128 protein-coding genes, 2 tRNA genes, 2 pseudogenes and 1 riboswitch (1 of these 133 running past the window's edge) are annotated in these 115,343 nt (G+C 34.1%); of the genes and pseudogenes, 45 read left to right on the plus strand and 87 right to left on the minus strand.

Annotated elements, in window-relative coordinates; all coding sequences use genetic code 11:
* Positions 1 to 17: 17 nt before the first annotated feature.
* From pyrF to ASJ80_RS13090, 3 genes are all read right to left on the minus strand, one after another.
* Positions 18 to 668, minus strand: coding sequence for an orotidine-5'-phosphate decarboxylase (pyrF, locus tag ASJ80_RS13080; protein ID WP_069583247.1), 651 nt, complete (start codon positions 666 to 668; stop codon positions 18 to 20).
* Between the two features lie 417 nt (positions 669 to 1,085).
* Positions 1,086 to 2,309 carry a preprotein translocase subunit SecD gene (locus tag ASJ80_RS13085; protein ID WP_069583248.1) on the minus strand — a complete coding sequence of 408 codons (1,224 nt, stop codon included), beginning with the start codon at positions 2,307 to 2,309 and terminating at the stop codon, positions 1,086 to 1,088.
* The gene (locus ASJ80_RS13090; protein ID WP_069583249.1) at positions 2,309 to 3,148 is read right to left on the minus strand and encodes a protein translocase subunit SecF; all 840 of its coding nucleotides are present in this window, start codon (positions 3,146 to 3,148) and stop codon (positions 2,309 to 2,311) included. Before ASJ80_RS13090 ends, ASJ80_RS13085 begins: the two co-directional genes overlap by 1 nt.
* A gap of 511 nt (positions 3,149 to 3,659) precedes the next feature.
* On the opposite strand from ASJ80_RS13090, the gene ASJ80_RS13095 reads away from it, so the two are divergent.
* Positions 3,660 to 4,115 carry a hypothetical protein gene (locus ASJ80_RS13095; protein ID WP_069583250.1) on the plus strand — a complete coding sequence of 152 codons (456 nt, stop codon included), beginning with the start codon at positions 3,660 to 3,662 and terminating at the stop codon, positions 4,113 to 4,115.
* 91 nt (positions 4,116 to 4,206) lie between these two features.
* On the opposite strand, the gene ASJ80_RS13100 is transcribed toward ASJ80_RS13095, so the two are convergent.
* Positions 4,207 to 4,860 carry a stage II sporulation protein M gene (locus tag ASJ80_RS13100; protein ID WP_069583251.1) on the minus strand — a complete coding sequence of 218 codons (654 nt, stop codon included), beginning with the start codon at positions 4,858 to 4,860 and terminating at the stop codon, positions 4,207 to 4,209.
* A gap of 259 nt (positions 4,861 to 5,119) precedes the next feature.
* Positions 5,120 to 5,326 carry a histone family protein gene (locus tag ASJ80_RS13105; protein WP_069583252.1) on the minus strand — a complete coding sequence of 69 codons (207 nt, stop codon included), beginning with the start codon at positions 5,324 to 5,326 and terminating at the stop codon, positions 5,120 to 5,122.
* 720 nt (positions 5,327 to 6,046) lie between these two features.
* Here ASJ80_RS13105 and ASJ80_RS13110 point away from each other — a divergent pair.
* The 5 genes and pseudogenes from ASJ80_RS13110 to ASJ80_RS13130 all read left to right on the plus strand — a co-directional run.
* A pseudogene (locus ASJ80_RS13110) lies at positions 6,047 to 6,372 on the plus strand (energy-coupling factor ABC transporter permease); the annotation flags it as partial.
* An 8-nt stretch (positions 6,373 to 6,380) separates the two neighbouring features.
* Entirely contained in the window at positions 6,381 to 6,587 is a 207-nt protein-coding gene (locus ASJ80_RS13115; protein WP_069583253.1) for a CbiQ family ECF transporter T component, read from the plus strand.
* A gap of 51 nt (positions 6,588 to 6,638) precedes the next feature.
* Positions 6,639 to 7,478: an ATP-binding cassette domain-containing protein gene (locus tag ASJ80_RS13120; protein WP_069583254.1), complete on the plus strand. Its 840-nt coding sequence runs from the start codon at positions 6,639 to 6,641 to the stop codon at positions 7,476 to 7,478.
* A gap of 16 nt (positions 7,479 to 7,494) precedes the next feature.
* Positions 7,495 to 7,953 carry a riboflavin synthase gene (ribC, locus tag ASJ80_RS13125; protein WP_069583255.1) on the plus strand — a complete coding sequence of 153 codons (459 nt, stop codon included), beginning with the start codon at positions 7,495 to 7,497 and terminating at the stop codon, positions 7,951 to 7,953.
* A 414-nt stretch (positions 7,954 to 8,367) separates the two neighbouring features.
* Complete coding sequence (locus ASJ80_RS13130; protein WP_069583256.1) at positions 8,368 to 12,039, plus strand: PAS domain S-box protein; 3,672 nt, start codon at positions 8,368 to 8,370, stop codon at positions 12,037 to 12,039.
* A gap of 300 nt (positions 12,040 to 12,339) precedes the next feature.
* Here the strand turns inward: ASJ80_RS13130 and ASJ80_RS13135 are convergent, their stop codons facing one another.
* A complete protein-coding gene (locus ASJ80_RS13135; protein ID WP_069583257.1) occupies positions 12,340 to 12,525 on the minus strand; it encodes a hypothetical protein in 186 nt (61 codons plus the stop codon).
* 463 nt (positions 12,526 to 12,988) lie between these two features.
* On the opposite strand from ASJ80_RS13135, the gene ASJ80_RS13140 reads away from it, so the two are divergent.
* From ASJ80_RS13140 to ASJ80_RS13245, 22 genes are all read left to right on the plus strand, one after another.
* Positions 12,989 to 13,336, plus strand: coding sequence for a carboxymuconolactone decarboxylase family protein (locus tag ASJ80_RS13140; protein WP_069583258.1), 348 nt, complete (start codon positions 12,989 to 12,991; stop codon positions 13,334 to 13,336).
* A gap of 141 nt (positions 13,337 to 13,477) precedes the next feature.
* On the plus strand, positions 13,478 to 15,097 hold the full coding sequence (locus ASJ80_RS13145; RefSeq protein ID WP_245837592.1) for a sensor histidine kinase: 1,620 nt from the start codon (positions 13,478 to 13,480) through the stop codon (positions 15,095 to 15,097).
* 363 nt (positions 15,098 to 15,460) lie between these two features.
* Entirely contained in the window at positions 15,461 to 15,673 is a 213-nt protein-coding gene (locus ASJ80_RS13150) for a hypothetical protein (RefSeq protein WP_069583260.1), read from the plus strand.
* A gap of 460 nt (positions 15,674 to 16,133) precedes the next feature.
* Positions 16,134 to 16,367 (plus strand): hypothetical protein, encoded by a 234-nt coding sequence (locus ASJ80_RS13155; RefSeq protein WP_069583261.1) that lies wholly within the window; start codon positions 16,134 to 16,136, stop codon positions 16,365 to 16,367.
* Between the two features lie 358 nt (positions 16,368 to 16,725).
* A complete protein-coding gene (locus tag ASJ80_RS13160) occupies positions 16,726 to 17,271 on the plus strand; it encodes a 50S ribosomal protein L15e (protein ID WP_069583262.1) in 546 nt (181 codons plus the stop codon).
* Between the two features lie 42 nt (positions 17,272 to 17,313).
* Complete coding sequence (locus tag ASJ80_RS13165; RefSeq protein ID WP_069583263.1) at positions 17,314 to 17,736, plus strand: RNA-binding protein; 423 nt, start codon at positions 17,314 to 17,316, stop codon at positions 17,734 to 17,736.
* Between the two features lie 2 nt (positions 17,737 to 17,738).
* Entirely contained in the window at positions 17,739 to 18,428 is a 690-nt protein-coding gene (rnp3, locus tag ASJ80_RS13170) for a ribonuclease P protein component 3 (RefSeq protein ID WP_069583264.1), read from the plus strand.
* Positions 18,418 to 18,789 (plus strand): Rpp14/Pop5 family protein, encoded by a 372-nt coding sequence (locus ASJ80_RS13175; protein WP_069583265.1) that lies wholly within the window; start codon positions 18,418 to 18,420, stop codon positions 18,787 to 18,789. The genes rnp3 and ASJ80_RS13175 overlap by 11 nt, the downstream gene beginning before the upstream one ends.
* Positions 18,790 to 18,997: 208 nt before the next feature.
* Positions 18,998 to 19,768, plus strand: a complete 771-nt coding sequence (psmA, locus tag ASJ80_RS13180) for an archaeal proteasome endopeptidase complex subunit alpha (protein ID WP_069583266.1) — start codon at positions 18,998 to 19,000, stop codon at positions 19,766 to 19,768.
* Positions 19,769 to 19,770: 2 nt separating this feature from the next.
* Entirely contained in the window at positions 19,771 to 20,466 is a 696-nt protein-coding gene (locus ASJ80_RS13185) for a ribosome assembly factor SBDS (protein ID WP_069583267.1), read from the plus strand.
* Positions 20,467 to 20,615: 149 nt separating this feature from the next.
* The gene (gene rrp4, locus ASJ80_RS13190) at positions 20,616 to 21,332 is read left to right on the plus strand and encodes an exosome complex RNA-binding protein Rrp4 (RefSeq protein WP_069583268.1); all 717 of its coding nucleotides are present in this window, start codon (positions 20,616 to 20,618) and stop codon (positions 21,330 to 21,332) included.
* 6 nt (positions 21,333 to 21,338) lie between these two features.
* Entirely contained in the window at positions 21,339 to 22,058 is a 720-nt protein-coding gene (rrp41, locus tag ASJ80_RS13195; protein ID WP_069583269.1) for an exosome complex exonuclease Rrp41, read from the plus strand.
* Complete coding sequence (gene rrp42 / locus ASJ80_RS13200; protein ID WP_069583270.1) at positions 22,051 to 22,842, plus strand: exosome complex protein Rrp42; 792 nt, start codon at positions 22,051 to 22,053, stop codon at positions 22,840 to 22,842. The genes rrp41 and rrp42 overlap by 8 nt, the downstream gene beginning before the upstream one ends.
* Before the next feature lie 28 nt (positions 22,843 to 22,870).
* A complete protein-coding gene (gene rpl37A, locus ASJ80_RS13205) occupies positions 22,871 to 23,143 on the plus strand; it encodes a 50S ribosomal protein L37Ae (RefSeq protein ID WP_069583271.1) in 273 nt (90 codons plus the stop codon).
* A gap of 151 nt (positions 23,144 to 23,294) precedes the next feature.
* Positions 23,295 to 23,426: a DNA-directed RNA polymerase subunit P gene (locus ASJ80_RS13210; RefSeq protein WP_048079940.1), complete on the plus strand. Its 132-nt coding sequence runs from the start codon at positions 23,295 to 23,297 to the stop codon at positions 23,424 to 23,426.
* A gap of 17 nt (positions 23,427 to 23,443) precedes the next feature.
* On the plus strand, positions 23,444 to 23,923 hold the full coding sequence (locus ASJ80_RS13215; protein ID WP_069583272.1) for a Brix domain-containing protein: 480 nt from the start codon (positions 23,444 to 23,446) through the stop codon (positions 23,921 to 23,923).
* Positions 23,920 to 24,171: a KEOPS complex subunit Pcc1 gene (locus tag ASJ80_RS13220; protein WP_069583273.1), complete on the plus strand. Its 252-nt coding sequence runs from the start codon at positions 23,920 to 23,922 to the stop codon at positions 24,169 to 24,171. Before ASJ80_RS13215 ends, ASJ80_RS13220 begins: the two co-directional genes overlap by 4 nt.
* Before the next feature lie 43 nt (positions 24,172 to 24,214).
* Positions 24,215 to 24,565, plus strand: coding sequence for a prefoldin subunit beta (locus ASJ80_RS13225; RefSeq protein WP_069583274.1), 351 nt, complete (start codon positions 24,215 to 24,217; stop codon positions 24,563 to 24,565).
* A 308-nt stretch (positions 24,566 to 24,873) separates the two neighbouring features.
* Positions 24,874 to 26,919, plus strand: coding sequence for an Ig-like domain-containing protein (locus tag ASJ80_RS13230; RefSeq protein ID WP_069583275.1), 2,046 nt, complete (start codon positions 24,874 to 24,876; stop codon positions 26,917 to 26,919).
* A gap of 285 nt (positions 26,920 to 27,204) precedes the next feature.
* Positions 27,205 to 27,477 (plus strand): DUF3194 domain-containing protein, encoded by a 273-nt coding sequence (locus tag ASJ80_RS13235; RefSeq protein ID WP_245837587.1) that lies wholly within the window; start codon positions 27,205 to 27,207, stop codon positions 27,475 to 27,477.
* 783 nt (positions 27,478 to 28,260) lie between these two features.
* Entirely contained in the window at positions 28,261 to 28,938 is a 678-nt protein-coding gene (locus ASJ80_RS13240) for a HisA/HisF family protein (RefSeq protein WP_069583276.1), read from the plus strand.
* A 19-nt stretch (positions 28,939 to 28,957) separates the two neighbouring features.
* Complete coding sequence (locus tag ASJ80_RS13245) at positions 28,958 to 29,863, plus strand: PfkB family carbohydrate kinase (protein WP_069583277.1); 906 nt, start codon at positions 28,958 to 28,960, stop codon at positions 29,861 to 29,863.
* 53 nt (positions 29,864 to 29,916) lie between these two features.
* Here the strand turns inward: ASJ80_RS13245 and ASJ80_RS13250 are convergent, their stop codons facing one another.
* Positions 29,917 to 30,111 (minus strand): hypothetical protein, encoded by a 195-nt coding sequence (locus ASJ80_RS13250; RefSeq protein WP_069583278.1) that lies wholly within the window; start codon positions 30,109 to 30,111, stop codon positions 29,917 to 29,919.
* Between the two features lie 170 nt (positions 30,112 to 30,281).
* Entirely contained in the window at positions 30,282 to 31,250 is a 969-nt protein-coding gene (locus tag ASJ80_RS13255; protein ID WP_069585255.1) for a sortase domain-containing protein, read from the minus strand.
* Positions 31,251 to 31,546: 296 nt separating this feature from the next.
* Between ASJ80_RS13255 and ASJ80_RS13260 the strand changes: the two genes are divergently transcribed.
* The 3 genes from ASJ80_RS13260 (at position 31,547) to ASJ80_RS13270 (ending at position 35,243) form a co-directional block, all read left to right on the plus strand.
* Positions 31,547 to 32,320: an exodeoxyribonuclease III gene (locus ASJ80_RS13260; protein WP_069585254.1), complete on the plus strand. Its 774-nt coding sequence runs from the start codon at positions 31,547 to 31,549 to the stop codon at positions 32,318 to 32,320.
* Positions 32,321 to 32,604: 284 nt separating this feature from the next.
* The gene (locus tag ASJ80_RS13265; RefSeq protein ID WP_069585253.1) at positions 32,605 to 34,881 is read left to right on the plus strand and encodes a DEAD/DEAH box helicase; all 2,277 of its coding nucleotides are present in this window, start codon (positions 32,605 to 32,607) and stop codon (positions 34,879 to 34,881) included.
* A 104-nt stretch (positions 34,882 to 34,985) separates the two neighbouring features.
* Complete coding sequence (locus tag ASJ80_RS13270) at positions 34,986 to 35,243, plus strand: SWIM zinc finger family protein (protein WP_069585252.1); 258 nt, start codon at positions 34,986 to 34,988, stop codon at positions 35,241 to 35,243.
* Here ASJ80_RS13270 and ASJ80_RS13275 read toward each other — a convergent pair.
* The 4 genes from ASJ80_RS13275 to kaiC are packed head-to-tail and all read right to left on the minus strand — an operon-like array spanning position 35,240 to position 38,864.
* Positions 35,240 to 36,466, minus strand: coding sequence for a PAS domain-containing sensor histidine kinase (locus ASJ80_RS13275; RefSeq protein WP_069585251.1), 1,227 nt, complete (start codon positions 36,464 to 36,466; stop codon positions 35,240 to 35,242). The genes ASJ80_RS13270 and ASJ80_RS13275 overlap by 4 nt on opposite strands.
* A gap of 18 nt (positions 36,467 to 36,484) precedes the next feature.
* A complete protein-coding gene (locus ASJ80_RS13280) occupies positions 36,485 to 36,832 on the minus strand; it encodes a circadian clock KaiB family protein (protein ID WP_095652101.1) in 348 nt (115 codons plus the stop codon).
* A 15-nt stretch (positions 36,833 to 36,847) separates the two neighbouring features.
* Positions 36,848 to 37,156: a circadian clock KaiB family protein gene (locus tag ASJ80_RS13285; RefSeq protein WP_069585250.1), complete on the minus strand. Its 309-nt coding sequence runs from the start codon at positions 37,154 to 37,156 to the stop codon at positions 36,848 to 36,850.
* A 1-nt stretch (position 37,157) separates the two neighbouring features.
* Positions 37,158 to 38,864, minus strand: coding sequence for a circadian clock protein KaiC (kaiC, locus tag ASJ80_RS13290; RefSeq protein ID WP_069585249.1), 1,707 nt, complete (start codon positions 38,862 to 38,864; stop codon positions 37,158 to 37,160).
* Between the two features lie 900 nt (positions 38,865 to 39,764).
* Here kaiC and ASJ80_RS13295 point away from each other — a divergent pair.
* From ASJ80_RS13295 to ASJ80_RS13310, 4 genes are all read left to right on the plus strand, one after another.
* Entirely contained in the window at positions 39,765 to 40,316 is a 552-nt protein-coding gene (locus ASJ80_RS13295) for a hypothetical protein (RefSeq protein WP_069585248.1), read from the plus strand.
* A gap of 253 nt (positions 40,317 to 40,569) precedes the next feature.
* Entirely contained in the window at positions 40,570 to 40,917 is a 348-nt protein-coding gene (locus tag ASJ80_RS13300; RefSeq protein ID WP_069585247.1) for an ArsR/SmtB family transcription factor, read from the plus strand.
* Positions 40,918 to 41,045: 128 nt separating this feature from the next.
* Complete coding sequence (gene lon / locus ASJ80_RS13305) at positions 41,046 to 43,424, plus strand: endopeptidase La (RefSeq protein WP_069585246.1); 2,379 nt, start codon at positions 41,046 to 41,048, stop codon at positions 43,422 to 43,424.
* A 719-nt stretch (positions 43,425 to 44,143) separates the two neighbouring features.
* Positions 44,144 to 44,323: a hypothetical protein gene (locus ASJ80_RS13310; protein WP_069585245.1), complete on the plus strand. Its 180-nt coding sequence runs from the start codon at positions 44,144 to 44,146 to the stop codon at positions 44,321 to 44,323.
* A 248-nt stretch (positions 44,324 to 44,571) separates the two neighbouring features.
* On the opposite strand, the gene ASJ80_RS13315 is transcribed toward ASJ80_RS13310, so the two are convergent.
* Entirely contained in the window at positions 44,572 to 45,402 is an 831-nt protein-coding gene (locus tag ASJ80_RS13315; RefSeq protein WP_069585244.1) for a methanogenesis marker 8 protein, read from the minus strand.
* Positions 45,403 to 45,695: 293 nt separating this feature from the next.
* On the opposite strand from ASJ80_RS13315, the gene ASJ80_RS13320 reads away from it, so the two are divergent.
* The gene (locus tag ASJ80_RS13320) at positions 45,696 to 46,091 is read left to right on the plus strand and encodes a hypothetical protein (protein ID WP_069585243.1); all 396 of its coding nucleotides are present in this window, start codon (positions 45,696 to 45,698) and stop codon (positions 46,089 to 46,091) included.
* A 504-nt stretch (positions 46,092 to 46,595) separates the two neighbouring features.
* Here the strand turns inward: ASJ80_RS13320 and ASJ80_RS17705 are convergent.
* Positions 46,596 to 46,727 (minus strand): hypothetical protein, encoded by a 132-nt coding sequence (locus ASJ80_RS17705; RefSeq protein ID WP_255360715.1) that lies wholly within the window; start codon positions 46,725 to 46,727, stop codon positions 46,596 to 46,598.
* Positions 46,728 to 47,329: 602 nt separating this feature from the next.
* Positions 47,330 to 48,352: an adenylosuccinate synthetase gene (locus ASJ80_RS13325; RefSeq protein WP_048079962.1), complete on the minus strand. Its 1,023-nt coding sequence runs from the start codon at positions 48,350 to 48,352 to the stop codon at positions 47,330 to 47,332.
* A gap of 1,110 nt (positions 48,353 to 49,462) precedes the next feature.
* On the opposite strand from ASJ80_RS13325, the gene ASJ80_RS13330 reads away from it, so the two are divergent.
* Positions 49,463 to 49,786, plus strand: coding sequence for a hypothetical protein (locus ASJ80_RS13330; protein WP_095652102.1), 324 nt, complete (start codon positions 49,463 to 49,465; stop codon positions 49,784 to 49,786).
* A gap of 30 nt (positions 49,787 to 49,816) precedes the next feature.
* On the opposite strand, the gene ASJ80_RS13335 is transcribed toward ASJ80_RS13330, so the two are convergent.
* The 57 genes and pseudogenes from ASJ80_RS13335 to ASJ80_RS13610 form a co-directional block, all read right to left on the minus strand.
* Positions 49,817 to 51,208 carry a M20/M25/M40 family metallo-hydrolase gene (locus tag ASJ80_RS13335; RefSeq protein WP_069582856.1) on the minus strand — a complete coding sequence of 464 codons (1,392 nt, stop codon included), beginning with the start codon at positions 51,206 to 51,208 and terminating at the stop codon, positions 49,817 to 49,819.
* A gap of 366 nt (positions 51,209 to 51,574) precedes the next feature.
* A complete protein-coding gene (locus ASJ80_RS13340) occupies positions 51,575 to 52,810 on the minus strand; it encodes an LL-diaminopimelate aminotransferase (RefSeq protein ID WP_069582857.1) in 1,236 nt (411 codons plus the stop codon).
* Positions 52,811 to 53,227: 417 nt separating this feature from the next.
* Positions 53,228 to 55,042 (minus strand): glutamate--tRNA ligase, encoded by a 1,815-nt coding sequence (locus tag ASJ80_RS13345; protein ID WP_069582858.1) that lies wholly within the window; start codon positions 55,040 to 55,042, stop codon positions 53,228 to 53,230.
* A 54-nt stretch (positions 55,043 to 55,096) separates the two neighbouring features.
* Entirely contained in the window at positions 55,097 to 56,083 is a 987-nt protein-coding gene (idsA, locus tag ASJ80_RS13350) for a short chain isoprenyl diphosphate synthase IdsA (RefSeq protein WP_069582859.1), read from the minus strand.
* Positions 56,083 to 57,432, minus strand: a complete 1,350-nt coding sequence (locus tag ASJ80_RS13355) for an RNase J family beta-CASP ribonuclease (protein ID WP_069582860.1) — start codon at positions 57,430 to 57,432, stop codon at positions 56,083 to 56,085. Before ASJ80_RS13355 ends, idsA begins: the two co-directional genes overlap by 1 nt.
* Positions 57,433 to 57,623: 191 nt before the next feature.
* Positions 57,624 to 58,676 carry a type 2 isopentenyl-diphosphate Delta-isomerase gene (fni, locus tag ASJ80_RS13360; RefSeq protein WP_069582861.1) on the minus strand — a complete coding sequence of 351 codons (1,053 nt, stop codon included), beginning with the start codon at positions 58,674 to 58,676 and terminating at the stop codon, positions 57,624 to 57,626.
* A gap of 153 nt (positions 58,677 to 58,829) precedes the next feature.
* Positions 58,830 to 59,624, minus strand: coding sequence for an isopentenyl phosphate kinase (locus ASJ80_RS13365; protein ID WP_069582862.1), 795 nt, complete (start codon positions 59,622 to 59,624; stop codon positions 58,830 to 58,832).
* Between the two features lie 19 nt (positions 59,625 to 59,643).
* Positions 59,644 to 60,609 (minus strand): mevalonate kinase, encoded by a 966-nt coding sequence (gene mvk, locus ASJ80_RS13370; protein ID WP_069582863.1) that lies wholly within the window; start codon positions 60,607 to 60,609, stop codon positions 59,644 to 59,646.
* Positions 60,610 to 60,714: 105 nt separating this feature from the next.
* On the minus strand, positions 60,715 to 61,554 hold the full coding sequence (gene amrB / locus ASJ80_RS13375; protein WP_069583002.1) for an AmmeMemoRadiSam system protein B: 840 nt from the start codon (positions 61,552 to 61,554) through the stop codon (positions 60,715 to 60,717).
* Positions 61,555 to 61,827: 273 nt separating this feature from the next.
* Complete coding sequence (gene rpsB, locus ASJ80_RS13380) at positions 61,828 to 62,424, minus strand: 30S ribosomal protein S2 (protein WP_069582864.1); 597 nt, start codon at positions 62,422 to 62,424, stop codon at positions 61,828 to 61,830.
* 102 nt (positions 62,425 to 62,526) lie between these two features.
* Positions 62,527 to 62,721, minus strand: coding sequence for a 4Fe-4S dicluster domain-containing protein (locus ASJ80_RS13385; RefSeq protein WP_048079975.1), 195 nt, complete (start codon positions 62,719 to 62,721; stop codon positions 62,527 to 62,529).
* A gap of 16 nt (positions 62,722 to 62,737) precedes the next feature.
* Positions 62,738 to 63,976 (minus strand): phosphopyruvate hydratase, encoded by a 1,239-nt coding sequence (eno, locus tag ASJ80_RS13390; protein ID WP_069582865.1) that lies wholly within the window; start codon positions 63,974 to 63,976, stop codon positions 62,738 to 62,740.
* A gap of 333 nt (positions 63,977 to 64,309) precedes the next feature.
* On the minus strand, positions 64,310 to 64,483 hold the full coding sequence (locus ASJ80_RS13395; RefSeq protein ID WP_095652103.1) for a DNA-directed RNA polymerase subunit K: 174 nt from the start codon (positions 64,481 to 64,483) through the stop codon (positions 64,310 to 64,312).
* Between the two features lie 178 nt (positions 64,484 to 64,661).
* A tRNA-Pro gene (locus tag ASJ80_RS13400) sits at positions 64,662 to 64,801 on the minus strand.
* Positions 64,802 to 64,969 carry a DNA-directed RNA polymerase subunit N gene (locus ASJ80_RS13405; RefSeq protein WP_048079978.1) on the minus strand — a complete coding sequence of 56 codons (168 nt, stop codon included), beginning with the start codon at positions 64,967 to 64,969 and terminating at the stop codon, positions 64,802 to 64,804.
* 444 nt (positions 64,970 to 65,413) lie between these two features.
* Positions 65,414 to 65,815, minus strand: a complete 402-nt coding sequence (locus tag ASJ80_RS13410) for a 30S ribosomal protein S9 (RefSeq protein ID WP_069582867.1) — start codon at positions 65,813 to 65,815, stop codon at positions 65,414 to 65,416.
* 8 nt (positions 65,816 to 65,823) lie between these two features.
* Positions 65,824 to 66,252, minus strand: a complete 429-nt coding sequence (locus ASJ80_RS13415; protein ID WP_069582868.1) for a 50S ribosomal protein L13 — start codon at positions 66,250 to 66,252, stop codon at positions 65,824 to 65,826.
* A gap of 15 nt (positions 66,253 to 66,267) precedes the next feature.
* On the minus strand, positions 66,268 to 66,627 hold the full coding sequence (locus tag ASJ80_RS13420; protein ID WP_069582869.1) for a 50S ribosomal protein L18e: 360 nt from the start codon (positions 66,625 to 66,627) through the stop codon (positions 66,268 to 66,270).
* Positions 66,628 to 67,422, minus strand: coding sequence for a DNA-directed RNA polymerase subunit D (locus ASJ80_RS13425; RefSeq protein ID WP_069582870.1), 795 nt, complete (start codon positions 67,420 to 67,422; stop codon positions 66,628 to 66,630).
* A 1-nt stretch (position 67,423) separates the two neighbouring features.
* Entirely contained in the window at positions 67,424 to 67,816 is a 393-nt protein-coding gene (locus ASJ80_RS13430) for a 30S ribosomal protein S11 (RefSeq protein WP_069582871.1), read from the minus strand.
* Between the two features lie 17 nt (positions 67,817 to 67,833).
* The gene (locus ASJ80_RS13435) at positions 67,834 to 68,364 is read right to left on the minus strand and encodes a 30S ribosomal protein S4 (protein WP_069582872.1); all 531 of its coding nucleotides are present in this window, start codon (positions 68,362 to 68,364) and stop codon (positions 67,834 to 67,836) included.
* Positions 68,365 to 68,388: 24 nt separating this feature from the next.
* Entirely contained in the window at positions 68,389 to 68,844 is a 456-nt protein-coding gene (locus ASJ80_RS13440; RefSeq protein ID WP_069582873.1) for a 30S ribosomal protein S13, read from the minus strand.
* A 355-nt stretch (positions 68,845 to 69,199) separates the two neighbouring features.
* Positions 69,200 to 69,284, minus strand: a tRNA-Ser gene (locus tag ASJ80_RS13445).
* 63 nt (positions 69,285 to 69,347) lie between these two features.
* Complete coding sequence (locus ASJ80_RS17710; RefSeq protein ID WP_255360672.1) at positions 69,348 to 69,473, minus strand: hypothetical protein; 126 nt, start codon at positions 69,471 to 69,473, stop codon at positions 69,348 to 69,350.
* Positions 69,464 to 70,426 carry an RNA-guided pseudouridylation complex pseudouridine synthase subunit Cbf5 gene (locus ASJ80_RS13450; protein WP_069582874.1) on the minus strand — a complete coding sequence of 321 codons (963 nt, stop codon included), beginning with the start codon at positions 70,424 to 70,426 and terminating at the stop codon, positions 69,464 to 69,466. The genes ASJ80_RS17710 and ASJ80_RS13450 overlap by 10 nt, the downstream gene beginning before the upstream one ends.
* Positions 70,427 to 70,459: 33 nt before the next feature.
* Positions 70,460 to 70,687, minus strand: a complete 228-nt coding sequence (locus tag ASJ80_RS13455) for a 50S ribosomal protein L14e (protein ID WP_048079987.1) — start codon at positions 70,685 to 70,687, stop codon at positions 70,460 to 70,462.
* On the minus strand, positions 70,675 to 71,205 hold the full coding sequence (cmk, locus tag ASJ80_RS13460) for a (d)CMP kinase (protein ID WP_069582875.1): 531 nt from the start codon (positions 71,203 to 71,205) through the stop codon (positions 70,675 to 70,677). The genes ASJ80_RS13455 and cmk overlap by 13 nt, the downstream gene beginning before the upstream one ends.
* On the minus strand, positions 71,202 to 71,471 hold the full coding sequence (locus ASJ80_RS13465; RefSeq protein ID WP_048079989.1) for a 50S ribosomal protein L34e: 270 nt from the start codon (positions 71,469 to 71,471) through the stop codon (positions 71,202 to 71,204). The genes cmk and ASJ80_RS13465 overlap by 4 nt, the downstream gene beginning before the upstream one ends.
* An 80-nt stretch (positions 71,472 to 71,551) precedes the next feature.
* Entirely contained in the window at positions 71,552 to 72,115 is a 564-nt protein-coding gene (locus ASJ80_RS13470) for an EMC3/TMCO1 family protein (protein ID WP_069582876.1), read from the minus strand.
* Between the two features lie 30 nt (positions 72,116 to 72,145).
* Positions 72,146 to 72,703, minus strand: coding sequence for an adenylate kinase (locus ASJ80_RS13475; protein ID WP_069583003.1), 558 nt, complete (start codon positions 72,701 to 72,703; stop codon positions 72,146 to 72,148).
* Between the two features lie 12 nt (positions 72,704 to 72,715).
* On the minus strand, positions 72,716 to 74,059 hold the full coding sequence (secY, locus tag ASJ80_RS13480; RefSeq protein WP_069582877.1) for a preprotein translocase subunit SecY: 1,344 nt from the start codon (positions 74,057 to 74,059) through the stop codon (positions 72,716 to 72,718).
* Positions 74,060 to 74,087: 28 nt separating this feature from the next.
* A complete protein-coding gene (locus tag ASJ80_RS13485) occupies positions 74,088 to 74,525 on the minus strand; it encodes an uL15m family ribosomal protein (RefSeq protein WP_069582878.1) in 438 nt (145 codons plus the stop codon).
* Between the two features lie 21 nt (positions 74,526 to 74,546).
* On the minus strand, positions 74,547 to 75,005 hold the full coding sequence (rpmD, locus tag ASJ80_RS13490) for a 50S ribosomal protein L30 (protein ID WP_069582879.1): 459 nt from the start codon (positions 75,003 to 75,005) through the stop codon (positions 74,547 to 74,549).
* 11 nt (positions 75,006 to 75,016) lie between these two features.
* A complete protein-coding gene (gene rpsE / locus ASJ80_RS13495) occupies positions 75,017 to 75,658 on the minus strand; it encodes a 30S ribosomal protein S5 (protein WP_069582880.1) in 642 nt (213 codons plus the stop codon).
* Positions 75,655 to 76,239 (minus strand): 50S ribosomal protein L18, encoded by a 585-nt coding sequence (locus ASJ80_RS13500; protein WP_069582881.1) that lies wholly within the window; start codon positions 76,237 to 76,239, stop codon positions 75,655 to 75,657. The genes rpsE and ASJ80_RS13500 overlap by 4 nt, the downstream gene beginning before the upstream one ends.
* 16 nt (positions 76,240 to 76,255) lie before the next feature.
* Positions 76,256 to 76,702, minus strand: a complete 447-nt coding sequence (locus ASJ80_RS13505) for a 50S ribosomal protein L19e (protein ID WP_069582882.1) — start codon at positions 76,700 to 76,702, stop codon at positions 76,256 to 76,258.
* Between the two features lie 162 nt (positions 76,703 to 76,864).
* A complete protein-coding gene (locus tag ASJ80_RS13510; protein WP_069582883.1) occupies positions 76,865 to 77,200 on the minus strand; it encodes a 50S ribosomal protein L32e in 336 nt (111 codons plus the stop codon).
* A 12-nt stretch (positions 77,201 to 77,212) separates the two neighbouring features.
* Positions 77,213 to 77,746 carry a 50S ribosomal protein L6 gene (locus tag ASJ80_RS13515; protein ID WP_069582884.1) on the minus strand — a complete coding sequence of 178 codons (534 nt, stop codon included), beginning with the start codon at positions 77,744 to 77,746 and terminating at the stop codon, positions 77,213 to 77,215.
* A 14-nt stretch (positions 77,747 to 77,760) separates the two neighbouring features.
* The gene (locus ASJ80_RS13520) at positions 77,761 to 78,153 is read right to left on the minus strand and encodes a 30S ribosomal protein S8 (RefSeq protein ID WP_083240879.1); all 393 of its coding nucleotides are present in this window, start codon (positions 78,151 to 78,153) and stop codon (positions 77,761 to 77,763) included.
* Between the two features lie 9 nt (positions 78,154 to 78,162).
* Positions 78,163 to 78,315, minus strand: a complete 153-nt coding sequence (locus ASJ80_RS13525; protein ID WP_176720184.1) for a 30S ribosomal protein S14 — start codon at positions 78,313 to 78,315, stop codon at positions 78,163 to 78,165.
* Positions 78,308 to 78,826 carry a 50S ribosomal protein L5 gene (locus ASJ80_RS13530; RefSeq protein WP_069582886.1) on the minus strand — a complete coding sequence of 173 codons (519 nt, stop codon included), beginning with the start codon at positions 78,824 to 78,826 and terminating at the stop codon, positions 78,308 to 78,310. Before ASJ80_RS13530 ends, ASJ80_RS13525 begins: the two co-directional genes overlap by 8 nt.
* Positions 78,827 to 79,555, minus strand: a complete 729-nt coding sequence (locus tag ASJ80_RS13535) for a 30S ribosomal protein S4e (RefSeq protein ID WP_069582887.1) — start codon at positions 79,553 to 79,555, stop codon at positions 78,827 to 78,829.
* 1 nt (position 79,556) lies between these two features.
* On the minus strand, positions 79,557 to 79,910 hold the full coding sequence (gene rplX, locus ASJ80_RS13540) for a 50S ribosomal protein L24 (RefSeq protein ID WP_069582888.1): 354 nt from the start codon (positions 79,908 to 79,910) through the stop codon (positions 79,557 to 79,559).
* Positions 79,911 to 79,928: 18 nt separating this feature from the next.
* Positions 79,929 to 80,327, minus strand: a complete 399-nt coding sequence (locus ASJ80_RS13545; protein WP_069582889.1) for a 50S ribosomal protein L14 — start codon at positions 80,325 to 80,327, stop codon at positions 79,929 to 79,931.
* 1 nt (position 80,328) lies between these two features.
* Positions 80,329 to 80,649 (minus strand): 30S ribosomal protein S17, encoded by a 321-nt coding sequence (locus ASJ80_RS13550; protein WP_069582890.1) that lies wholly within the window; start codon positions 80,647 to 80,649, stop codon positions 80,329 to 80,331.
* A 4-nt stretch (positions 80,650 to 80,653) separates the two neighbouring features.
* On the minus strand, positions 80,654 to 80,935 hold the full coding sequence (gene rnp1 / locus ASJ80_RS13555) for a ribonuclease P protein component 1 (RefSeq protein ID WP_069582891.1): 282 nt from the start codon (positions 80,933 to 80,935) through the stop codon (positions 80,654 to 80,656).
* 239 nt (positions 80,936 to 81,174) lie between these two features.
* Positions 81,175 to 81,480, minus strand: coding sequence for a stress response translation initiation inhibitor YciH (yciH, locus tag ASJ80_RS13560; protein ID WP_048080005.1), 306 nt, complete (start codon positions 81,478 to 81,480; stop codon positions 81,175 to 81,177).
* 5 nt (positions 81,481 to 81,485) lie between these two features.
* Positions 81,486 to 81,692 carry a 50S ribosomal protein L29 gene (gene rpmC / locus ASJ80_RS13565; protein WP_069582892.1) on the minus strand — a complete coding sequence of 69 codons (207 nt, stop codon included), beginning with the start codon at positions 81,690 to 81,692 and terminating at the stop codon, positions 81,486 to 81,488.
* 125 nt (positions 81,693 to 81,817) lie between these two features.
* Positions 81,818 to 82,591 (minus strand): annotated as a pseudogene (locus ASJ80_RS13570) (30S ribosomal protein S3); the annotation flags it as partial.
* A gap of 5 nt (positions 82,592 to 82,596) precedes the next feature.
* Positions 82,597 to 83,058, minus strand: coding sequence for a 50S ribosomal protein L22 (gene rplV / locus ASJ80_RS13575; RefSeq protein ID WP_069582894.1), 462 nt, complete (start codon positions 83,056 to 83,058; stop codon positions 82,597 to 82,599).
* Positions 83,059 to 83,070: 12 nt separating this feature from the next.
* Entirely contained in the window at positions 83,071 to 83,481 is a 411-nt protein-coding gene (gene rpsS, locus ASJ80_RS13580; RefSeq protein ID WP_048080009.1) for a 30S ribosomal protein S19, read from the minus strand.
* A 154-nt stretch (positions 83,482 to 83,635) separates the two neighbouring features.
* Positions 83,636 to 84,361, minus strand: coding sequence for a 50S ribosomal protein L2 (locus tag ASJ80_RS13585; RefSeq protein ID WP_069582895.1), 726 nt, complete (start codon positions 84,359 to 84,361; stop codon positions 83,636 to 83,638).
* 63 nt (positions 84,362 to 84,424) lie between these two features.
* Positions 84,425 to 84,685, minus strand: a complete 261-nt coding sequence (locus ASJ80_RS13590; RefSeq protein ID WP_069582896.1) for a 50S ribosomal protein L23 — start codon at positions 84,683 to 84,685, stop codon at positions 84,425 to 84,427.
* Between the two features lie 18 nt (positions 84,686 to 84,703).
* Entirely contained in the window at positions 84,704 to 85,486 is a 783-nt protein-coding gene (rpl4p, locus tag ASJ80_RS13595; RefSeq protein WP_069582897.1) for a 50S ribosomal protein L4, read from the minus strand.
* A gap of 42 nt (positions 85,487 to 85,528) precedes the next feature.
* Entirely contained in the window at positions 85,529 to 86,539 is a 1,011-nt protein-coding gene (gene rpl3p / locus ASJ80_RS13600) for a 50S ribosomal protein L3 (RefSeq protein WP_069582898.1), read from the minus strand.
* 30 nt (positions 86,540 to 86,569) lie between these two features.
* Positions 86,570 to 87,397, minus strand: a complete 828-nt coding sequence (locus ASJ80_RS13605) for a putative RNA uridine N3 methyltransferase (RefSeq protein ID WP_069582899.1) — start codon at positions 87,395 to 87,397, stop codon at positions 86,570 to 86,572.
* 224 nt (positions 87,398 to 87,621) lie between these two features.
* Positions 87,622 to 88,260 carry an METTL5 family protein gene (locus ASJ80_RS13610; protein WP_069583005.1) on the minus strand — a complete coding sequence of 213 codons (639 nt, stop codon included), beginning with the start codon at positions 88,258 to 88,260 and terminating at the stop codon, positions 87,622 to 87,624.
* Positions 88,261 to 88,490: 230 nt separating this feature from the next.
* On the opposite strand from ASJ80_RS13610, the gene ASJ80_RS13615 reads away from it, so the two are divergent.
* Positions 88,491 to 89,981, plus strand: a complete 1,491-nt coding sequence (locus tag ASJ80_RS13615; protein WP_069582900.1) for an acetyl-CoA carboxylase biotin carboxylase subunit — start codon at positions 88,491 to 88,493, stop codon at positions 89,979 to 89,981.
* A gap of 46 nt (positions 89,982 to 90,027) precedes the next feature.
* Complete coding sequence (locus ASJ80_RS13620) at positions 90,028 to 90,993, plus strand: biotin--[acetyl-CoA-carboxylase] ligase (RefSeq protein WP_069582901.1); 966 nt, start codon at positions 90,028 to 90,030, stop codon at positions 90,991 to 90,993.
* 89 nt (positions 90,994 to 91,082) lie between these two features.
* Here ASJ80_RS13620 and ASJ80_RS13625 read toward each other — a convergent pair whose 3' ends face one another.
* The 5 genes from ASJ80_RS13625 to ASJ80_RS13645 all read right to left on the minus strand — a co-directional run bounded on the left by ASJ80_RS13625 (position 91,083) and on the right by ASJ80_RS13645 (position 98,550).
* Positions 91,083 to 94,283, minus strand: a complete 3,201-nt coding sequence (locus ASJ80_RS13625) for a PAS domain-containing sensor histidine kinase (RefSeq protein ID WP_338036877.1) — start codon at positions 94,281 to 94,283, stop codon at positions 91,083 to 91,085.
* Between the two features lie 242 nt (positions 94,284 to 94,525).
* On the minus strand, positions 94,526 to 95,542 hold the full coding sequence (rtcA, locus tag ASJ80_RS13630) for an RNA 3'-terminal phosphate cyclase (protein WP_069582903.1): 1,017 nt from the start codon (positions 95,540 to 95,542) through the stop codon (positions 94,526 to 94,528).
* A gap of 159 nt (positions 95,543 to 95,701) precedes the next feature.
* Positions 95,702 to 96,871 carry a TIGR03576 family pyridoxal phosphate-dependent enzyme gene (locus tag ASJ80_RS13635; protein WP_069582904.1) on the minus strand — a complete coding sequence of 390 codons (1,170 nt, stop codon included), beginning with the start codon at positions 96,869 to 96,871 and terminating at the stop codon, positions 95,702 to 95,704.
* A complete protein-coding gene (locus ASJ80_RS13640; RefSeq protein ID WP_069582905.1) occupies positions 96,861 to 97,385 on the minus strand; it encodes a TIGR00288 family NYN domain-containing protein in 525 nt (174 codons plus the stop codon). The genes ASJ80_RS13635 and ASJ80_RS13640 overlap by 11 nt, the downstream gene beginning before the upstream one ends.
* A 652-nt stretch (positions 97,386 to 98,037) precedes the next feature.
* Positions 98,038 to 98,550: a DUF421 domain-containing protein gene (locus tag ASJ80_RS13645; protein WP_176720185.1), complete on the minus strand. Its 513-nt coding sequence runs from the start codon at positions 98,548 to 98,550 to the stop codon at positions 98,038 to 98,040.
* A 345-nt stretch (positions 98,551 to 98,895) separates the two neighbouring features.
* Here ASJ80_RS13645 and ASJ80_RS13650 point away from each other — a divergent pair, with 345 nt between their 5' ends.
* Positions 98,896 to 99,048 carry a DUF2795 domain-containing protein gene (locus ASJ80_RS13650; RefSeq protein WP_083240869.1) on the plus strand — a complete coding sequence of 51 codons (153 nt, stop codon included), beginning with the start codon at positions 98,896 to 98,898 and terminating at the stop codon, positions 99,046 to 99,048.
* A gap of 648 nt (positions 99,049 to 99,696) precedes the next feature.
* On the opposite strand, the gene ASJ80_RS13660 is transcribed toward ASJ80_RS13650, so the two are convergent.
* Positions 99,697 to 99,987 carry a hypothetical protein gene (locus tag ASJ80_RS13660; protein ID WP_069582907.1) on the minus strand — a complete coding sequence of 97 codons (291 nt, stop codon included), beginning with the start codon at positions 99,985 to 99,987 and terminating at the stop codon, positions 99,697 to 99,699.
* 509 nt (positions 99,988 to 100,496) lie between these two features.
* Between ASJ80_RS13660 and ASJ80_RS13665 the strand changes: the two genes are divergently transcribed.
* Positions 100,497 to 101,297 (plus strand): sulfite exporter TauE/SafE family protein, encoded by an 801-nt coding sequence (locus ASJ80_RS13665; RefSeq protein ID WP_176720186.1) that lies wholly within the window; start codon positions 100,497 to 100,499, stop codon positions 101,295 to 101,297.
* 231 nt (positions 101,298 to 101,528) lie between these two features.
* Positions 101,529 to 101,592: riboswitch (Fluoride riboswitch) on the minus strand.
* Between the two features lie 421 nt (positions 101,593 to 102,013).
* Here ASJ80_RS13665 and ASJ80_RS13670 read toward each other — a convergent pair.
* From ASJ80_RS13670 to pgsA, 5 genes are all read right to left on the minus strand, one after another.
* Positions 102,014 to 102,358 carry a hypothetical protein gene (locus ASJ80_RS13670; protein ID WP_069582909.1) on the minus strand — a complete coding sequence of 115 codons (345 nt, stop codon included), beginning with the start codon at positions 102,356 to 102,358 and terminating at the stop codon, positions 102,014 to 102,016.
* A 142-nt stretch (positions 102,359 to 102,500) separates the two neighbouring features.
* Complete coding sequence (locus tag ASJ80_RS13675) at positions 102,501 to 103,184, minus strand: DUF434 domain-containing protein (RefSeq protein WP_069582910.1); 684 nt, start codon at positions 103,182 to 103,184, stop codon at positions 102,501 to 102,503.
* Between the two features lie 37 nt (positions 103,185 to 103,221).
* Positions 103,222 to 103,878, minus strand: a complete 657-nt coding sequence (locus ASJ80_RS13680; RefSeq protein ID WP_069582911.1) for a TIGR00153 family protein — start codon at positions 103,876 to 103,878, stop codon at positions 103,222 to 103,224.
* A 44-nt stretch (positions 103,879 to 103,922) separates the two neighbouring features.
* A complete protein-coding gene (locus tag ASJ80_RS13685) occupies positions 103,923 to 104,168 on the minus strand; it encodes a DUF357 domain-containing protein (protein WP_069582912.1) in 246 nt (81 codons plus the stop codon).
* A 20-nt stretch (positions 104,169 to 104,188) separates the two neighbouring features.
* Positions 104,189 to 104,767: an archaetidylinositol phosphate synthase gene (gene pgsA / locus ASJ80_RS13690; RefSeq protein WP_069582913.1), complete on the minus strand. Its 579-nt coding sequence runs from the start codon at positions 104,765 to 104,767 to the stop codon at positions 104,189 to 104,191.
* 246 nt (positions 104,768 to 105,013) lie between these two features.
* Between pgsA and ASJ80_RS13695 the strand changes: the two genes are divergently transcribed.
* Positions 105,014 to 105,619, plus strand: coding sequence for an L-threonylcarbamoyladenylate synthase (locus ASJ80_RS13695; protein WP_069582914.1), 606 nt, complete (start codon positions 105,014 to 105,016; stop codon positions 105,617 to 105,619).
* Positions 105,620 to 105,834: 215 nt separating this feature from the next.
* Here the strand turns inward: ASJ80_RS13695 and ASJ80_RS13700 are convergent, their stop codons facing one another.
* Positions 105,835 to 107,271 (minus strand): B12-binding domain-containing radical SAM protein, encoded by a 1,437-nt coding sequence (locus ASJ80_RS13700; RefSeq protein ID WP_083240870.1) that lies wholly within the window; start codon positions 107,269 to 107,271, stop codon positions 105,835 to 105,837.
* A complete protein-coding gene (locus ASJ80_RS13705) occupies positions 107,264 to 108,754 on the minus strand; it encodes a radical SAM/SPASM domain-containing protein (RefSeq protein WP_083240871.1) in 1,491 nt (496 codons plus the stop codon). Before ASJ80_RS13705 ends, ASJ80_RS13700 begins: the two co-directional genes overlap by 8 nt.
* A 436-nt stretch (positions 108,755 to 109,190) precedes the next feature.
* Here ASJ80_RS13705 and radB point away from each other — a divergent pair, with 436 nt between their 5' ends.
* Positions 109,191 to 109,886, plus strand: coding sequence for a DNA repair and recombination protein RadB (radB, locus tag ASJ80_RS13710; protein WP_069582916.1), 696 nt, complete (start codon positions 109,191 to 109,193; stop codon positions 109,884 to 109,886).
* Positions 109,887 to 110,677: 791 nt separating this feature from the next.
* Complete coding sequence (locus ASJ80_RS13715) at positions 110,678 to 111,835, plus strand: pyridoxal phosphate-dependent aminotransferase (RefSeq protein ID WP_069582917.1); 1,158 nt, start codon at positions 110,678 to 110,680, stop codon at positions 111,833 to 111,835.
* 86 nt (positions 111,836 to 111,921) lie between these two features.
* Here the strand turns inward: ASJ80_RS13715 and ASJ80_RS13720 are convergent, their stop codons facing one another.
* On the minus strand, positions 111,922 to 113,127 hold the full coding sequence (locus ASJ80_RS13720; protein WP_069582918.1) for an alpha/beta hydrolase family protein: 1,206 nt from the start codon (positions 113,125 to 113,127) through the stop codon (positions 111,922 to 111,924).
* Between the two features lie 248 nt (positions 113,128 to 113,375).
* Between ASJ80_RS13720 and ASJ80_RS13725 the strand changes: the two genes are divergently transcribed.
* Complete coding sequence (locus ASJ80_RS13725; RefSeq protein ID WP_069582919.1) at positions 113,376 to 114,077, plus strand: Nmad3 family putative nucleotide modification protein; 702 nt, start codon at positions 113,376 to 113,378, stop codon at positions 114,075 to 114,077.
* A 58-nt stretch (positions 114,078 to 114,135) separates the two neighbouring features.
* On the opposite strand, the gene ASJ80_RS13730 is transcribed toward ASJ80_RS13725, so the two are convergent.
* Positions 114,136 to 115,343, minus strand: the 3' portion of a protein-coding gene (locus tag ASJ80_RS13730; RefSeq protein WP_069582920.1) for a ribosome biogenesis/translation initiation ATPase RLI. It continues 568 nt past the right edge of the window; 1,208 of the gene's 1,776 nt are visible here — the last part of the coding sequence; its start codon lies beyond the right edge, outside the window; the stop codon is at positions 114,136 to 114,138.

Genomic DNA, 115,343 nt, shown 5'->3' on the forward strand with positions numbered 1-115,343 from the left:
AAAAAAAAGATAGACAATTAAGATTTAATGCTACCAATTATATCCTCCACAGCTTTTTTAGGATCTTCTGATAGGTAGATAGATCTTCCAACAATGAGGGCATCTGCAAATTTTAATGTATCTTTAGGGTCTCCTCCCTGAGTTCCAACTCCAGGAGATATTAAAAATGAATCTTTTCCTATAACAGACCTGATCTTTTCAAGGCGGTCCAGTTTAGTAGAAGGCCCTACAAAGTTAGTGATTCCCAGATCAACTCCCATCTTTGCGATGTCTTCTGCATGCTGCTGCAGGAACATGGAAGCGCCGGGATGGGACATTTCAGTTAAAAGAAACACATCTTTACCATACTTTTCTGCAGAGTTCATGCATGCAAGTGCGCTGTCATCACCAACAAATCCCTGGACAATTATCGCATCTGTTCCCGCCTCAAATGTAACATCTGCTATTTTTCGATTGGTTGCAGGTATATCTGCAACTTTAAAATCTGCAATTATGCTGCAGTTAAATTCTTCTTTAATGGCCGTTATAGACTGAAGCCCCTCACTTAAAACCAGAGGATAACCTATTTTAATTGTATTTAAATAGTCTGAAACACTTTCAACAATCCTAAGTGCTTCTGTCCTATTTAAAACATCAAGAGCTAGAATTATATCATTTTCAACTTCCATAATTTTAGTATATTAGACTAGTTTAAATGATTTTCCAATTGGCCAAATACATTTAAATTAGTTTCTCATCTGCATTTACATCCAACACTGCATAAGTTAATCACTTATTAAGTGAATAACTTGTTAATCCTTAATTCAAAATTTAAAAATTAACACAATGATAGTTTAAAATTTTAATAAAAAAGTTCCTTTAAACAGGTAATATATCCCGGACACTGAAAGGAGACATCAGTGTCCAGGAAAGTTCAGTGGTCCAATTAATAATAAGTTTGTACTTATTAATAAATTTTACCTTTTAATACATGGCATGTTAAATAGCATTTCCTTTTATCAATTTTTCCAGCTGCCTTAGAATGCAAAATCAACTAATAGAAGATAACCCAAAACAGATGCATTCAAGAAGAGATTCCTGACTGTTTACTGGATAAATCTCTCTATGAATTTTGCATATACAGGCCTTGTGATAAAAATTCCTATAAGTACCCCTATAATGGTAGTGAATGCAAAACCTGCCAGGATTCCGATTCCAGCATAGCCTCTGCTGAATCCTATATATGCCAGTGGAAGCATAGCAGCGATGAGGGTTGCAGCAGATGTAAAGACTATGAAAAATGCCCCTTTAATCCTCATTCTCATAGTGGCACTTCTTCTTTTGGATTCTTTGCTTTCTTTTGATCCTTTTTTCTTTAAAACTTCATCAGTGATGATTAACTGGTCATCTACCCCCGTACCTATAGCTGCAATAATACCTGCAATAGCCGGTAAATCTATATTCCACCTTATTACAGATGCTACTCCAAGAATTAAAAGTAATTCCACAAGACTTGTGAGTATTATTGGGATTACAAGCAAAGGAATTCTGTAACGTAAAAAGATGATAATAGACACCACTATAACTGCAAGTAAACCTGCAACCAACGCCCCTGTTCTAAACTGGTCTCCCAGTTCAGCTGAAACACTGTTAACTCCAGCAACACTAACCTTTACTGGTAAAGCCCCAGATTGCAGCACTGCTTGTATGTTCCTGGCTTCATTTTCAGCAGCTTCCCTGGTTTCTGCCGTTCCTGAGACTTCAACCTCTGTTGTAGGCGTCCCTGTTGCAAGGCCTTCGCTTAAAACAGGGGATGAAACCAATTGATTATCAAGATACATTTCAACCGGCTGCCCAGCCTTACCCTGTGCAACCTGTGCAAAACGATTAGCACCTGTAGTCGATACAGTAAATGGTACACTCCACTGAGTTCCAGTAACCTGGTATGGACGGACATTTGTTATATCGGTCCCTGTAAGTGCAGTCTGGTTATCTATTCTGGCCTCAAATACACCAGGAGTTCCCACGATATTTGTAACTTCTTCCGGCCTTACCCCCGCTATTTCCACAATTACATCCTGATTTCCACTGGCCCTCACATTAATGTCCCTCACGCCAAATATGTTAAGCCGCCTGTCAAGGACTGTTACGACAGTATTCATTGTATCCTGATCAACAGGATGTTCTAAATGAATTTGTATGACTGATCCACCTTCTAAATCCAGGCCCTGCTGTATACCCAATACTGAAATTGAAATAATACTGCCAATAGCCAGTACAATGAGTAATATAACCCTATAATCTTTTAAAAAGTCTGCAATTTCGCTCATTAACGTCCACGCTCCAGGTACCATCTCAGTATTCCGAGGTTCATTAACCAGGTTACAAGCACATCTGCAGCCAGACCTATCATAAGAACTGCTGCAATATCTGCCAGTACCTCTGCAGATGGAATTAATAAAACAACAACAATATAAAGAGTTGCCATTGCACTAATGGAAGTAACTGCCATTGTTAAACCTGTTTTCATAGCATCAACCGCTCTTTCTGTAACAGTTCCTTCCCTACGCCTCAATACACGCGTGGTAAGCAAAATATCCGTATCCACACTGTATCCAATAAGTAAAAGTAAAGCACCTACTGATGCCAGGGAAAGCGGTATTCCAAACAGAGACATTCCACCAGCCGCTATAATAATATCAGACAATGCAGCTAGAATAACTGCTATAGAAGGTACGAAGTTTCTAAATACTACAAATACAGTCACTGCCATGAATATAAATGCAAAAAGTATTGCCCAGAAAATTTGATTCAACGCTTCAGCGCTTAAAACTGGCCCAACAGATCTAAAACCCAGTATGGATGCTGTTCCATTTAATGTATTCCTTAAATCACCAGGATCTACCTCCCCGCCAATTTCAACTGTAGACTGATTAGAACCAACTAACTGAACACTCACATCATTTGTTCCCAATCCATTACTTATTATATTCTCCAGCTGAGCTTGACTTACTGGTTCTTGAAGCTGAAGATCAGCTATTGTACCTCCACTTAGTTCCACCCCATAATTTAAACCATTCACTGCCAAAATTACCACTGCTATTAAGGTAATAATTACAGGAATCGCTATTAATGGTTTGTAAGATTCCATAAGTTTTTCAATTTTCATTAAAACACCATAAATAAGTTTTACAATATTTAAACAACAGACTTAACTATATTTTACAGATGTTAAATCCCCAAAATTATTACTTATTTTAATTTTTATATTAATTATTTTATATATGTTGCATCGAAAAAGTTCATGCATAAAATTGATTTCTCTAATACTAACCATCATAAGTTTACATAAAAAAGTAAAATACAACCTATTTTTTATACTCAAAAACAATTAAGTCCAACACAATAAAAGTAAAATTAACACCAGATAATGTATCCCGCAAACAGCAGCAAATAATGTGTAAATTAAGGAGTGAATTTAAAAATTAGCTTTTAAAATATGATTTTTAAATTATCAACCTGAAATATTAACAGATTATCTAATACATTAAAATTTGCTAAAAACTTATCAAAACGTTTTAAATATGATTTTATGCACATGAACGATATGTAAAATTATATAAATCATAATTAACAGTTATTAACATAATTTAATACAAAAAATTGATAAATGATATAAAATGAGAAAAAATATTTTGCTGATAACCGCAATACTTTCAATGTTTGTTTTTGGGCTTCAACTGGCAGAACCAGCTTCTGCAGTCAGCTTAAAACAGGTAGATCATGGTTCTTATAAAATTAATGAGCCAAATAATAATTATTTTATCTATTCATGGAAAACATACCAGTACAAAACAAGTTATGTAAAAATAAATTTTTATGTAAAGTTCAAAGGGCAGAAAACACAGACTATGACCACTACCCTTAGAAAGGAAAGTAAATACATATTACAAGTTCGCGAGTTTTACAACAAAAAATGGGCAATTACCTATTATATTCCTGAAAAAAGAACTGCTGCACAATATTACTGGAGAGTGGTCAGGCCATCAATGGGACAAGACCTAATAATTGGCGGCAGCGGATCAGGTTCTGGAAGTAGCAGTGGAACTGTAACTTCTAATGCAATAAAACATTAAGTTAACTGATTTATTGCTTTTTAGATAGTTAGCACTAAAAAATCTTTTTAACATATCTTATAGACATGCATCAATTAAATAAAAAAAGTGTTTAATGGAAATTTAATCCTGTGATGTAATTTCCTATTGTTCCCGTAAAGTTAGCTTCAATAACTGCTGCAACTGCAAATAAAGTTACTGCAATTAAGAGTAAAGCTATGGAGTCCTTGAATTTCATATAATCGTTGTTTACATAGGGTTTTCCCCTCAAACTGTTTATTAAATCAGCGATTATAGTTGTGAGCCTGAACCCTGCAGCACTAGCTATAATAAGTGCCGGAATTTCAAATATGCCGTGAGGTACTATATAGCTCACAAAAACTAGAGGGCTAACACTGTTATGGTTAATAGCACCACCACCCATAAAATATCCTAAAAAAGCCCCTAAAATGAACCCGTTAAGAGACAACAATCCTGCAGTAACTATTCCAATAATTCCACCAGCATAAATCATAAAGGCAGTTCTAACATTGTGCATGAAAATGGAAGCAGTGGATATATCAACTGCACTGCTAATTGTATTAGAAAGTACTGTCAGGAAATACCCAACACCATCAGGTAAAAAGTAGCCTGCAAGCACACCAATAAAAAAAGATGCAGCGAATATAATAACTGAAACAGTTAAAATCTTCTTATTTCGCTTAAAAACACCCCTAAAAATGTTATATTTACTTAAAGACTTATTATTAGAAATTGATATGGACATTTAATGTTTCTCCTTCTTTATTTACATCATAAATTATGAATATTATTTCATAAAAATTACATACCATCACTTATGTAGATAAACACATACTTATAAATTTTACTAAATGTAGAGGAAAAGTGAGTTATTTTTTGGCAAATATGTGGTAAAAATATGTAAAATTAAAAAAGAGCAAAAAACTTAGACTAAAAAAATATAAAAAAGCCTTTAACACGTTTTATGTTAGAGGCAAAAAAGATTCTCTTAAGCTAATAAAAAGTTATAAACTTTTAATAGCTAATTCAATATCTGATGCTTTAACTGTTTTTCTTCCAGCGTGTTTTGCAAGTTTAACAGCTGCTAAAGCTATTTCTTCGCCTTTTTCTTCTAACACTTTTGTTAAAGATTCTGTTGCATCTTCACTTACTCTCTGTGCGCCAGCATTTTTTATTATTCTACTTACTGGAGCAAATGGTAATTCTGTCATAAATGACCGCCTCCGTTATTTTACCAATATACTGTGTATAAATAACCTTATATAAATTTATGGTTTTATTATCTAATAATTTTAAAAATTATGTGCTTTTTACTCACTTAAAATAAAATAATTCAATTTTTTGGCATCAATTAATAAAGTATTAATTATTAACACAACTTGAAAAATTTAGGACATGAATACAATTAATTTTACTTAGACAAATTCAGATTCTTCAAAATACTTTCTAACTCAACCTAAATCATATTTTGGAGCCTTGTTTAAACATACACCGTCTTCCAGTTTTACATATTTAACCTTGTTTAAGCAATAACAATTCATATAACTGATAGAAAATCCTGTTTCTTGGCTCATTTCTGCAAACAACATTTAATTTTTTTTTTATTGCTGATACAAACCTATTCATGATATCTGTAACTCTATCTAAAAATACACCAAATTGATTGCATGGTATTAAATTTAACTTTTGTCTCATTCGTCTCATTATACTGGTTTTTGTCTCATTTCTGCAATGATCATTTCAAACAGGTGCCCCTCGTTTTTTAAATTAAATATTTCATACCATTTTTTTAAAATCAAATAGTTATTCATTTTTTAAATAGTAGTGAGTTTATCTGCATGTTTTACCTGCAAAATGGTCAAAAACAGGAAAATTTATATAATCTCTCAAGTATACTTTAGAAAAAGAAAAGGGGACTTTAACCGGTACAAATGGAAGGATTTTTACCGTGGCAGTGGTGCCTGTTCTGGTACATCATAGTATTACCCGCGGTTGCTTACTGCATAATCCAAATCAAAAAGGTTAAAGAGGAACACCCTGAGTCAAAGCCTTTGCTTGCAATTACATGAGCATTTATATTTATATTATAATCTTTAAAGCTGCCTTCAGTCACTGGAAGTACTTCCCACTCTACAAGTAAAAGGTTAAGTGCTGTGCTTTTCGGGCCGGCTGCAGTAAGCGTTCTATTGTAATTATACTCATATTTCAGACATTACTCCATGCACACGGCGGAATAACTACTCTACGAGCTAATATCGTTTTTATATGATGCTTGCAATCAATCTCTTTATAAGGACATGGTTGCGCGGTGAACAAATTTATATAACAATGGAGTCAAGATGTTATGGAGGATCTATTAAAACCTTCAAAAGCCGGGAAGATATAGGAGCTAAAAATATTCTTTTACTATTATCCTTTGAATCCTTCCTTTTGCTTGGAACTTATTTAACATGGGGTTTAAAAATTATATAAACCTGACAGCTTTTATTAATTAAATACAGAATTTCCATTTTAGGTGAAATGATGAATATAATTGAAACAAAAGATATCGCATACAGCTATCCAGATGGCACAAAGGCCCTTGAAAAAGTCAATTTTAAAGCGGAAGAGGGTAAAATCATTGCACTACTTGGACCAAATGGTGCAGGGAAATCAACATTATTTTTACATTTTAACGGGATTTTAAGACCTACCTCCGGAAAGGTACTCTTAAATGGTGATGAGATAAAATATGATAAAAAAGCACTGATGCATGTAAGACAAAACGTGGGGATAGTATTTCAAAATCCTGATGATCAGCTGTTTGCCCCAACGGTAGTGGAAGATGTAGCTTTCGGACCTATGAATCTTGGTTTATCCAAGGAAGAAGTGGAAAAACGGGTTGATGAATCCCTAAAACGTGTGGGAATGGAAGAATTTAAAAAGAAAGCACCCCATCACTTGAGCGGAGGCCAGAAAAAGAGGGTTGCAATTGCAGGGATACTTGCCATGAATCCCCGAATAATGGTGCTTGACGAGCCAACATCCGGCCTTGATCCCAAGGGGGCCTCCCAAATACTTAAAATATTATACGAATTAAACAAAGAGGGAATGACAATAATTATATCAACTCATGATGTGGATTTAGTACCCCTCTATGCATACAGCGTATATATAATAAGTAAAGGAAAAATTATAAAAGAAGGAAATCCCCAAGAAGTATTTGGAGATGTTAAAACCATAAGGGAGGCTAATTTAAGACTTCCGAGAATTGCACATCTTATGGAAATACTGGAAAAGGAAGATAAATTACCCTTTGATAAACCATATCCCCTTACCATAGGCGAAGCAAGAAAAAAATTAAAGGATCATTTTGAGGATTAAGTAATGTGGTGATAAAATGAAAGTAGGAATTTGCGATACCACTTTTGCACGGGTTGATATGGGTGCTCATGCAATAGACGAAATTAAACAACATGTTGGGAATATAACATTCATAAGACGTACAGTACCCGGAATTAAAGATTTACCAGTTGCATCAAAAAAATTAATAGAAGAAGAAGGCTGTGAAATTGTGATGGCCCTCGGAATGCCAGGTCCTGAAGAAAAAGATAAAGTTTGTGCTCATGAAGCATCGACCGGCCTTATACAAGCCCAGCTCATGACAAATACACATATACTTGAAGTTTTTGTTCATGAAGACGAGGGTGAAAATCCGAAGGACTTGAAGCAGCTCGCTGAAAACAGGGCCCGTGAACACGCGCAGAACCTGATTAAAATGATGTTTAAACCAGATGCAATGCGTAAAGAAGCAGGAATGGGTATGAGAGAAGGCCGCCCCGACGTTGGGCCTGTTTAAATTTGTTTTTGATCAACTTTTAAAATTAAAGATTTTTACTCATTCGAAATTTATAATTTCGATGTTTGAAAATTGAAAATTTTCAACCGGAAAAATTCGTAGAATTTTTCCATGCCCCGAAAACCTATGGTTTTCGACGACCACAAAGCCTCAATTTTATAAGCACGTCAGAAAATCAGGAATTTTTCGGGCCACGAATCTGCGATTCGTCGGGTTGGCGGGAGATATTGAGCCTGTTTAAACTCCGAATTACCATTAAAATTTTAAATTATTACTGTTTATTTTACTAATTTCTTTAATCAAAGAGTTCAGTCAATTTAAAGTATTGATAATTCGTTTTATAAAAATAGTAATAACTTCTTATGATAATAACATAACTAAGTTTTTATATGTTAAAATCTAAAAGCTGACTAAATGAAAAACGCTAAAATTCTCGTCATTGGAGATGAAAATAGCGCAAAGATAAGTATAAAGTCTAAGCTTGAAGATTTAGGCTATACAGTTCTTGCTATTGAATCAAATGGTATAAAAGCTGTGAAAAATTCCGGAGAATTAAAACCGGATTTAATTTTAATGGATATTAATCAAAGTGGAAATTACATAGAGACCTCCAAAATAAGGAAGTACTTTAATAATCCCATCATATATTTAGCAGATTATTCTGACAGCCAGTTACTCGAGAAAACAGAATTAAATCCGCCTGTTTATATTATAAGGAAACAATTTAGTGACATTGAACTTAAAATCACCATAGAAACTGCTCTTTACAACGATTTAAAATTAAAAGAGGGTACCAAAAATTTAAATGCTTTTTTAAATGCTGTCAATGAGCCAGCATTTCTAATAGATTTGAAAGGGAATATACTTTTTACAAATGAATACACTGAAAAAACTTTAGGTAAAGTTGTTGACTCCAATATTTACGAACTTTTACCGCACCCTACAGCTGCATACAGAAAAAAGTACGTTGAAAATGCCATTAAGGCTAAAAAAGTTACTTATTTTGAAGATGAAAACTACGGTAAAAATTATGAATACCGAATTTATCCAATTTTAGATGAAAAAGATGAAGTATCCAAGTTATCAGTTATAGTACTGGATGTTACTGAGCGTAAACTAGTTGAAAATACCTTAAAAGAAAGTGAAGAAAAGTATCGTTCAATTTTTGAAAATAGTACAGATGCCATATTCCTTACACGTCCGGATGGCACTATCTTAGATGTTAATCCTGCTGCAGAAGAAATGTATGGATACACCAAGGATGAACTGCGCAAATTAGGCAGATCAAGTATTGTTGATAAAGATGATCCCCGGTTACATACAGCCATAAATGAAAGGAGCATTACTGGTAAATTTAAAAGTGAATTTAACTCCATAAAAAAGGATGGAACAAAATTTCTCACAGATGTTACTGGCAAATTATTTACAGATAGTAACGGAAATGACAAAGGAATTATCATAGCAAGGGATATTACTGAACGTAAAAAGATAGAGAATGAATTAAAAGAGAATCAACGTACTTTTGAAACTTTAGTAAGTAATTTACCTGGAGTTGTCTACAGGTGCATGAATGATCCTAACTGGACAATGGAATTTGTAAGTGATGGTTGTTTAGAATTAACAGGATATCAACCAGAAGACATCATTATGAATAAAAACATTTCTTATGAAGATTTAATACATATCGATGAAAGGCAACTTGTCTGGAGTACAATTCAAAAAGCTTTAAAAGAAAACAAACCATTTAAACTTATTTACAGGATAATCACTGCAGATCTAAAGGAAAAATACGTCTGGGAACAGGGTAGAGGTATCTATTCTGGTGAAGGAGAATTAATTGCTTTAGAAGGATTTATAACAGATATTACTAAACGCAAGAAAGCAGAAAAAGAACTCCAGAAGTCAGAATTATATTACAGAACTATTTTTGAAAATACTGGGACTGCAACATTAATAGCTGGAGAAGACACTGTTATTTCCCTTGCAAATACTGAATGTGAAAAACTTTCAGGATACTCAAAAGAAGAAATAGAAGGTAAAAAAAGCTGGATAGATTTTGTTGTAGAAGAAGATATGCAACAGCTATTAAACTACCACAATATAAGGGAAAATGACCCTATCCTGGCTCCAAAAAACTATGAACTTAAGTTACAAAATAAGCAGGGTGCCATCAGGGATGTTTATGTAACTATTGAATTAATCCCATATACAAGAAATCGAGTAATTTCTCTTTTAGATATTACAGATAAGAAAAGATCAAGAAAAGCACTTAAAGAAAATGAGAAGAAATACCGTCAGTTAGTGGAAAATGCCCATGAAGGTATCTGGTCAGTTGATTGTGAGGGCAATACTCTCTTTGTAAATCCAAGAATGGCAGATATGCTGGGCTATACTGTAGATGAGATGATAAATATACATTTATTATCTTTCATGGATGAAAAAAATGCAAAAATTGTTAAATCACGTGTGAAAAACTACAGGGATATTGCTGAAGGACTATATGAATTTAAATTTACTAAAAAAGACGGGAAAAATATCCATGTAAATATAGATATCACGCAGATCTATGACGACCACGGCAATTATATAGAATCATTAGCCTTAATATCTGATATCACTGAACGCAGGAAAGCTGAAGAAAAACTTAGATTAGCAAGTACATATAACCGTAGCCTAATTGAAGCAAGTTTAGACCCTCTTGTGACTATTGGTTCTGATGGAAAAATAACTGATGTAAATAACTCTACAGAACTTATAACAGGTTACGCTCGAGAACAGCTTATAGGGACTGATTTTTCAGACTACTTTACCGAACCTGAAAAAGCCAGAAAAGGATATCAACAAGTTTTTCAGGAAGGATTAGTGCGTGATTACCCATTAAAAATTAAAAATAAGGAAGGTTTTACAACACCTGTTTTATATAATGCTTCCGTTTATAAAGACAAATTGGGGAACGTTATAGGTGTATTTGCCGCTGCACGTGATATTACCCAGCTTAAAAAAGCCGAAGAAAATATAAAAGCATCACTTGAAGAAAAAGAGATACTGCTTAGAGAAATTCACCACAGGGTTAAAAATAACCTGCAGATAATAAGCTCCCTTTTAAGTCTTCAAACAGGTTACACTAAAGACGATGAAACACGGAATGTCCTTGAAGAGAGTCAAAATCGTGTTAAATCAATGGCAATAGTCCATGAAAAACTTTACAATTCAGAAAGCCTTGTAAAAATAGATTTCAAAGATTATATTAAAGATCTAACAGACAGCCTGTTTTTAACCTATAAGATCAGCCCATATATGATAAAATTAAACAAAAATATTGATAATATCTTTTTAAATGTAAATACTGCAATTCCATGCGGCCTTATAATAAATGAACTGGTAACAAACAGCCTAAAACATGCATTTCCAAAGGCATCCTGCCGTGGCCCTGAAAATGGAAAATTTGCAGATCCGGCGACTACAAGTCGGGGGTTTGAAAATGAAAACCTGGAAAAATGTAGTTTTTTCGGCCTGCAAAATTCTAAATTTTGCGGTTCAAGAAATGAAGCAATCGAAAACTCCGTTTTCGATGCGTCGAAATTGAAAATTTCAACAGTTTCTTTCAACCCCAAAATCGAAGCTGGCAAAACTGAAAGTTTGCAGATCAAAGATTTGCAGCATGGAAAAATTGAAAATTTTTCCGGTTACGAAGCTTTACTTCGTAAACATCAAAAATCTACGATTTCCGAAAGTTTTGCGCATCCAAAATCTTCGATTTTGAAAGATTTTGAGGAATTTTCAATTCCGGTGGCCTCTGGCCACGGACCCGCAAATCATAGATTTGCCAGTCCCCAGACTGCAGGTCCTAATTCTAATGAAATACAGATTGAACTTCACCAATTAAAAAATAATTTAGTATTAGTAGTCTCAGATAACGGTGTAGGCTTACCTGAAAATATAGATTTCACAAATACAGAATCATTAGGGCTACGTTTAGTAAATAACCTGGTTAAACAGGTCGATGGTACTATTGAACTGGACAAAACAGAAGGTACTAAATTTAAAATTACTTTTAAAGAATTGAAATATAAAAAAAGAATTTAAATCATTTTTTTAGTGGAAAGAAATATTACATGTTTAATTTCTAAAAAAATGGAAATTAAAACAATAACTATACAAAAAAGAGAAAATGACCACTAGTTTTTAGAGTATGTGCCCGGACAATAAATGAAGGCATCATAGTATCACTGCACTCAATAAACCAAAATATAAATTAAAAGAAGATAGATCAATATCCAATAATATTGACCTAAATTAATAACATATAATTTTACATATAAATTTTACAGTTTAGAATATCAATACTGATTTATATACAATTTTGAAAATTATAATATTTTTATATTAAAAAATAAGCCTAATTTTATTATTTTTTACAATTTCATTATTTTTAAAATATTTAATTATACAAATTAATATGCTCAGTTCTGCTACACTTTGGACATATCCATATTTTCCAATCAGAGCGTAACTTTTTATATAATTTCCCCCTGCCAGATTTGCCACAATAACTACATTTTCTAGTTTCATACTTCAAGATTTCACCCACAAAATGTTATTAAATATACATAGTTTTTTATGATTTTAATATATATTACCTAATTTATATTAATTATTATTTAGAAATAGATCAATAATTACAAAAATATAAGGCATGAAACTAATGAATGCTGTTTTTTTCTATCTTTTTTGAGAAATTAATGAGTTAAATAATTTCATTTAGATGAGTAGATACTTAATTTAACTTATTTTATTTTCAATAATTTCAGGTAATAAAAACAGTATGTTGATATATGAGAAAAAACAAAAAAAAGAGTAGAATCTCAATAAATCAAATAATACTTTGATTGGGATTCATATATCGAAAACAGGTTAAAATTTTCTGCTTCAACGCGAAAATTAAGGCCATATTAACATATATCACTTTAAGTGAGTTAAAATGCAATTGTATCTAAAAAATAAAGGATTAAACTAAATTATGGAGATGAAAAAAATGAAAGAAGAAGTATTTTTCAGCAAAGGAATGCCTCATATTAAAAAAGATTATCCCGACCTTTATGAAGCAATTGTACATTTAAATAATGCTGCATATACAGGTAAAACCATAGATTATAAAACTCAAAAGTTAATAGCCATAGCAGTAAATGCAGCAGCTTCTGATGACAGGGCAATAAGAAAACAAATGGTAAGCGGAATGAAAGAACTCGGAATTACAAAAGATGAGATAATGGACGCTTTAAGGGTTGTTCTTTTAACTGCGGGAAAACCAGCATTTACCAAATCTGTTGCAATACTTTATAAATTACTTGAAGACCCTGAAATGGTAAAATGTATTAAATAACTTTTTTTAATTAATTTACTTTTAATAATCCCCTATTTATTTTTAATAAAATCTCAGTGCCGATTAAAACAAATAACTTATTTTAGAAAGTACTAAAGAAAAATCATGAACTTTCAGTATTCCCCCTATGGCATCATACTAATGGCAAGCGCATTCATAATTTTATCTTTAGGTATTTACAGCTATAAAAAACGTTCATCTACATTACATACTTACTTCATTTTTTTCATGATATCCATATTTTTATGGTGCCTGGGGGCAGGAATGGAATTTTTCAGCATTGCAATATGGGCAAAAGTATTCTGGATTAAAGTTACTTACTTTGGAGTAGCTACAGTTGCCCCTCTCTGGTTTATATTCGTATTAAACTACGCTAATTATGAGAAATATTTAAAGCCTACCTACATCAGGCTTCTTTTCTTAATACCAGTTATTGTTATAATTATGGCATTTACAAATGAATGGCATGGATTGCTGTGGCCAAATATAATTCCAATATCTAATCAACCAGGAGCTATTTTAATTTACGAGCACGGCCCTGTTTTCTTCATTAACATGATCTACAGCTTCTCCCTGGCTGTAATTGGGCTAATTATTTTAACTAAAAGACTAATAACTTCCTCAAGAAAGTATCGTCAGCAGATTTCTATTTTAATACTGGTTGGCTTAATACCTTTAATTTTCAGCAGCCTTTATGCATTCCACGTTCTCCCTATTGTAGGGCTGGACTTTTCTCCATTTGCACTGGTTATAGCTGGAATGCTGCTTGCTTTAAGTATTTTCAGGTTCCATTTCCTGGATATTCTTCCAGTAGCCCATAAAATACTATTTAAAAATATGGTCAACGGTGTTCTGGTTTTTGATGATAATGAAAAGTTAATGGAAGTAAATTCTGCTGCCAGTCTAATAGGCATAAGCCCTGAAGATATTAACAGAAATGCAGATGAAGTTTTCGGCAAATTTGAAGAACTTAAATCAGTTTACATGGCACGTAAGTCCGAATCAGAGGTATTTTTAGGAGAACCGTTAAATCAATGGATTCAAGCTCAGATTACCCCCATCTATGATGATGAAGATATATTTCAGGGACATTTGCTAATAATTCAGGACATAAATAAACGCAAAAAACTTGAAGATGAATTAAAAAAATCACTGGAAGAAAAAGATCTGATGATGAAGGAAATTCATCACAGAGTCAAGAACAACTTTATGATTATACAGAGCCTCCTTCAATTACAATCACGGCATATAGACAATGAAGATGTTTTAGAGATTTTTAAAGAGAGCCAAAATCGGATTAAATCAATGGCATTTGTCCATCAGCGTTTGTACCAGCAGAACCTTAAAAAGATTAATTTTGGAGATTATCCTGAAACTTTAGCTTCGGATATTTTCAAAAGTTATGTAAGCAATCCAGATCAAATAACATTAGATATAGATACGGAAGATGTCACATTAGACATAGATACAGCCATTCCCCTTGGACTAATTCTAAATGAGCTGATTTCTAACAGCTTAAAATATGCATTCCCTAAAGGTAGAAATGGCATATTAACAGTTAAATCTTATTTAAAAGGCAGTAAATACAGTTTAATAGTAAGTGATAATGGAATAGGGCTTCCAGAAGATTTAGACTACGAAAATTCAGATTCTTTAGGTTTAAAATTAATATACAGTTTATCTGATCAAATAGGAGCAGATGTTAAACTAAATACAACAAATGGAACTAAATTTGAAATTACATTTGATTTAGAAAATTAAGTTTATTCCTACTTTTTAAAGTAGACCCTAATTACCTCTTAAAATTGATATTTTCACTTTTAAAATGAATATTTTTGATCAATTATATTATTAAAGCTAAAAGCATGTTATTACAGGTTAAAAATTAGAAAATTAATTAATAAAGTCTAAATGAGATAAGTAATCAGCTTTAATAAACTATTAATCTTAAAAATAAATTTAAAAGAAAATAGCTTTGATCGTAGACTAACTAATATGCTTAATTATTAATTAATAATTATAATGACTTTTTATACCAAAATAGTGGTTAATTCAACAAATTTTTAGAAAATTTTAAATATAAATTAGTTATAGTATTAACAACAACAAAAGGAGGTAAAAAAAATGGTAAATGCAATACTTGCTGCCATACTGTCTTTAATAATCCCCGGATTAGGTCAGATTGCAGCTGGCGAAGTTAAAAAAGGAATAATATTCTTTGTAATTGCAGTTATACTTGGTTTATTATTCAGCATGATAAGCTCATTTATTGGTATTATATCTTTCTTATTTGCAATATACGCAGCTTACGATGCATACCAGATTGCAAAAGCTTAAACATTAATTATATTTTAAGCAACGATATTTTTAATAATACAATATATTTATTTTATTTTTTTTAACGATTTCTATATCTTCATATATTAAATAGGGGATCTTAACATATTAAAAATTAATTCCATTATTTAGATGTTGTTTTAAACTAATTGAATATAAAATCAGTTAAATACTGCAAAATTACTATTAAAGCAAATTTTGGAAAAAAATTATAGAATTATTGTTCTTCCCATAGCTAGTAAATGCAATATTATAAACTAAATTTATTCAAATTACTAAAAAGTGCACAATAACTATGATAAACCTTTATTTAGTTATTTATAGATTAATATGTAATATTACCCGTTAATATAGCATTTGCTTGATATTATATATTAAAATAAGCCTAATTTTAGTAATTTTTAGAAAATTTTAAATAATACATTATACAAAATAAATAATATAGTAGGGAGGTAATCAAATGGTAAATGCAATAATTGCTGCATTAATGTCTTTAATAATCCCCGGAACAGGCCAGATAGTATCTGGCGAAGTTAAAAAAGGAATAATATTTTTAGCCATAGAAATTATATTATACGTACTATTTCTCACAGTAAGCCCATCCATAGTTATCATATCATTCCTGTTTGCCATATATGCTGCTTATGACGCATATAAGGGCGCCAGATCAGATACACATGCATCTGCAGTATAGCAAATAATTCCTTTTTCATTTTATTTCTAAAAAAGAACTCACCAATTACAAAATTAAATAAATAGACAGTATAATCATTTTGAATCTAATTTATCAAGCACAATCTTTTTATACAACATAATGATCATCATTAATTTGAAATAACAACTTAATAGTTAATTTTTCTACTTTTTTAACAATAAATTTATATCCTGAAAATAAATAAAATCAGCTATATGATCACTTTTAATTTTCATTTAAAGCACAACCTTTTTATACTAACTTATTCTAATAATTGATCATCACCAATGGTGAAAACAACTTTTTTTGGGAAATAATCCCATGGATGTGGCGCAAGCTGAACAAAAGAGGTGTTTTAATGTATAAATATATAAGAGACGCATGGAAAAATCCAAGCGATTCCTTCGTCAAGGAGCTTATGCAACAGAGAGCTCCACAGTGGAGAAGGGAAAGCGTAATTCAAAGAATAGACAGACCTACAAGGCTCGACAGAGCAAGGTCTTTAGGATATAAAGCTAAAAAAGGATATGTTGTTGTAAGGACCCGAGTTAGGAGAGGTGGGAGCAGAAAAACAAGATTCACCGCCGGTAGAAAACCTAAAAGACAAGGTGTCAACAAAATAACCCCTGCAAAATCCATTAAAAGAATAGCAGAAGAAAGAGTAGCCAAAAAATACCCTAACTTAGAAGTTTTAAACTCATACTGGGTATGGGAAGACGGGAAATTCAAATTTTTTGAAGTAATACTAGTTGATCCAAACAGCCCATCAATTAAAGCGGATAAAAACATAAACTGGATCTGTGAAAACCCGCACACAAGCCGTGTGCTTCGTGGACTCACAAGTGAAGGTAAAAAAAACCGTGGACTTCGAGGAAAAGGTAAAGGCGCTGAAAAGGCAAGATAAGCCTTAAATTATTTTTTTTAGCAAAATAAAGGAAAAATATCCATGATCCATAACATTTCATATCGTGTATTTGTTTATGGAACAGAAAATGAGGAAAAGGTGAAAGAAGCAGTTCAAACTCTCTTTCCCAATTCTCATCCTCAAACTGATACTATAGAAGGCTATTTTAAGAATCCTGTTTTAATATTACATGATAAAATCTCCAAAAACCGTGAAATTAAAAATTTTATCCATATATTAGAAGAAATTGACGAATCCAGTAAAAAACAACTTCGCAGTGAACTGGAAAATAAAATGGATGAGCGAGGAAATTTGTTCTTAAGATTTGATAAACAGAGAGCATATCTGGGAGATTTAAAGATAATAAAACATGGAGATGCAATACACGTTAAAATAAATATAGCTGCCTATCCTGCAAAAAAAGAAAAAGCAATGGAAGTTGCAAGGGATATTTTTGGTGTATAATTATGTTTTTTGATTTTCATGTTCACAATACCCATTTAGCTCGCGAAGCCAAACGGCTGGGATACAGCGGAATTGCACTTGTACAATCTTCCAAAAATTATAATAAAACCGCCAATATCAACCCGCAAGATGATTTTAACGTCTTCAGTGGTGTTGAAGTATATGCAAAAAATCCAGAAGATTTAAGAAAGAAAGTTCAAAAATTTAGAGAACACAACGAAGTTTTAATAGTAAACGGCGGAGATATAAAGATAAATAGGGCTGCATGTGAAGATCCACGGGTCGATATACTGGCACATCCCTACAAAAATAGGAGAGACAGTGGAATAAACCACGTACTTGCAAAGAAAGCCTCAGAAAACAATGTTGCAATTGAACTCAACATTAATCAGGTGATTAAAACACGCTTATCACTACGAGCAAAAATTCTAAGTCAATTCAGGCAAATTTTAAAGCTCCAGCGAAAATTTAAATTTCCACTAATAATTACAAGTAATGCTTATTCCATATATGATCTTAGGACTCCTGAAGATATAACTGCCTTTGCAGGCTGCCTGGAAATGACCCATGACGAAATTATAAGTTCATTATCTAAAAATCCTGCAGATATAATAGAACGAAGCAGGATAAGGAAAAATGTTATAGTACAAGGGGCTAGAACTATAGAACAGGATGATTTAGATGAAGCTTAAAATACTGCCCCCTACACTCAGGAATGATAAAAGATACATCTCATTTGAAGCTGTATCAGAAGTACCTTTGGATAAAGAAGATGTTATCTCACTGGTATGGGAATCTTCATTGAATTTCCACGGCGAATGTAAGACAAGTAAATTTGATCTGTGGGTTATGAGGATCTGGCCCCTCAAATCATCTGATGATAAAAATATAATTAAGGGGATCCTCCAGTGTAATAGAGAAGAAGTAAGTTCAGTAAGAGCAGCGATCTTGCTTGTAAATAAATTTAAAGGCAAACGAGTGGTCTTTCATACCATCGGTATTTCCGGAACAATCAAAGCCGGAATAAAAAAGTTTATTAAACTAGAAAAATAACATAAATAAATAGTTTTTAATTTAAATCTGAATTCGTTTAAATTCGCTATTATTGCCCTTTTGAGTTATATCTAAAACTGAGTTTAAATGAGTAGTTTTAATTAATTTAATAAATAAATACATATACGTAAAGTATTAAATCTAATATAAATTATATTTAGAAATTAAATTCATTTAGTAGATCGAAAAATAATAGAGAGGTATATATATGCAACCGATGCCAGGAGCAGGATATGATAGGGCTATAACCGTATTTAGCCCAGATGGAAGACTTTTTCAGGTTGAATATGCAAGAGAAGCTGTTAAAAGAGGTACAACTTCATTAGGTGTTAAATCAGGTGAAGGTATCGTACTGGTTGTTGATAAAAGACCTACCAGCAAACTCGTTGAACCAAAATCAATTGAAAAGATATTCCAGATTGATGAACATATTGGTGCAGCGACCTCCGGACTTGTAGCTGATGCAAGGGCCTTAATTGAGAGAGCAAGAATAGAATCTCAGGTTAACAAAATAACCTATAATGAACCAATTAGAGTAGATAGTTTAGCTAAAAAAATATGCGATATGAAACAGATGTATACCCAGCACGGGGGAGTAAGGCCTTTTGGTTCAGCTTTGATAATTGGAGGAGTAACCGAAACTGAATGCAGATTATTCGAAACTGACCCTAGTGGTGCACTAATTGAATACAAAGCAACTGCAATAGGTGCTGGAAGACAAATAGCAATGGATGAATTCGAGAAGAAATACAAAGAAGGCATGAAATTAAATGAAGCTATTGATCTAGCATTAGATGCTGTTTATGAAGCCACTGAAGGTAAAACAAGCGCTGAAAGTGTAGAAATTGCAGTTATAGATTTCGAAACTAAACGGTTCAGAAAATTATCAGAAGAAGAAATAGAAGAATATGTTGAAGAACTTCTCTTAAGAAAGCCTAAGGAGGAAGAGGAAGAAGGAGAAGAAGAAGAAGAGGAGTAAAAATGGTCACTCTTGAAGATTCAGTTATAGCCCGTCTGGAATACTACGGAGAACGTTTTGAAATCTTAGTAGATCCAGATCTTGCTTCCGAGTTTAAAAGAGGCAAAGACATACCACTAGAGGAAATACTCGCTGTTGAAGAAATATTTAAAGATGTTAAGAAGGGAGATAAAGCATCTGAAGAAGCTATGAATAAAGCTTTTAATAGTACAGATCCTCTAGAAGCTGCAGCCTTAATACTTAAAAAAGGCCAGGTACAGTTAACTGCCCAGCAGCGAAAAGAAATGTTAGAAGAGAAAAGAAAGAAAATTATTGCAAAAATAACAAGAGAAGCCATAAATCCACAGACAAAACTTCCTCATCCTGCAAGAAGAATTGAAAAAGCCATGGAAGAGGCTAAAGTTCACATTGATCCATTTAAAAGTGTTGATGAACAGGTGAATATTGTTCTTAAAGCCATTCGTGTTAAAATACCAATAAGATTTGAACATGTAAATGTAGCAATTAGAATTCCTGGAGATTACGCAGGAAAAGTATATTCCATAATTTCAGATTTTGGAAAAACAAAAAAAGAGGAATGGCAAAAAGACGGATCATGGATCGCTGTGGTTGAAGTACCTGGTGGCCTACAGGAGAGCTTTGACAGGAAGTTAAGCGAACTTACAGGCGGACAGGTGGAAACCAAAATAGTAAAATAATAACTTCGTTGTAGTGAAGAGCTTAATTTATTTAAACTTATAATTGAATATAATTTTATCTTCAATCTGTTTCATAATGCCATGGGATAGAGTTTAAACACGATACTTCACTATAATTTTATGGCTTTCCACTTTAAAGGAGGCAGAACGTGATATTTGTAGAAGATAAAGCTTTAGTGGTTCCAGGTGATGTTCTTGCAGATGAAGAATATCATACAGGAAGAGGAACGTTTAAAGAAGGTAACAATATATGTTCATCTCTTGTTGGTTTAGTTGCTATAAGGGATAAAAAGGTAAGTGTTATTCCCCTACAGAGCAAATATATTCCAAAAAGAGGCGACGTTGTAATTGGTGAAGTTACCGATATAAGATTTTCAATGTGGAATTTAGACATAAACTCCCCATATTCAGGATTTTTACCTGCTTCAGACGTTTTTGGAAAAGAGAAAAGAGATTTAAACAAGGCATTTAATGTCGGCGATGTTTTATTTTTAAGAGTTGTTGATGTTGATGAAGTTAAAAAGGTAAAACTGGGTTTAAAAGGTAGAGGACTTGGCAAATTTAGAGGTGGAATTTTAATCTACATAACCCCAACAAAAGTACCACGGCTCATTGGTAAGAAAGGATCTATGATCAACATGATAAAAGATGAAACAAAATGTGACATCATCGTAGGTCAAAATGGTGTGGTATGGGTTAAAGGCGAACCGCAGATGGAAAGGGTTGCAGAAAAAGTTATAAATATGATAGAAGATCAGGCCCACACCTCTGGACTTACAGATAGAGTAAGAAACATGCTTTCTGAACTTCTTGGTAAAGAAATAGAAGAAGTTGAAGAAGTCCCTGAGCCAGATGTAAATGAATAAACAGGGGTGATTATTATCTTAACAAACAATAATGACAATTTAAGGGCAGATGGAAGAGTATTCAATGAATTAAGGCCATTAAAAATAGAAGCAGGTGTTTTAGAAAAAGCAGATGGATCTGCATATCTTGAGATAGGAGGCAATAAAATTCTTGCTGCTGTTTATGGTCCAAGGGAATTACATGTAAGACGTATAATGAGGCCGGACATGGCAGTCATAAGGTGTAGGTACAATATGGCACCATTTTCGGTGGGAGAAAGAAAGAGGCCAGGACCAGACAGGAGATCTGTTGAGATATCTAAAATAACTGCAGACGCTTTAAGACCTGCTATATTTTTAGAAAAATTCCCAAGATCAACAATTGATGTATTTATAGAAATCCTCGAAGCTGAAGGTGGTACAAGATGTGCAGGAATAACTGCTGCTTCAGTAGCTCTAGCAGATGCAGGAATACCAATGAAAGATTTAGTTGCTTCCTGTGCAGCTGGAAAGGCTAATGGTAATGTAATACTGGATCTCTCCGAAGATGAGGATAAAGAAGGTGAAGCTGATTTACCTATTGCTATTATGCCAAGATCTGGTGAGATAAGCCTTCTCCAGATGGATGGGCATATGACACCAGATGAATTTGATAAAGCAGTAGATCTTGCAATTGAAGGATGCAAACAAATCAGTGAAGCACAGAAGAATGCCATTAAAGATAGGTATGGTGAAGAAAATGGTTAATATAGTTCCTGAAATTACAAGAAAAAGTATAGTAGAACTTATCGAAAATAAGGAACGTGCAGACGGCAGATCAATAGATGAATACAGGGACATATCTGTTGAAGTTGGAGTAATTGAAAAAGCTGAAGGATCTGCAAGGGTCAAAATAGGTAACACTCAATTAGTAGTAGGGATAAAACCTCAACTTGGTGATCCTTTTTCTGATACACCAAATGTAGGAGTACTCATGACCAATTCTGAACTGTTACCAATGGCATCACCATCCTTTGAACCAGGCCCACCTGATGAAAGATCTGTAGAACTTGCAAGGGTTACAGACCGCTGTTTAAGAGAAGGTAAAATTTTAGACCTTGAAAAATTGTGCATAATCGAAGGTGAAAAAGTATGGATGATATTTGTAGATATCCATGTTTTAGATTATGATGGTAATTTAATGGACGCTGCAGTTTTAGGAAGTGTTGCTGCACGTACAAGTGCAAAGATACCAAATGCAACCGTTGAAGATGATAAAATTGTCTTAGATGAAGAAAATCCTGTTGCATTACCTATAAAAGAAAAACCTTTAATGTGTACATTTGCAAAGATAAATGGTGAACTGATTAATGATCCCTCACTTGAGGAAGAAAATGTCATGGATGCCAGAATATCCATTGGAGTAAGGGAAGATGGCAGTATTTGCGCAATGCAAAAAGGTGGGGAAATGCCTCTAACAAAAGAAGAAATAATCAGTGCCGTTAACAGAACTATTGAAAAAACAAAAGAACTTAGAGAATATTTACCATAAATTACTAAAAATTTACAAGGTGATTAATATGACAAGAACAAAAAAAGTAGGAGTAACTGGAAGGTTTGGCGCAAGATACGGAAGAAAAGCCAAAAGGACAGTTAAAAGTATAGAAGAAAAAATGAAAAAGGACCATACATGTCCTAAATGTGATAGAATTGGTGTTAAAAGAGTGAGCACAGGCATATGGAAATGTAAAAAATGCGGAACTGTATTTACAGGAGGAGCATACATTCCACAAACTCCAATGGCTAAAACAGCTACAAGAAACATCAAAAGGATAGTTGGAGAAGGAAGTTAATCTCTTCCTGAACCCAAATTATTGAAATTTTTTGGAGTTAGTAAAAAATTCATTTTTTTACACACTAAATATTAGAAATATTTGGAGTTATCAAAATCTAAGATTTTGATACGACAAAAATTTCTGAAAGAAATTTTTGGAGGTTTATACTTTGTACAAATGTGCAAAATGCGGAACTTTAGTTGATCTTAAAGGGTATACTGAAGCAAAATGTCCAAAATGCAGGTACAGAATTCTTTTTAAGGAAATTCCACCAGTTAAAAAAGATGTAACTGCAAGATAAATTTATAAAGGTATTAAATGCTGATAACAACATCACGGAAACCATCAAGTAGGACCAGGTCATTTTGTCAGGACCTGAGTCATGTTCTAAACGCGAAATATGTAAATAGGGGCAAAATGAGCTTCCGAGATGTCTTACTTAAATCAGCGGCGCTCGGATTTCATGAAACAGCAGTAGTTTCTCAAATAAAAGGAAATCCCAGTAAAATTGAAATATATAATGAAAACAGTGAATTGCTGTTATTTTTAAAGATAACAGTATCCCTTTTAAATTTAAAAGGTAAAATAAACTCGGATGCCCTAAGCATTAGATGTGAAATAGAAGAGCTTAAAAATCCCATCAGCGATATCCTGAAGATTCCCTATGGAAATTCAAACAAGAATTTAATCTGGGTCAAAAAAGGAGAAGGGGAAAATAAAGCTATAATAGAATTTTATGATAAAGAAGGTTCAGTTAGAGACCCTCGAATTTACGTTAAAAACTGGAGATTTAAATGAATATTCCAGAACACGTTAAAGCCGAATTTAAAATTAAATTTAATAGTTTAGATGAAGCAAAGTTGGTTTTAAAATCAATTGAACCCGAAATTCAAACTGCACCATCTGAAAGGACTTCAGTTGAAATAAGTTTAGATGGAAAAACTTTAAAATTAATAATTGATGCTGAAGATACTCCATCTCTTCGAGCATCTGTTAATTCATATTTTAGATGGATAACACTATCTCATGAAATTAATTCGTTATAATACAGAATAGATAGTAACTATAATAAAAATAGAGGTGATTTGAATGGAACTTCCTCAAAATGTACAACACCAATTAGCCCAATTCCAGCAGGTACAGCAGCAAGCTCAGGCAATTTCAATGCAAAAACAAAGTGTCGATTTACAGTTAAAAGAAACTAAAAAAGCTGTCGAAGAATTGAACAAAGTAGAAGAAAATGCTGATGTTTACAAAACCGCCGGAACCCTACTTATCAAAGTTAAAAAAGAAGATATGACTAAAGAACTTGAAGATAAAATAGAAACCTTAGAGCTTCGTGAAAAAACTGTCCAGAGACAGGAAGAAAGAATCATGAAAAGGCTCCAGGAAATGCAGTCTTCTATTCAAGAAGCTATGAAAGGAAGCGGAATACAATAAAAAGGTCAGTTAATTAAAATTAACGACCTAAATACTAATTTTTGGCTTATTTATAATTTTACTAATTTATCTCGTGCATATATCCAAAAGCACGTTTATGCATCATTTTTCTTTTTTTTATTTTAAATTATTACAATATAATTTCTTATGTTATACATTTTAATGAGGCTTTTTTCATTTATTTATTAAATTATCCTTGCTTTTTTTTATTAAGTTTTAATAACTTTTATATATAATAATTAATTATTAACTATTATTTAAGTATTCTATTACTTATTAAAAAATAAAATTAAGTATAAAAGGAGGTTATGACAATATTAAATCGAAATAAAATACCATTAATTCTTTTATTAATTAATCTTTTTGCTATTTTAGTTACTATATCCAACGTTAGTGCAGATTCAACTGTTTATGTTAATGCAACCGTAGGATCTGACTTTAATCCAGGTACAAGTGATTTACCCTATCTTACAATAGATAAAGGGATAAGCAGCGTTGATGAAAATGGAACAGTGCAAATTGCAGACGGAATTTACAGTGGTGACGGGAATACAAATCTTACAATCAGTAAAAACATGACTATTACTGGTCAAAGTCAGGATAAAACTATCATAAATGGAACAGGCACTAACTGGATATTTAATGTTAGCAATGATGTTAATTTTACTATCCAAAATTTGACAATAATCAATGGGACATCTTACAACGGTGGTGCAATTGACAACCAGGGTACTTTAAATGCAGAAAATTGTACCTTCGACAGTAATAATGCTGTTAATTACGGCGGTGCTATATACAATAGAGGCACTATCAATTTAAATGATTGTATTTTCACAGGTAATGCTGCATATGAGGGCAGTGCTGTATACAATGATCAGGGCAGTAGTACTTTGAGTAGCTGTATTTTAACAGGCAACACAGCTGATGCTGCGGGTGCTATCTACAGCTACAGAAGCAGTACTAATATAACTTCCAGTACATTTAACAACAATACTGCAACTTATGGTGGTGCTATCTACAATACTGAGGGTTCATGCACCTTACATTTTAACCATATTGTCGGGAACACTGCAGATTATGGTAACGATATTTACTGTGGTAGCGGCAGTAAATTAAATGCAGAGTATAACTGGTGGGGTTCTAACGATGACCCATCTGTAAAAGTTATTGGGGCTAAAGTTTCAAAATGGTTAGTTTTAACTGTAAATTCAATTTCAACCCTTATTAAAGGTAATGAAGTGTCAAATATAATTGCAGACTTATTACATGATAATACAGGTATTTACCAGGATCCTGCAAGCGGCCATATTCCAGATGGAATAAATATAGTATTTGGCACAACTTTAGGAACTATAGACAATCCAGTATCCCTAGTTAATGGAACTGCACAATCAACTTTAAAAGCTGGATCAACAAGTGGTGTTGCCACTGTTTCAGCTGCAGCAGATAGTCAAACATCTTATACATTAGTTAATGTAGATGCAACCTCACCAACTGTAACAATTATTGATCCTTCAAATAACACCAAAACAAACATTACTCCCCAAGTAATTACTGTTACTTTCAGTGAACCAATACAGGCAGGCAGTGCTTATGATGGCATATCAGTTACAGGCCCATCAGGAACTTTTCCAATAACTAAAAATATCATTGGAAGTACTTTAACCTTAACTTTAGATTCAAGCTGTATTGACGGAAATTATAGCATAAATATTCCAATAAATGCATTAAAAGATTTAGCAGGTAATAGTTTAGCATCTGTTTTTACTTCAACTTTTAATCTGGATACAATGGCACCTAAAGCCAATGCTAGCATTAAAACTGGGTCATACAACGTTACTAAGACAATTACTTTAAATATGAACGAATCAGGAACTATTTATTACACTACAAATGGAACTACACCAACTACTACAAGCAAAATCTATACAGCACCGCTTATAATAAAATCTACAACCACTTTGAAGTTTATGGCCGTTGATAAAGCTGGAAATAAATCTCCAGTTTATACTGAAAAGTACACTATTGATAAAACAGCACCTAAAGTGACTTTAACCACTCCTAAAAACGGTGCTACAGGTGTTTCAAGGACAGCTACCATCACTATCAAATTCAGTGAAAACATCAAATCAAGCCTTAACTGGTCAAAAATATACATTAAAAACATGAATACAGGGCAAATAGTTTTTATCAGTAAATCAATAAGCGGTAACAAACTTTCTATTAAAATGACCTATAAAAGATACCCTTCTAAATGGTATCAGGTTTACATTCCAGCTAAAGCAGTAAAAGACAGTGCAGGTAATAATTTAGCTGCAGGCTATATATTTAAGTTTAAAACTGGAAAATACTAAAAAATTTTTCCTTTCTTTTTTAATTCTTTGATAATAAATTTTAAAATAGAAACCACCGTATTAAGTAAATTAAAATAAAAATTGATTTTTAAACTTATTTTAATATTTTAATTTCGAATAAATGTGCAAAAGCATATTTATACTTTGTTTAACACATTTGAATATATATCAAAATAGCAAAACTTACTGTTAAATTAAACCCTGCAAAAATTTAAAAAAAATGGCGTTTGTGAATTCAAAATCTTCGATTTTTGAGTGTAAAAACAATAAAAAGTGTAGATTAAAATGGGTAAATTGAAAAAATTAACTGATGAAGACCTCGATAAAATCTCAGAAATTGCTGTATCATCAGCACAAGATTTTGTTCTATCTAAAGTCTCTAAAAAAGAGATTAATGATATCGATATCGATGTAGAGATTAACTATGAAGACGTACTGGATATAAATATTACCGTTAACCTTTTATTTGATGAACTTTCTGCTGCAGATACAAAAGTTGCAGATGAAGCAGCCGATCATGCTCTTTTAGAGATTGAAAAGTTTTTAGATAAAATATAATTTAATTTTCTATTCTTTTAGTTTTTCAAATTAAATGTCCAGATCTTGTTTTAAAAAACATAGAAATTATTAAATACCAAAAAAACTAATTTTATAATAGTAATAAAAAAAGTAAAAATAGTATTAAAATTAATAAATTAGCTTAATGTTTACCAAGCCCCTCCTTAAAACTCCATCAAGTTTAGGGATCTAAATACCATTAGATCCCTAAACGGAGTTGTTAAAAATTATAGGGCATCTAAATAAAAAATATTTTCGCTCGAATGTATAGATGCCCCCTTAATTTTTTAAAACAAATTTTAATTTTACATTATATCTTTATTTAAATAAGTAGCCATCATAATACTAATTCTATTTTCAATTAACTAAAGTACATAAACAAATAATTATTTACATGACTCCATGCATGAGCAAATTCAAATAAAAGTTAATGGATCGTATAAAGTTTACTGCACATAAACAATTCTTACTTAAATAATTAGAATATACAGAGTTTATATAGAAATATAGATTTATTTTAAAAACACTAAACAAGTAAACCTAATTCTAAATAATAGATTAAATAAAATCTTAGACTTAAACAATTAGAATATACAGAGTTTATATAGAAATATAGATTTATTTTATAACACTAAACAGTTAAAAAACCTAATTCTAAATAATAGATTAAATAAAATCTTAGACCTATAATCAGAGTATACAACTTTATATAAAAATGAGGATTAGTTTAACATTAAACAAGTAAACCTAATTCTAAATAAAAATTAATGGATTGAATATTATATGATAATACCAGTTTTAGATCTTAAAAATGGAATCGCAGTATCTGGAAAGTCAGGTAAAAGAGAAACATATAAACCACTTAAAACAGTGTTCCATGAATCAGCTTCCCCTGAGGAAATTGCAAAATCTTTAAGGGATGCAGGTGCAGTTAGAATATATATAGCCGATTTAGACTCAATAGAAAACAGAGAATCTAACTTCGATATTGCCCGAAAAGTAAACAAGTATATTCCTGTGATGCTTGACTGCGGCGCGAAAAATGTTTCTGATGTTGGAAAAGCGCTTGAAGTAGCTGACAAAGTGATTATTGCAACAGAAACCCTGGAAAATATGGATGAATTAAACAGTATTTTTGATAAATTTGACAAAAATAGATTAATCATAAGTATAGACATAAAAGACGGAAAAATATTCAGTAAGTACTTAAATATAGACATAAACTATTTTATAAGAAAAATAGAAGAATTAAACCCTCAAGAAGTTATATTACTGGACATCTCTCAAGTTGGAACAGAAAAAGGTGTAAATGAAGAGCTTATAAAAAAGTTTCTAAAACTCCCTTTAATTATAGGTGGAGGAATAACTTCTACAGATATCAATAAACTTGAAAAACTGGGGATAAATAAATTTTTAGTTGGTTCTGCATTACATAAGGGGAAACTAGCCCTTAAAATTTAAAATTATTCAGGTAAATAAAATGTCAACTATAACCTTGATAGGCCCTATAACAAATGATACCATTGTAAAAGATAGTTCAACATATAAATCTATAGGCGGAGCAGTCTACTACCAGTCCAGTGTTTTAGAACGTCTGAAAATAAATACAAAAGCCATAATAACACTCTCTAAAAAAGATGAAGAATTACTAAACGCTTTTCGGGAGAACATAGAACTTTTCCCCATATTTACTGATGAAACAATAAAGTTTCAAAATATTTATCCCGATAATAACCCTAATCACAGAATACAAAAAGCCCACATACCATCAAACCCTATAAAAGTTAAAGATATCGCATCTTTAGACTTGGAAAACAGCAAAGCCATACTTTTAGGCCCATTATGCCCCTATGATATTCCACTTGAGACATTCAAATATTTATCCGAATTAAAAATTCCAATATATTTAGGTGCACAGGGATATTTAAGGCATTTAAAAGGCGAAAAAATTGTTTTAAGGCCATGGAATGACTTTCAAAAGTTCCTTAAATTTGTAAATATTCTATTTATAGATGAAAATGAAGCAAAAACAATTTTAGGTACTCAAATTTCCCTGGATCATGTTGCAAAAACATTAACTTCATTTGGACCAGAAGAAGTTATTATAACACAAGGAAGTAGTGGATCAACGATTTATTCTAAAAAATTAGATAAAATATACCGGATTCCTGCATTTTCCCCTCAAAAAATAGAAGATCCTACAGGTCTTGGGGATACGTACATGGCAGCATATGCTGCACGAAAAATTGAAACAGAAGATCCAAGAATATGCGGGAAGTTTGCTTCTGCAGCATCCGTCATAAAGCTTGAAAATAAAGGGGCATTCAACGGAAATAAAAAATTAATCCACAAAAGATGTACAAATCACTCTGAAAATGTCCATTAATTAATCATCTTAAAAATATAAGCAATGCTAATAAATAAAAAAAATAGGGACCTTTAAAATCCTAAAATGAAAGGTAAGATTACAAAAGGCAGGATACCCGCAACAAAGAAAAGGCCTACTCCTAAAAATGTATATTCCTTTTTTTTGTCCATTATACCTGAAGCGATAAGCAGTACCGCGAAAAATCCCATTATTGGTGGAAGTATATGCGAAAATATTAGATATGCGCTAGCAAGTGCATTTGTCACTTTAGATCACCTGTAAATTAATTAATTTGAAATTGTTATTTAATTTTCTCTCTTTATTTAATTACATGATTATTCTAACTTAAAGTTTTTCAGTCTAGCCACCCACTGAAATAAAAAATTTCAGCTTAGCCTACAAAGGCTCCCACTGAAATAAAAAATTTCAGCTTAGCCTACAAAGGCTCCACTGAAACAAGTTTACTATGGACGATATATGCTGCTCGAGAATATCCAGTAGGCCAACAGGTTATCAACCATAATTCAGGCGTACTTGTTGACTGGTAATCAATTGAAGTACCCTTAACTCCCCACCTTATATCGTCCCCATTAGATGTGACTTCATAGGTGTACTTCTTTTGAGTTAAATAATCTTTAATTATCAAAGGATCTCCAACTTTTAACTGAGTTATTCCACTGAATGGAGCAGAATGTGTTGTATGATGACCCATAAGAGCAGTTTGTCCATTTGTTCCAGGATAATAACTAGTTGGTACAAAGTAAACTGCAGGATCGTTTACAGAGTTTGATGTTAGCTCCCAGTCTCCACCTATAGTGGGCATTATAAGTTCAGCCCATCCAATAACTTTATTTTTATTAGTTACATTGTCATTTATTTTAATACTGTTAATTATAGTATTTAATTCATCTTCAGCGGCACTAACGTCTAATGCAGAGCTATCTGTATCAACACTACCTAGACTTGTATAAATTATACCATAAAGTGCATTATTTTTCTGGAACCATACCTCTTTTCGTTGTTTTGATACATTACCGTCCTGTAAATTGTAATCACTTTCATAGCCAGTGGTTCCATTTATGGTAACATTTTTAGTGGATACAAGCTGAAAATTTTCATCAACAGTTCCAATACCATTCGACTGAACCTGATTAGCCAAATTATATCCCTTAGGTACACGTTCTTTAACAACAGTGATATTTAATCCAGAATCATCTGAAAATGACGTTATATTAGATCCAGTTCCATTAATTTCAGTGAGGGTCCCCGGATAATCAAAAGAAATTTCCCCATTGTCAAAATGTTTTGCCTGTGTTCCCAAGCCATTGTCACCTAAATTCACCGCAAAAATAATAACTACCACAATGGCCAGTAAAATTATTAAATAAGTGTTCAAACGTTTCAATTTATTAATCTCTCCCCTAGTCTTAGTGTTATATAATACAGCTAATTTTAATTTTCATTACTTATTAAAGTTATTATAAGTAATAACTGATCTCAACCTTTAAAATAAATTCATAATTATTGAAAAGGGTTTATCAACTTAGTTTCCTATATATTATTTATAAAATTTAATTAAAATAATTTACACTTCAAAATTAAAAATAAGCAACTCATAAGTTTATGCAATGGTAACAGTTTAGGCACAAAACAGTTACTGAAATGTTATTCAGCTAAATTTAAAGAACACGGAATGAAAGCATGAAAACTAAAATTTTATCATGGAATGTAAACGGCTTGCGGGCGATACATAAAAAAGGATTCATTGAATGGCTTCAATCTGAAAGTCCAGACATATTATGCGTTCAAGAAACAAAATCTGCCAGAGAACAACTTCCTCGAGCATTGAAAAGCATTGAAGGATACCATTCCTATTTCTGCGAGGCAGAAAAAAAAGGTTACAGCGGTGTCGCGATATACAGCAAAATAAAACCAAAAACAGTGGAATACGGTTTTGGAATCCCTAAATTTGACAGCGAAGGCAGGATACTGATTGCAGATTACAATGATTTCGTCCTCCTCAACATATATTTCCCCAACGGCAAAATGTCCGATGAAAGGCTTGCCTACAAGTTAGAATTCTACGACGCACTCCTTGATCATGCCAATAAATTAAAAGAAAACGGTAAAAACGTGGTAATCTGCGGGGACCTGAACACCGCACATAAAGAGATAGATATTGCAAGGCCGAAAGCAAATGAGAAAAATTCAGGCTTTCTACCAGTAGAACGTGCGTGGATTGATAAATTTCTAAGCCATGGTTATATCGATACCCTTAGAATGTTCAATAAAAATCCAGATCAGTATACCTGGTGGAGTTACAGAGGAGGTGCCAGAAGCAGGAATGTAGGCTGGAGACTGGATTATTTCTTTGTAAATGAAGAGTTTAAAGATAAAGTAAAGTGTTCTTATATACTTGCAGAGGTAATGGGTTCTGACCACTGCCCTGTTGGTTTGGATATTGAAGTGGGCTAATATCCTATTTTTATTTTAAATGAATTTTAAAAAATTCATAGGCCATTTCTACAATCTACAGGATAACTAAAAAAAATTCAGTTTTAATCTATTATATAAATTAGTAACAGACATATAATAAGAAAAAATATAAATCTTAGTTTTAATTATAAAGATGAAAAGAAGCTTAAAACTTGAATTTAAAATAATGACATGTTTTATAATAATTTCACGCGGATTATAAATAAAATATGGAGTTTTTATTTGATTCTTATTTTGACTCAAAATAACTAGGGAAACAACCAATGATAGAAAATGTATTAAACTCATTGAAATCAAAAAAGTGGTATAAAAACAGGCTGGAACATACACGTGTCCTAAAACCACAAGAAGCAGTTTATGGAGATACTAAAGCTGTTTTACCACAATTTATAAAGAATTACTTGCACAAAAATAATATAAAACTGTATAAACACCAGTGCAGCGCCATAGATCTGCTTCGAGGCGGGAAAAATGTAATTATAACCACGCCTACTGCATCTGGTAAAACCCTTGCATTCAATATACCTATTTTTGAAAAGTTAAGTCAGGATAAGAATGCTACAGCGCTTTATATTTACCCCGCAAAAGCGCTTGCAAACGACCAGCTGAAATCAATGAAGGAACTTGAGAAGTACTGCGGAATGAACCTGAATCCAGAGGTATATGATGGGGACACTACGCCTACTAAAAAAAGGAAAATTAGAAAGGATTCCAGAATAGTTATAACCAACCCCTATGAACTGCACAATGTTTTACCATGGCACCACCAGTGGGAAAACTTCTTCAGCAACCTTAAATTCGTCGTAATAGATGAAGCACACCAGTACAGGGGTGTTTTTGGGTCCAATGTTGCATTCTTACTGAGGAGGTTTCAGAGGATCTGCAACTATTACGGGTCTGATCCACAATTTATTTTATCCACAGCTACCATTGCAAACCCTATTGAATTCAGTGAGAAATTAACTGGCCTTAAATTTAATTTAATATCTGAAGATAGTTCCCCCAAAGGAAAAAAACATTTTATATTCTATAATCCATATTATGATGGAGTGGGAAAGACAACAACACACGTAGAATCTCAGGGTTTGTTCCAGTTATTTATACTTAACAACCTGCAGACCCTTTGTTTTACTACCTCCAGAAAAATGGCGGAATTAATTGCAAGGCGTTCTAAAAAGGAAGTTGCAGAGATCGATGCGTCACTTGTAAATAAGATATCTGCATATAGGGCAGGTTATCTTGCAGAAGACAGGCGTAAAATAGAAGATAATCTTAAAAATGGTAAATTAAAAGGAGTAACTGCTACAAATGCACTTGAACTCGGTATAAACATTGGTTCGCTGGACAGCGTCATTATATCAGGTTACCCCGGTACATTAATGTCAGTGTGGCAGCAGGCAGGTAGAGCCGGCAGGGGAACTTCTGATTCCCTCGTGACATTCGTTGCATTTCAAAATCCCTTGGACCAGTACTTTATGAAGCACCCTGATGTTTTTTTTGACAAGCCCCATGAGCATGCCATAATTGACCTGTCCAATTTCCAGATTATAAAAGGACATCTAATGTGCGCTGCAAAGGAGATGCCTGTAAAACCCAATATGATGAAAATTGACTTTGAAACAGGTGTAGAAGACCATCTAAAATCATTGATTGGTTCCAGGTTAATTGAAAAGACAAATAAAGGATGGGTTTACTGCGGATCGGAATATCCTCCATTTAAGGTGAATCTGGGAAATATTTCCTCCGAAATATTTAAGGTATATTACAAAGGAGAAATCCTTGAAACCATGGATAAAAGACAGGCATACACTGAAGCACACCACGGGGCAGTCCTGATTAATCAGGGTGAAACTTACATTGTAAGGGAATTTGACCTGGCTAAAAATATTATAAAAGTGGTTAAAAAAGATGTGAACAGCCATACAAGCGTGCAAAAAGACATTGACATTAAAATATTTAAAGAAATTGAAAAAAGGACTATTGGGAATTTGAATATATCATTTGGAGAACTTAAAGTAAGTGAATATTACCCAAAATATAAGGTATTAGAAAAGAGCAAAGTTGTCAGCGTGCGGAACCTTAAGTTACCTCCAATTCAGTTTAAAACAAAAGGTATGTGGTTTACTCTACCTGAAAGTATAGCTGAAGGTCTTAGATGCGCCATAGACCGGAAAGAAATTTTTGAAGGCGGTATACATGGCCTTGAACATGCCATGATAGCTATTATTCCGTTTCACGTTATGTGTGATAGATTTGATATAGGTGGAGTTTCTACACCAAGCCACCCTGATACGAAAATGGCAACAATTTTTATTTATGATGGATTTGAAGGTGGTATTGGATTAACTGAGAAAGCATTCCATTTAATTGAAGAAATAACCCGCATGACTTATGAACTTGTAAGGGATTGTACCTGTGAAGAGGGATGCCCTGCATGTATATACTCCCCAAAATGCGGTAACGATAATAAACCACTTGATAAAGAGGGGACTCTTTTTATACTTGAACAGATGTTTGATTTAATGGAAATGGAAAGATAAATTTTGTTGAAATATGTTTATTAAAGTAAATATTAATATAAATATAGAATTATCTAAAAATCAAGTTAATACAAAAATAAAATTAAATCATAGAGGATTAAGCAATGGGAAACAGGATGAATGAAGGTTTTAAATTATACACAGACGGTAATGTTGAAATTGAATTATTTGATGATGATTTAATGATCTTCAGCGTGCAGGGCTCTAAAAATGATACATATCAGGTCAGCATGAATGAAAACATGTGGCTTTGTGACTGTGATGATTATCAATACAGAAGTGAAAAAGAGCCCGGTAGTTTTGTCTGTAAACATTTATGGGCAGCATTCTTCAAAGTTGCTGAACTGAAAAATGAAGATTAATTAATTTTTGGATCAGTAGGTAATGTAAAGTAAAAAGTAGAGCCTACACCCAGTTCAGACTCCACCCATATACAGCCCCCGTGGCGCTCGACTATCTTTTTAGCAACTGAGAGTCCAATTCCAGTTCCCTGATACTCGTCTCTTGTATGCAGTCTCTGGAATAAAGTAAAAATACGTTCAGCATATTGAGAATCCATTCCAATTCCATTGTCCTGGATGCTGAATACATATTGATTTTTTTGAGGGTCTTTTTTTGCTGAGATATGGATTTTAGGTTGTTCATTTTCTTTTTTAAATTTAATTGCATTGGATATTAAGTTTTGGAATATTTTAACAAGCTGATTTTTATCAGCAGTTACTTTAGGGAGGTCATCATGTGTAATTATCGCATTATTATTTTCAACAGTACCTCTTAAATTAAATAACGCTTCATCAAGTACTTCTGCAGTATCTATTTCTTCAAATTCTTCCTGATTCATAGATACTCTGGAATATTCCAGTAAATCAATGATCATGCGCTGCATTCTTTTAGCAGCTTCCACAATGTAATCCATAAATTCATCGGCATCGCTATCAAACTTACCTTTATAGCGCCGCTCTAAAAGCTGGGTAAAGCTTGCAATAGTCCTGAGTGGTTCCTGAAGGTCATGGGAGGATACGTAAGCAAACTGCTGGAGTTCTTTATTAGAACGCTCTAAATCTTTCAATAAATTATGAAGTTCCTGTTCTGCTTTTTTTTGCTCGGTTAGATCAGTTACAATTAGATAATAACCGTCTATCTTCTTTAAGAAGCTGATATTAATTTGGAATGTTACCAAAGTTCCGTCAGCAGATTCTATAGAAATTTCTTCTTTACAGCTGCTGTCCGAACCACTTTCAATAGGAATTTTACATTCTTTAAGCTGATTTAAGAAGATAAAATCAGTTATTGGCTTTCCAATCATGTTTTCCAGCGGCATATCAAACATTGATGCCAGTTTACTGTTGCAGTAGTAAATAGAAAGGTCCATAGTTAACAGAGCTACTCCCTCATTCATATCTTCAATAAGGATCCTGTAAGCATAGTCTGAACCTTCTAATGTGAAAACCTGAGTGCCTTTAGAACCATTTACAACAACAGCATCAACCTGGCCATTTTGAATTGCATTTAAGGTCTCTTCAGCTTCAGCAAGCCTTAAACGTAATTTTTCAAGTTCTTTAGAGCATTCATCACTTTTATTCATGTTATCTCCATGATATTATTATTCATCATTCTTTGATTTTAATTCCAATCCAAGTAAAAGTTTTTCCTTGTTAGATAGATCGCCCACAAATCTTCGAAGAGGTGGAGGTAATTCCTTAATTAGAGTTGGAGCTGCTACTATCTGTCCTTCTTTAGCAAATATTGGCTGCTGGTAAATATCAATAATTTCAAGTTCATATTGATCTTTTAAATTCTCTTCTAAAATTTCCATTAAATTTTCAATAGCTCTTCTAGACTTAGGATTAATACCTGCCACAAAAAGACGTAAGATGTATTTATCGCCTTTTTTTTCTGCAGTAAGCGCATTTTCAAACTCCTCTAATTTATCAATGACTTTTTTACTCATTATATTACTCCCAATCTACATTTTACATGTTGGACGTATATCCAACCCTACAATGACTTTTTCTTCATTTGCAAGTGTACCTATAATCTTTTTAACAGGTTCAGGAAGTTTCCTGACCAGTGTTGGAATGGCAAGAATCTGATCACCCTTAGCAAGCTCCGGATTTTCGAGTAAGTCTATTATTTCAATACGATATTTACCTTTCAAATGTGTTTCGCAAATTTTTTTTAAATTTGCGAATGCTTCTATTGATTTGGGCGTCTGGCCAGCGACATACAATCTTAATTCCCAAAATTCAGGACATTCTTCCCTATCCAAATCCATTTTAATCCCTCTTATCAGCTTTTCTCATTCGGGCCATGTCATTTCGATCATTTTCCAGAACTTCTTCTTTTGATTTTTCCTGTTCAATTATTCTTTCAAGTTCTTCTTCTTCAGCTTCAAATTTAGACTTGATTTCAGCTATTTGAGTTCCCATTAAGCTGCGCTTAAGTTCAATTTCCCTTTGTTTTCTTTCAATTTCCTGTTTGCGAACTAATTTCTGTGCTTTTTCCATTGCCATTTGTGAAAGCCGCGCAGAGCCTGTTAAAATCCCTGCAGGCCCCATATAAACATCTTCTAATTCAATTCCATGGTCCGTTAATAAAAATTCCCTCATCTGGTTTGAATGAGCCATGCCCCTAGATTTTATAATGTCCAGTGTACGATTTCGCTCACCATTAATTTCTTTTGCCCTTAAATCAATCCATGTGTCCATTAAAGATGAAACACCCACATCAGCTTCAACATGCCCTATCACTGAGAGACTTGTAGACATTGAAGTTATTTTATTGTCCTTTAAAAAATCAATTAAACGTATTAACATGGATTTAACGTCATTTGGACTTCCTACAGTAATTAAATTAGATATAGGATCAATAACAACGATATCTGGCATAAATTCATTTACCAGTTTATATATAGTTACAAGGTGTATTTCAAGCCCATAGAGTGTCGGGCGTGCTGCATGAAATTTTAGAAGCCCTTTATCAACCCAGTGTCCAAGATCAATAGCAATTGATTTCATGTTACGGATAATTTGTTCTGGAGATTCTTCAAAAGCCAAATAAATACATTTTTCTCCCCTTTTACATGCTGCATCTGCAAATTGCGCTGCAAAACTACTTTTACCAGTTCCAGCATTTCCAGTAACAAGAATACTGCTGCCCTTATAAAATCCCTTCCCATCCATCATAGCGTCAAGCCGTTCGATACCTGTTGGAATATATTCATTAGATACATGATGATCTAGTCCTATAGAAGTAATTGGAAGTACAGTAATTCCCTTTTTGTCAATTAGGAACGGATATTCATTTGTACCATGTGAAGAGCCCCTGTATTTAACTATTCTGAGATTTCGAGTGGTGATTTTGTTTACAACTGGATTATTGAGCAGCATAACACAATCTGCAACATACTCCTCCAACCCGTAGCGAGTAAGTGTTTTTTCTCCACTTTCACCAGTTATAACAGCTGTAACTCCCTTATTTTTAAGCCACTGAAATAATCGGCGGAGTTCTGCACGGAGTAAGGCTTCAGCACTAAATCCTGAAAAAAGAGATTCTACCGTATCTAAAACAATTCTTTTAGCCCCTATAGAATCAATAGCATATCCTAATCTTATAAACAATCCTTCTAGATCATATTCTCCTGTTTCTTCAATTTCACTGCGCTCTATATGGACATAATCAAATGAAATTTTATTTTGATCGATAAGGTCATTTAAATCAGGGTTCATTGAAATAAAATTCTTTTTAAGATCTTCAATAGACTCTTCAAAGGATACAAAAACTCCAGGTTCCCCCATTTCTGCCCCATGAACAATAAATTCCATTGCAAAAATGGTCTTACCACAACCTGCAGCACCACAAACTAAAGTGGGACGTCCCTGAGGTAATCCCCCTTCAGTAATATCATCTAAACCCTCAATACCCGTAAGAGTTTTTTCAAGTATAGATTCATCACTAGTTAACAGATTTTCCGCGTTTGACATTCCATTTACCTCTATTTTTTTCTATAACTACTAAATATAAGATGAATTTTTGAAATATGTATTATTAACCTAAAGAATAACTATCTATGACTGATTGTTCATGTCTATGACACGCGTATGAATTATACTCTCATAATAATTTTAATTAATTATATATGAATATCTTTAAAACATGTAATCCACGTTAAATATTTACACAACATGGAAAAATCCCTCAAAAATTCATAGAATTTTTGGGGCATAGAAAACCGTAGGTTTTCTAATGTTTCTATTTTTCCTTTGAAAAAAACTTGTTTTTTTTCAAACATGTAAAAATCGATGATTTTTACTGTCACAAATCATTGATTTTTTGAGGGAATTTTTGAGAGATTTTACAACCCCCAAACATAAGAGATTAAAATTAATAATTAATTTATTTTTTTGTATAATATAAATATTTATTCACAAATAAATAGAAAAATGTATAAATAATACCCTAAAATTTATTAATCTAAATTTTGGATGAGTAAACTAAATTTGTCTCTTCTAGCTCGATTTTTAGTTTTAATAATGCAGCAATAACCGTTAATGTATAACTAAATGATTAAACATTTTCTGAGAAATGTCATTGAACTCGACTTGTAAATTTAAATCCCCACATTCTCTATTTTAAAGTAACTGATAACTTTTTATCAGGTTTAATAATGCCTATTTTTTAAATAGTAATAATTATATATGTAATATTAATAAAATAATATAATAATGCCTTGAATTATCAAAATTTTAGATAAATCTGGAGTTATTCATTGACCTTAAAATTATACTTTTATTGGATTAATCAAAGGTTAATAAGTAAGAGAAGTCATTAAATGTTTGATTAACTCTGAAAGTAGTTCCAGAATTTGTTTATAGAATAAAGGGGTGAATAAAATCAGAAAATTAAGTAGAAATGGTAAAATTGCTATTGCAAGTTTATGCATTATAGTACTTGTTATGGCAATAGGAATCTATGGAATAACTAACAATAATCCGAACACAATCCAATCTGTTGCTACAGATACACAACCCCAGACCAACGGCACTTCCTCAGCCAAAGCCACATCCGACTACACTACCAAAGTTGACAGTATAAGTAAAAATGCAAATAATGCTTTAAATGATTCATATACCATACTTGAGAAATATGCAAACGGAGCAATAGATCAAGATACTGCTGTTTCACGACTTCAAAAGGATAAAGCTAGCTTGAATAATGCACTTACAGAAATTCAAAGTTTAACTCCACCGCAAAACCTGCAAAATTTCCATAATTTGTTAATATCAGGATTTCAAGATCTTAATCAAGCATTAACACTTGAAATCAACGGGTTGCAAAATAACAATGCAGATGATCTGCAAAGCGCCGCAGACTTAACAGATAGTGCAATTTCAAAGTTCAAACAAGCAAAACAAGAAACTAACCAAACGGCTTAGTCTTCCTTCTTTTTATATTTAATTTTTTTAATTTTAATTTTTAAATAATCTACAAAACTAGTCTTACTGACCTTGTAACAGAATATCCCGAAGATAATTATTTATTTCTATTAAATTTTTGAAAATATCGATGAATTTTTTTAGAAAAGTTTAAATCAAACATCTTCTAATTTACTAATATACAAATTTTTTTCTAACAAAATGTATCTAAAACCGAAAGCTTTATAAGTATATAAGTATATACTTATATAATATGTTGAGGATAAATTCTGAACACACCTCAGACTTATCAGAAGAACTGGAAGAATTGTTCAAAGCGCTCGGAAATGTTAACCGGCTGATGTTAATCTATAAATTAGCATCCGGCGAAATGGAGAAGGTTAGTGTTACTGAAATGGCAAAGATAACGGGTTTGACCCAACCAGCTGCTTCACAACATCTTAAGATACTAAAAACTGCGAAGATCCTCAACGCAACAAAACAGGGTAACTATATATATTACACATTCAACAGGAGTGCCCTTATAAATCACAAAGAAAAAATTGATTTTTTATTTGGTTGCCTTTTTTTAAAGTGCAACAAATCAGGAAAGCGCGAATAACATTTATCCATTATCAAATTTGCGCAGTAGATATTAAATTAACATAATTACAAAATCAAGGAAAGTAAAACAATAATTAAAGCCTAATTTGGCCTTAAAAAAGGAATTACCTACCCTTGAGTGATATCATGACAGAAATGAACATCAACAAAGAATTGTCTGTACTGGTTATACCAAACACAGTTTATTTAAATAGGACTGATATAACCTTAAAAATTAGTAAAAAAATTGGTAGCGAAATCTACAAGCGAGTTGCAGCAGATGACTTCTATGGAATTGCACTTGCTGTCCGTGAAGGAAGTACTGAAGGACTGTACAGCGAAGAAGACTTCTACCAAGTAGGTACATTGATTAAAATTCAAAATGCCAAAGCGATGAAAGATTTCTATCAAATTAAAATGGAAATCGTTGAAAGAGTAGAAGTAGATGAACTAATTCCTGAAGGTACAAATTACAGGGCAACCTACAGGTTAATTCCAGATATAATGGACTTAGATCCAGAAGATGAAGAAGATATACTCAAACACATCAAATATCTGGTTTCTGAAATAAGTGAAAACTTCAAAGGCTCAAAAACATATGTTGAGCAGGTAAATAAATTAGATGATATAACCAAAATCATAGCCTATGTTTTCCCCTACATGAGAATATCTCTTGAAGAAAAACAGGCCTTACTTGAAATAAGATCATTAAAAGAAAAGAGCTTAAAGTTCTTAGACATTTTAATTGGACAAAAAGAAGCAGTTAAGTTCCAGATGGAAATGGCTGCAAAGTTCAATGAAGAAATGAGCAAAAGAAACAGAGAAAACATGCTCAAAGAGCAGCTTAGAGCCATACAAGAAGAACTTGACGATGTAGAAGGCGGAAGCGGTAAAAAAGATTACAGGCAGTTAATCGAAGAAGCAGACATGCCTGAAGATGTCAAAGAAGTATCTCTTGAAGAACTGGCTAAACTTGAAAGACAGGGCCCTCACAGCTCAGAAGAAAACGTCATAAGAAACTACCTTGACCTGCTTGTCGCCCTTCCATGGGGTAAAAGCAAGATCAAAGATATTGACATAGAAGCTGCAAGGAAACTCTTAAATGAACAGCACTACGGACTTGAAAAAGTTAAAGACAGGATCATTCAGCACCTCACAGTAATGAAATTAAAACAGAACAAACAGGGATCCATTTTATTACTTGCAGGACCTCCAGGAACTGGTAAAACCAGTTTAGGTAAAAGCATTGCTGAAGCTTTAGGACGTAAATATGTTAGAATCAGCCTTGGTGGTGTTAAAGACGAATCTGAAATCAGAGGTCACAGAAGAACCTATCTCGGAGCTTTACCTGGTAGAATTATCCAGGGAATGAAACGCGCAGGTGAAAGAAACCCCGTATTCATCTTAGATGAAGTGGATAAAATAAGAGCAGGAATAAACGGTGACCCGGAAAGCGCATTACTGGAAGTATTAGATCCAGAACAAAATGACACTTTCTCAGACCACTACTTAGAAGTGCCTTACGACTTATCAGATGTATTCTTCATTGCAACAGCAAACTCACTCAGAGATATTCCAGGACCGCTCAGGGACCGTATGGAAATCATAGAAGTCGGCAGCTATACCAGCCACGAGAAATTCCATATTGCTAAAAATCATTTGATCGGAGAGGTACTGGAAGATCACGGTTTAGATGACACCCAACTTCAAATCGAGGACGAAGCTTTAAAAACAATCATTGAAAAATACACCAGAGAAGCTGGTGTAAGGGGACTTAAACGTCAATTATCTGCAGTTGCAAGGGTAACATCAGAGAAAGTTGTACTTGGTACAGTTGATTTACCTTACGTTGTTAAATCTGACATGTTATACGACATATTAGGGCATGAACTTATCGCACAGCAGCAGGCAGGTAAAAACAACCCTCCAGGAGTTGTAACAGGGCTCGCATGGACTCCAGTAGGTGGTGACATCCTGTTCATCGAAGGTGCTTTCATGCCAGGTAATGGAAAATTAACTCTTACAGGTCAATTAGGTGATGTAATGAAAGAATCCGCTAAGATCTCTCAAAGCCTGATCCGCTCAAGACTTGCATTCCACTTAGAAGGTATTGAGTTTGACAAAAAAGACTTACACATCCATGTTCCTTCAGGGGCAATTCCAAAAGATGGACCATCTGCAGGTGTAGCATTACTAACCACCATTGCATCACTTGTAACAGGCCGTAAAGTTGACCCTAAACTGGCAATGACAGGTGAAATTTCACTTAGAGGTGCAGTACTTCCAGTAGGTGGAATTAAAGAGAAGGTACTTGCAGCCCATCGTGCCGGAATAAACAGAATTATCTTACCAAATGATAATGAAAACGATTTAGATGATATTCCACAGGACGTTAAAGATGATATAAAATTCATCTTCGCTGAAACAGTGGAAGACGTCATAAGTGAAACCATTGGTATTGAACTTCCAAAACCAGTGATGTACAGCATGACATCAAATCAGATAACAGGTGGAGCTGGAGCTTAATTCTCCAAGCTTCCATTAAATTGACCAAAAAATTCCCTATCCTGCATTAACTTATTTCAGGAAAAATCTATGATTTTTCTGTAGTATTTACCTCCAAAATCAAAATTTATATTTGCAGGATAGGGATCCTCCTCACTCAAACACAAGTGTTTGAGGGTTAAAATATATTCACTTTTATTTTTTTTATTTCCCTATTCAACCAAAATTAACGCATACATAATTCACCTCCAAGTTGGATAGGGTATTTTTTTCTATATGAAATTTTAATTTAACAATAAAAAAGTTATATCTTTATTGATTAATTCAGAACAAATTTTTCTTTCGTTATGTTTTATTTAAAGACCATTTATTTAATATTTAAACTTTAGACATTATGAAATATTTATTTTCGTTAATTGCCCATAAATGGTTAGCTGCATGTATATGTCCTGCTTTATTTATGCTAATTTTAAAGAATTTTGAATTTTGGATCGACTTTAAATTTTTACTCTAATTTTTCAGGCAGGATATTTTAAGTTTTTTTATATTCACATTGAAGTTGTTATACTGCAAAGATTGAACTTTAGATTAGTTAACTCTCTAAATTTTATTTTTATATCTGATAAAAGTCACCAAAATAGAAAATAATATTAATTATAATATAATTAATACTATTAGGGGTACTCACTTAAAAAAATATCTTTAATTTGAGATGCTCCTAAATTCTGGAGGATATCTAAATGGTTAATAAAGGGGAATGGATCATAAAGTGCGATAATTGTCAAAAAGAATATGATATTGCAAAAGATGCTCCTGCACGATTAGAAGAAGTATATGGAGAAAAAAGATTAGTTCTGGAGTTTAGACCTGAATGTCCCTATTGTAACACATATAACTCACGCATAGCAGTAAAGCGATAATTCAGATATTGCACATTTAATACAAAACTTCACTAATTTCACCAAAAAAATCTTAAAAATTTATGAATTTTTTAAAATTATGCACTTAAAAAGAGAAACTCCTTTGAATTTAAAAATAAAGGCTGCAGAAAACATTGAAAAAATTAGATAATATTTTGTGGTTCAAGTACGACATTTAAATATACTACACAAAATTTAAGAATAATTTTACAAATATCTGATGATTTCTACAGAGCCAAAGTAAAGAATTAAATTAAAGGATCAGGCAACTTAGCATCAGGTTTATCCTTTAATCCACCTATTTTTTCAATTCTTATTTTTAAAAAGTGTTCTCCATCTTTTGAAGCCCCATAGATTGGTATAGAGGCACCTGCAGTAAAAATTTCTCTCCCTTCACCAACTTCTCTTATATATTTTGAAGCACAACCAGTTACAACATCTGCATAATCAAACAGCTCTTCAGCTTCTTCTTTAGACATTTCAGTTACATGGGCAGCAAATATGTAAATATTAACCCCTTCATGTTCTTTTTCAATTTCTCGGAGTGTTTTTGCATCCTCTGCAGATATAACCGAAACTGCTATTTTTTTGTGGCCCATCTCAACAGCCTTTAGTACACCTTTAATCTGGTTAATTTCAGCAGTTTCAGGATTAAGAACATTTTCAGGCCCTACCTTAACAATGATTTTTTCAATAGGTGATGTGCTTAAAAATGCAGATATTCTGCCAGCCATACCCTGAACAAACTCAGGATCCTCAACGACGGTAGTTCCACATCCTTCGCTTACAATAACCGCGCAGTCAATTATACCTTCATCAAGAAGAGTTCCCAGTGTTTCAGATACTCCAAACGATAAAAAATCTTTCATACGTAATTTTCGTTCGGAAGTACACATTCCAAAATCTTTGATTCTAAATTCTATATTTTCTTTTACGGCCTCCGGTGTAATCTCTTTGATTCCTCTGTATTTATCAAAAAGGGGGCAGTAATTGATTTTTGGTTCTCCAACTTCCACCACTTTGCCATCTCTTACTACAACCCTTGCTTTTCCAAGCGCTTCTATTACATGTTCATCCATTGCTATCCCTCATTTTAATGATTAATTTGTAATCTCACAGAGGAAATATATAACATTTTCATATCTATTAATCATGGTTAATTATTGAGTTTTATAATCATTTAAAGCACAAAATAACTTAATGGAAAGATACTGACCATAATATCGTTACTAAAATATTTAATTCGTTAAATTAACTTTAGCCAAACATATCCAAATCATTAACCAGCAATCTATTAAAAAATCAACTCCAATTAATAACTATATTTTTATACTACCACTATACTATAGTATAGTGTAGGAGGGGATCTGTTATGGATAAAATTAAGGATAAAAATTTAAAAGTAAATCTAGAGAATGTACAAGAAGATCTTAATACTGTTTTAAGAGAGCTACTTGAAACAAATAAATTCTCTTCACCAAGTAATGAACGATTAGAAAAAGATCGTGAACTGCTTGAAGATGCACTTGAAAATACGTCCAATCTACATGAAATCAAAAAAATAACAAGACTACTGCAGCTCATACACGGAGCACTCGATGAATACCAGCATAGACAAAAACCACGCATGATCCCACGTAATTATACCTTACGTGAAGACCAAATACGTAAAATCAAAGATTATGCCGCAGATAATCAGTTAAACAATGTCAGTGCAGGATTAAGAGATTTAATTGATATAGCTTTTGATGCGATGAAGAATAAATAGGAGATATGGATTTTACAAATTGCCTTAAAAATGTTTTATAGGTTTCATAATGTGTAATCACATTTTCAGAGCCAGTTTAAAAAAAATATTGCATGTCCATACAAATATCTTAAACATTAGGAGGCTATCCAGTTAATGACCATATCATCTATTAAGTGCTTTAAAAAGATAAAACAGGGTTTCAACTGATCAAACAGTTAATATGAGCACATTTGCTAGTTATAATTGTTTAAAAGTTCAGTTCATGCATAAATTAAAATTTCACCCCACCGTAGAAAGCATCAATACAAACTCTGCAAATTTATCTAAAGCCATATTCGAAAAACTTCTTTAACTTCCCCTTCTCCATTTTGTGCACTAATAAAATTTATTCATGGACTTTTTGCATCCATACACGTGTGTTTATCTATTTATTTCTTCTTTTTATACTGTTTTTCCCATAGGCTTCTGTCATTGCACTGCTACCTTTAATATCACCAATATTTCGAGCTCCAGTTCCATAGATTACACTTTTTTCTTTCGCGCCACTAAGTACAGGAGTAAATCCCCCAAATCTCCATATAATCCTTTCAAGAGCCTGTTTTCTTGTGACTGCGCAGTTGCAATGAAATAAAAGTCTTTATCTTTGATTTCCATATATCTTGATATGTTCTGTCAATTAGAGTTTTCATCTGCGCCCATGGTATAAATAAACAGGTGTTGCCATGACAATCACATCAGCTGCAACCCTCTTATCCATGACTTCCGCCAATCATGATCACAGATATATCCATTTCTTTTACAAGTATCACAGGGCATACAATAATTAATTTTCTTATCTTAAAAAAAATTTTAATAAACTTCGTTATAGGCTCATATAACGAAGCACGCAAAAATTTATTTTTGCGCGTCAAAAATCTTGTGATTTTTGACAGTAAATTTCGATATAATTATAAAAAATATACCAGTTTAACTATCTAACAAAAAGTTAAAACTTTAAAAATTAACGCTTTTTCTATTGCCCAGCCCCATATGTCATGGGTTATTTTTAGCAATTTATTCTAAATAAACAAATAATTATTTTATTTATTAATTTTCCATTAGATATAACACAAATTAAACTAAAAAAATAAGAAAAATTAAAAAAAAATAGAATTTATTATAAAAATAAAACTAAATTATAAAAGTTCATCTCTTAAATTGAGGGTATCTAAATACCTAAACTAATAAAAAAATGAGAAAGAAGTAAAATTAAATAATTATAAAAGTTCATCTCTTAAATCAATGGTATCTTCAAGGTCAGGTCCTGTTGAAATTATAGTTACAGGAACACCTGTTTCGCCTTCGATTTCTTCTATAAACTTTTTAACTTCTCCAGGAAGTTTAGAATAGTCTGTTACATTTTCACAGTTTGGGAAAAGTTTATCTACACAGGTTAATGCGATTTGAGTTGCACCGTTTATCATACAGGATTCCCTTGCAAGTTCCATGTCAAACAGTCCTACTCTTCGCCTACGGCCGGTTACGGTACCATATTCTTCAATACCCATTTCTTCAGCTTTTTCCTGTGTTATTTCAGTTGCAAAAGGTCCTTCACCAACTCTAGTTATATAAGATTTAAAAACAGCTATTACTTCATCAATCCTGGTTGGTCCCACACCTACATCAGCTGCAAATGTGCTCGCTGTTGTGTCTTTGCTTGTTACATAGGGATATGTACCGTAGTAAAGAGAGAGGCCGAATCCCTGAGATCCTTCAATAAAAACCTCTTTATCATCATCTAATGCGTCGTTTACTTCTTGAGGAACATTTGTTAGATAATCTTCAAGTTCTTCATATTGTTCTGCAAGTTTTATAGTCCTCATAACTCTGTCGGAGTTTGCAGGTCCGCATCCAGTTCCAGTACTTCCTATTTTATTTTTAAGATAATCAGAAGCCTGATCCTGTTCTTTATGTTTGTTTTCGATAATTGCGCATCTATAATCAACAAAAGTCCTGTCCCTAACGTTATATTTATTTAAATATTCCATTTCATGCATGAAAACTTCAGGATCGACCAGTACTCCTGCTCCAATGAGCATTCTTGCACCAGTATGTACAAATCCGGAAGGAGTTAATCTTAATCCATATTTTTCGCCGTGAATTTCAACAGAGTGGCCTGCGTTTGGGCCTACACCTGCTCTTGCTATAATGTCTGGTTTATCATTGTCACAAAGATAAGTGATACATTTACCTTTACCTTCATCTCCCCAGGCGCCACCAACTAATATACTACATGTCATATTTTAATTCTCCATAATTATTCGCCTCTTATACTATGGGAAGACCTTGATAAAAATCTTTCCCCTAAGAGTTTGAAGTTTTATATTAATTTATTTAAAAATCATGAAAACATTTGAAACTAAGTTTATCTTTTAAATTACATGTTATTTTTTATAATGTACCCTTAAAATCGTTGAATTAATTTTTTATAGTTTCTCCATTGGTTTAATTCTAATTTTGTTAAACCATCTTTTTTTACAATACCTTTAAAAAATATTAAAATTCACTTTTTAATATCCCCATGTATTGCCGTAGTTAATTTGTCATTTATTATATAAAGATTAACTGCAAATTTTCATACATAGCTAATGCTCAATTTACAGGTACTTGAAACCATATTTGTAATTAATCTAAATCATTCAGTAAAAATTATATAATATTTTAAAATATTTCAGTTAAACACATCACACTTGAAAATAAAGAGATTCGAATAAACACGCCATTTACAAGTAATTCAATACAACCATTAAATCAATTAAATATTTTTTATAACATTCAGTTAAATATATCACACCTTAAAATAAAGTATTACTTGCCGTTATACTCAGATTCAAATGTAAATACATCCTTTACTAAAATAGAATAAATATACAATCCTTAAATCTACCAATAAATCATCCCCCGTATTTCAATAAAATATATCCATTCAAAAATAAAGTATTACATACTATCGTACTCAGATTCAAATGTAAACACACTATTTACAACTAATTCAATAAAATACGACCATTAAACTAATTAAATATTTTTTATAACATTCAGTTAAATATATCACATCTAAAAATAAAGTATTACTAGTGATATCATACTCAGATTCAAATGTAAATACATCCTTTACTAAAATAGAATAAATATACAATCCTTAAATCTACCAATAAATCATCCCCCGTATTTCAATAAAATATATCCATTCAAAAATAAAGTATTACATACTATCGTACTCAGATTCAAATGTAAACACACTATTTACAACTAATTCAATAAAATACGACCATTAAACTAATTAAATATTTTTTATAACATTCAGTTAAATATATCACATCTAAAAATAAAGTATTACTAGTGATATCATGCTCAGGTTTGAAGGTATAAAAGAATATGATACAGCTGAAAGTATCCAGACTGCACGTGAATGCGCCATAATATTTTCAGATGATGAATTACCTAAAAACATATGTAAAGACATTGAAGAAACGCTGAATAGATATGAATTCAGTAAAAAAGAAAAAGTAGAGATCGAAGTTAGATACATAAAGAATGTTGCTGAAATTATTGTGTCTGTTCACTGCCCTTTAAGACGTTTGGTTGGTAAAAGCGATGAACAGATTCTGCGCGGCCTTAAAAATTACAGGTCCCGTTTTGAAGATTACTACAACAATATAAAACCTTACTAAACCTTTTTTTAAATTTCTTATTTTAAGCCATTAATATTTAGATAATTCAGCAATTATATTTACAATGTTTTTAATGGCAAGCCTGAAGTCTTCTATCCTTATATTTTCATTTGGAGAATGTACCAAAGAGCCCCAGTATTCTGCACCTGTAGAAACTGTTGGGATACCTAATTTATTTATGAAATTATAAATAGGACTGCTTCCAACAGATACTGGATAAATTAAAGGTTCCATACCGTATGTTTTTCTAGTTGCATCCCTGATTATATCCACTGCAAATGAGGATGGCGGTGTTTTAGCTGATTCATAGCCGTAATGATACTTAACCTCAACATCACTGAATCCATATTTTTCTATATGTTCATGGAGATTTTCAAGAAGCTTTTCAGGTGTCTGCCCTGGGAAAAGTCTAAAGTCTACTTTAACAAGGGCTTCACTTGGAACTATAGTTTTGGTTCCCTCTCCAATGTAACCTGATTTTATACCATCGATGTTGCATGTTGGTTTTAAATATAATGACTTTAATGCATTCAAACTCGTAGAGTTTGATGCAGCAAAGTTTTTACCAGCTTCAAATCCCTGAAATTCCCCTGCAAATTCAGCCAACCCGTATTCTTTTTTCACTTCCTCGACGTCAAAAGGAATCTGCTTTAAAAGCTCTTCATCTTCTTTACTTATATTTATATCCTCATAAAATCCCTCAATTAAGATTTTACCTTTTTCATCTCTAAGACTGCTTAAAAACTCCACTAATCTCCAGACAGGATTGGGCACTAAACCTGCCCTGCCGGAATGCACGTCCCTATCAGCTTTCTTAACAAAAAATTCAAAAAATGCAAGCCCCTTGTAACCGAGCTTTACAGATGGTCTTCCGTTTTCATGCCTATCGCCAGATTCCCAGACACCGATATCTGCTTCAAAGAGGTCTTTATATTTTTCAATATATTTTGGGAGTGAAACACCTCCAACCTCTTCCTCGCCTTCAAAGACAAATTTCACAGCCACTGGAAGATCACCTGCTGTTTTTAAAATAGATTCTACAGCTTTAACTCGAGCTATAATATTCCCCTTGTTGTCTGCAACTCCCCTTGCAAATATTTTGCCGTCTCTAATTGCCGGCTCAAAAGGCGGGCTCGTCCACAGCTCCAGTGGATCTGCCGGCTGCACGTCATAGTGGTTGTAAAAAATAATTGTTTTACTGTAATGTGCAGGCTTGTATTCCCCATATATTACCGGATTTGCACCTTCCATCTCCAGTATTTGAACATTCAATCCAGATTCTTCAAAAATTTCTTTGATCCTTGTTACACACTCTTTTATACCTTCATCTTGCGTAGATATAGACGGAATGGAACATATTGATTTAAGGTCTTCAATAAATGTGTCAAAGTTTTCATCCACGTATTCCAGTGCCCTTTGCATTAAATCACCTGATAATTTAAAATCAATGTTTATTCTCTAAATTATAATGTTAATATAACTTAAGAAATCCCTTGGGAAAATTTGATTTAATTCATTTTTTGTTTTGATTTTGAAGATGTTTTTTTTAGATTTCCTAAAAACTTTCTTAATCCCGTTATCTGAAATATTTGAAGATTTGAATTTATTTGCTTCAGCCTACTACTTGAGCCGCCAGCGGCTTAAGTAGTAATTTAAAGCTATTAATAAACAAGATATCTAGATAGTTAGGACTAAAAAATATAATTTATTTTGATAATTAAAAATAAAGAAAAAATCATATTTAGTTAAAAATTAAGAAAATAAGAAAAAAGTAGGTATTTAATTCAATTAGAAGGATAATTTAGATATCCTGTTCATTGCTTCTTTTGTATTTTCAAGTGTGTTAAATGCGGTTAATCTAAAGTAGCCTTCACCACTTGGACCAAATCCTACACCGGGTGTACCTACAACATGGGCTTTATCTAACAGGGTGTCGAAGAATTCCCATGAATCCATGCCGTTTGGTGTTTTAACCCATATATAAGGTGAGTTAACTCCACCGTAAATTTTAAGGCCGATGTTTGTCAGGCTTTCCCTTATAATTTCGGCATTTTTCATATAGTAATCAATTGATTCTTTAATTTCTTTCTGTCCTTCAGGGGAATAAACTGCTTTAGCAGCAGCCTGTATTGGGTAAGAGACACCATTGAACTTGGTTGTCTGCCTCCTGTTCCACAGAGGGTTTAAAGCTTGAGGATTTCCTTCCCCGTCATATCCCATGAGTTCTTTAGGTACTACAGTGCATGCACATCGGGTACCTGTAAACCCTGCATTTTTAGAGAAGCTTCTAAATTCAATTGCTACTTCTTTTGCCCCTTCAATTTCATAGATACTGTGAGGGATGTTGTCTTCACGTATGTAAGCTTCGTAAGCAGCGTCAAAGAGAATTATTGCATCATTTTCTTTGGCGTAGTTCACCCATTTAGCTAACTGTTCTTTTGTAAGTGCGGTACCTGTTGGGTTGTTTGGGAAACATAAATAGATTAAGTCTACATCTTCTTCGGGGAGTGCAGGTACAAGGTCATTTTCTTCTGTGCATGGAAGGTAAACAAGTCCCTGGTATTTTCCGTCTTCTCCCATAGGACCGCCACGTCCTGCCATGATATTAGTTTCCACATAAACCGGGTAAACAGGGTCTGTTATTGCTATTACATTATCAAGGCCGAATATTTCCTGGATGTTTCCTGTATCGCATTTTGCCCCGTCGCTGATGAATACTTCATCATTGTCCAGCTTAATTCCCCTTGGAGTGTAATCATTTTTGATGATTTCTTCAATTAGAAAATCGTATCCCTGTTCTGGCCCGTATCCTCTAAATGTGTCGGCCTGGCCCATTTCATCCACTGCATTTTTGAATTCTTTTACTACAGCCTTTGGTAACGGCCTTGTGACATCCCCAATACCCATACGGATGACATCAGCGTCAGGGTGTTCTTTTTGATATTTATCAACACGGTGAGCAATTTCTGCAAATATATAACTGCTTTTAAGTAATAGATAGTTTTCATTAATTTTGACTGTCATTTTAAGTCCTCTTCCTCTTTAAGTTCTAATTATATATTGGTTAATTTATTTATTCATTTGTGTGCGAAGTAAAACTTTACTTACCATCAACTTACAAAGCTACAAAATCTTTTGAAGCTGTAAAATGAAGCTTAAGCACTACCAAAAAAAACTTAGTTTTTGAAGTGTCAGGAAACCTTGAAATTCTGTAAATTCAAGAGTTTTCTGGCTTCAAAATCCCATCTTGTGAAGGTTTCATTCAGATGAGTCATTACAACTATTTATGTGCAAAGTAAAAATCTTACTTACCATCCCAATTTCCACCCTAAATTCAACCCATCAAAAACCTTTAAGCTATGAAAATTTTTTTTGCTTTCTAGCATCACATATTGTGAAGGTTTCATCCAAAAATCATGGATTAAATCATTCATTTTTTTTTTATTTATGTGCAAAGTAAAACCTTAACTTACCGTCAACTATTTCATCTAACCTTGCAAATCCAAACCGCTCAAACTGCACAATATCATTAACTTTCAGGTCCTTGCACGAAGGTTCTGCAAGACCAGCTGTGACACTTGCATCAGGCATTACAACTTCTACTTTCAGGTTATATTCTGCAGGGATCCAGTGAATAAACTGGGCGCCGACTTTCTTAGCATCTTCAAAGTTTGAATTATACACGACCCCAATATAATCTTTTTCTGCATCCGCATAGTCTAATCTGAAAATAATTATATTCAGTGCATCCATAAGCCTTATAGCTTTATAAAACAGTTTATCAGCGAGCTCATATTCTAATTCTTTTGCAAATTCTAGAATATCTGAATCAATTTGAGTATCTTCCACAATATGGTCATCTACTATTGGAATTTCTTTAAATCCTTCGTATAAATCTTCTTTTACAAGATAAACTTCGCCGTTGAATGGAATTTCACGGTATCCTCGATCTAAAAAGTCGGGGTGTAACGGCCTCTTAACTATTTCCTTATTTTCTTGAGGGAAATCATCTATTATAACTTCTTCAGGGTTCCAGACAAAGAAATACCTGTTTGCAGCTTCTTCTAAAATCGCACGGTTTAACCCGTATATTTTCTTCCAGCTTACAACTGAATCAGCCATTTTAACGCCTATTTCATTCATAAGCTCCTGAATGGCTTCTTTCATTATTCCTCGCTTTGCAATGGCCCTTATTGTTCCGAGTCTTGGGTCATTCCAGCCAGAATAAATACCTTCATCTATACCTGCCCTTGCTTTAGAAGTACTTAAAGCAATGTCTTCCATTTTAAGTCGTCCATAGTGTATGAAAACGGGTATGTCCCAGCCGAAGTAGTTGTATAAATACTTCTGTTTTTCAGAATTTGCAAGGTGATCTTTTCCACGTAAGACATGTGTGATTCCACACAGGTGATCATCTACAGCCACGGAGAAATTCATCATGGGGTAAATCTTATATTTTCTGCCAATACGAGGGTGTTCAGCATCTACAATCCTCATTATAGCATAATCCCTTATTGCAGGGTTTTTATGTTCTATGTCAGTTTTAACTCGAAGTACTGCTTCCCCTTCATCAAGGTTTTCCATATTCCTCCAGCGCTTGAGATTCTCTTCCACACTTAAATCCCTGCATGGGCATGCTAATGATTGATCTTTTAGTTTTTTGAATTCTCCGGCTTCACAGTCGCACATGTAAGCTGCACCCATTTCAATGAGCTTTTCTGCATATTCATAATAAATTGGAAGCCTGTCACTTTGAATGATTTTCTCATCAATTTCAACACCCATCCACTGAAGGTCTTCATCTATCATTTCGTAAGCATCAGGGTCGACTCTACGTGGATCGGTATCTTCAATACGGAGAACCAGTTTGCCGCCGTATCTCTTTACATATTCATTATTTAAAACAGCTGCCCTTGCATGCCCTATATGGAGTGGTCCACTAGGATTAGGTGCAAACCTTAAGACAACTTCACCTTTAACATCTGGAAGGTCCACGAGTCCTTTTTGCTCTACTTTTTTTTCTTTTTCTACTAATCCGCCCCGCTTTTCAAGTTCGCTGGTCTGAGTTTCTGGATCCATAGAATTAACTTTTCCAACAACTTGGCCTGCAAGTTTAGAAACTTCTTTTGCCTGGTTTCTAAACTCTGCATGGGAACTCATAATACTGCCGATTACAGCACCGATCTGGGCTGTTCCCTTATGTTTAACTGCATTTATAAGGGCATATTTATATAAAAGGTCTTCTAAATCACTCATAAAATCACCCACAGAAATAAATAATTAAAATAAATAAGTAAATATAAAAAAGTTTTAGTGAGTTCTCTCAATTACAAAATCAGCGAATAATTCAAGGGCTGTTTTTGCATCAGAATCATCTAAAACATTTAAAAGCTCTTTTGCAGTTTTAACATCTTCAAGAGCTATATTTCGAGTATATTCAATTGCGCCGTATTTTTCAAACAGTGCAATTGCATCGTCCACTAAACTTTCATCATTTTGATTTAATATATAAATTAACCTTTCTTTATCTTCATCTGATGCCTTTGAAAGTGTATGGACAACCATAAGGGTCATTTTACCCTTAACTATATCACTGCCAACTGGTTTTCCAATTTCAGCAGCATCACTTACCACATCAAGGTAATCATCTTGAATCTGGAATGCCATTCCAATTAATCTTCCGTATTCTGCAAGGGCATCGATCTGTTCATCTGTTCCTCCGCCGATTAAAGCCCCTGCTTTAGTTGCAGCAGATATAAGTGCAGCAGTTTTCTTGTAGATCATGTTCAGGTATTCTTCTTCTTTAACGTCTAATTTTCCCTCAAATCCAATATCTAACGCTTGTCCTTCACATAATTTAATACATGCATCTACAGCAGCACTCATGGCACGCATGATCCTTTGAGGCTGGACATTTTCTGTATTTGTTTCAAGCATAGATTCAAATGCTTTTGAGAATATTGTGTCTCCAGCTAAAATTGCCATTGGTTCACCCCATATGGCATGAACTGATGGTTTTCCTCTCCTCATGTCATCCTTATCCATTATATCATCATGTATAAGGGAGAAAGTATGGATCAGTTCCACTGCTGAGGCTGTTTTAAAAGCATCTTCTTTTTTGCCCCCAACAGATTCACAGCATAATACAACAAGTGCTGGGCGCATTTTTTTGCCCCCAGCTTTGGTTAAATGAGCTGATGCTTCACCGAGGGATGAAGGATCAATGGTTTTCAATGATTCTTCAATTTCTACATCAACGTTTTCAGAATATTTCTTAAGTACCTGAGTTACTTTCATCAAACTCCTCCGTTAAATACCTGTGCCTGGCCATTTCTTAATATATGAATATTATTTCCTAGTTTATAACCTTCTTCCTCGGCAAGTTCAGTATAAGATGCAAGCATTTCAAGACTTCCATGTGATGGAATAATATGCATTGGATTAAGCATTCTTATGAAGTCCCTGTGGTCTTCACGTCCTGCATGTCCTGATACGTGGGCATTTGTAAATATTCTGGCACCACTTGATTTAAGTCTTCGCTCAAGTAAATTCCTGTTTGCAACATTCATAGGATTTGGAATGATAGGTGCAGATATTACCACATTATCACCATTTCTAACATTGAAATGTGTTTTTCCACCTGCGATACGTGGTAAAAGTGCATCTGGCTCCCCTTGATGTCCTGTTGTGACTAAAAGGTACTCAGATCGCTTTTCTTCTGCCCTTGCAAGGGCCTTGTTTACTGCCTTTGGACTTCCGTATATGCTTGCAGTTGCAGGGAGTTTTAAAATCCCCATATTTTCAGCTATACTGCAGAAACGCTCCATGGATCTTCCAAGAAGGAGCATCTGCCTGTCGCTTTCCTTTGCTATATTACATATAGCCTGGATACGTTCTATATGAGATGAAAATGTTGTAACAAGCATTCCATTTTTTTCATCTAGCGGATCAAGCATTATATCCTTAAGCATGATCCTTGCAATTTTTTCAGAATGAGTTTTAGCTTCCCCTTCTTCCGAAGCCCTGGTAGTATCCACTATAACTGCAAGAACACCTTTTCTTCCCAGTTCTTTTAATCTGCTGTAATTTGGGGGTGGAGAAAGCAGTTGATAGTTGTCAAATTTAAAGTCATTTGAATAGATTATAATACCTTCAGATGTATGTAAAGCTGCCATTGCAGTTTGAGGAATACTGTGAGTCATCTGTATAAACTCAAGTGTTATATCTGGAGATATTTGACATTTTTCACCAGGGTTTAAAACCTGCAGTGGGTTTGTAACTGTAAATTTCTTTTCTGCCTTAATAGTTCGCTCTATAAGAGCTAAAGTGTAAGGAGTTGCTATTATAGGAGCTTCATATCTGTGTGCAAGCTTTGCAACAGCCCCTATATGATCTAAATGTCCATGTGTAAAGACAATTGCCCTTACTTTTCCATCAACTTCTTTCATTAAAGTATCGTCAGGAATAACACCTCTCTCAATCAAATCAAGACTGTGCATTCGCGCGATATCTGTATCTTCATGAATATGAATTCTATCAAGATGAATTCCCATATCAAATATGACAACATCATCTCCTACTTTAACAGCGGACATGTTTTTTCCGACTTCTTCATATCCACCAATTGCTATTACTTCAACGCTCATTTTTGACCTCCATGCGTCTTTTTACGTATAAAACAAACCTTTTATTGATTAAACTACACTTAGGTGCTTTATCAAATCTCTAAAGTTTGCAATAATATTGATTATATGTACCTGATAACCAGTTACCTAAATTTTTAAATGAATATCCCTACTTTAAATTTGTAAATTTCATTAAACTGGTTACAGTCCAATTAAATTCTACGGGCATATTTTTTAGTATTAATGCCCCTTTCAGTAAGCCATTCGCGTGTTTTACCACGTATTAACAGATCGCAGTTTCTAAGTTCTTTTACGTTGTTTGCACCAACCAGAAACATTGCAATCTTGAGTGATTCTTTAAATTCTTCAACTTTTTTAACGACAGATTCATAACCTGTATAAGCTTCCTTAAGAAGAGGTAAAGCAATTCCAACACATTCAGCACCTAATGCTAATGCTTTAGCAGCGTCAAGGCCGCTCCGTATACCGCCAGATGATATTACAGGGATATTTACAGATTCACAAACTTCAACTGTACTTGCAGCAGTTGGAATTCCCCAATCCCAGTATAAGTTTCCAATATAATCTTCTTCAGCTCTGTATGTTTCAACTGCAGCCCAGCTTGTGCCTCCAGAACCTGCAACATCTATTGCATTAACACCTGCTTTTTCTAGAGTTACTGCTTCTGATTTTGAAATTCCGGCACCTGTTTCTTTGGCAATAATAGGCATATCAATTATATCTGCAATTTTTTCAATGGATTCAACATATCCTCTTGCATCAATATCCCCTTCCGGCTGAATTGCTTCCTGTAGAGTATTTAAATGAATTGCAAGGGCATCTGCTTCTATCATTCCAGCTGCGGCTTCTGCATATTCTATCTGTGGCGCACCTATGTTACCTATTATAAATGCAGATGGTGCATTTTCTCTTACCACGCTGTAAGTTGGGATAAGCTCTTTATTTTCTACAGCAGCACGCTGACTTCCAACGCCCATCCCTATATTAAGTTCATCTGCGGCTTTTGCAAGTTCTCTATTTATTTTAGTTGCTGCAGGGTGTCCACCAGTTATAGCTGATATTATTAAAGGAATATCTAATTTTTTTCCAAAAAAGTCTATTGATATATCAATTCCATCTTTATCCACTTCAGGAAGAGCTTTATGGATGAGTTCTATATCTTCAAACCCAGTACTTTTACCCCTATATTCAACATCACGCTGATTACATATTAATAAATGTTCTAGTTTCCGTTCTGAAGTCATGGTATAGTTCCTTCTTTTTTAATTACGTCCATTAATTCCTAAATTATTATGAGTATGTGATTTAAAGCGCTTTTCATGAACTAATGATTAAATTTATTTCTTAGAGTTCCAATCTCTATGATTAATATTTCTCCAAATAAATAACTTCCTAATTTATTTCTTTTTAATTAGGGTTCCAATTCCTTTTTCATGATTTAAAGCTCTTTTAACAAAGTTTTCTTTACCTGCATTTATAATCTCAGATTCAACTCCAAGTTGTGCAAGTTCTATAAGTTCTGTAAGTTTCCCGTTCATTCCACCAGTAACATCCACGTTTAATGAACCTTCTGCAACAAGGTCATCACATGACGTAACGGTATTCAATAATTTTGCATCTTCGTATTTTTTCGGGTTTTTAGTGTATATACCATCTACATCAGAACCTAAAATAACACGTGTTGGTTTCAAATTTTCCCCCAGATAGTTTATTATCTGATCACCAGATAAAACACATATTTTTATAGATTTATCCAGATCCGGCACCACGTCGCCGTAGATAACCGGGACAAATCCCAATTCTAAATATTTATTAATTAAATCCAAATTACAGGAATGGATTCGTTTATTTTTAGTTATAATGAATGATGATGGTTGTACTGAGACTGCTAAAACTCCTTTTTTTCTTAAACTATCACAAACAAGAGTATTCAATTTTTTAACCCAACTCTGCGTAATGCAAAATCCAAGTTTTTTTCTGGCAAAATCCTCTTCGTCAGTTATGGGGCTGCCTATTTCATATTTTTTGGCAGATGGATGTCCAAAGGAGCCGGCACCATGCACAATTATAAGTTTATCAAATGATGACTCCGCAATTTCGTCTGAAATTCTATTTAAATTATCGTGATCAATAAGGGGTTTTTCTGCCTCTTTTTTTGTGATCACACTTCCCCCAAGTTTAAGAATAATCAATTAGCATCGACCTCTCTAATTAATGTAATGTGGTGATTTTAACTCCTTCTTTTGAAATATCTGCATTTAAAGCATTTTCTGTTTCATTGATTGCAGATATAACATTACCAGTTCCGCCAGGGCAGTATGCTATTATGCTGCCGCCGCCGCCGGCACCAGTTATTTTAGATCCACATGCTCCTGCATTTCTTGCAGTATAAACCATGCTTGAGAGTTCTTTCGTGTTAACACCAAGGGCATCTAAAAGCCCATGATTTATATTCATAAGTTCTCCAATCCTTTTTTTATCATTTTCGAGGATTGCTTGTTTTGCTTCTTCTGTTATAAGTTCAATTGAATCAATTACTGGATTAATAATATCAGGATATACATCTCTTCTTATTCTAACTGATTCAACAAGTTTTCCTGTATCTCCCCTTGTATCAGTATATCCTATAACAACAGGAATATCATAATCAATGTCTAATTGCACAATGTCTTCAGCATTTGTTTCTAAATAAATCAATCCACCATAGGTACTTATGGTAGTATCCAAAGGACTTGCAGATTTTTGAACAGCCAATTCAACTTCATGAGCATATTTAGCTATTTCTTCTTCTTTTAAATCTATTTCATTATATGCAGAAACTGCTGCAATTGTGGCGACAGTTACCGCTGCTGAAGACCCAAGTCCCCCACCAATAGGAATATTTACATCTATACCTATATCTATTCCAGAACCATCATGGACTTTTTTAATAGATTCCAGTATGTACTTTAAGATGCCTTTCTTTGGAGAATCAGATATGATAGCTCCGCTATTAAAATCAATGCACCCTTTTATTCCCAAATCTTTAATATTTACGTTTATATTACTGGTGCTGCTTTCTAAGACCTCTACACATGACCTTTTACTTATGGCCATTGCAATGGCAGGTTTGCCATATACAACTGCATGTTCCCCAAATAGGATTGCTTTTCCAGGTGCAGATGCCTTGACTTGCATTTAATTCACCGTGATAATCTTGATAATCTTAATTTAATGATTTAAGCGTCAATAGTGACTAAGTAGACATTATCGGCAGATTTCTATTACTTATTTAACTTTATTTTACCAGAACATAGCAGATGCATAACCAACTACTGCACTGTAATCTCCAGTTAGATCTCCACTCGTTGCGTATTTCAATACTTCTGCATTTTGGGCCCCTAACCCTTTTGAAGCAATAATAGTCGATGCTACAGGACCATAACCACACATCGTAACGTTAAGGTCTAACACTCTTTTCATCATTAGTTTTTCATCCATCGATTCTATTGCGTCCAGAACCTGTTTGTCATTTTTAGCTGCAATATTTTGTGGCTTGTAATGGGTCATATCTGAACTTGCGATTATTCCAACAGAGGTTCCAAGGACTTCTGCTGTTTTTTTTATGGAATTACCTATATCATAGGATGTTTCAAGATCCTGAATCCACATGGTTACCGGGACAATTTTGAAATCATCACTGAAATACTGTAAAAATGGTAGATGCACTTCACAGCTGTGCTCCTGGATATGAGAAGACACATCAAAATCAATGATTCCTGCATCATTAATCATTTCCTTTGCAAATTCCGCATCTATTTCTACATTTCCCAGGGGAGTTTCCCATTCTCCTTCCAGCATTGTTGATATGCCTGATCCAAGTCCAGTATGGTTAGGACACAGAATCACGAATGTTTCTGGAAATCCATCTTCTACGATCTTATAGTAAGAATGTGCTGCAATTGGCCCGGAATAGAGGTAACCTGCGTGAGGCGCCATTACTCCCTTTATTTCCCTTTTATTACCCATATTTGGGATTTTTCCGGGACCCAATTCATGTTTAAAGCACCATTCTATTCTGTTTTTTAAAGACTCAGGATTACTTTCATAAAAAACGCCTGCAACTGCAGGTTTTCTTATCATAAAATCACTGCCTCTTTTGTTTTTAAACTCAATTTTGGTTAACATTTACAACTTCAATTGAGTTAATTTTTACTCAATTCAGCTTACACATCTTAAAAATACCAGAAAGTTTTGATTCATAGGATTTGTAAGCTGCCAAATCGGGGATTATAACAAATTATATTCCTCGATTTAAATTCGAAATATTCTCGAAAAGACATAGATTTTAGCTGAACGCTGTAAATCTATGATTTTAATCTATAGTTTCTATGATTTTAATCTATAGTTTAAAGATTAAATTTTTAACTCAAAATCAGCTGGCTGCATTTCGAGTTCTTCATCTTCGCCTAATGCTCCTTTTGCTCTTAACATCTGTCTAGCAAGTAACCAGTAGACAAGTGCAATAGCTTTTCTACCTTTGTTGTTTACAGGCAGCACTATATCCACATTTCCAAGTAAGTTTTCTGTATCACAGAGCGCGACAACAGGTATTCCTATTTGTTTTGCTTCAATAATTGCTTGTGAATCTGATCTTGGGTCTGTTACTACAAGTACTTTAGGTTCTATAAATTTAGCGTAATTTGGATTGGTTAAGGTTCCTGGTATGAACCTTCCAGGTATTGTTTTTGCTCCGGTGAGCTTTCCAAATTTCTTAACAGGAGCCTGACCATACTGCCTTGTAGACACAACTAATAGGTCATCAGGGTCGTATTTTGCAAGGAATTTTGCTGCTGATACTATTCTATCGTTGGTTTTCCTTACATCCAAAACATACAGACCATCTGCTCTTACTCTATATATGTATCGTTCCATATCTTTAGTTTTTTGCTGAGTTCCAATGTGTAAACCTGCTGCTAAATACTTGTCTAGTGGAATTAAAAGTTCTGACAAATTAATCACCTCAATATTTCAAATAATTTAAAATTTTTTATATTTTTTAAAATCTAGTAGTTTTTTAGCTGTTAAACCAGCTTTTCCTAATAAAACGGATGATTATTCATCATCCTCAACTTCTACTGCCTCATTAGGACATACATCCATGCAGACTTCACATAAGCTGCATTCTTCCTTATTTACAATAACTATTTTGTCCCCTTCAATTATAAGGACTTCCATTGGGCATACGTCGACGCATTCTGCGCAGTCTGCACCGTCGCATTTATCGTGATCGATAGTTATTTTAACCATATGTATCACCTTGTGTTTAAATATCTGCCATTTTTGGATTGATCATCTCTTCTTCAATTCTGATAAGTTCGTTAAGTTTTGCGATTCTTTCCCCACCTAGGGCCCCTGTTTTGATTATTGGACTTGCAAATCCAACAGCTAAATGAGCTATTGTTTCATCTGTTGTTTCACCAGATCTATGTGATACAACTGGTACATAACCATTAGCCTTTGCAAGTTTAACTGTTGCATAGGTGTCGCTTAATGTTCCTATCTGATTTGGTTTTATGATGATCGAATTTGCAGCACCTACATCAATCCCTTCCTGAAGAATTTCTGCATTGGTTACAAACAGGTCATCTCCACAGATAAGGCATTTGTCCCCTGATTTTCGGGTAAGTTCTGCAAATGCTTCAAAATCGCCTTCCTGTATAGGATCTTCAACATAAAACATGTTATAAGTATCAATGATTTCTTTAACAAAGTCTATCTGTTCACCAATATCTCTGCTTACGCCTTCTCTTTCGTAAACATATTTAGAACCGTCCCACATTTCACTTGCGGCCATGTCAAGGCAAGGCTTTATTTCAATTCCAAGTTCATCGCCTACTTCTTCACAGGCTTTTGCCTGGATTGAGAGGGCTTCTTCATTAGTAAGGTTAGGTGCCCATCCGCCTTCGTCTCCTTTTCCACCAGTGAAAGTGCTGTCTTTAGCTTTTATTAATGAACCAATTTTTTTATGAACGCTTGAGTTTGCAAACACTGCTTCAGTTATATTTTCTGCCCCTACTGGAAGGACTAAAAATTCCTGAATATCAGGTGCATTTTTACCGGCGTGTGCCCCACCATTTATCATATTTCCTAAAGGATATGGAATTTCATTTTTGGTAATTCCTCCCAGGAATTTGTAAAGTGGCAGGTTATAGGATGCAGCGGCAGCCTTTGCAGTTGCCATTGAAACAGCGACTATGGTGTTACCACCTAAAGAAGATAGGTTATCAGTACCATCTATTTCTTTTAAAACCATATCTATATCATTTAAATCTTCGGCATCCATTCCAATAAGCTCAGATGAGATAACGTCTTCAACTTCACTTATTATTTTATCAACACCGCCTTCCGGAAATGCTGTAACTTCGCGTATACCTGTACTAGCACCGCTAGGCGCTGCAGCTCTTCCAAAACCATTCCATGTTAAAACATCTACTTCTACCGTTGGGTTTCCCCTACTATCTAAAATTTTTCGTACACGGACGTCTTCAATAATACTATCCACAAAAACACCTCTTCATAGATGATAGGTTATCAGTACCACCTATTTCATTTAAAACCATATTTATCATTTGAATCCCGCAAAAATTGCAAATTTTTGCAGGCCCGAAAATCTATCGAAATCTCTCAAAATTCGAAGAATTTTGGAGCCCTCGAACATGTCATGTTCGGGGCGTCGAAAGCGTTGCTTTCGACAGCACGAAAAACAGAGTTTTCCGTAATCTTTGATTTTCGCGGTTTCAGCGCCTATTCCAAGTTGTGATAAAAGTATGCATTCATTCCATTTATCATTTTACCAATGCAACTCTCAGTATGCTGTAATTTCATAAAATAGTGGTTATTTTCTAATACCAAGAGGAATTACGCCTTTTTTAAGTTCTAAACTTGCAATATCTATTGGATCAAGTGACCCTTCAACTTCTATTAATGGTTTTGCCCCCATTGATAACTGGAGGGCTCTTGCACCGACAATTCTTGCTTTTTCAAACCTTGTAAGTTCTTCAGATGACATAACATCTTCTCCTGATTCAATACTGAACCTTTTAATTTTATAAGAGAATTTCTATTAACTTATCGTATGTTATTATAATTTTTACCATCACTCAATTTTAAAATCTCGAAAAATCATGGCGTAAAAAATCTATGATTTTTTAAGGTTCTGTAGGTTTTTAGAAATTCGCTTAAGTTAATGGGGCTGCCGAGATTTGAACTCGGGTCGCCAGCATTCCGGTGTGACCATCCCCGATCCAGTTGAAAAAATATTATTTCATAGAATTGTTGATATTTAGTTCAATGGCTGGGAGGATGGACCAAGCTACCCTACAGCCCCTCACCATACTTCAACGTGAGCTATTAACATTCTTCTACAACAATACTTAGAAATTCCAAGATCATCAAGAACTTCTTTTGGGTTTTCTCCGTCTTCTACCCTTTTTTTGTATTCATCAAAAAAAGCAGAGACAACTTTACCACAGCTTATACATCGTATAGGAATCATGTTTTACCATCTTTTTAGTTTTTAATAAATTCCTTGTATCTGTAAAATTACAGAAATTATGTTAATATAAACATTTTTTCTGTATATTACAAATCATATTTTAATATTATAGTTTTTAAATAAATCCTTTTTTATAAAAAAATAGGAAATATTTAAAATATTTTAGAAAATACAAGTATTTTCTAACTCCCCAAAAATCGAAGTTAGAGAAAAATGTTATCAAAATCGGAGATTTTGATACAGCGAAAACAGAGTTTTCGCATGCTACGCATTTTTCTATACTTGAGGAAATGAAATTTCCTCAGCCACAAAAAACCACAGGTTTTTTGTAGGCGTCAAAAATCGTTGATTTTTGACAGATTTTTGCGGATTTTTAAATCTTCTTGCATTTAATATGTAAAATATAACGGTTTTTTTTTCGGGGCAAGAAGATTAAATAATAGATTACCTGTAACTTTTCTGTCTTCTAGCTCTGGCCCCTCTTCCACCATACTTTTTAGGTTCGGATCTTCTAGGGTCACCAACAAGCATAGTTCGATCATACTGAGTGAATTTTTCTTTTAAATCCATGTCACTTGTCCACTGTATGAGTCCTTTTGCTATGACCATACGTGCAGCTTCAGCCTGTCCCATTACTCCTCCACCGACAACTTTAACATCGATATCGAGGGTGTTGACGATGTCTCCAGCAAGTACTAATGGCTCTGTAATTTTGAGTCTTGCAAGTTCTGGATCGTAAAGTTCAACTGGGCGTTTGTTTATTCGGATTCTTCCTTTTCCTTCTCTGAATTTACCCCTTGCTATTGCAGTTTTTCTTTTTCCGCTTGTGTGAATTACTTTTTTCATATTAACACCTATACCTCAAACTTCGCTCCAAGTAACTTTGAGATGGTTCCAAGTTCGATACTTTTTTTAATATTTTTAGGCATTGCTTCTTCTAATTTAAAGATTTCAGCATCTGCAAATTCTCTTGGGATTCCTACAAAGACTTTAAGACCTTTGAATGCTTCTCTTCCGCTTGTTTTCCTGTAAGGTATCATTCCTCTTACAGTTCTTCTAAATATATCATCAGGTCTTCTTGGGTATTTTGGCCCCATTTTCCTTGGATTTGATATACTTGCTCTGTCAACTCTTTGTTTGTACCTTGCATATGCCCATTCTTTTGTGCCTGAAATTAAAATTTTTTCGGCATTTAAAACTACTACACTCTCACCATTTAGAAGCATCTTGCTTACTGTACTTGCAAGTCTTCCCATAATGAGTCCTTCGCCATCTATAATCATAAAAATACACCTTTTTTACTCGATTATCCTTATTTTATTTCCCTTTGGATTTTCATCGAGAATTTCTGAGATTCCTAAACATTTACCGCCAGCAGCATCTATTTTCTCTTCAGCTTTTTTTGAGAAAGTGAGTGCTACCACGTTAACTTTATGGTCCAGTTCACCACTTCCAAGGATTTTTCCAGGGACTATGATGGTTTCATCTGGAGATGAATGTCTGTTTATTTTAGATATGTTAACTTCTGCATACCTTCGCCTTGATCTCTCAAGCCTTTTTGCGATATCTTTCCATATACTGACATCTTCCTGGTATGACTTCTCTTTAAGGTTCCCTATAATTTCTGTGATTTTCGGATTTGTCTTTGTAAGTTTCATTTAACTTCCTCCTTTAGAAAATGCCACAATTTTTTCTGATTTATCCTTCAGGATATCACATGCATTTACTAAAACTTCTTCAGGAGATAATGACCCGTCTGTTTCAATTTTAAATATGAATTTACCTTCCTGTGATTCAACATGAATTGATTCCTGCTCACATCCCCTCACACAGGTTTTGCACATTGAGCAGTTCTCGATATCTGTGATAATGATTTTTCCTTCAGCCTCATCATAGTCCAGTACATTTCTTGGACATTGTTCCACACATTTCCCACATGCTTCACATGCATCATCGATTGTAATTAAAGGATAGTACTTATATGCACACGTTGTTGTAGGCTGCCATTTGGCGTGTTCCAATCCAATTCCAAGTTTTGCTATAGCTTCAAGTTCTACTTCTTCCCCTTCCCTTAATTTTAGAAGTGGAATTGTATCGTATACTGGTTTTACAGCTTCGTGAGTTGAACTAAGGTCTCTAGAGTATACAACTTTAGGACCTTCTTCTTTTAAAATTAGAGATACACTGCAGCTTGGACAGCCATTTTCGCAGTCACATTCAGATGCCAGTTCAAATGCTTCTATATCTGTTTCAAGTGGTACTAACCCTAATCTATGGGCTAAAACCTCATCAAATAAAGCGGCATCATTTTTAACTATTGCAACTGTTTCTATGGCAAGTGTTGGAACTTCGACAGTGCATATTCTCCTTATCGCATTTATAAAGGAAATATCTACACCATCGACAATAAATGTGAGTTCATTATCATTTTTTTCTCGAACATTTATCTCCATGTTAGACCCTTCTTCCCCGCTTACCTCCAGGTCTTCCTGTACCGTCATGAGGAATTGGGGTAACATCTTCTATTTTTCCTATTCTGATACCAGCTCTTGCAAGAGCTCTTATTGTAGCTTGTGCACCAGGTCCGGGAGTTCTTGGTCCGTTTCCACCAGGGGCCCTTACTTTTATGTGTAATCCAATTATTCCTTTTTCTTTAACGTCGTCTGCTGCTCTTGTTGCTGCTTCCATTGCTGCAAATGGAGATGACTCCTGTCTATCTGCCCTTACAACTTTTCCACCAGACCATTGAGTAATGGTTTCGGCTCCGGTTAAATCAGTTATAGTGATTATAGTATTGTTAAAGGATGAATAAATGTTAGCTACACCCCATTTTTCTTTTTCTGCCATTTTATCACCTTTTTTAGTTATGATTCATCAGTACCTGTTTTTTCAGTTCTTGCTTTGTACTGTTTTTCTACGGGTGAAGCTGGGTAAAATCCTATAAGGTCTTCTTCCCCTCTTTTTATCATGTAGCTTGGTGAATCAACTTTCTTCCCATCTAAAGCTATATGTCCATGTATAACAAACTGTCTTGCTCCTTTTGCAGTGGTAGCAAGTCCTTTTTTATGTACCATGGTTTGTAATCTTCTTCTTAAAATATCTTCTACGGTTAAATCCAGTACATCTTCTAGATTTGCATTTTCTGCTAAAATACCAGAGCGTACAAGGTGATTAATAAGATCCTGTCTTTCCCTAATTGTCTGTTCAGTTAACATACCTAAGAGGTGTCTTGCATCTCTCCTGTATCTTTTAACCATAGTTTCAGCTTTCCATATTTCTTTTTTATTTTTTAAACCGTATTTTTGGGTAAGCTTATTTTCTTCTTTAATCCTATCAGCGTTCCATGGATGAGGTGGTGTATCATATTTTTTTCTTGCTCTTCTTGGATGTCCCATACTATTATCTCCTTTAAACTATAATTAGGCCCTTCCTCTCCTTCTTCTAACACCAACAGATGATCCTTTTCTGAAGGTAGATTTGGTTCTCTGTCCTCTAACTGGAAGTCCAACTTCGTGTCTTCTTCCTTTGTAGCTTCTTGTTTTCTTCATTCTGTTCAAATCTTCCCTTAATGTCATCATAAGGTCAGATTCAATTAAATGACCAGTTTCACCTGTTTCATAATCGTTACGCCTGTTTAACATCCAGTCAGGAACGTTATGTGATGACGGGTTCTTGAGAACTTCTTCAATTTCCAGTACTTTTTCATCAGGTAAGTATCCAATTTTTTGACTTAAGTCAAGATCCATAACAATACCTACTGCTCTGGATAGTGCTTTGCCTACTCCTTTGACATCAGCAAGAGCATTTTCAATGGTTTTATTACCATCTACATCCTTTCTGGCAATACGGACCAAGTGTTTGAATTCTTCTTCCATTATTTGACCTCTAAACTTTTTTATAAGACCAGAATGCCTTACTTCTTCGTTTTCCAGTATAATTTAATTATTTTAAATATTTGTGCAAATTAGGGCAAGATTTTGTATCCAGTATAAGTTTGGACGGGTGAATACAAAGATAAAAAAACTTGCTTTTAACGTCCTCAAACACAGGATGTTTGGGACACAAAATTTTATTTAAATTTTGAGCGCTCTCGAAATCTTTGATTTTGAGGCCTGCAAATCTTCGATTTGCGGCTCAGGAAATTGAAAATTTCTTTCAGCGTTAAAAACCACAGGTTTTTAAACACTCTCGAAAATCTTTTCGAGAAGTCAAAAATCACAGATTTTTGAGCGCCGGGACTGGGATTTGAACCCAGGCGGAGCAAAGCTCCACAAGATTTCCAGTCTTGCGCCTTACCAAGCTAGACTATCCCGGCATCTGATTAATTAGTCTGTAATATAAATTACATGTCCAATTGCTAGACATAAAGTGTATGTTCTTAAACCTTTAAAAGCTTAATGGTTGTATCGGTTGCATAATCCAGTTCAACTTTGAATTTATTTAAAGAATAGTCTTTACTTGATAGCTGAAAACTTGAATATTCATATAAAACTTCTACTTCCACATCTTTGGATATGTTCCAGGTTCCATAAAAACTTTTTTTATATCTATCACTATACCTTTATTTGCTTTATATATTTCCTTAGATGTTTTTAAACTTTCACCTGCTGCAACAAGTTCACCTTTAAGTGTCATAATTGCTACAGTATCATTTTCTTTAATTTTATCATCAAGGCTTATTATTCCACCTGCTGCAAGGTCTGCACCATGACAAACCGCATCAACTGCAGAATCCCTTATGATAATTTTAGGGAGATGTTTTACTGCTAACTCCATAGGAAGTATGCAGTCCCTAATAAAAGATTCATCTCCTTCTTCCTTCCAGATATGATATGCATCAGTTAAATCTTGAAGGGTAGTTAATGTTTCATCCTCTGTAAATGGTCCCGATTTGGTCCTTCGAAGTTCTGCCATATGAGCACCTATTCCAAGTGCTTCACCTACATCATGGCAGTACTTTCGTATATAAGTTCCACCTTCACATCCTATTTTAAAAAGGACATCCTGGCCATCTATCTCAAGGATATTAACATAATAAATATTTCGAACTCTCATTTCGCGCTTTACAGCAGATTTGAGTGGTGGTGTCTGGAAAATTTTTCCCTGAAACTCCTTCAATATTTCTCTTATTTCAGTTTCTGAAATTTCCTCATGCATGTGCATAAGACATACATACTCTTTATCAGCACCCAGCAGCATTTGAATAGCCCTTGTAGCATAATCTATGCCTATAGGTAAAACTCCAGTAACTTTGGGGTCTAAGGTTCCCCCATGACCTGTTTTTTCCACTCCAAGAATTCTTTTAACCCATGAATCGATTTCATGGGATGTTGGGCCTGAAGGTTTATCAAGGTTTACAATTCCTCTTTTTATATGATCTTCTATGGGTCTTTCATCAGGGAAAGTCCCGTAGTCTGGATCAGTTTCACCTTCGGCTTTTATAAGTAAATCTGCCATTAAATAACCTTAAAGTTCCGCGTTTATACACGATTAAGCTGCTGCTTCAAGTTCTTTTTTAATTTCTTCTACGTTGTCAGATTTTACTTCAATGGTCTGATCAACTGGTTCTAAATGTTTTATGTTGCATCTTCTGTTTTTGATGTTTGTTCCAACAACTTCAACAAATTTATCATCTATAACTTCAACTATAACACATTTTTCGCCTGCTTCTCTTCCTGCAATCTTAACACATACTCTTCCTACTTCTATTGCTGGCATGAAATCACCTCTACTACTTTTAATATGATATCAGCGATGCTTAGAGCATTAAAATTTCCGGTATTTATGATGAGGTCATAAATTTCCATGTCATTAATGTCAATACCATGAATCTCATGATATCGTTTTGCTTCGCTATTACTTCTTGAAATTATTTCTTCCTTGACAACTTCATATGGTTTATTTTCCCGCTTGCATATCCGTTTTGTACGGTCATCTATAGGTGCTATAAACCCTACTTTAAGGTCAGCTTCTACAAAATGTGCAGATAGTCTTCCCTCAACAATCAGATTTTTGCTTTTATTCGCCATTTCTGCTTGTCGTTTGTCAATTAAGATATCAATATCATCATTCTCTTCAGCGAACTTACCAAATTCTAAAAGATCCATATTTTTTTCAGCAGCCATCTGGCGAAAAATATCACCGGCTGAGACATATGGAATATCCAGTTTTTTTGATAGTATTTTGGAAGCTGTAGTGGTACCACTCCCAGCTAATCCGCTGATAGTTATAATCATTCTTTCCTTGCCTCTCTCTTAAACACTTTTCGTGCACATTCAGGGCAAAGGTTTCCTCCATAAGGCCGGTTTGGCCTTTTTTTAGATTTTGAAAGTTTGTTTATTTCATATGGTCTGCCCCTTGGGACTCCATGAAGAAACTTACCACATTCTGCACAGATGTGCTTGCTTGGTTTTTTCTTCTTGTAACGTAAGACCGTTTTTCCTCCAGGGGTTTTTTTGAATATTCTTCTGTATGATCTAGATCTGTATCTCAATTGTGGCATATACATCTCTCCTGATTTTAATAATTAGCAGAAAGCAATTAAACAATCTGCATGATCGTGAAATTCACTGAATGAATGTGTTACATTCCTCCAGCACTTTTAAGTCCCATTAATTTCCTGAATACGAATGAAAATCCGAATGCAGCCAGTATATACCATCCAAGCCATTCGATAACCATTCCACTTAATCCTGGCGATAGGTGATAGAACATATGCCAGATAGGGACTAAAAGTATATAGTAAGCAAAGGATGGTAACTGAATTACTATATTATTTAACTGTGATTGAGCCATCCACCAGAACACAATGAGTATTGGGACAAATGTCACTATCATTGGTCTAAATGACATAAGCATCATTTCTTTTTGAAGGCTCATGAACTCCATCTGCTTTTTTTGAACTTTTGCCAATGCTTTTGGATCGTTTGTTTTCCTCGCTTCCACCATCTCTTGATTGAACTCTTTCATCTCATCTTGAAGATACATGAGTCTGTCCTGATCCACAAGAAGCTTGTTTGCAAGTGTGGTCACAAACGAAATTATGGCTCCTATTACAAATACAGCCAAAAATTTATTGGGACCAAAATAATATATTATGGGGTCAAATAAAGAGTTTAACCCTGCCATAATCCATTCTAATACCATTTTGTGTTCCTCTTATTTTAAAACATTAAATTATTTTAAAGTAGTTATCATATTTTCTACAGGTTCTTCAAGCCTGTTGTCATGATTTTCAATAATTTTTACTGTAGCACCAGTAAGTGCTGCGTAAGCCATAGACATTGAACGGTTCATTTCTTGATGGAGCTGTATATCACTTAATTTTTCCATATCTCTTGTTCTCGTTGTGTCGTTGAGTCTCCTCATCAAAATTTCATCGCTATCTGCTTCAATTAATATAAAAATATCTGGCTGAAGTTCGTCTAATACCCATTTTGGAAGTCCAGGTAAAAAACCAGCAGGTGTTTTTATAGTACAGTGAGTATCGACAATAATATTATTATCCTCTGACATCTCTCTTATACTTTTTGCAGCATTTTTCTGAATTTCTTTCTGTACATCAGGGGACAATTTTCTTAAGGCATCTCTATCTTCCACAAGACCCTCTTTTTGTGCAATTTCAAGCATTACATCCCCATAATTAACATGTACATAATCTAAAGCTTCGAGAGCTTTAGTTAAAACTGTAGTGCTTCCGGATCCTGGAATTCCTGCAATTACGCCGACTTTCATATCCATCCCTCTTTAATCTCCTAAGAATTTCCTGAGCATTGGATGCATATCCATCAACTGTTCCTGCGCTATTTCTTCATACAGCCTGTATACTATACCCACTGTTAGGAGAATACCTGTACCTCCACCTAATGCACCTGTTAAATCAGCGCCAAATGCTAAAAGCCCAACGAATGCTCCTCCAAGAACAGTTATACCTGGAATATATCTTTTAAGTATCCTTTCAAAATGAGCCCTACTGCTCCTTTGACCTGGAATCTGCATTCCCATTTGGTGAAGCTGTTTTGCAACCTGTTTTGGTCCTATTCCACTTAATTCAACCCATAGCCATGCAAATACTACACATGATGCAAGGAATACAATAGCATAAATCAGCACTTTTAATGGATCAGTGAGAACTACACTTAGGCTAGTTGGAGTTGTAAGGTAATATGCAACTCCATTTATAGCCTGGCCATTTGAAACCTGTCCAAGAATTGGGAACCCTATCCTTTGGAACACTGAAGCAAACAACTGCACATTCAAAAGGAGTGCACTTGTTAATATAACAGGCATGTTACTTGCATATATGAACCTCAAAGGGTATTTTCCCCTTGCACCTTTTACTCCCCCATATGATAATGGTATTTCAATACGCATACTTTCTGCATATACTACAACTAAAAATACAATGATTGTAGCAAATACTGGAAGTAACAGAGTGAAATCAGGATTTCCAGTGGTTATTAAATATATAAATTGCGGAATTTTTCCGGCAGGTACTCCTGGTGAAGTTGCAGATGGAAGGAAGTTAAATGCACTTACCAGTATTTGCTGGGATACTCCAGCAACAATGAAAAGCCCTACTCCACTTCCAAATCCCCATTTAGACACAACTTCATCCATGTAAATTATGGCGATTCCACCAAGAGTTATCTGTGCTATAAGAAGAACTGTAAATGAAGGATCTGATGGTGGAACAGCACCAACAAAAACAAACGCAGCTGCTTCAAACAGTGTGAATACAAGAGCAAGGAGTTTCTGAGTTCCTTGAAATAAAGCTTTATCCTCATGTCTCGAAAGATCCAGATTCAGTATCTTTCCCCCAACAAGAAGCTGAAGTATAATGGACGCTGAAACTATTGGCCCTATACCCAGTGTAATAATTGAACCAAAACTACCCGCCATTACAGCTCTTAATGCTCCAAATTGATCAACAGCCGCGGAACTGAGCCCAAAAAGGCTGATGTTTGAGAGGACAAAATATAATAGAAGAATTATACCTGTCCATTTAATCTTATCTCTAAAAGACAGCCTTTGTATAGGCGATCTGACCTGAGGAATTATTGAAAAAATTGGTTGTAGCTTTTCAAGCAAGAAATTCACTCCTTAGTTTAATACTCGTTTAAAGAATTACTACTTCCCCACCAGCTTCTTCTATCTTTTGAATTGCTAAACTGGAAAATTTAGGTGATTTTATAATTAAAGGCTTGCTTACTTTACCTTTTCCTAAAACTTTGTTGTAGCCAAGGTCGGTGATGTCTATTTCAATAGCACCGTTTTTATTTGCTGCTAAGCCCTGTTTTACAAATTCTTCTGATTTTTCATCTAAGTAGTCTAAGTTTACTGGAGCGAATTTGAAGATACTTCTTTGAGGTCTTTTAAATCCATATTTTCCAAAGTGTTTAGGATCGAATTTGACAGTCCATGTCCATTTACTTTTGTGAAGACCAGAGTTTCCTCTTCCACCCCTGTGACCGGCTCCTCTTCGTTTTTTAGAAGATCCACCACCCACAGTTCGTGAGCCCCTCATTTTCCTTATTTTTCGTGTCCTTCTTATCATAATATAATCCTCCCTAATAGGTTAGATCATCTTTTTGATGAGATCCCCTATTTTTTCCCCTCTGTAACCTAAGGTTCCAGATTCTGCAAATGTCTTTTTAAGATCTTTATATCCTTTCCTTGGAGGGTGAAGTCTAAATAATGGTTTTATCCCACTGTCTTCCAATTTAGCACCAGATTCTACTATTGCTTTTGAAAGGTCTTCTATTGAGGAAAAGTCAGTGTTTTCCTTAACATACTCTTCAGTGAGTTTAACATTACCAGGTAATTTTCCTCTTTTTGATATAAGACTTGTTACTGAGTCTGCGTCAACTTCGCCCCAGGTTATGTAATCTTTAGCTTTTTGAAGCATTCCCTGATAACTAGGGGTGTCTTCAATTAGAACTGCGTGATTAATTCTGGTAAGCTTTAGCATTTTAAGTGTTTCTTCAATGTCTTTTCTGATTCCTGTCCTGCCTCTTACTCTTATTGCTGCAATCATGTTATCACCAATTATACTGCGACTCCAAGACTTTTAAGGTCGGATTTCCTTGCTTTAACTCTACTCAATTGTTTTAAAGCATCGAAAACAGCGTTTGCGAAGTTTATAGTTGTTTGAGTTTGTCCCATTGTCTGAGACCATACATCGTATATTCCTGCAAGTCCGAGGATAGTTTTTCCAACATCTCCTATTGCAAGACCTACTCCACCAGGTGCTGGGATTAAAGTTACTCTTACACTACCACTTTTTCCAGATACTTTAAATGGTACTGTGTGTTCTCTTCCACAAACACATCCCCAGTCACCACAGCCTCTTCTTACTTTGATTATATTATATTTAGCATTGTCAACAGCTTTTCTTATTGCAGGACCTACTTCTTTAGCTTTACCTTGCCCTAAACCTACATATCCTTTCTTATTTCCAACTGCGACAATAACCCTGAAATTAACTTTTCTTCCAGATTTGTGCATCCTCTGAACGAGATTTACATCCATTACTTCTTCTTCTAAATCTGGTAGGAGAGTGTTAACAATTTCAAGCTCCATGATTGGAAGGCCTTTTTCCAAAATTTCATCTATATCAGTTATTGTGCCTTCCTTGACCATACGTCCCAGATTGGTTTTTGGTTCCCATTCTTCTTTATTATAGTTCATCCTGATACCTCATCATTTATTTTTTGTTTAATCTTTCCAAAATGGTCAGGGAGGTCTTTTGGGGATAATCCATTTTTAATGTATCCTGAAAATCTCTTGTTGAGTTCTTCATCAGTTAAAGATTCAGCGTACTGTGCTACATGTTCCCCAGCTATCCTCTCATCTGAAGGTAAAATTGCACTACCATGAGGAATGTCAAGTCCAGCATCTACTGCACCTTTAAGTACTGCAAATATGTTTGTACCTTTGGTAGGTGACCTTAAACCGATGTCTAAAACAGCTTTATCTATGCCTTCATTTAACGCTTTTTTCCCACATAAAAATCCAGTTAGATATGCTGCAGAAGTGTTTTTAGTAGATCCGAGCCATCCCATTTTTTTAATTTCATTGGAATGTGCTGAAATTACAGTTTCATCCCCTTCTGGAGCAACTTTAACTATCTGTGATATTACATGATTGTTAGTGATCCTTACAACCAGTCGTAATTTATCTAATTCTATGAGTTTTAATCTTGCTCCATAATTAGTTTTACCTTCTTTCCTTCTTTTAAAAGCCACTTTGTATCTTGATCCTTGTGCCAATTAAATTCCTCCTTATTTACCTAAGCAGACCATGATCCCTTGCATAGGTTTTCATGTAGGATTTGCTTCTGAAAGCGCCACCTTTTGCCATTTTATAGAGCTTTCTGTAGGTAGTTTTATTAATCTCCCTATTATTTCTCATATCTTTTAGATCAGTTCTTAAAGCACGTATAGTAGTCATCCAAGCTTCTTTCTTTGGATTTTTAGCTCCTTTAGCTCCTTTTGTACTACCATGGCCTTTTCTTCTTCCTTTTTTCTTTTGTGCAGCTATCTTTTTTGACCTATAGCTGCTTATGCCTTTTTGTGGTTTTGCCATTATAGCTTTATTATTTATTAGTTGTTTTACACTTTCTCGAGTTATGGCTCTTGATACTTCTTCTGTCCTTTCAGGATCTATCCATACCCTGTTTTCCCCGACTTTGAGTATATCTGCAGCCAATCTTTTTTGAGTAGTAAGATTCATGAAGAAACCTCCATTTCAACCGTTCAAATTCATGGTAGAACTTGATTCCAAACACTGAGTGTCCCCGGTTGATCAAAACTCTTTACGAGTTCAATAAATTTAATTTGCAAATGCAAAAACGTCAGTAAATAATACTGACTTTAAGTACTTTGCATTAAGTACTTAAATTCCCTTATTTAGAATCTTGATTCCTAGTTCTTTTGCCCGTACAAGCATTACTTCTTTTTTCCTTTTTCCAATGGTAGAACTAATTCTACCTGCTTGTGTAGCTGGGTCCAGGTTTTCAAGTTCTTTCATATTGCAGACAAGCACATCCATATATCCGGAAGGGTGGAGTCCTCTTGTCGCTTTTGGAGATCCGTAACCTATTGCAGGCATTGCAGGTTTTCCTTTTTCGTATCTTCGGGTTTTACTGGTTTTTCCTTTAGGTTTCCTCCATTTATCTCCGAGTTTTTTGTATCTAAACCATTCCTGCCTTTTGAAATCTGGTTTTTTCATTTTGTCACCGCCTTATTCCCGACTTACAAAGTATATTCCATCCTGGAATACCCTTGGATCTCTTCCCTTTATTTTGGTAGCCTGTTCAAGGTTAGCCATAGTCTGTCCAACATCTTCTTTGTTGATACCTGTGACTATTACTTCTTCACCTTTTACCTGAACTTTAGCACTTCCAACAATTTTTGCTGTCCTAGGATACCTTTCACCAAGGAAGTTTTCTATGGTAACTTTGTCCTTGCCAGCTTTTACAGTCATAGGGAAGTGAGCATAAACTATTTTCATGTTATAAGTAAATCCGTCTGTTAATCCTGTTATCATGTTGCTGATATGGGACCTTATAGTTCCAAGCATTGCTTTATCCTTTTTTTTAGGAAAATGAGCTTCTAATACTACGTTACCATTGTCCTTTTTAACTACAACATTAGGATAGTTAAATTTCCTTGAGAGCTGTCCTTTTGATCCTTTTACGGTCACTTCATCTTCTATAGTGACATCTATACCCTCAGGAATAGGAATTTCTTCTCTAAGGACTACTGCTTCAACCATTTTATCACCTAAATTTAGTAAACATATACTAAGAGCCTGCCACCAATTCCCTTGTCTTTGGCCTCTTTGTGAGTCATGATTCCTTCAGGTGTTGTGAGGATCATAATTCCAAAGTTTTTAGATGGCAAGTACCTCTTTTCAAATTTTTCAAATTCGTCCTTTTTAACGGCGTGTCTTGGCTTTATTACACCGCACTTGTTTATATTTCCTTCAAGTTCAACTATGAACTGTCCAGCTTTGTTATCATCGACAAACTCAAATTCGCCGATATACCCTTCTTTTTGCATTGTTCTTAAAACACGCCCTATCATTTTAGATGCGGGTGAAATTTTACATCTTTTATTTCCCTGCATTTCATTGTTTCTCATGTTAGTAAGCGCGTTTGCTAGAGGATCCATAAGCACAATTAACACCTCTTAATTATATTTTTTAAACCCAATTTTAGGGGCGATTTCTCTGAAGCACTGTCTGCATAACATGAGCCCGTATCTTCTAACGAGTGCAGAATGATCATTGCATCTGCTACACTTTCTTGATGCTTTTCCGTATTTTCTTGGCAAATTAATCACCTTTAGTTAATATTTTAACCTGGAAATTTTCTTCCATAAATTTGATAGAGTCTTCTTTAGTGACTTTATGTTTATCTGGAACTTTTCTCCTCTGTATTTTCCTTCGGTTTATCCTGTAACCTGGTTTTTCGAAGGTTATGGAAACATCCATTCCAAATATACCAATATCTGGATCATAACGCATTCCAGGAATATCTATGTGTTCGTGTATTCCAAATGAAAGATTGCCTTGAGCATCAAATTGAGTTGCTCTTATCCTTCTTTCAATACCTTCCAGTACCATTTTAATAGCTTTATCAGCTTTTTCACCACGCAGTGTAACTTTACATGCGATAGGCTGCCCTTTTCTGATACCAAATTCAGGGTTTGTAACTTTAGAATAAGTACGTACAGGTTGTTGGCCTGTTATGCTTGATAATAATTTTTCAGCCCTTGCAAGCCTTTCTCCACTTTCACCGACACCTATGTTAACGGTTGCTTTGGCTATTTTCACTTCTTCCATAGGGTTCATCTATTTACCTCCAGGAAGTGCAATTGCTGGTTCTTCTTTACCGATTACAAAAACGTAATCTTTTAAGGTAAGGAAAGTTTTTTTATCTTCAGTTTCCATTTCAACAGTGTTAGGCATTGAAGATTTAGTTATGTTAATTTCTTTTATTCTACCAATTTCACCAGTGTGTTTACCACCAGTTATAAGACCTATATTGCCTTTTACAAAGTCAATACTGTCTGTTATTTCCTGTTCTGGAACTTTAAGAATTACTACATCCCCAACTTTGTATCCATTGTCTACAATATGATTTCTTCCATCATGGAGGTTGAGTTGAGTTTTTCCTCCAGATATGGTGGTTTTTTCTGTAATTTTGCAGAGTTTAAAATCTTTATTTTCTGCAACAATGGAGTGGAGTGTTAACCTTCCTTTTTCATCAGGTAAAACCCTGTAAACTTTTTCAGATTTTGGAATTTCAATTACATCCATAAATCCAACAGGGAACTTGTAATCTTTTCTTGCTCTCCCATCTACAAGAATTTCACCGTTGTTTATAATTCTTTTTGCTTCCCTTGCGTTATCAGCAACGCCGAGGATATCACGAACTATAAGGAGTAAAGGTAATGATCCTTCTATAGCATGTGGACCTGCATTTGGTTTGGTGGTCCATTTATTTTCTTTTGGATGAATTGGCCAGTGTTTTGGTGCTTTGAAACGTTTAAGATGTTTTCTTGATCCCATTATTGCCATTTTATCCCTTCCTTTCTACTATTTCATTTCTTTCGTCATCATCAAGATCCAGTTCAACTATTCTTAAGTTGGATGGATGTACTGAGTGATAAACTTGATTCCCATCTGGTTTCTGTACAGAAGCTCCTTCTATAAGGACCCTATAATTTTTAATGTCGACTTTTTCAACTTTTCCTTCGTGATCTTTAAAGTCACCGCGCATTACCTGTACAGTATCACCTTTTCTTACAGGGATTGATCTTTTTCCGTATTGTTCCCTGAGTTCGTCACTTAATGTTACACTCATTAAATTATGACGTACGTGTAAAGGTGCTTTATGGAGGAATTTCCTCTGTTTTCTTGGTTGTTTTGACATTATAATCACCTAAAAATTTTAAACTATTGTACTTGCAGCGCTTCCGATACCAGGCCATCTTTCAGCTGCTTCTTTTGCAACTGGACCTCTTATTTCAGAACCCTTTAAAACACCTTCAGGGCTAATTATAACTGCTGCATTATCTTCAAATTTAACCCTTAGGCCATCTGCCCTTTTATATTCTTTTTTCTGTCTTACGACTACTGCAGTCATGACTTCTTTTCTCATGTCTACAGTTCCTTTTTTAACAGAAACTATGATCATATCACCAACACCAGCAATTGCAAGTCTTCGTCTTACACCTTTGTATCCTTTAACAGATACTATTTCAACTTCTCTTGCACCTGTGTTGTCAACGCATTGAAGTCTGGCACCGATAGGTAAAACTCTTGTAACATTTGAGCTGATAGCTTTCATTTTACTTATCTCCCTTGACTTCGATAACCACAAAATTTTTTGTTTTACTTAGTGGTCTGCATTCTGCAATTTTTACTGAATCGCCTACGTTAACGTCTATGCAGTCTGGTAGGTGTGCTTGTATTTTTGATTTCCTTTTTTCATATCTTTCGTATTTTCGAATAAATTTGTAGAAACTTCTTTCTACTGTAATTGTCCTTTCTGCCTTGTTACTTGTAACTATACCTTCTAATATTTGGCCTCTTACAGGAAGAGTGCCATGAAACGGACAGTTAGGATCTTCACATTTTTCTTTAGGTTCTGTAACGTCGATACCTATCATGTTATCACCAAAATTTCCGGAATTTCTTTTTTATTCTATCTTCAGGGCGAGCAATGATAATCTTACCCTCTACTTCAACAATACTGCCATCAGGCAAATAAAAATGAAAAGTTGCAACTCCCTTGGGAATTATTTTTTCAGTGCTATCCGTTTCAATTCGAATAGTACTCTTAGTTTCGTCAACAACTTTTCCTTTGATTCCAATAAATTCTTCATGAGTGCTGCCTGCAATCTTCACAGGGAGCCCAATTAACTCATGACGAAATATGTTTTTAGGAGTTATCATTTTTTAATAGTATTTGAAAGTCTCATTACTTTGTGCGATCCAGATACTTTGGACCCTGAGATTCACTTGATATTACTGAATTTTACTGATCTGAATTTTAAAATTTCAAAACCCTCAAATCAGAATATAATTTGGAGCAAAGCTCTGCGTTTCATCCTTGAAAATCAAAGATTTTTGTTTTCAGGACAAATGAACAAGCTTATAAACACATTGCTTGTGCTCCATTTTCGTCTGCAAAATTATCTTATCTCTATGGTATCTGAAGAAAAACCCATATTAGCCAGAACCTGTTTGACCTTCTGTTTATGATCCCCTTGAAGCTCAATCTGACCTTTTTTAGCTGTTCCTCCACAGGCACATTTTGCCTTAAGTTCTTTTGTCAGTTCCCTAATATCAATATCGTGCTCATCTATACCTTCTACGATGGTCATAAGCTTTCCGAATCGCCTTCTTACTGTGTATACTTTAACTTTCTGAATCTCTCGAGCTATTTCCTCACAGACACAAAGTTCTTCTGGAAGACCACATATTTCACAGACTTTCATCTATTTTACTTCTCCCTCTGTTTTTCGTTCATTATGGTAAGGACACGTGCAATTGTTCTTTTAAGTTCTTTAATTTTTCCAGGGTTATCATAAACTCCGGCTGCAGAACTTTTTGAAACATTTTTTGCATATTCTGCTTTGAGTTCATCCAGTTTTTTCTGGGCTTCCTCAATATCCATTTCACGTATTTCTTTGCTCCTTAATATTACCATGTCATTCCATCCCTTTTATATTTATTGTATCCGTCATTCTATTCTGTTTTCTCTGGTTCTTCTTGTGCTTCTTTTGTATCTTCTTCGTCTTCACTTGTTTCTTCTGGTTCTTCTTGTGTTTCTGGTTCTTTTGATTCTTCTGATTCTTCGGAGGTAGTATCTTCGATTTCACTTGTTTCTTCAGCTGCTTCTTCTTCGACTTCTTCAGAAATTGCACTAGGTTTTTCTTCTACTTCTTCAGGGGACTCTTCAACTTCTTCTGTTTCTACAGTTTCTGTAACTGCTTCAACTTCTGGTTCTTCAGTTTCAACCTTTATGATATCCACTTTATCAGGTAAAACCATTCCCGGTGGCATAATTCTAACATATATTCCCAGAACACCAGGTTTTAGTTGAACTGTTGCAAATCCAGATCTGACAAATCTTGTGGATGGTTCACCACATTTTTTAAGGTATCCATCGTTGAATTTTGCAGTTGCAGATCTTGCACCTCTTATTTTACCAGAAATTGTAACTTCTACACCCTGTGCTCCAGCACCCATAATTCTTCTAAGTGCTGTGTATGCAACTCTCCTAAAGTGCATTCCACGCTGTAGCATTGCTGCGATTTTATGAGCCATTATTTTTGGGTTAAGTTCAGGAACGTCAACTTCTTTAACTTCTACTTGAGGATTTTCAAGTCCATAGTTTGATTTTAAAGTTTGAGTTATGTTACGGACGGTTTTTCCACCTCTTCCTATAACCATACCTGGGCGTTCTGCATAAACAACAACCATTGTACCTAAAGGAGTTAGTTGGACTTCCATTCCACCATATCCAGCTCTTTCAAGCTCACTTTCAAGGTATTCATCAATCCTTGTCCTTTTAAGACCTTCTGTAACGAAATCTTTTTCAATCATGTAATCTATGCCTCCCCTAGAACAATTTGTACGTGTGTAGTTGGTGTGTTAAATGGGCTAGCCCTTCCGAAAGCTCTTGGGGTCCATCCTCGTATTACATATCCCCTGTGGCTGGATATATGCATTATCTTGAGATTTTCTGTATCAAGGCCTTTATATTCAGCGTTTGCTTCAGCATTTTTGAGTATGTCAAGGATCTGTTTTGCAGCTTTAACTGGATATCTACCAGTTGGCCATCCCCCAATTCCTCTTTTGTGACCTACTTTTTTGTTATGCCTTTTAAATGGAACCGCAGTTTTCATTTCAATTACGTCTTCAAGGTAAGCTTCAGCTTTTTCTACCTTCATTCCTCTTATCTTGTTACATATCTCAACAGCATGTTTTGGAGAGATCTTAAGAGATCTTCCAAGAGCTTTTGCTGTTTTAGACTTATCGTCGTCTGTAAAAGCGTAGTTAATCTTTGCCATTGTATTCTCTCCTTATTTAAGAGGTACGAACATAGATGACCTTGTAGCACCCATTCCCGGATCTCCGTGTTCTACTCGTTTTCTTGTTGGTGCAAATTCTCCGAAGTAACATCCAATCATTTCTGGCTGAATTGTAACTTCAGTAAATTCTTTCCCGTTGTAAATTCCAAAGGTTACTCCAACCATTTCTGGAAGGACAATCATATCCCTACAATGGGTTTTAATTATTTGAGGTCTTCCGCCCTTGTTTTCATCCTTTTTTAATTTTCTAATTTTTTCGAGTACTTTTTTCTGCCTTGGTAAAAATCCTCTTTTTAAGGATCTCCTCTGTCTGGATGGGAACAGATCTATAACGTTGTCCAATGGCATTTGCTGTAACTCTTCTAAAGTATAACCGCGATATACAAATTCTTTTCTAGCCAATTAGTCTCCTCCTTATAACTTATTTTAACACTTGAAAATCTAAAGATTTTCGGTGTTTGAAAATTAAAAATTTTCAACAACGAAAAATCTAAGATTTTTCGAATGCCCCAAACACTAAGTGTTTTAGGGTTTCCCTTTTTCAAATATCTTAAATTTATCTTCTTCGCCCTGTTCTCTTAGCAGCAATTGAACCAACTTTTCTTCCTGCTGGCGCATGTCTTGAAACTGTAGTTGGCCTTCCTGGATGTTGTCTGTTTCCACCACCGTGTGGGTGATCTACAGCATTCATTGCTACTCCTCTAACACTAACATTCTTTTTACCTTTAGCATTTAAAGCATAGAATCTGTTTCCAGCTTTGAGGAATGGTTTTTCCTTTCTTCCCCCTCCAGCAACGACTCCGATTGTTGCTCTACAGGCAGGGTTGAATGCTTTCAATTCTCCAGATGGCAATTCAACGATTGCCTTTCCTACATCATGGGTTATTAAAGAAGCGTAAGTACCAGATGATTTAACGAATTTTCCGCCATCTCCTGGATTTTTTTCAAGATTATATAATGGTGTACCTTCTGGAATTTGTGCAAGTGGTAATGCATTTCCAGCCTTTATTGGTGCTGAAACTCCAAATTCTATATCATCATTTATTTGTACACTTTCCGGCGCTAAAACAAGTAACTTTTCGCCATTTTCAAACTTTACTAATGCCACTGGTGCACTTCTTCCAGGGTCATGAATAATGTCGGCAATTTTTCCTTTTAAACTGCCTTCTTTCTCTATACTGTCATATGATCGGTATTCGATTTTTCCTTTAAATCGATGCGATGCACTTCTGTGAGTAGGGGTTCCCCGTCCTCTCCTCTGTGATATCAAACGTTTTCCCATTTTTTATTCCTCCATACATGACCTCAAAAGGTCTTTGCGGATATCAAATTAAATTAAAGAATATTAGAATACTCCCATTTTAACTGCTATATCCTCTGCGCTATGTTCTGCTGCCAATTTAATATAGGCTATTTTTACACCCTTAGATGTAACCTGTGTGTTTACTCTTTCCACTTTAACAGCGTAAAGGTCTTCAAATGCATTTTTGATCTCAGACTTTCTAGCAGTCCTTAATACTGCAAAGGTTAGTTCATTTTTTTGATCAATTGCATTCATACTTTTTTCTGTTAAATGAGGTTTTATTATTATTGAATAAGGATCCATGTTTACACGTCCTTTAACTTATTGGAAAAGTTCACCTATCTTTTCAATTGCAGATCTAGTGAATATTGTAAATCTTCCAGGATGTGTACCTGGTGCTAAAAGTTCGGTGTTTAAATTTTCAACAGATACAATGTCAACGCCAGGGTGGTTTCTTGCACCTAAACTTATTCCTTTATCTTCCCCAACAACTATTAGTGGTCCTTTTGGTACTTTGTATTTCCTACCCCTCATTTTACCTTTTCCGGCTCTAATTGTTTTACCGGTTTTGGCTCTGACAATGTCATCCATTATTCCAAGTTTTTTAAATATTTCTCTTGTTTCTTTAGTGCTTTTAATTTTAGCTAATTCATCATCAATTACAAACGGAACCTGAGGCACATTTTCAATTTTGTGTCCTCTGTTTTCTACCAATTCTTTGTTTGTAGTTGCAGCAATTGCTGATCTTATTGCTAATCTTCTTTCTTTCCTGTTTATTTTCTCATGGTAAACCTTTATAGGCCTTGGTGGGTGTGCTTTTCTACCACCTACAGCTTGAGGTACAAATGCTGCTTTAGAACCTGCAGGGTGTCTGCTTCCTTTTACACGAGGCACCATTGCTGCACCACGACCAGAACCGTAAGATTCTGCAGTTGTTCTTTTTCCTGCCATAGGGTCTGTACCCCATGGTTGAATCCTTGCTGTTTGTGAAGAAATGACTGCTCTTTTAATGATGTCTGGTCTAAATTCTTCGTTGAAAATATCAGGTAGCTTGATTTCGTCTATGACTTCGCCTTCCAGTGAATAAACCTTGATCTTTTTCATTTAATATCCCTCTTTAATTTTCCAAATATGATATGATTAATTTTAGACTCCCTGTTTTGAAGCAGTTGATATGTACGATATTTCAGGTGCATCATTATGTTTTCCATGAGGCCTGAATGCTTTTCTAAGTATTACGAGTCTTTTTGATGGGCCTGGAAGTGATCCTTTCACTAGAACATAATTGTTTTTCACGAGACCGTATTTAACAAATCCACCTTCAGGATTTACGGCATCTGCTTCGGATGCATCTGCAATCTTAAGGATCTGTTTATTATACTCAGTCCTTTTATGATATCCCATTTGACCTGCTTGTGGAACTGTCCACATAGTCCTTTCTGGTGACCATGGACCTAATGAACCTACGTGTCTTCCTTTACTACTTCTTGCAGCTTTTCCGTACTGAATCCGGATACCCCATCTTTTAACAGGTCCCTGGAATCCTTTACCTTTAGTAATTGCTATGGAGTCCACATGTTCCCCATCAGAAAAAACGTCAGCGGCATTTATTTTAGTTCCAAGAATACTTGTAGCATACTCCAGTTTTTCAGCAACTGTTGCTCCACCAAGTCCACATTCTATTATTTCAGGTTTTTTCTTAGGAACACTCGTAGCTTTAGGATTGGTATGTATCAAAACACGTATATCAAAAACTTTATCAATATTTTCATTTAATTTGTTTAAATTAGAATCAGTATCATATTCTTCAGGTAATGGTATTTTACGCCTGAGATCTTCACTTAAATCACTTGCCATAATATCAATCATGGTTTTAAGCCCATAAGTTGTCTTTTCATATGCTCTTATACCCATTACAACAACAGGTGGCACTTCCAATACCGTCACCGGTGTGGATATTTCCATTCCTTCTGTTGGTGAATTTTTCCTGTTGTCAGTCATCATTACGTGGGTCATTCCCACTTTATATCCTGCAAATCCGAGCAACCCAGTTTCTTCAACATTAGGCCAGGATTTAATCCTTGGTGATTGTTTAGATGCTCTTTTTCTAGGACTAAATGCAACTGATCCTGATCTTGGTTGGTGATGTCTAGTCATTTTAATTTACCTCCTTACTTAACAATTCATTCAATTTTCCGAGTTCTCTGCATTTAAAAGTAGATTAAATGCAGATAAAGTTGTTAAAACCGCCTCTTCAGTCCTTATAGTAGCAGTTCCTTGAGATGGAACTGTATTTACTTCAAGATCTATTATGTTTTTTCGGCCCTGAATAAGTTCATGCAAGCCTGAATAAGGACCACCAAACAAAATAGCCAAATGTTTGGCATCTTTTATCTTGTGCTTTACTTCATCTAAAATAGAAGTGATGGGCTCTGCATATCTAGAAGTTCCAATAACAAAATCGGGTTTTACTTCTAATATGCTTTCATACAAGTCCTTATAAGTAGATAAAACCTCATAACCCCAGTAAGAATCGGGTTTGTCTGGTTCTATTAATATATGTTCTTTCGAAAGTTTAACTATGCGAAAGCTAAATATTTTATTTATGCTGAGTTTTTCACGACAAAGTGCGAGTCTATCCGCACCAATATCGACCATTGTACCTCTTCTTGTCCTTTTTACGGTGAACCCTTGCCTATAATCGCCCACTTGAGGTTCATCTGTAGGATGGTGAGGAGTTCTAAGCGGTGGAAGAATTCCCACGTTTTTTAATTCCCTTGTGATTGGAAATACCTTTTTTCGAAGGTATTGAGGCGTATTCATATAAGTGAGAACATCACTAATAAACTTTACCTCTTTACTATCAGAAATATCGTTGTAAACAACAATCTTATCAGCTTTAAATATTGCCGCAGATCTACCAATCAGCCCTACCTTGTAAGTCTTTATCCTCAAATCTTTACTCTCAGCAGTTATTGAGGCAGGTATAAAAATGGATAAATGTCTTAGTGTCATTTACCACTATCTGTTTTCTATCTTTTATATATATATAGTGTACAACCTTTTTAGATTTAGCTTAAGTTATATATAAATACTAAGATACAATGTTATTACTCTTAAAATTATTTTATAATAATTTATGATTTAAGGCTATTTAATAGTTTGGATATCAAATAACATCACTAATTATGGCGTTTTTTATATATAAATATTGTGGGAAGTTAAACCCTCTATTTTATCTATTCCTCCTTTTGAATCCGCAGCACAATCACATCTATATCTATCTTTTCCTTTTCATGAAAATGATAAGTGCGGGGTATGGGAAAACTATAAGAGAATTTATGTGTTATGCAACCGCCCAATTTATTAAAGAATCTTTCTACAAATGATTCCGTCTCAAGTATATGAAATGAATATACAACAGGAGCAATTTCCATAGATTTGGTCATGAAAATTCTATCTGCTTCTTTTCTTTTTACTTTTTGTGCTCCAAACGGAGGGTTCTGAATCACAGTATCGGCATTTCCAGTAAAATCTTGAATATCTTTTGAAATGAATTCTATATTATCTTTAACACCCATTTTTGATGCTTGTGTTCTTGCAATTTCTACTGATTCATGATCAATATCCACACCAGCGACTTCACTTGCCCCAAGTAAAACAGAGCCAATAGTAAATATACCAGTACCGCAGCCCAAATCAACTACTTTTTTATCTTTTATATCCCCCAAAGAGTATGCATTCCACAAAATATCAGAAGCAATGTTTGAAGGCGTCGTATACTGTTCCAAATGGACTTTTGGAGATTTGTGAGGAGGAATTTGTTGAAGCATCATTTCAAGATGTCTTTTTTTGGTAATTGTTATTTTTTTACTCATTTTAGCATCCATATCATACTTATCTTAAACTTAATTAGAAATAAATATAGATCAAATATAAATTAATAAGTGATCATGAATCATAGCTATAAATAACTAAATTAATCTACAATATCCAAGTTAATCTTAAACTTTTAGAGATATCATGTTTAAAATTATTGATAACCATGACAAAAACGTCATACAATCTTGTAGAGAAACTAATGTAAATAGTATTGCTAGGTGATATCATGTTTAATAAAATACTGATTGCTAATCGTGGTGAAATTGCAATAAGAGTAATGAGAGCATGTAAAGAGCTCGGTGTAAAAAGCGTCGCTGTATACTCTGATGCAGATTCAAATTCTCTTTTTGCAAAATATGCTAATGAAGCTTATAACATAGGAAATCCAAGCCCATCACAGAGTTATCTGAACATCGAAAAGATAATCGATGTTGCAGAAAAAAGTGGTGCTGAAGCAATTCATCCAGGTTACGGATTTTTAGCCGAAAATCCTAAATTAGGATTTGAATGTGAAAAGCATGGTATCAAATTAATAGGGCCTAACGGATCTATTATAGAAGCCATGGGAAGTAAAATTGAGTCTAAAAAGTTAATGGAAAAAGCAGGAGTACCTGTTGTTCCAGGTACTGCCAAAGGAATAACTGACATTGATGAAGCAGTTGACATAGCAGAATCAATCGGATACCCTGTCATTGTAAAAGCATCTGCAGGAGGTGGAGGAATTGGAATGCGTACAGTTTACGAAGAAGATGAACTTGTACGTGCAATTGAGTCCACACAGTCAGTTGCAGCCTCCGCATTTGGAGACTCAACCATCTACATTGAAAAATACATAGAAGAACCAAGGCATATTGAATTCCAGATACTTGCAGATGAACACGGAAACACCATTCACGCTGCAGACAGGGAATGTTCAATTCAAAGAAGACATCAAAAATTGATTGAAGAAGCACCTTCCCCAATTATGACCGAAGAACTCAGGGAAGAAATGGGAAGTGCCGCTGTTAAAGCTGCTTCTTCTATAGGTTACACCAATGCAGGAACTGTTGAATTTTTATATTCAAATGGTGAATTTTACTTCCTTGAAATGAACACACGTATACAGGTTGAACATCCTATAACTGAAATAATCACAGGAATAGACCTTGTAAAAGAACAGCTTAAAATAGCATCCGGCGAAGAACTCTGCTGCAGGCAGGAAGACATTACAGTCAGAGGGCATGCCATAGAATGCAGAATAAATGCAGAGGATCCAATGAATGATTTTGCTCCAAATCCAGGTAAAATAACTGGATACCGTTCTCCAGGAGGAATAGGAGTCAGAGTTGACAGCGGAGTTTACATGAATTATACAATACCTTCCTTTTACGATTCCATGATATCCAAACTTATAGTTTATGGAATGACAAGGGATGAATGTATAGCACGTATGAGAAGAGCCCTAAATGAATACATCATACTAGGAGTTAAAACCACTATTCCCTTCCATAAGTCAATGATGCTAAGTGAAAGCTTCATAAAAGCCAAATTACACACTCACTTCGTTGATGAATACCGCGACGAAATCATGGGACACATGGCACAGGTAATGAAAGCAGATGAAAAGATTGCAGCAAGGCTGAAATCTACATTCTTACCATCCCCTAAAATTGCTGCAGTATCTGCTGCCGTAAATAGTTACGTGACAAACTTAAATAATTCCAAAAAGGAATTATAATTATTTTTTCAGTTATATTATTATTTAGAATAAATCTGGTGTTAAAATGAAAGATAAAGTGTTAGAAACTCTTTATGAAAAAAAAGGAGAATATATCCATATCAACGATCTGGCCTCAAGACTTGAAATTCCAGTATCTGAAGTACATGAACATGTGGCATCACTTAAAAATGAAGGATACATTATAGAAACATCTTCTGATGAGGAATTTATGCTTAAAGAAGATCTAACATTACTGCTGCCACATAAACTCAAAGATAAGCTCAGCACTGATTATATTGGAAAAGAAATTCACTATTTTAGAGAAGTGGACTCCACAAACGAAGTTGCAAAAAAATTGGCCAGAGAAGGTGCACCAGAAGGAACCATTGTAATAGCAGAAAGTCAAAGGAGAGGAAAAGGCAGACGTGGGAAAAAATGGATATCTCCATTAGGTGGCGCATGGCTGTCTATTATCCTGAGACCTAATACATTACCTATCAATGCACCTCAATTAACATTTATAGCAGGTGTTGCAGCTGCACAAACTATAAAAGATGAATATGGACTTGATGCAGGTATAAAATGGCCAAATGATGTTTTAATATATGATAAAAAAGTTTGTGGAGTATTAACTGAGATAAGCACTGAAATAAACACAATTGACTACATCATTACAGGAATTGGAATCGATGCCAATATTGATGTAAATTTACTCCCTTCAGAACTCCAGGATACAACGACGTCTCTTAAAAGCGAACTGAATCAGGATATATCCCGTATGATACTGGTACAAAAGTTCCTTGGAAATTTCGAAGCAATGTATGATGAATTCAACAAGGGTAACTTCCAAGAAATTTTAAGAAAATGGCGTCAGCTTTCAAAAACAATTGGAAGGCAAGTAGAAATTAGAAAAGGAACCGAATTTATCCGTGGGGAAGCTGTAGGTGTAAACAGTAAAGGGGCGTTGATTTTAGAACTGGAAGATGGAACACTGAAAAAAATTATTTCTGGTGAGTGCAGGCATATTTAAAAACTTACATTTTGAGCCGTTTATGGCAAAATATAACTCTGATTATACTAAATTCTAATTTATTTTTTCAATTCAAATTTTTTGTAAAATCAAAGATCTTTTGAGTGGGTAAATGGTAAAGTGAAATAAAAAGTCGAACCCCTGCCCAGTTCTGATTCAACCCAAATTCGCCCATCGTATTGCTCTACTATTCTTTTAACAACTGATAAACCTATTCCAGTTCCTTCATATTTGCCCATTGCATGTAATCGTTTAAAAACTTCAAAAATTTTATCTTTATATTCTTTTTCTATCCCTATCCCATTATCTGCAACAGAAAAAATAAATTCATTATTTTCTTTATCTATCTGGCATGAAATATGGATTTTTGGAGGTTCATCAGACTTTCTAAATTTAATGGCATTACTAATTAAGTTCTGGAAAACTCTAACCATCTGATCAGGATCAGCCAGTACATTTGGAAGATGAACATGTGTAATCTCAGCATTGTTTTTGTTGATTAATGCATGTAAATTAGACAAAGCTTGCTCAAGTTCAGTATTCATATCTACTTCTTTAAATTCAACTTTTTGAGTCCCAACACGAGAATATTCAAGTAATCCCTGAATCATTTCTTTCATACGAACAGCAGCATCTACTATAAATTCAATAAACTCATCAGCGTCAGAATCTAGTTGACCCCCATATCTTCTTTCAAGAAGCTGTGTAAAACTTGCAATCGTTCTAAGAGGCTCCTGGAGATCATGGGAAGTAATATAAGCAAACTGCTGAAGTTCATAATTAGAACGTTTCAACTCTTCGATTGTTTCTCTTAATTTCTCTTCCGCCTTTTTACGTTCAGTAATATCATGAGCAATTACATTGAAAGCAAATATTTCATCATCCTTTTTTAATGCTTTTAAATAGGTTTCATCGTAATGGATTTTGCCGTTCTTATCAATAAATCGAGATTCATACGGCTTTAAATTCTTTCCTCTTAAAACTTGGGAAACTTTTTCTATATGCAACGGCATTTCTTCATCAAGCAATAAGTCCAGTTCTGTAAAATTTTTTCCAATTAAATCTTTCTTAGATAATCCTGTAACTTCCTGTGCTGCATGGTTTACATCCATTAAATTGCCATCAGTTCCTATAAGTACTGTAGAATCTGGTGATGAATTAAAAAGGGTTCTATACTTTTGTTCACTCCTTTTAAGCTCATTCTCTGCTTTTTTACGCTCTGTTATATCACGAGAAATTTCAAGGGCAATATTTGTTGCATTGCGGTTAATAAAATGAATAATAACCTCTACAGGTATTCTTCTTCCATTTTTAGCTACATGGATTGTTTCAAAACGGACATGACCCTCTTTAGAGAGCTTTTCCATATTTTCAGGTGTTTCAAGCCCTTCGTCAATATCAAAAGGACCCATATTTAAAAATTCATTCTTACTATAACCCAATCGCTTAATTCCTGCATTATTAACTTCAATATATCTTGCATATTCGCCGTCTTTCCTGCCTTCAATTAAACTAATCATATCTGTTGCATTATCAAAAATTCCGCGGAACTTCGCTTCACTATCCTTTAAAGCAGCTTCAGCTTTCTTAAGTTCAGTAATATCCTGATTTGCACCATACGTTTTGATTGTTAGACCTTCATCATTCTTAATAACTCCATAACGGACTATAATAAAACGTTTTTCACCGTCAGCCCTTATAATTGTGTGTTCAACCTGTCCAAAAAAGTCAGGATCATCTGTCTGTAAAGCTTTGGCCATTTCTTCATTTACCAGGTGTGATTCTTCAGGAGGAAGAAATTTTTGGGCATATTCTTCAGAAGACATTTTGGATCCTCCTTCATGGTCAGCAGTGGTCCCATACAACTTATAAAAACGATCATCAAAAGTAAACAAGTCTAAACTGACATCATACTCCCAGTAAGCTAATTTAGCCATGTCCATAGCCAATATTAGTTTCCTTTCACTCTGGCGTAAATTATTTTCAGTTTTTTTACGCTCGGTTATATCTCTAATACTTGCCACTATATATTGTTCCCCAGAAATATCAGTGTATAACGTTTTTTTAGTGACTAAAATGTGCACATTACCCTCAGAATCTGTAAATTCTTCTTCATTAACATTTTCCACTCCCGTTTTGAATACTTCTTCGTCTTTCTCCCAGAAAACATCCGCTTCATGAGGAGGGAAGAAATCATAATCTGATTTTCCCAGAATTTCCTCTCGTGAATAACCCATGAGTTTGCAGTAAGCATCATTTAAAAGAATCCAGCAGTGCTGGTTATCCTTAACAAAAACAGGATCAGCAATTGAATTTATAATTTTATCAAGATAATTCTTTGATTTAATAAGATCTTCTTCAGCATGTCTGCGTTCTTGAATTTCTTTTCGCAGCGCATAATTAGACTCATTAAGCTCTCTAGTTCGCTTTTGTACTTTTAATTCCAGATTGTTATGGGCTTCCTGCAGTTCTTTTAAAATCAAATTCTTTGATTTTGAGGCTTCAAACATTAAATGTTTGAAAGCATTTTCAGCGTCTTTACGTTTGGTAATATCTGTTCCAATACTTAAAACGCCTGTAACCTTGCCCTCATCATCATAAATACCTTTATTTGTCCATGCAACCCAAACTCTTCTCTTATCATGAGTTATATTCTCATTTTCCATATTAATATGAGATTCAGGATCACTTACAATCCGGTTAATGAGTTCTCTGAGGTTTCTTCCAGAAGATTCAGTTTCAGGGACTATTGTACCAATAACATTTTTTCCCATAATTTTTTCTTTATTAAAACCAAAGAATTTCTCAGCAAATTCATTAAAAAAAGTAATTTGTCCTTTTTTATCCATTTTAAGGATAATACTGTTGGCATTTTCGACCAGTTCACGATATTTCTTTTCATTTTCCGTTAATCTTTCTTCAATTTTTTTACGTTTAGTAATATCCTGAATCTGCACTAAATACCCCGAATCAACAACAGAAATAGTAAAATCTAAGTATGCAGTCCCTGATCTAGTAGGCTCATAATATCCTGCATCCCTCATATCTTCAAAATTCATTTGGGACTGAAATTTAATTACCCCTTCACCAATCAGTTTTTCCTTCCTAGAAACAACATCAGGATTGTTAAATAGGTTTACACTTACATCCTCTGATTCTGGAATTCCGGCTATATCCTTAGCTGATTGATTTGCAGCGATTAATTTACCTTCTTTATCATAAAATAAAATACCTATTGGAGATTTCAAGAAAATTTCCCTGAATTTAATATCAGTTTCTTTAAATATAATTCCTCCGAACTATATTCAATTCCAATCCTCGTTAATTACTCTAATTTTTTAAGATAAATAACTTATGATTTATTCAATAAATAACTTTATAAAATTTATTTTATATCTTTCAAAATTCAAAGCAGTATTTCACTGTTTAAATAGTTAAATTAGATGTAAATTTAAAAATCACAATAATAAGTTATTATTAACTTATTATTCAACTTTTAAATTATTTACCTGATGAAACACACTACTGCACCTTAATCCGCACTAATGATAGCAATTTCTCCTACTTTCCCATCCACATCAAATTTTTTGCCCATTATTTTCTCTGTTACAAATATATTCGTAACAGCATGCAAAGTCAACTCTGCAGTTTTTACCCTTGATTTACCCGCTATGGCCATATAAGGGATAATCTGATCTCCAATATATTTATCAACTGCAGCTCCACGAGATATATTATATAAAAGTTCTTCTGCTGCTATTTCGCCAACTTTTTCCGCTCTTACTCCTCTTTCACCAATGGAACTTCCGCCAACTCTGGTATTTCCCTCTGTCCAGAGAACGATGCCAGATCCTGGCCCTAATGTGTTATCAGAATGTTCTACTTCAATTTCGGCATCAAATCCATTCGCTTTAAGGACTTTTTCTGCACTTTCAGCCTGTCTTACTGCAACATGTTCAGGTAGTTTTACAGCATGAGATATTCCCCTTATTTTATCTACCTCTAAATCACCTATATTGATTGGATTTAATTTTTTTACAGGGTTTATTTTAACATTGATGATACCTCCGCCACGAGGATAATGGCCCCTGCGGATTATATCTAATTCTGCGTTATATCCCATTGATCTTAAAACAGGGAGGGTAACCTGTTGAAGATAATTTACAGGTGGAGACCACCTCACATCGGTACCCCCTCTTATTTTAATGTTTACAGGGGCATCTGCAAATACAACAGGTATCATAAATGCCTGGAGGACCAAAGTAACGCTTCCAGCAGTTTTAACGTCGATATTATAAGTTCCACCCTTTACATTTTCAGGATAAAAAAACAGTTCTTTTGACTCTATTTCAAGTCCTTCAACGCGTGCATTAGATAAACCTGCAACAGCCTTTACAGCATTTAAATGTTGGGGCATTAAACCCGATCTAGGCCGATTTGCACGAATATTAGTTATGTGAATAGGGTTCATGGTTAAAGCAGATAATGCAGTAGATATGCGTAAAAGAGCTCCCCCACCTTCTCCATGAGATCCATCTATTTCAATCATGTTTTTCAAAAACTCCTGTAAAATCCATGAAATTTTAGAATATTTTGATCCACTACAAAATTGGAGTGTTTATAATATATTAATACGCCCACGAATTTATTTTTAATTATGTTAATACAAAAAAAGTAATGCATACATGAATATGCTAATTCATGTATCTTAATCATCATATTCATATAAAACTAATTCACATGCTTCCTTATAGTTTACAATTTCATTTAGATGTGAAAAAGTCTCTATAAATGCCTTAACAATATACTCCTTATCAACACGTTCAGCATCTTCTGCTGCAAGATCTATCCGTATAGTTGGTGACGCTCCAGGCATTCCAACTGCAGGAATTGTAACTATATGATAGTTTCTAAGTAGAAGTGCTGAAAAAACACATGCAACATCTGCTGGACTAAATTCAGTTTCAACACCCTTCTGCTTTAATTCATTTATCAGATCATCAGCTGAAAGCATTACACCTGTTGGTGTTTCTTTAATACTACTAATTCCTTTTTTTATAGCTTCATAGACCAGATGTTTTTTTCGGAAGGCATCAATCATTCTTTCTCCATTGAAGCTTTCAATTGCCTTTATTATTCCTACGATCGTTGCAGATTGAGCTTCAAGGCCGAATTGATGTGCCTTAGACTTTATTAAGTCTACAATTTCGCCTTTTCCAGCCATGAGTCCTGCCCTTGGACCATCCATTAACTTATCAGTACTGGTTATAACCAGATCAGCACCCATATCCATCGCTTTGGGCTGATTGTACAATACAGTTCTTAACCTTGCTCCAGATGCGTCATCTACAAACACAGGGATATTTTTTGATCCTGATATTTCTATTATTTTCAAAAATTCATCTTCTTTTATGATATCATGGTCCATTGTAGAACCAGTTATAATAACTAAAGAAGTGTTATCCTTAATTTCAAATTCATCGAGATTATCAAATTCCCTGTAAGAAGCACCTACAAGCGCGGTACTTCGAGGAATGGAAGGATGAGATGGAAATTTGGGTAAATAATGAATAACTTCATCACCACTTGATACAAGAGCTAGAATAGTTGCTAGAATTCCGGATGTTGTTCTATTAAATGCAAGTATCTTTTCTCCACCCAGATGCTCTTTTCCAAGATTTTGTAATTCACTTTCAAATATAGCAGGGCCTGCATATGTTTCAAGGAGATCTAAATCTTCCTGACTCAATTTAAATCCTCCAGCAAGGCCTGTTAAATCGTAAAGTGCATTTCTTCCATTTTGCTTCAAAATGGAACTGATAATTCTAAATGAGTTTTCTCTCTTTTTTACTTCATCAACAGGAGATTTAATAAGCATTTTCTTCCCTTGTGTCCTGATCAGATCTGCCTTTAGTTTCAGCTTTTAAGACAATAGCATGGTCTGCAGAGTTCTGCAGTGCAGCACTGAATCCCGGCTCTACACCAATTACAATTGTTTCTTTCCCATTTTCCTTTGCTTTGTTTATAATGGGTAAAAAATCAGCGTCACGAGTCATGAGAGCAACAACATCAATATTAGGATTATAAATCAATTCCATACCTTCAACAGCCATATAAACATCAGTATCTCCCGCAACGACAACTGGAGTAAATCCCTGATTTACAATAGCTTCTATAAGTTTATCTGAAGCGTATTGATTTAAAAGGACTTTACCCACCCTCATATCACCAAAATCAGCCACAATTTTTCTTACAATATCAAGATTAAGGCTAAATTCTTTCCTTAGCATATTCGGTCCATCAACAAGAAGACCTATAGTCTTTCCACCTGCTTCCCTTTTTTTTAAAGGAATGTAATCCTTTAAGGAAGTCAGTTTTTCAAAGCTACGCATGGTTATCCTCCGACTTATTTTAAATATTTCGTTAACCCATATATTAAATAGAGTAAAAAACAATGCTTAATTGCTTTTAAATTAATTTATTATTGTTTTTTTACAGTACAGGCTGTTTTTAATCGGTTGTATAGACAATATTTTTAAATTTCCACCTTCTAAATAATATTAACTGTCTAAATATTATGTTCATTTTTCTATATTATTTTACTTATCCAGTTATATAACATACCTGTAAATTTTATTAGATAAGCTTTTTTTACAACAGTTCATGATTTAAATTTAGTTTTTTATATAGTTTTAGATTTATTTCGCTTAAAATTAGTCCAAATTTCCCCCAGACGTAATGAGAACCCATGAGTTATATGTGTTGTATACTACCCATACCATTCAATTTCCCAACTATAAAATTCTTACATAAAATTTTCAAAGGATTTTGAATATATAAATCAGCACAGATTATAATATAAAAAATTAGTTTATGACTCAAAGTTTCCATTATATACTGTCAATTAAGGACAGGTTCCATTACAGGAAACAGTGGCTATTGTTTATGCCCATAATAATTTCATTACCCTGCTTAAAGAATTAATTTTAGGTTTAACTTAAATAGGGCAGTTTCTACTTTTTTCAATTAGAAGGTAATTTAACATTATGGTGGGGGCGTTTTATTATGGCTAATTTGAGATATTATACTTAATGAACCATTAGTTTCAATGATTACTGTATCAACGTCTTCAATACTGTTTATGCCCATGTTTCTCATAGTTGAATAAATTTCAGATTCTGTTACGCGCTCTGATTTCATTGCACTTTTAAGAAAATTTCCCCGGTAAAAGAGAAGTTTAGGTTCAGACTTTACCAGTTTATCTATTTTTGAAGATCTTACAGATGTCCATGTAACAATAAACTGCAGGAATATTAAAAGTGCCAGTGCTGTAACCCCCTCAGCAAGTGAAACAGTTGAACTGAGTAAAATAGATGCAATAGTGGAACCAAATGCTATGGTAATTACAAAGTCAAACTGGTTCATCTTTGAAAGCGTACGCTTTCCTGAAATACGCAGCATGAATACTAATATAAAATACATTGGTATGCCCACTAATAATACCCTTAAAACCCCATTCCAATTTTGAAAATACCACATTGATTCAAACAGTGCCATTTAATCCTCCTTAATTCGATTTTATGCAATACTTTTATAAGAAGATTTATTCTTATAAATAGTAATAATATTATTATAAAAAATATAATAAATTTTATATTGGTTGATCTCAAACTGTAAAAGATGAAGTTGAAGAAACCAAATGGTTTCTGAAATGTCAAAAAATGAAAATTTTCACATGCCGTAAAACCCTCCAATAGGAAGGTTTCCAAAATCAAAGATTTAAAAATTATAGCTTCGTTTTTTAAAGGATTTAAAGAACTATAATAAATAAAAAATTAGGATGTGAGATGGGTATAAAAATTAGTATGGCTGACAAAATTGAAAATTTTGTCGCATTAAAAATTGAAAATTTTTAAAGCACTGAAGGACATGGATTATCCTGCAAGTAAACATGATTTAGTACAAAAAGCGAAAGATAATAATGCCCGCATTGAATTAATTCATAAGATAGAAAATTTACCTGATGAACGTTTTAATTCAGAAGAAGACGTTTAAAAATCATGGAAAAAAAAGACAAAACGTAAAATAAATAAAATTTTTTATTTTTGTTAATTACAGTTATTAACAGAGTATTTCCCCAAATTGGAGGATTATTCAGTTAGATCATTATGAATTTAATAGAAAGAATATATTAAACTTATCTTCCCACCCACTATTGATTTCATTAAACGGTTCTTTAATGATTTCATCAAGGCTCATTTTATTGGATTTTATAAAAAAGCATCTAGAATTTATTAAATTAATATTATTAGTTACATTTCATGATTTTTCGTCTCATGGCCAACACAAAATTATCGCTAAAATAACGGTTAAAACTATTATTCCCAGTAATATGGGTTATAAAGATACATTAGTGGTTGTGGTTGTTAGGGTTGACACCATTGATATGCTTCCCCCATAACTTTAAGCTCATGATTTTATTTAAATGATTTATTCTAATAATTCACTAAAAGAACTCATTTTCATAAAAAGAATTTAATGTTTCAACTCATTTGATTAGTACCTTCTATAGATTCACCCGCGTTAACCGATAGAACCACCGTCTTTTTGTCCAGGGTAATGCTTGACGGTTATTAACTATAAGGCCGCTGCGTTAAAGTCATTTTACTGTATTAAAAATTAATTAATATAAAAAGATTTAGTTTATTGAATCATAAATCCCTTTACCATCTCTTCAACAGCTTTAATTTCTTCTCCCGTCGGAATTCCATTATTAAATGGGTATTCATTTTCAGGGAAATATTCAAGTATTTTTAATCCTTTTTCATTGTCTGCTTCAACTACAAATCGTTTAATGTTTCCCAAAGGTATATTAGCTATCATAGGTACGATTTTATCCTTTTTTTCTTTTTCTAATCCTATGATACTAAGTTTAATAAAGTGTTTTTGATGTTCAACAGAATATCCAAATTCCAGTACTTTAACTTCCAGCATAAAATCACCATAGAACATTTAAGCATCATATAACTTAATTTTTGCGATATGTACAAATTCTTATTTTCATTACTCTTTCGATAAAACTCATTTGATAGGTACTCTAATAAATTCACTGCATGGAGTAACACCTCCATTTTGTCCATGATTACAATACTCCCTAAATCTATCCCTATCATTAAAATCCCAAAGTTTTCCTAAAATCTAAACCATTGCTAGGGCCTATTCTTCAAAAACCAAATTCTAGATCCTGCGTAACTATCCCTGGAAAGTCGCTCGTCTTTCAGTCTTAGAATTTAAGTTTGCTGTTTTTATTTTAAAAACAGATGTTTCGTAGTGCTTTAATATAACTAATGTAAATTGAGTTATACAAAAATTTAACCTTTTATTGACACTTTTAGAGCAATATCTCTACTAAAATGCTGATTAATTTTCAAAAAAGAAAACGTATATATTGCATATCGTATAAATCCAGAAAAGTAAATCAATTTTTTCTATAGGTTATGAAAATGAAAGATAAAAAAACGTCTCTTTTAGCATTTGCTATAGGTGGGCCTATCGGCTGTTTAGGTGGATTAATAGGTTTAGGTGGGGCTGAATTTAGGCTTCCTTTCCTATTAAAAACTTTTAATAAAAAGGCTAAAAAAGCAGTGGCATTAAATATGCTGATAAGTTTAATCACAGTTGTATCGGCGATATATTTTAGATCCTGTAATTTCGATATCTCTCTTATTGTTCCTCAAGTGTTGCTAATGGCAGCAATCATTATAGGTTCTACAACAGGTGCTTACTGGGGAATAGGAATGCTAACTAAAGTATCTGATACTTTGTTTAAAAAAATACTGTTAATATTGCTTTTAATCATGGGATTGCTCCTTATTAGTGAAAGCTTTATCACCTTCGGCTCAATGGGAATAATGTTCGGCAGTCTATATACTGAGCTAATTGTAGCTGTATTCTGTGGAGTACTTATTGGAATCATCAGCAGTCTTTTAGGGGTTGCTGGTGGAGAAGTTATAATTCCAATATTAATTCTACTCTTCGGAATAGACGTTAAATTAGCAGGGACAATGAGTTTAATCATCAGTTTACCTACTATGCTTGTCGGAATCACAAGACATGCTAAAAATAAAATGTATATTGACAGGTCCGAACTCGGCTCTTTAGTCTTGCCAATGGGTGTCGCTTCTATTATCGGTGCTTCAATAGGTGCATTCTTAGTTATATATGCCCCTTCACAGCTATTAAAAATCATATTAGGTGCGTTATTAATATTTACATCCATTAAAATACTCACCGAGAAAAATTAATATCATTTACTACTATTTTTTTATTTTAAACATGCAAAATTTCCTAAAACTCTTAAAATCTAGATTTGGTTTCATAAAAAGAAGCCAATAATAGGATTCAATTGAGGTTTCTTTAATTTGTAACATTTAAAAGTTTAATTATCGCGTTTAGAAACATAATAACATTTTGAAATGTCCAATCTTGCGTTTCGCTTACCGTAATGCTTTAAATAAAACAAAACGAAAACTTATAATAGGTTAGGAGTCATCAGCTTATTTTTAAGCGGTTAATGCGAACCCCATCGCAGATACAAAATATATTATTTTTATATAAATACTTTAAAAGTGGATATCCATAATAATAAATAACGCTCATGTTCACAAAAACTTCGGTTTTTGTGACCGTAAAAATCTGCGATTTTTACATGTCCATGATCCTGTGCGTGATATACTTTTATGTTAAATTGTAGTTTTAATTGATTATATGGGATTTATCTTAAAAAAAATACAATTTACTTAACCAGACACACGAGTGAAGCGATATTATTTACACAACATTCAGGCATGAACGTTAATTTAAATAGTTGGGGATGATTGGGTCTTAAATGATCGGGCCATAGTGCCTTTTACGTTTTTAAAATAGGATATAATTGAAAATGAATTAAAATTCATCTTCGCTTTTACTTTTAAAAAATAGAAGTTTTAACATAATATGTGGTTTAATTCAAATTTTAAATTTATTCTATTTCCAGAGAGAAAGAATCCTGGAACAAATCTTTAACTACCTGTAAATCCTGTTCATCTAATCTTGTTATTGCCCCATCACTGGTATTTCGGAAGTAATAATCAGCGTCTACTATTTGCCCGCTGTTATCTATGTACAGGTAAAGCCCATCTACAAAATCTTCAGGATTATCCGATGGAAGGAATATTTCAAGTCTTATAAGTATTTCAGACCCTTGAATACTTTCATGTAATTCTTCTCGTTTAGCATCATCTTGAAGAGCTTCTTTAAACCATGTCATTCTCGATTTAAGCTCCTGCCCTACTTTTTCAGTATACAATTCATCGTTGGGTTCCATAATAACACCTTGTTTTCATATTAATAATTATATCTGTTTTTTTATTATATACCATTTGTTCTTTTCTAAATTATCCAAACTATTTAAGAGTTAAATTCTATTGTATTTTAAATGTTACATGTTAAAAAAGTTATTTACCCGACTATAAATTTCTGCAGGTCCAATTTAAATTATCTCTATTTAACTCCAGAATATAGCGGGGTATATCCACAACCCGGTCTACTTTATCTATTATCACACTGTCACCTGTTGCAACTATTGCATTTTTAAGCTTTGATAACTTTATAATTTCAGTATCAACAGTTTTTGATAGACAAACATTTCCAGGAAGGTCATATCCATCCATAATTTTTTTTGTAAGGCCGGCAAGCTTACCGCTGAAACTTACAGGGCTGTCAAAGAAAAAACATGTGTATGATGGGCCATATGAACTTATTAAATCTAAAATTTTGTTAAGTGCCATCTCTGTGGCATTATTAAGTTTATATTTTCCAAAAACAGCGTTTAAATCCCTTATAACCATATCATCACATAGAATGATGGAATCATAATCTTCATGGTACAGGCTTTCAACTGTAATAAGAACGTTGTAGCCGTCTACTAAAAGAAGCACATCCTTTATTTTAGAAATATCAATGATTTTTTCCTGCCGCTTCTTTAATATTAAATCCGAAAAAATAGACCTCGCAAGGTAATTTCTCTCATCTTTATTTAACACATATTTATTTGCAACAAATTGTAGAGCACCTTTCTTTCTATAACCTCGGTTAAGAAGAAATCTCAGATCAAATGCTGCTCTTTTAAGCTTATTTTTTTCAATATGCATAATGGTTAAAAAAATAGTAATTGAATATATTACATTTTCAGCCTTTTCTTTTTGCTACTATTATAGGCACCCTGTCAGATGCATCTTCTGCACGGTCTGCTATATTACCTATTTTTTCTGCGATATTTTTAAGTTCCATAAACTTTAAAATACTAATTTCTTCAGATCTATATGATCCATAGAGTCTGCTGATTATCCTTCTTTCTACAATATCTCCTTCATCTTCTTTTTTTTCTATATCATGTGTTTTAGAAAGAGCAGCACCTAAATCAACATCAAGCATTTCTATACAATCTCTAAGTAATGCAACTGCATCACACGATGCTTTAACAAGTTCTATGAAATCTTCTTTAAATGATTCAGGAAAGGTTATTTTCCCCAGGGATATGGAATACGCCGTTGATTCAACAGCATCAGCAACAGAATCCACCTGTTCTGCAAGATTTATTCGGTCTTCTCTATCAAATGGTAGAAATGCTCCTTTGAAAAATTCAATTTCCATTTTTCTCCTGATTTCATCTGCTTCCTTTTCAATCCGGCTTATTTCATTAACATCGTCGTCCATAGAATCAAAATCATGTTCATAATAGTGTTCCATGACATCTACAAGCTTATACACGCATTGATAAACCAGTTCAACATGTAATTTTGAAAGTTTTTCAACTTCAGTTTCTTTGCCAAAAAATCTTTTCATATTTATCCCTTTATAATTTAATCACGGTTTTAATGGGATAATTATCAGATTAAATCATGAAGAAGTCGAATCGCATCCAGTAATCCGTGTGCATATGTTGCGCATCCAAAGGAAGTTATGTAATCCTGTTTTTCTAGATAATATTTTGTATCTTCAAAGTAGCTTATGGCTCTTTCAATTATCTCATTTTCATTATCATCTATTTTTATGGATTCTATTTCTTTTATATTTTTTGTAAATAATTCAATATCTTTTTCAATACGTTGGATGGTGTGTTTTTCATCGTACATGCTATCTATCCCATATTATCTTATTTGTCCTTCTTTAACTGTTTCCATGCATGGTATACTCTTTGTAAAACGGTGAAATATCCAAGTACCATTATTAAAATTACAGCAAGTGCCATGAAATAGTTTGAACCTATTATCACACTTAAAAATGCACCAGCCACCAGAATAACAAGGCGTTCTGCCCTTTCGGCTATACCAACACTGCCACTGATTCCTTCTACTTCTATCCTGGCCCTTACATAACTCACACTTAAAGACGCATGCAGCGCCAAAATTCCAATGAGCCAGTTTACAGAACCTCCATATATTATACCGATCAAAATAAATGCATCTGCAAACCTATCAACAGTTGAATCAAGGATACCCCCAAAAGGTGTTTCAGCAGAATGATTCCTTGCAACTGCACCGTCAATTACATCAGCCAGGCCGCTAACTAATATAAAAATCCCACCCCATAGTAAATCGCCGCGTGCAAACATATATGCAGATAAAAGACTTATTAAAAGCCCGATTATAGTGAGGATATTTGGATTTATTTTGATTCGTTTTGCAATTGGGTCTATGAATAATTTAAGCTGTGGTCGTAATCTATTAAGCATACTGGATAATTATTTAATTCCTAAAGATAAAAGTTTGGATAATCAATAGCTACAAAATTACATGAATTCCAAATTATATAAAAGATACAATATATAGTGAATAACCAAATATTTTTGACTAATATTCAAATAAATTTGTTTATATGCTTTAAATTTAATTTCAACTTAAAAATAAGCGTTTAAAAAGCTCCATTATTCACTAAAAATTAAATTATTCCAATTTTATTTAAATAAACGGATGATTAAATGAAAATACTCAAAATTAATGCAGTTAATCCAGAAAAAGAGAAAATTAAAGAGGCAATTAGTGTTTTAAAAAGAGGAGGTACTGTAGTTTACCCCACAGATACAGTTTATGGCATTGGGGCAAATATATTTGACGCGGAAGCCACCCGAAAAGTATATCAAATTAAGAAAAGGTCATATTCAAAACCAATATCTGCATGTGTTTCTAAAATTCAAGATATACATAAAATAGCATATATGGATAAAAATACTGAAAAAATGGTTCAGAAAATTCTTCCAGGCCCATTTACAATAATTTTAAAGAAAAAAGGAAACGTATCCCCCATACTTACTTCAGGTAGAGAAAAAATTGGGATAAGAATTCCGGACAGTAAAGTTTGTATGGAACTTTCAGGCCAATTTCCAATAACAACAACGAGCGCTAATATTTCAGGTGAAAAGATTCCAGAATCATTAGATGGTATTTTAAAGCAGCTTGATGATAGCATTGATTTAATTCTTGATGCAGGATTATGCAAACATGGAATTCACTCCACTGTAATTGACATGACTGCCTCACCTAAAATTGTGAGAAAAGGTGCAATTGTACCTGATTTTGATTGTTAGTTGATTAAACCCAAAAATTGTGCTCCCATAATTAAATATTCTTTTAAATCTTCATAAGCATTTAAACTAGCCATTGTCCATAAAAATAAGCCCAAAAAAATACATGCAGTTAATTTGGTTTTTGAACTTGAATTTAACATGTACAGATTTATGATTTTTACAATATTTATTATTACTGAATCAATAGTTCAATACTTAAATAGAAGAATAATAAGTTATGAATATTCCTCTTGAAGAGAATTATACCAGCCTTCAGGTGTTCCCCCATTTAGTTTGGGTATTACATAACTTTTAAATAGAGTTCCAATTAAAACTTTGAACATGCTTCTGTGTTTAAACAGGTATTTTGGCCTTGTATAAAATTTAAGATATGCTTTGTTCAGTTTTCTTTCAACTAACTTTTTAGTTAGACCTAATTTTTCATAATTTACAACAGAATCCAGAACAGTATATTTGCTCCAATCTTCCGTATCAAGGAGTCCTTTTTGTTTTAATTCATAATATATAGGAGTTCCTGGAAATGGAGTCAGTATTGAAAATTGGCCGTAATCAGGATCAAGCTTTATTGAAAAATCAATAGTCTGGTCCATCTCTTGAGCTGTTTCACCGGGATAACCCAACATAAATGACCCCAAAACATTAATATCAACATTTTTCGCTGCTTTAATAGCATCCTCCGATTGTTTTAATGTAATACCCTTTCCCATAAGGTCTAAAACACGCTGCGAACCTGATTCAATTCCACAGTACAATGTACTCATACCTGCACTTTTTAAACACTCTAAAAGCTCTTGATTTACTGTATCTACCCTTGAAGAAGTTACAAAGCTTATATCAAGGCCTCTATTTTTAATTTCATCAGCTACTGCCCTGGCCCTTCTTTTATTTAACATGAATATATCATCTAAAAATGCTATGTCCCTGACGCCGTATTTATAAACCAGTTCCTCCAGCTCATCAACAACATTTTCAGCGCTACGGCTCCTGAATTTTTTACCCATAATAAGCGATGAAGAACAGTAGTTACAATTAAAAACACAACCCCTACTTGTTATAATCCCTCCAGCCTGACTTTGAGAAGTTTTATACTCATTAAATGGTACAAGATGCCTTGCTGGAAAAGATAACCCATCAAGATTCTCTATTAATGGCCTTGGCGGTGTTGCATTGATTTTACCATTGTCACGGTAAACTATTCCTTTAACATTTTCAAAGTTATTAAACCCATTTTTTATGTACTCCTCAGCAACTTCAGTTAGGGTTTCCTCACCTTCACCTACAACAACAACATCTAAACCATCCCCTGCTTTTAAAGTTCCCGAAGGCGTGAAAGTAGGATGAGAACCACCTATTACAGCCAAAGTATTTGGTAAGATCTCTTTAATGGCTTTAACATATTTTAAAGCATTTTTTATTGTAGCCGTGGTGGCGGTAACCCCCACAACCACAGGATCAATTTTCGATGCTAAACTGGCTATTTTTTCAAATCCCACCTGGTACAGGTCATCATCAAGTATCTTAACAGATAATGAAGCTTTTTCGAGTGCTGCCGCCAGGTACATGAGATTTAAAGGAGGAACTCTAAGACCCAATCCATTAGTTACGTGGCCCTTATCCATTGGATTTATAAGTAAAACTTCGGCGTCATTCATGTTTTCTGGTCTCCATTTTCAATATCAAATTTTCATGATGACTTTCATAAGCTCTTTCCATTGATATTCTGTCTTTAAGAGTTTCCCACTCTTTCTGATTATTTATACAACCAGGATCCGGGGCTAAAATATCATCAAAATAATTGTATGCTCTTGCCCTGCAGCCCCCACAGATATGCCTGGAATTACATTCCCCACATTGCCCTTCAAGTATTTCTTTATCTCTGAGCTGATGCAGGACGTTATTATTCATCCATATATCTTCAAAATTGTCATTCATTAAATTGCCGAGTTTAACTTCTTCTTTATGAGGGAAAAATACACATGGGTAAATATCCCCATTGGGTTCGATACTCATATAAAATCGTCCTGCCCCACAGCCCCCTATAAATTCTGCAAGCTGCATAAGCGCAGGACTGGTATATTCAGGGTTATAAAAGTGGGTTGGTATCATGGCTGAATCTTTTGAAACCATTGACTCTGCCACAGGAGCATATTGAGGTGCTGTTGATAAAATTTGCATTTCACCATTCTTATTTTCAACATAAGCTGTCTCAAGAAGTTCAGATCTATCCTTTGGGGAGAGGTCCATATCCACAATTTCAGTTCCATTTCCAGTGGGTATAAAATTGTACAGCATAAACCAGTTTACACCTAAATCCCTTACAAAATCGATCATTTCCGGAATTTCATCAATATTATATTCAGTTACAGTTGTTGCCACCTCAACAAAGATACCTGCATCCACAAAATTCTCCACAGCCAAAACTGCCCTTTCCCATGCACCATTAACTCTTCTAAATGAATCATGAGTCTTTGAACCTGTTCCATCCAGACTTATCTGGATAAATTCCAGTCCGGCATCAATAAATTTCTGTGATTTCCCTTTATCTGCGAGAATATAACCATTGGTAGCCATAGCTGCACACATTCCACTATTTTCAGTGTGCTTTATAAAATCAAGAATATGAGGATGAATTGTTGGTTCGCCGCCAGAAAAAGCAATAGAAGTCACTCCAGATTTTGCCATGCGGTCTAAACCATTGATAATATCTTTAGAGGACAGTTCATTTTCACCGCGCTTACCTGCGCTTTCATAACAATGAACACACCGCATATTACATGCTTTTGTAATATTCCAAACTATTTGAAATGGCGCTCCTGGAACAAAAGGTCTTTTAACGCCGAATAGCGCAATTCCTTTAAGTACGCTGGTAAGTCCCCTTATCCAGTATTCACTTTCCATAGCTTCTTTAAGTTCCTTTTCAGAAGTACCAAAACCAGTAGCACCCTTTTTAACGATGTAACCTATAAGTCTAGACATCAACTTACATTTATAGCAGGCATCATTTTCTTTTCCTAAATAAATCTTTAAAGCACTTTCCAATCTTATGGCTTCATCTTTTTCACAGTAAGTTAGAGTTCTCTGGAGTAAATATTTAGCTAATGGATTATCAGTAATCCTCTTAAAGGTCCCAATCATATCTCCGATATTTAATTCATTTTCTTCAGATGGGCTCCTAATAATACCCCCTTCCCATTACTCAAAATTAAAAATTAATCATCAACTAAATGTCTTAAATAGCTCAAACTCAAAGTTTAATATAATAATACATTTGGTTAAGATTGTTTATATAATTTTTTATGTGTTACCAAATACTCACCACAGAAATCATCTAATTGTGTCTATTAAATACATATTTAACCAAATTCAAAAAAAGATACATCTAACACAATTTTACATGATTTTAATCCATTAAAATATGTATTAAAATTAAAATATCTCTCACCAAAATTATTTTTATTATGATATGCAAACAATTTAATGAAGAAAATCAATTCATTTACAAATTGAAAATCTCTTAAATTACATGATTTAAACTTAATTTTGACTACCAAACCATTATGAGGTATTAACAGTGAATACATTATCCGATATACAAAAAAACGGCAAAATAGCATTAGCGTGTCCAATAGACTCCATAATTGGGGGTGGCATTGAAAAAGGAAGCATTACCCAATTTTACGGCCCTCCCGGGTCTGGGAAAACTAATATAGCGCTGAAGATGCTTGTTCAATGCGCGAAAAATGGAAAAAAAGCAGTATTTATTGATACAGAGGGCGGACTTTCCATTGAAAGGATGAAACAGATTACTGGAGATCAATTTGATGATATAGCTGGAAACATAATAGTTCTTGAACCTACAACTTTTGAGGAACAGGATGAAGCAATAAAAAAGATAGAATACAGCCTAAAATCTGGAGAAAAAGATATAGACCTAATAATTCTAGATTCTGCAGTTGCACTATACAGGTTAAAAGATGGAGGCCAAACTGAGATCAATAGAGATCTTAGCAAACAAATGGGGCTTCTTTCAATGATTGCAAGGAAATATGATATTGCAGTAGTTGTAACAAATCATATATATTCCATTTTCGATGAAGAAGGAATAATAGAGCCAGTAGGCGGAACTATTTTAAAATACTGGAGTAAAATTATAATTGAACTTGTAAAGGATGAAAAAGGAGAAAGGTTTGCCATACTGAAAAGGCATAGAAGCAAACCAGATGGACTTAAGGTTAAATTTGAAATTGTTAATAGTGGGTTAAGATAAGGATGATATTATGGCAAAAGTTAAAATGGAATTTTGCCTTTTCCCGTACCTATTTGTATTGCAGGCACGATGATAAATGGTAAGGTCAATTACACGATTTATAGATCATTTGGACTTCTATCACCCTGCCTGAGATGTATATCTATATTGGCCCATAGGGATCACGCTATACAAATACCTGCATAAAAGAGAGCAGATATTTCAGCGCGAACATACCATCAGAGGAGCAAATGCAAAAACGGATTATGTAGGACTTTTTTAGGGCATAATACATATAAATCCCCCATATTTAATTCGTTTTTCGACCATGTAAACAAGGCACCTATGATAAAAGAATGTCCTGTAAATCTGCTCTGTAAACTCGTTAAAACAGCAGATCTCCCAAGAGATATTTTTTGGAGAAGTACTTGAATCCTACGTGAATAAAAAATGTATAAACGATGGAATACTTAACTTTGAGAAGAGTAACCCTCCACTATTTACAATAAACAGGCCATGAAACGCTTCATACTGGAAACTATGAAATATTATCGGTGATGCATATAAAGAAGGAAAAACCATTCCAAAATCACGATAAACAGCGCGTTGAAAGTGCCAAATAGCATTTTCTAAATTTAATCAGATAGTTAATTGTACAGATATGTTCCTTATTCCAAATTAAGTTAATATTTATGAATATAGAAAACCTATAATTTTAAATAGGAGTTTTTAAAAACGATAATGTATAATTTAAGAGTTCTTTTGAATTTATAAGTTTACATTTTATCATTTTAAATGTGTTGTGAGAATTTATGATTTCACCGAAAAAATATGCAAGAGCTGCAAAAAGACTGCCGAAAGGCTTTAAAACGGTTAATGAGTTCTTTAACTACGTCTATCATGATGAAGAAATGATATGGATGGGTCAAAATACGAACCATCTCCACGAAGAAAATGATATCATGTATTCAATGCTTGATAGCGTTAAGAATAAAGATTACTGCAAATATCCCCCACCAGAAGGGTTCCCCGAGCTTAAAGATCTAATTCTTAAAGATTTAGATCTAACCAGTGGTCACGATATTTTTGTGTCTGCAGGAGGTACAGAATCACTTTACCTCTGTATGAACGACATACTGGAATCCACAGATAATGTTATAACCTGCGATCCAGGGTATCTTATCATAGATAACTTTGCAAGTAGATTTGCCGATCATGTGACTTCAATTCCAATATACAACGAGGAATGCGGTTACAAAATGACCCCAGAACTCGTAAGGAAAAATATGGATGAGAATACAAAACTTGTATCTCTTATAGATCCTCTTAACCCACTTGGAACATGTTACACCAAAGAAGAGATCAAAGAATTCGCAGATATGGCCATTGATAACGACCTGTATTTGCTCCATGATATAACATACCGAGATTTTGCAAGGGAACATCACCTGGCGGCAAAATATGCTCCAGAGCATACTATAACCACTTACAGTTTCTCTAAAATATATGGAATGGCAGGGTTACGTATAGGGGCTTTCATAAGCACTCCAGAGATTGTAACTTCTGCTAAAAGTATAGTTATAAATGACCTTGGAACAAATGTGGTTGCTCAAATGGGTGCTCTTGCGGCACTTAAATCCAAGTCAACATGGCTTGACCGTATTAGAGACACCACAAGAGGTAACCAAAAAATTATCAAAAAAGCTGTTGACAATGTTGAAGGCGCATTTTTACCTGTGTACCCTTCAGATGGAAACATGTTTGTAATTGACCTGTATGAAACAGGTGTTGAACCAATTGATGTCGCAGAATTTCTGCTTGAGAGAAAAATCTTTGCAAGAGAAGGTAATTACACAAGTAAATTATTTGGTCACAGGTATCTAAGAGTAAGTTTTTCAATACCTAGAGCCGGCGTTGAAAAATTTGCAGTCGATTTCCAGGATGCAATAGAAACTTTAAGACCCAAATAACTTTATTTTTTCTATTTTTTAATTAATTTTTTATTTTACTACGTGATGACTAATCCTACTTTTAATTAAAAATAAATTTTAAGTCATTATTTACTAAAAACTCCATCAAGCCACATCATAACCGCAGCATTCATCAAACTTAAATTTGTAATCTGGCAGTGCGAATCTGCTCCTTCTTTTTCTGTAAACATACGAAGTGCTTTAGAACCTGAAACACCTTCATAAAACCGTTGGGTCTGAAAAATTGCTTCATCTCCCTCACCTTCACCCACAAGAGCAAGAGTAGGACATGTAATTTTATCTAAATCACTGACTATATTAAATTCTTTAATTTTATCTAAAGCTTCAGAAATGGTTTTTGTTCCATAGCGCCTTGTAAAAGTTTCCACAGCCCATCTTATAAATGGATTTTCTGAAAATAGTTCTTCATAATCCTCTTCTTTTATCTTAGCTAGTTCTTCAATATGTTCAAAACCTTCATAATAACGGCTGATGTCGATAACAGGCGAATCAACAACACATGCCTTAATCCGTTTTTCATATATCGCTGCTCTTGCTGCAAAATAACCTCCAAGACTAAAACCTACCAGTGCAAGGCATTCTTCGTCAACATTCTCACGCAGAAGTGCATAATCAGCAGCAGCTTTTACAGGCACTTCATAATCTGGTCGAAATGGTTTTTCTGGGTACATATGGATAGGTCCAACCTGTCCTGGCCCCTCAAAAAGCAGTACATTGTAACCTCTAGCAACAGCTCCAGCACCCAGATAAAAATAGAGTTCTTCTGAGGTACCATCGAAACCACTCATAATAAGAAGTGTGGGCCTTTTTTTGAGATCATCTTCTGGCTTAATGAAATAACCCGGCAGTTTCATATCTTCAAATTGTATTTCAATTACCTCACACAGTGCCTCAAAAAATTTTGCAGCTTTCTGGAAGCATTCTTTACTTTTTTCCCAGTTTTCGCGGCGGGAAGGTTCGCTGAAGAACCCAAAATATTCTGCTGCACGATAGTACATGGATGCCCTTAAATAAGAATCACGAGCACTTATTATCTCATCCCTTTCCCTGAACACATCTGCTTCTTCTTCAATCATCCTTGCAGTTGCATTCCATTCATCTACCCAGCTTACCACATCCCCATCTCTTATTCTTTTTGCAGTTGAAAGACATTCTCCAATTGAAGCGCCACCATAATGATTTAGACCTATAGATCTCATTAACTGGAAGTCAAATCCATCATTTTCAAAAAAGTTCAATCTTACGCTCATCTTTTTAACTTCTCCTGCCATTATTTTACCTCAAAAATCTCTGATTTTCGAGAGTTCGGAAAAACTGTCAAAATTTTTCAATTTTGATATATCAAAAACCTATGGTTTTGGAATACTACGTTTTCGCCCATTTTGTGTAAAAATCTATTTTTATAAATAATACTTAAATTATTAGTATTATTATTTATTTCTTAATGAATTTAAGTTTTTATTGATATAAGCACAAAATCAAAGAATATTTACATATCTCAATTAAATAGAAGATCAAAATGAAAGCACTGCTACTTAGAGTTGGGATCGATAAAGGGTGTGGAGGTGCATTATCACCTATCTTTGAGGATGGTTCCTTTGAATATATCCCAATACCAGAATCCGATTCTGAAACTCATGAAACAAGGACATATCAAAATACACTAGGAATAAAAAACAAACCCTTGGCTGATTTTTTACCATTTAAAATTTGTCAAAGTAAAATACATTTTGATCCAGAATTTGAAACTTTCACATATGGAGATCCTTCAAAATCTAAAAGAAAATCCCTTCTTAAATTAGATAAAAATGATTTATTAGTATTTTATGTGGGACTTAGCCCATACCAAAACAATAAATACCCTAATGCACTTTATATCATTGGTTATTTTGTTATTAAAAAAGTCATAGATTTTAGTGAATTATCTAAAGAAGAAATTTCCAAATTCTGCAATTTGTATTCTAATAACTCCCATATTAAATGCGATAATTTAAAGGGTTTGGTAATCGTTGAAGGAGATAAATATAGAAGCACATTACTTGATAAAGCTATTCTTATCAGTAAACCTAAACAAAACAAAATAGGAAGACCTTACCATGCAGTCTCTCCAGAGATGGAAAAACTGCTTGGAATAAAAGGGTCAATCCAGAGAAGTATTCCTCCACGAATGATTAGAGATTCTGAATGCATGGAAAATTTAAAAAAACTGCTTAAAATGTAAAATATTTGAATTTCTTTAGTTAAAAAATAAATAACTTTTAAAAGAAGCTAACTGGAAATTAACTTTCCAGATAATAATATTCCCCTTTTTCCTTCTGTTCACGGTCAAGATAACTTCCAAATTTATTAACACGCGGACGTTTAGTTTCTTTATCCCTTCTAAAGGTTATTCCAACATCAGATAAAAATTTATTCATTGCAGAACGGAGATCCATTGGTGATGTGGCGTGGCCTTCAATTCCAGGTTCACCGTAAAATACCATTGCTCTATCAGATATGTAATCTATAAAGACTATATCGTGATCTACAATGATTGATGCTGCATGACGGCTTTCAATTATTTTCTGTATGGCCCTTGCAGCCCTTAACCTCTGTTCAACATCTAAAAATGCGGTTGGTTCGTCGAAAAGGTAAATATCTGCATCTTTTGCAAGTGTGGCTGCAACAGCAAGGCGCTGAAGTTCCCCTCCACTTAAATCCTTAACTGTTTTATCCATAATCTCATCAAGCATAAACGGCTTTACAATTTCTGTCTTAAATATATTGGTCCCATAAGTAGGAGCTGTAGTCATTAAAAATTCCTGAACAGTTCCATCGAAGTCAGATACCAAATACTGAGGTTTATACGCTATTGAAACCTTTTTCTTTATCTTTCCTTCATCAGGCTTGGTCACTGCCGCAAGTATTTTTGCAAAGGTTGTCTTACCAATACCGTTTGGACCAAATGCAGTGATAATTTCATTATGTTGAATTTCCCCTTCTTCAGTTTCAATTGAAAATCCATCATAAGATTTTTTAAGTGAAGTATATTCTGCAAGGGTCTCACCTTCAATTATTTCAGCTGGAGGCCTTACCTCAAAGATTATTGGCTGTCTTCTAATCCTCACATTTTCCTCTTTTAAAAATCCGCCAATGTAAGCATTAATTCCAACCCTAACTCCCCTCATCTGTGCTACTACACCATACGCTCCAGGGTGGCCATATAATATGTGTACATAGTCAGACATAGCATCGAGTGCAGCTAAATCATGTTCTATAACCATTACCGATTTTCCTTCTTCTGCAAGATCCCTTATGACTTTTACTGCATTTAATCTCTGTTTAACATCCAGCCAGGATGTTGGTTCGTCAAAATAATAAAAATCCGCATCTTTTAAGGCTGCTGCTGCTATTGCTATTCTTTGAAGTTCCCCACCACTGAGCTTGGAAATATCTCTGTCCAATATCTGATCTATTTCAAGGGTTTTAGATACTTCATCCAATTTGT

It is taken from the genome of Methanobacterium bryantii (genome assembly GCF_002287175.1).
Taxonomy (GTDB): Archaea; Methanobacteriota; Methanobacteria; order Methanobacteriales; family Methanobacteriaceae; genus Methanobacterium_D; species Methanobacterium_D bryantii.

Bases quoted from the DNA above. Each gene is read 5' to 3' on its own strand.
- ASJ80_RS13640 (WP_069582905.1), bottom strand. From the start codon at position 97,385: ATGCGTAGCTTTGAAAAACTGACTTCCTTAAAGGATTACATTCCTTTA.
- ASJ80_RS13545 (WP_069582889.1), bottom strand. From the start codon at position 80,327: ATGAAAGCTATCAGCTCAAATGTTACAAGAGTTTTACCTATCGGTGCC.
- ASJ80_RS13230 (WP_069583275.1), top strand. From the start codon at position 24,874: ATGACAATATTAAATCGAAATAAAATACCATTAATTCTTTTATTAATT.
- ASJ80_RS13725 (WP_069582919.1), top strand. From the start codon at position 113,376: ATGAAAGCACTGCTACTTAGAGTTGGGATCGATAAAGGGTGTGGAGGT.
- ASJ80_RS13095 (WP_069583250.1), top strand. From the start codon at position 3,660: ATGAGAAAAAATATTTTGCTGATAACCGCAATACTTTCAATGTTTGTT.
- rplV (WP_069582894.1), bottom strand. From the start codon at position 83,058: ATGGCAAAGATTAACTACGCTTTTACAGACGACGATAAGTCTAAAACA.
- ASJ80_RS13280 (WP_095652101.1), bottom strand. From the start codon at position 36,832: ATGAGTAAAAAAGTCATTGATAAATTAGAGGAGTTTGAAAATGCGCTT.
- ASJ80_RS13115 (WP_069583253.1), top strand. From the start codon at position 6,381: ATGATGCTTGCAATCAATCTCTTTATAAGGACATGGTTGCGCGGTGAA.
- ASJ80_RS13515 (WP_069582884.1), bottom strand. From the start codon at position 77,746: ATGGTTGAAGCAGTAGTCCTTAGAGAAGAAATTCCTATTCCTGAGGGT.
- ASJ80_RS13330 (WP_095652102.1), top strand. From the start codon at position 49,463: ATGCTCAGGTTTGAAGGTATAAAAGAATATGATACAGCTGAAAGTATC.
- ASJ80_RS13660 (WP_069582907.1), bottom strand. From the start codon at position 99,987: ATGCTGGAAGTTAAAGTACTGGAATTTGGATATTCTGTTGAACATCAA.
- rpl37A (WP_069583271.1), top strand. From the start codon at position 22,871: ATGACAAGAACAAAAAAAGTAGGAGTAACTGGAAGGTTTGGCGCAAGA.
- ASJ80_RS13135 (WP_069583257.1), bottom strand. From the start codon at position 12,525: ATGAAACTAGAAAATGTAGTTATTGTGGCAAATCTGGCAGGGGGAAAT.
- ASJ80_RS13475 (WP_069583003.1), bottom strand. From the start codon at position 72,703: ATGAAAGTCGGCGTAATTGCAGGAATTCCAGGATCCGGAAGCACTACA.
- ASJ80_RS13665 (WP_176720186.1), top strand. From the start codon at position 100,497: ATGAAAGATAAAAAAACGTCTCTTTTAGCATTTGCTATAGGTGGGCCT.
- ASJ80_RS13420 (WP_069582869.1), bottom strand. From the start codon at position 66,627: ATGAAACTTACAAAGACAAATCCGAAAATCACAGAAATTATAGGGAAC.
- yciH (WP_048080005.1), bottom strand. From the start codon at position 81,480: ATGAAAGTCTGTGAAATATGTGGTCTTCCAGAAGAACTTTGTGTCTGT.
- ASJ80_RS13270 (WP_069585252.1), top strand. From the start codon at position 34,986: ATGGGAAACAGGATGAATGAAGGTTTTAAATTATACACAGACGGTAAT.
- ASJ80_RS13315 (WP_069585244.1), bottom strand. From the start codon at position 45,402: ATGGATGAACATGTAATAGAAGCGCTTGGAAAAGCAAGGGTTGTAGTA.
- rpmD (WP_069582879.1), bottom strand. From the start codon at position 75,005: ATGATTGCAGCAATAAGAGTAAGAGGCAGGACAGGAATCAGAAAAGAC.
- pyrF (WP_069583247.1), bottom strand. From the start codon at position 668: ATGGAAGTTGAAAATGATATAATTCTAGCTCTTGATGTTTTAAATAGG.
- ASJ80_RS13465 (WP_048079989.1), bottom strand. From the start codon at position 71,471: ATGCCACAATTGAGATACAGATCTAGATCATACAGAAGAATATTCAAA.
- ASJ80_RS13440 (WP_069582873.1), bottom strand. From the start codon at position 68,844: ATGGAAGAAGAATTCAAACACTTGGTCCGTATTGCCAGAAAGGATGTA.
- rpl3p (WP_069582898.1), bottom strand. From the start codon at position 86,539: ATGACTAGACATCACCAACCAAGATCAGGATCAGTTGCATTTAGTCCT.
- rrp42 (WP_069583270.1), top strand. From the start codon at position 22,051: ATGGTTAATATAGTTCCTGAAATTACAAGAAAAAGTATAGTAGAACTT.
- pgsA (WP_069582913.1), bottom strand. From the start codon at position 104,767: ATGCTTAATAGATTACGACCACAGCTTAAATTATTCATAGACCCAATT.
- rpmC (WP_069582892.1), bottom strand. From the start codon at position 81,692: ATGGTAATATTAAGGAGCAAAGAAATACGTGAAATGGATATTGAGGAA.
- ASJ80_RS13610 (WP_069583005.1), bottom strand. From the start codon at position 88,260: ATGAGTAAAAAAATAACAATTACCAAAAAAAGACATCTTGAAATGATG.
- ASJ80_RS13590 (WP_069582896.1), bottom strand. From the start codon at position 84,685: ATGGATCCTTATTCAATAATAATAAAACCTCATTTAACAGAAAAAAGT.
- amrB (WP_069583002.1), bottom strand. From the start codon at position 61,554: ATGATAAGAAAACCTGCAGTTGCAGGCGTTTTTTATGAAAGTAATCCT.
- ASJ80_RS13345 (WP_069582858.1), bottom strand. From the start codon at position 55,042: ATGAGTGATTTAGAAGACCTTTTATATAAATATGCCCTTATAAATGCA.
- ASJ80_RS13405 (WP_048079978.1), bottom strand. From the start codon at position 64,969: ATGATTCCTATACGATGTATAAGCTGTGGTAAAGTTGTCTCTGCTTTT.
- ASJ80_RS13645 (WP_176720185.1), bottom strand. From the start codon at position 98,550: ATGGCACTGTTTGAATCAATGTGGTATTTTCAAAATTGGAATGGGGTT.
- ASJ80_RS13505 (WP_069582882.1), bottom strand. From the start codon at position 76,702: ATGAATCTTACTACTCAAAAAAGATTGGCTGCAGATATACTCAAAGTC.
- rnp1 (WP_069582891.1), bottom strand. From the start codon at position 80,935: ATGATAACTCCTAAAAACATATTTCGTCATGAGTTAATTGGGCTCCCT.
- ASJ80_RS13155 (WP_069583261.1), top strand. From the start codon at position 16,134: ATGGTAAATGCAATAATTGCTGCATTAATGTCTTTAATAATCCCCGGA.
- ASJ80_RS13670 (WP_069582909.1), bottom strand. From the start codon at position 102,358: ATGGAACCCAACGATGAATTGTATACTGAAAAAGTAGGGCAGGAGCTT.
- ASJ80_RS13455 (WP_048079987.1), bottom strand. From the start codon at position 70,687: ATGCCAGCAATAGAAGTAGGAAGAGTATGTGTTAAGATTGCAGGAAGA.
- ASJ80_RS13410 (WP_069582867.1), bottom strand. From the start codon at position 65,815: ATGAAAAAAGTAATTCACACAAGCGGAAAAAGAAAAACTGCAATAGCA.
- ASJ80_RS13415 (WP_069582868.1), bottom strand. From the start codon at position 66,252: ATGATTATAGATGGCGAAGGACTCATTATGGGAAGACTTGCAAGTACA.
- ASJ80_RS13310 (WP_069585245.1), top strand. From the start codon at position 44,144: ATGGTTAATAAAGGGGAATGGATCATAAAGTGCGATAATTGTCAAAAA.
- ASJ80_RS13530 (WP_069582886.1), bottom strand. From the start codon at position 78,826: ATGAACCCTATGGAAGAAGTGAAAATAGCCAAAGCAACCGTTAACATA.
- ASJ80_RS13245 (WP_069583277.1), top strand. From the start codon at position 28,958: ATGTCAACTATAACCTTGATAGGCCCTATAACAAATGATACCATTGTA.
- ASJ80_RS13105 (WP_069583252.1), bottom strand. From the start codon at position 5,326: ATGACAGAATTACCATTTGCTCCAGTAAGTAGAATAATAAAAAATGCT.
- lon (WP_069585246.1), top strand. From the start codon at position 41,046: ATGACAGAAATGAACATCAACAAAGAATTGTCTGTACTGGTTATACCA.
- ASJ80_RS13510 (WP_069582883.1), bottom strand. From the start codon at position 77,200: ATGAAAAAACCAGATTTCAAAAGGCAGGAATGGTTTAGATACAAAAAA.
- ASJ80_RS13430 (WP_069582871.1), bottom strand. From the start codon at position 67,816: ATGGCAGAAAAAGAAAAATGGGGTGTAGCTAACATTTATTCATCCTTT.
- ASJ80_RS13085 (WP_069583248.1), bottom strand. From the start codon at position 2,309: ATGAGCGAAATTGCAGACTTTTTAAAAGATTATAGGGTTATATTACTC.
- ASJ80_RS13120 (WP_069583254.1), top strand. From the start codon at position 6,639: ATGAATATAATTGAAACAAAAGATATCGCATACAGCTATCCAGATGGC.
- ribC (WP_069583255.1), top strand. From the start codon at position 7,495: ATGAAAGTAGGAATTTGCGATACCACTTTTGCACGGGTTGATATGGGT.
- psmA (WP_069583266.1), top strand. From the start codon at position 18,998: ATGCAACCGATGCCAGGAGCAGGATATGATAGGGCTATAACCGTATTT.
- rpsE (WP_069582880.1), bottom strand. From the start codon at position 75,658: ATGAACTATAATAAAGAAGAATGGGAACCAAAAACCAATCTGGGACGT.
- ASJ80_RS13450 (WP_069582874.1), bottom strand. From the start codon at position 70,426: ATGGCAGATTTACTTATAAAAGCCGAAGGTGAAACTGATCCAGACTAC.
- ASJ80_RS13320 (WP_069585243.1), top strand. From the start codon at position 45,696: ATGGATAAAATTAAGGATAAAAATTTAAAAGTAAATCTAGAGAATGTA.
- cmk (WP_069582875.1), bottom strand. From the start codon at position 71,205: ATGATTATAACTATCAGCGGATTAGCTGGGAGTGGTACCACTACAGCT.
- ASJ80_RS13425 (WP_069582870.1), bottom strand. From the start codon at position 67,422: ATGGAGATAAATGTTCGAGAAAAAAATGATAATGAACTCACATTTATT.
- ASJ80_RS13585 (WP_069582895.1), bottom strand. From the start codon at position 84,361: ATGGGAAAACGTTTGATATCACAGAGGAGAGGACGGGGAACCCCTACT.
- ASJ80_RS13175 (WP_069583265.1), top strand. From the start codon at position 18,418: ATGAAGCTTAAAATACTGCCCCCTACACTCAGGAATGATAAAAGATAC.
- ASJ80_RS13615 (WP_069582900.1), top strand. From the start codon at position 88,491: ATGTTTAATAAAATACTGATTGCTAATCGTGGTGAAATTGCAATAAGA.
- ASJ80_RS13470 (WP_069582876.1), bottom strand. From the start codon at position 72,115: ATGGTATTAGAATGGATTATGGCAGGGTTAAACTCTTTATTTGACCCC.
- rpl4p (WP_069582897.1), bottom strand. From the start codon at position 85,486: ATGAAAAAGATCAAGGTTTATTCACTGGAAGGCGAAGTCATAGACGAA.
- ASJ80_RS13680 (WP_069582911.1), bottom strand. From the start codon at position 103,878: ATGAAAAGATTTTTTGGCAAAGAAACTGAAGTTGAAAAACTTTCAAAA.
- ASJ80_RS13355 (WP_069582860.1), bottom strand. From the start codon at position 57,432: ATGAGCGTTGAAGTAATAGCAATTGGTGGATATGAAGAAGTCGGAAAA.
- ASJ80_RS13285 (WP_069585250.1), bottom strand. From the start codon at position 37,156: ATGGATTTGGATAGGGAAGAATGTCCTGAATTTTGGGAATTAAGATTG.
- ASJ80_RS13090 (WP_069583249.1), bottom strand. From the start codon at position 3,148: ATGAAAATTGAAAAACTTATGGAATCTTACAAACCATTAATAGCGATT.
- ASJ80_RS13325 (WP_048079962.1), bottom strand. From the start codon at position 48,352: ATGACATGTAGTATATTAGTTGGTGGCGCCTGGGGAGATGAAGGTAAA.
- ASJ80_RS13150 (WP_069583260.1), top strand. From the start codon at position 15,461: ATGGTAAATGCAATACTTGCTGCCATACTGTCTTTAATAATCCCCGGA.
- ASJ80_RS13235 (WP_245837587.1), top strand. From the start codon at position 27,205: ATGGGTAAATTGAAAAAATTAACTGATGAAGACCTCGATAAAATCTCA.
- ASJ80_RS13635 (WP_069582904.1), bottom strand. From the start codon at position 96,871: ATGCTTATTAAATCTCCTGTTGATGAAGTAAAAAAGAGAGAAAACTCA.
- mvk (WP_069582863.1), bottom strand. From the start codon at position 60,609: ATGCAAGTCAAGGCATCTGCACCTGGAAAAGCAATCCTATTTGGGGAA.
- ASJ80_RS13220 (WP_069583273.1), top strand. From the start codon at position 23,920: ATGAATATTCCAGAACACGTTAAAGCCGAATTTAAAATTAAATTTAAT.
- ASJ80_RS13145 (WP_245837592.1), top strand. From the start codon at position 13,478: ATGGCAAGCGCATTCATAATTTTATCTTTAGGTATTTACAGCTATAAA.
- ASJ80_RS13385 (WP_048079975.1), bottom strand. From the start codon at position 62,721: ATGGTTAAAATAACTATCGATCACGATAAATGCGACGGTGCAGACTGC.
- ASJ80_RS13435 (WP_069582872.1), bottom strand. From the start codon at position 68,364: ATGGGACATCCAAGAAGAGCAAGAAAAAAATATGATACACCACCTCAT.
- ASJ80_RS13260 (WP_069585254.1), top strand. From the start codon at position 31,547: ATGAAAACTAAAATTTTATCATGGAATGTAAACGGCTTGCGGGCGATA.
- fni (WP_069582861.1), bottom strand. From the start codon at position 58,676: ATGACTTCAGAACGGAAACTAGAACATTTATTAATATGTAATCAGCGT.
- ASJ80_RS13265 (WP_069585253.1), top strand. From the start codon at position 32,605: ATGATAGAAAATGTATTAAACTCATTGAAATCAAAAAAGTGGTATAAA.
- ASJ80_RS13485 (WP_069582878.1), bottom strand. From the start codon at position 74,525: ATGATAAGAAGGACACGAAAAATAAGGAAAATGAGGGGCTCACGAACT.
- ASJ80_RS13160 (WP_069583262.1), top strand. From the start codon at position 16,726: ATGTATAAATATATAAGAGACGCATGGAAAAATCCAAGCGATTCCTTC.
- rnp3 (WP_069583264.1), top strand. From the start codon at position 17,739: ATGTTTTTTGATTTTCATGTTCACAATACCCATTTAGCTCGCGAAGCC.
- kaiC (WP_069585249.1), bottom strand. From the start codon at position 38,864: ATGTCAAACGCGGAAAATCTGTTAACTAGTGATGAATCTATACTTGAA.
- ASJ80_RS13620 (WP_069582901.1), top strand. From the start codon at position 90,028: ATGAAAGATAAAGTGTTAGAAACTCTTTATGAAAAAAAAGGAGAATAT.
- ASJ80_RS13140 (WP_069583258.1), top strand. From the start codon at position 12,989: ATGAAAGAAGAAGTATTTTTCAGCAAAGGAATGCCTCATATTAAAAAA.
- ASJ80_RS13395 (WP_095652103.1), bottom strand. From the start codon at position 64,483: ATGTCATCTGAAGAACTTACAAGGTTTGAAAAAGCAAGAATTGTCGGT.
- ASJ80_RS13225 (WP_069583274.1), top strand. From the start codon at position 24,215: ATGGAACTTCCTCAAAATGTACAACACCAATTAGCCCAATTCCAGCAG.
- ASJ80_RS13535 (WP_069582887.1), bottom strand. From the start codon at position 79,555: ATGGCAATAATGGGATCAAGAAAACATCTTAAACGTTTCAAAGCACCA.
- ASJ80_RS13675 (WP_069582910.1), bottom strand. From the start codon at position 103,184: ATGCATATTGAAAAAAATAAGCTTAAAAGAGCAGCATTTGATCTGAGA.
- ASJ80_RS13100 (WP_069583251.1), bottom strand. From the start codon at position 4,860: ATGTCCATATCAATTTCTAATAATAAGTCTTTAAGTAAATATAACATT.
- ASJ80_RS13550 (WP_069582890.1), bottom strand. From the start codon at position 80,649: ATGATAGGTATCGACGTTACAGAACCTAAAGAAAAATGTGAAGATCCT.
- idsA (WP_069582859.1), bottom strand. From the start codon at position 56,083: ATGAAAGTAACTCAGGTACTTAAGAAATATTCTGAAAACGTTGATGTA.
- ASJ80_RS13185 (WP_069583267.1), top strand. From the start codon at position 19,771: ATGGTCACTCTTGAAGATTCAGTTATAGCCCGTCTGGAATACTACGGA.
- ASJ80_RS13300 (WP_069585247.1), top strand. From the start codon at position 40,570: ATGTTGAGGATAAATTCTGAACACACCTCAGACTTATCAGAAGAACTG.
- ASJ80_RS13720 (WP_069582918.1), bottom strand. From the start codon at position 113,127: ATGGCAGGAGAAGTTAAAAAGATGAGCGTAAGATTGAACTTTTTTGAA.
- ASJ80_RS13605 (WP_069582899.1), bottom strand. From the start codon at position 87,397: ATGACACTAAGACATTTATCCATTTTTATACCTGCCTCAATAACTGCT.
- ASJ80_RS13715 (WP_069582917.1), top strand. From the start codon at position 110,678: ATGATTTCACCGAAAAAATATGCAAGAGCTGCAAAAAGACTGCCGAAA.
- ASJ80_RS13215 (WP_069583272.1), top strand. From the start codon at position 23,444: ATGCTGATAACAACATCACGGAAACCATCAAGTAGGACCAGGTCATTT.
- ASJ80_RS13705 (WP_083240871.1), bottom strand. From the start codon at position 108,754: ATGATTGGGACCTTTAAGAGGATTACTGATAATCCATTAGCTAAATAT.
- ASJ80_RS13340 (WP_069582857.1), bottom strand. From the start codon at position 52,810: ATGACAGTCAAAATTAATGAAAACTATCTATTACTTAAAAGCAGTTAT.
- ASJ80_RS13130 (WP_069583256.1), top strand. From the start codon at position 8,368: ATGAAAAACGCTAAAATTCTCGTCATTGGAGATGAAAATAGCGCAAAG.
- rplX (WP_069582888.1), bottom strand. From the start codon at position 79,910: ATGTCAAAACAACCAAGAAAACAGAGGAAATTCCTCCATAAAGCACCT.
- ASJ80_RS13165 (WP_069583263.1), top strand. From the start codon at position 17,314: ATGATCCATAACATTTCATATCGTGTATTTGTTTATGGAACAGAAAAT.
- ASJ80_RS13700 (WP_083240870.1), bottom strand. From the start codon at position 107,271: ATGAATGACGCCGAAGTTTTACTTATAAATCCAATGGATAAGGGCCAC.
- ASJ80_RS13275 (WP_069585251.1), bottom strand. From the start codon at position 36,466: ATGAATAAAAGTGATGAATGCTCTAAAGAACTTGAAAAATTACGTTTA.
- ASJ80_RS13685 (WP_069582912.1), bottom strand. From the start codon at position 104,168: ATGTACGATGAAAAACACACCATCCAACGTATTGAAAAAGATATTGAA.
- ASJ80_RS13335 (WP_069582856.1), bottom strand. From the start codon at position 51,208: ATGCAAAGGGCACTGGAATACGTGGATGAAAACTTTGACACATTTATT.
- ASJ80_RS17705 (WP_255360715.1), bottom strand. From the start codon at position 46,727: ATGGAAATCAAAGATAAAGACTTTTATTTCATTGCAACTGCGCAGTCA.
- rtcA (WP_069582903.1), bottom strand. From the start codon at position 95,542: ATGATTGAAATAGATGGATCTCATGGAGAAGGTGGGGGAGCTCTTTTA.
- ASJ80_RS13695 (WP_069582914.1), top strand. From the start codon at position 105,014: ATGAAAATACTCAAAATTAATGCAGTTAATCCAGAAAAAGAGAAAATT.
- ASJ80_RS13240 (WP_069583276.1), top strand. From the start codon at position 28,261: ATGATAATACCAGTTTTAGATCTTAAAAATGGAATCGCAGTATCTGGA.